This is a genomic window from Agrobacterium sp. fls2-241-TYG-188a, from assembly GCF_030209845.1.
The window spans coordinates 168,951-263,129 of record NZ_JARVRD010000008.1 but is presented as its reverse complement, the minus strand read 5'-3'; the positions used below and the strand labels follow the sequence as shown (position 1 = coordinate 263,129).

92 protein-coding genes and 4 pseudogenes (1 of these 96 cut by a window edge) are annotated in these 94,179 nt (G+C 56.1%); 69 read left to right on the top strand and 27 right to left on the bottom strand.

The genetic code is table 11. The annotated features are described in order from the left end of the window. A pseudogene (locus QRN85_RS21805) lies at positions 1 to 333 on the bottom strand (GGDEF domain-containing protein); the annotation flags it as partial. A gap of 540 nt (positions 334 to 873) precedes the next feature. Between QRN85_RS21805 and QRN85_RS21800 the strand changes: the two are divergent. The 4 genes and pseudogenes from QRN85_RS21800 to QRN85_RS21785 form a co-directional block, all read left to right on the top strand. Beyond that, on the top strand, positions 874 to 1,128 hold the full coding sequence (locus QRN85_RS21800) for a type II toxin-antitoxin system Phd/YefM family antitoxin (protein WP_113094176.1): 255 nt from the start codon (positions 874 to 876) through the stop codon (positions 1,126 to 1,128). Continuing rightward, positions 1,125 to 1,547, top strand: coding sequence for a type II toxin-antitoxin system VapC family toxin (locus QRN85_RS21795; RefSeq protein WP_062589097.1), 423 nt, complete (start codon positions 1,125 to 1,127; stop codon positions 1,545 to 1,547). Before QRN85_RS21800 ends, QRN85_RS21795 begins: the two co-directional genes overlap by 4 nt. A 294-nt stretch (positions 1,548 to 1,841) precedes the next feature. Then, a complete protein-coding gene (locus QRN85_RS21790) occupies positions 1,842 to 2,057 on the top strand; it encodes a sigma factor (protein ID WP_244475497.1) in 216 nt (71 codons plus the stop codon). A 92-nt stretch (positions 2,058 to 2,149) separates the two neighbouring features. Beyond that, positions 2,150 to 2,801, top strand: a pseudogene (locus tag QRN85_RS21785) (TerC family protein); the annotation flags it as partial. A 121-nt stretch (positions 2,802 to 2,922) separates the two neighbouring features. Here QRN85_RS21785 and QRN85_RS21780 read toward each other — a convergent pair. After that, a complete protein-coding gene (locus QRN85_RS21780; protein ID WP_284760084.1) occupies positions 2,923 to 4,023 on the bottom strand; it encodes an ROK family transcriptional regulator in 1,101 nt (366 codons plus the stop codon). Positions 4,024 to 4,252: 229 nt separating this feature from the next. Between QRN85_RS21780 and QRN85_RS21775 the strand changes: the two genes are divergently transcribed. The 7 genes from QRN85_RS21775 (at position 4,253) to QRN85_RS21745 (ending at position 11,123) form a co-directional block, all read left to right on the top strand. Next, positions 4,253 to 5,560: an extracellular solute-binding protein gene (locus tag QRN85_RS21775; RefSeq protein WP_284760058.1), complete on the top strand. Its 1,308-nt coding sequence runs from the start codon at positions 4,253 to 4,255 to the stop codon at positions 5,558 to 5,560. A gap of 71 nt (positions 5,561 to 5,631) precedes the next feature. Beyond that, positions 5,632 to 6,522, top strand: coding sequence for a carbohydrate ABC transporter permease (locus QRN85_RS21770; RefSeq protein WP_284760056.1), 891 nt, complete (start codon positions 5,632 to 5,634; stop codon positions 6,520 to 6,522). A gap of 3 nt (positions 6,523 to 6,525) precedes the next feature. Further along, entirely contained in the window at positions 6,526 to 7,443 is a 918-nt protein-coding gene (locus QRN85_RS21765; RefSeq protein WP_113218784.1) for an ABC transporter permease subunit, read from the top strand. A 4-nt stretch (positions 7,444 to 7,447) separates the two neighbouring features. Next, the gene (locus QRN85_RS21760) at positions 7,448 to 8,572 is read left to right on the top strand and encodes an ABC transporter ATP-binding protein (RefSeq protein ID WP_062589088.1); all 1,125 of its coding nucleotides are present in this window, start codon (positions 7,448 to 7,450) and stop codon (positions 8,570 to 8,572) included. After that, positions 8,569 to 9,399, top strand: a complete 831-nt coding sequence (locus tag QRN85_RS21755; protein ID WP_113221611.1) for a glycerophosphodiester phosphodiesterase family protein — start codon at positions 8,569 to 8,571, stop codon at positions 9,397 to 9,399. Before QRN85_RS21760 ends, QRN85_RS21755 begins: the two co-directional genes overlap by 4 nt. Positions 9,400 to 9,426: 27 nt before the next feature. Further along, the gene (locus tag QRN85_RS21750; RefSeq protein ID WP_113218782.1) at positions 9,427 to 10,257 is read left to right on the top strand and encodes a glycerophosphodiester phosphodiesterase family protein; all 831 of its coding nucleotides are present in this window, start codon (positions 9,427 to 9,429) and stop codon (positions 10,255 to 10,257) included. Next, on the top strand, positions 10,254 to 11,123 hold the full coding sequence (locus tag QRN85_RS21745) for an inositol monophosphatase family protein (RefSeq protein ID WP_062589082.1): 870 nt from the start codon (positions 10,254 to 10,256) through the stop codon (positions 11,121 to 11,123). The genes QRN85_RS21750 and QRN85_RS21745 overlap by 4 nt, the downstream gene beginning before the upstream one ends. A 113-nt stretch (positions 11,124 to 11,236) precedes the next feature. Here QRN85_RS21745 and QRN85_RS21740 read toward each other — a convergent pair whose 3' ends face one another. Beyond that, positions 11,237 to 12,250, bottom strand: a complete 1,014-nt coding sequence (locus QRN85_RS21740; protein ID WP_113094182.1) for a LacI family DNA-binding transcriptional regulator — start codon at positions 12,248 to 12,250, stop codon at positions 11,237 to 11,239. Positions 12,251 to 12,444: 194 nt separating this feature from the next. Between QRN85_RS21740 and QRN85_RS21735 the strand changes: the two genes are divergently transcribed. The 8 genes from QRN85_RS21735 to QRN85_RS21700 all read left to right on the top strand — a co-directional run bounded on the left by QRN85_RS21735 (position 12,445) and on the right by QRN85_RS21700 (position 23,467). Next, on the top strand, positions 12,445 to 14,373 hold the full coding sequence (locus QRN85_RS21735) for an ABC transporter substrate-binding protein (RefSeq protein WP_062589078.1): 1,929 nt from the start codon (positions 12,445 to 12,447) through the stop codon (positions 14,371 to 14,373). Positions 14,374 to 14,472: 99 nt separating this feature from the next. Further along, positions 14,473 to 16,587, top strand: a complete 2,115-nt coding sequence (locus QRN85_RS21730; RefSeq protein ID WP_284760055.1) for a family 10 glycosylhydrolase — start codon at positions 14,473 to 14,475, stop codon at positions 16,585 to 16,587. Positions 16,588 to 16,615: 28 nt separating this feature from the next. Beyond that, on the top strand, positions 16,616 to 17,602 hold the full coding sequence (locus QRN85_RS21725; protein ID WP_122069053.1) for an ABC transporter permease: 987 nt from the start codon (positions 16,616 to 16,618) through the stop codon (positions 17,600 to 17,602). 10 nt (positions 17,603 to 17,612) lie between these two features. Next, entirely contained in the window at positions 17,613 to 18,788 is a 1,176-nt protein-coding gene (locus QRN85_RS21720) for an ABC transporter permease (protein ID WP_284760054.1), read from the top strand. 11 nt (positions 18,789 to 18,799) lie between these two features. Further along, on the top strand, positions 18,800 to 20,512 hold the full coding sequence (locus tag QRN85_RS21715; RefSeq protein WP_284760053.1) for an ABC transporter ATP-binding protein: 1,713 nt from the start codon (positions 18,800 to 18,802) through the stop codon (positions 20,510 to 20,512). Between the two features lie 11 nt (positions 20,513 to 20,523). Next, positions 20,524 to 21,309: a 2-oxo-tetronate isomerase gene (gene otnI / locus QRN85_RS21710; RefSeq protein ID WP_062589066.1), complete on the top strand. Its 786-nt coding sequence runs from the start codon at positions 20,524 to 20,526 to the stop codon at positions 21,307 to 21,309. 3 nt (positions 21,310 to 21,312) lie between these two features. After that, positions 21,313 to 22,164 carry a 2-hydroxy-3-oxopropionate reductase gene (locus tag QRN85_RS21705; RefSeq protein WP_062589061.1) on the top strand — a complete coding sequence of 284 codons (852 nt, stop codon included), beginning with the start codon at positions 21,313 to 21,315 and terminating at the stop codon, positions 22,162 to 22,164. 37 nt (positions 22,165 to 22,201) lie between these two features. Continuing rightward, positions 22,202 to 23,467 carry a glycerate kinase type-2 family protein gene (locus QRN85_RS21700; protein ID WP_284760083.1) on the top strand — a complete coding sequence of 422 codons (1,266 nt, stop codon included), beginning with the start codon at positions 22,202 to 22,204 and terminating at the stop codon, positions 23,465 to 23,467. Positions 23,468 to 23,583: 116 nt separating this feature from the next. Here QRN85_RS21700 and QRN85_RS21695 read toward each other — a convergent pair whose 3' ends face one another. Continuing rightward, entirely contained in the window at positions 23,584 to 24,363 is a 780-nt protein-coding gene (locus QRN85_RS21695) for an ABC transporter substrate-binding protein (RefSeq protein WP_113094189.1), read from the bottom strand. Between the two features lie 150 nt (positions 24,364 to 24,513). Here QRN85_RS21695 and QRN85_RS21690 point away from each other — a divergent pair, with 150 nt between their 5' ends. Together QRN85_RS21690 and QRN85_RS21685 are read left to right on the top strand one after the other, a co-directional pair. Beyond that, complete coding sequence (locus QRN85_RS21690) at positions 24,514 to 26,826, top strand: bifunctional diguanylate cyclase/phosphodiesterase (protein WP_062589056.1); 2,313 nt, start codon at positions 24,514 to 24,516, stop codon at positions 26,824 to 26,826. Between the two features lie 512 nt (positions 26,827 to 27,338). Beyond that, positions 27,339 to 28,445, top strand: coding sequence for a Fic family protein (locus QRN85_RS21685; RefSeq protein WP_113094190.1), 1,107 nt, complete (start codon positions 27,339 to 27,341; stop codon positions 28,443 to 28,445). Between the two features lie 201 nt (positions 28,446 to 28,646). On the opposite strand, the gene QRN85_RS21680 is transcribed toward QRN85_RS21685, so the two are convergent. Beyond that, a complete protein-coding gene (locus QRN85_RS21680; protein ID WP_284760052.1) occupies positions 28,647 to 29,540 on the bottom strand; it encodes a LysR family transcriptional regulator in 894 nt (297 codons plus the stop codon). A 108-nt stretch (positions 29,541 to 29,648) separates the two neighbouring features. Here QRN85_RS21680 and QRN85_RS21675 point away from each other — a divergent pair, with 108 nt between their 5' ends. The 3 genes from QRN85_RS21675 to QRN85_RS21665 all read left to right on the top strand — a co-directional run bounded on the left by QRN85_RS21675 (position 29,649) and on the right by QRN85_RS21665 (position 31,317). Beyond that, complete coding sequence (locus QRN85_RS21675; RefSeq protein WP_062589050.1) at positions 29,649 to 30,371, top strand: SDR family oxidoreductase; 723 nt, start codon at positions 29,649 to 29,651, stop codon at positions 30,369 to 30,371. A gap of 38 nt (positions 30,372 to 30,409) precedes the next feature. Further along, the gene (locus QRN85_RS21670; RefSeq protein ID WP_113094193.1) at positions 30,410 to 30,928 is read left to right on the top strand and encodes a carboxymuconolactone decarboxylase family protein; all 519 of its coding nucleotides are present in this window, start codon (positions 30,410 to 30,412) and stop codon (positions 30,926 to 30,928) included. Positions 30,929 to 31,017: 89 nt separating this feature from the next. Then, positions 31,018 to 31,317 (top strand): Atu4866 domain-containing protein, encoded by a 300-nt coding sequence (locus tag QRN85_RS21665; RefSeq protein ID WP_112964255.1) that lies wholly within the window; start codon positions 31,018 to 31,020, stop codon positions 31,315 to 31,317. Between the two features lie 698 nt (positions 31,318 to 32,015). Here QRN85_RS21665 and QRN85_RS21660 read toward each other — a convergent pair. Beyond that, a complete protein-coding gene (locus QRN85_RS21660) occupies positions 32,016 to 32,750 on the bottom strand; it encodes an SDR family oxidoreductase (protein WP_284760051.1) in 735 nt (244 codons plus the stop codon). Between the two features lie 96 nt (positions 32,751 to 32,846). On the opposite strand from QRN85_RS21660, the gene QRN85_RS21655 reads away from it, so the two are divergent. Beyond that, positions 32,847 to 33,752: an AraC family transcriptional regulator gene (locus QRN85_RS21655; protein ID WP_284760081.1), complete on the top strand. Its 906-nt coding sequence runs from the start codon at positions 32,847 to 32,849 to the stop codon at positions 33,750 to 33,752. Here QRN85_RS21655 and QRN85_RS21650 read toward each other — a convergent pair. Further along, complete coding sequence (locus QRN85_RS21650) at positions 33,732 to 34,355, bottom strand: TetR family transcriptional regulator (protein ID WP_112964256.1); 624 nt, start codon at positions 34,353 to 34,355, stop codon at positions 33,732 to 33,734. The genes QRN85_RS21655 and QRN85_RS21650 overlap by 21 nt on opposite strands. Positions 34,356 to 34,431: 76 nt before the next feature. Between QRN85_RS21650 and QRN85_RS21645 the strand changes: the two genes are divergently transcribed. The 3 genes from QRN85_RS21645 to QRN85_RS21635 all read left to right on the top strand — a co-directional run bounded on the left by QRN85_RS21645 (position 34,432) and on the right by QRN85_RS21635 (position 37,231). Beyond that, a complete protein-coding gene (locus QRN85_RS21645; protein ID WP_284760050.1) occupies positions 34,432 to 35,361 on the top strand; it encodes an SDR family oxidoreductase in 930 nt (309 codons plus the stop codon). A 168-nt stretch (positions 35,362 to 35,529) separates the two neighbouring features. Continuing rightward, the gene (locus tag QRN85_RS21640) at positions 35,530 to 35,979 is read left to right on the top strand and encodes a MarR family winged helix-turn-helix transcriptional regulator (protein ID WP_062589036.1); all 450 of its coding nucleotides are present in this window, start codon (positions 35,530 to 35,532) and stop codon (positions 35,977 to 35,979) included. 55 nt (positions 35,980 to 36,034) lie between these two features. Next, on the top strand, positions 36,035 to 37,231 hold the full coding sequence (locus QRN85_RS21635) for an FAD-dependent monooxygenase (RefSeq protein WP_284760049.1): 1,197 nt from the start codon (positions 36,035 to 36,037) through the stop codon (positions 37,229 to 37,231). A 552-nt stretch (positions 37,232 to 37,783) separates the two neighbouring features. Here the strand turns inward: QRN85_RS21635 and QRN85_RS21630 are convergent. After that, on the bottom strand, positions 37,784 to 38,617 hold the full coding sequence (locus QRN85_RS21630; protein ID WP_062589108.1) for a helix-turn-helix domain-containing protein: 834 nt from the start codon (positions 38,615 to 38,617) through the stop codon (positions 37,784 to 37,786). A gap of 291 nt (positions 38,618 to 38,908) precedes the next feature. Between QRN85_RS21630 and QRN85_RS21625 the strand changes: the two genes are divergently transcribed. Next, complete coding sequence (locus QRN85_RS21625; protein ID WP_113170280.1) at positions 38,909 to 39,802, top strand: helix-turn-helix transcriptional regulator; 894 nt, start codon at positions 38,909 to 38,911, stop codon at positions 39,800 to 39,802. 48 nt (positions 39,803 to 39,850) lie between these two features. Here the strand turns inward: QRN85_RS21625 and QRN85_RS21620 are convergent, their stop codons facing one another. The 6 genes from QRN85_RS21620 to QRN85_RS21595 form a co-directional block, all read right to left on the bottom strand. Then, positions 39,851 to 40,687 (bottom strand): alpha/beta fold hydrolase, encoded by an 837-nt coding sequence (locus QRN85_RS21620; protein ID WP_284760048.1) that lies wholly within the window; start codon positions 40,685 to 40,687, stop codon positions 39,851 to 39,853. 276 nt (positions 40,688 to 40,963) lie between these two features. Beyond that, a complete protein-coding gene (locus QRN85_RS21615; protein ID WP_062589028.1) occupies positions 40,964 to 42,565 on the bottom strand; it encodes an MFS transporter in 1,602 nt (533 codons plus the stop codon). After that, positions 42,565 to 43,005, bottom strand: a complete 441-nt coding sequence (locus QRN85_RS21610; RefSeq protein WP_284760047.1) for a DoxX family protein — start codon at positions 43,003 to 43,005, stop codon at positions 42,565 to 42,567. Before QRN85_RS21610 ends, QRN85_RS21615 begins: the two co-directional genes overlap by 1 nt. A gap of 165 nt (positions 43,006 to 43,170) precedes the next feature. Next, positions 43,171 to 45,153 carry an amidohydrolase gene (locus QRN85_RS21605; protein WP_284760046.1) on the bottom strand — a complete coding sequence of 661 codons (1,983 nt, stop codon included), beginning with the start codon at positions 45,151 to 45,153 and terminating at the stop codon, positions 43,171 to 43,173. Next, positions 45,153 to 45,440 carry a XapX domain-containing protein gene (locus QRN85_RS21600; protein WP_042618875.1) on the bottom strand — a complete coding sequence of 96 codons (288 nt, stop codon included), beginning with the start codon at positions 45,438 to 45,440 and terminating at the stop codon, positions 45,153 to 45,155. The genes QRN85_RS21605 and QRN85_RS21600 overlap by 1 nt, the downstream gene beginning before the upstream one ends. Before the next feature lie 61 nt (positions 45,441 to 45,501). Further along, the gene (locus QRN85_RS21595; protein ID WP_113170284.1) at positions 45,502 to 46,194 is read right to left on the bottom strand and encodes a hydrolase; all 693 of its coding nucleotides are present in this window, start codon (positions 46,192 to 46,194) and stop codon (positions 45,502 to 45,504) included. Between the two features lie 214 nt (positions 46,195 to 46,408). On the opposite strand from QRN85_RS21595, the gene QRN85_RS21590 reads away from it, so the two are divergent. Further along, positions 46,409 to 47,311, top strand: a complete 903-nt coding sequence (locus QRN85_RS21590; protein ID WP_113170285.1) for a LysR family transcriptional regulator — start codon at positions 46,409 to 46,411, stop codon at positions 47,309 to 47,311. Positions 47,312 to 47,681: 370 nt separating this feature from the next. Here the strand turns inward: QRN85_RS21590 and QRN85_RS24580 are convergent, their stop codons facing one another. Next, positions 47,682 to 48,098, bottom strand: a complete 417-nt coding sequence (locus tag QRN85_RS24580; RefSeq protein WP_502870819.1) for a hypothetical protein — start codon at positions 48,096 to 48,098, stop codon at positions 47,682 to 47,684. Between the two features lie 105 nt (positions 48,099 to 48,203). Then, positions 48,204 to 50,030 (bottom strand): hypothetical protein, encoded by a 1,827-nt coding sequence (locus QRN85_RS21585; RefSeq protein WP_502870818.1) that lies wholly within the window; start codon positions 50,028 to 50,030, stop codon positions 48,204 to 48,206. Positions 50,031 to 50,189: 159 nt separating this feature from the next. On the opposite strand from QRN85_RS21585, the gene QRN85_RS21580 reads away from it, so the two are divergent. The 3 genes from QRN85_RS21580 to QRN85_RS21570 all read left to right on the top strand — a co-directional run bounded on the left by QRN85_RS21580 (position 50,190) and on the right by QRN85_RS21570 (position 52,737). Next, positions 50,190 to 51,101: an HNH endonuclease gene (locus QRN85_RS21580; protein WP_092990775.1), complete on the top strand. Its 912-nt coding sequence runs from the start codon at positions 50,190 to 50,192 to the stop codon at positions 51,099 to 51,101. Between the two features lie 149 nt (positions 51,102 to 51,250). Continuing rightward, positions 51,251 to 51,478 carry a helix-turn-helix domain-containing protein gene (locus tag QRN85_RS21575; protein WP_062590678.1) on the top strand — a complete coding sequence of 76 codons (228 nt, stop codon included), beginning with the start codon at positions 51,251 to 51,253 and terminating at the stop codon, positions 51,476 to 51,478. Then, the gene (locus tag QRN85_RS21570) at positions 51,475 to 52,737 is read left to right on the top strand and encodes a type II toxin-antitoxin system HipA family toxin (protein WP_284760043.1); all 1,263 of its coding nucleotides are present in this window, start codon (positions 51,475 to 51,477) and stop codon (positions 52,735 to 52,737) included. Before QRN85_RS21575 ends, QRN85_RS21570 begins: the two co-directional genes overlap by 4 nt. A 204-nt stretch (positions 52,738 to 52,941) precedes the next feature. Here QRN85_RS21570 and QRN85_RS21565 read toward each other — a convergent pair whose 3' ends face one another. After that, on the bottom strand, positions 52,942 to 55,257 hold the full coding sequence (locus QRN85_RS21565) for a hypothetical protein (RefSeq protein WP_284760042.1): 2,316 nt from the start codon (positions 55,255 to 55,257) through the stop codon (positions 52,942 to 52,944). A gap of 207 nt (positions 55,258 to 55,464) precedes the next feature. On the opposite strand from QRN85_RS21565, the gene QRN85_RS21560 reads away from it, so the two are divergent. From QRN85_RS21560 to QRN85_RS21550, 3 genes are all read left to right on the top strand, one after another. Beyond that, positions 55,465 to 55,854 (top strand): DUF2513 domain-containing protein, encoded by a 390-nt coding sequence (locus QRN85_RS21560; protein ID WP_162927987.1) that lies wholly within the window; start codon positions 55,465 to 55,467, stop codon positions 55,852 to 55,854. A 72-nt stretch (positions 55,855 to 55,926) separates the two neighbouring features. Beyond that, positions 55,927 to 56,235, top strand: coding sequence for a type II toxin-antitoxin system RelB/DinJ family antitoxin (locus QRN85_RS21555; protein WP_112960867.1), 309 nt, complete (start codon positions 55,927 to 55,929; stop codon positions 56,233 to 56,235). Beyond that, the gene (locus QRN85_RS21550) at positions 56,232 to 56,525 is read left to right on the top strand and encodes a type II toxin-antitoxin system RelE/ParE family toxin (protein ID WP_113171094.1); all 294 of its coding nucleotides are present in this window, start codon (positions 56,232 to 56,234) and stop codon (positions 56,523 to 56,525) included. Before QRN85_RS21555 ends, QRN85_RS21550 begins: the two co-directional genes overlap by 4 nt. A 134-nt stretch (positions 56,526 to 56,659) precedes the next feature. On the opposite strand, the gene QRN85_RS21545 is transcribed toward QRN85_RS21550, so the two are convergent. Continuing rightward, entirely contained in the window at positions 56,660 to 57,049 is a 390-nt protein-coding gene (locus tag QRN85_RS21545; protein WP_122069168.1) for a RidA family protein, read from the bottom strand. A 207-nt stretch (positions 57,050 to 57,256) separates the two neighbouring features. Between QRN85_RS21545 and QRN85_RS21540 the strand changes: the two genes are divergently transcribed. The 5 genes from QRN85_RS21540 (at position 57,257) to QRN85_RS21520 (ending at position 61,973) form a co-directional block, all read left to right on the top strand. Beyond that, positions 57,257 to 57,790 carry a TetR/AcrR family transcriptional regulator gene (locus tag QRN85_RS21540; RefSeq protein WP_122069223.1) on the top strand — a complete coding sequence of 178 codons (534 nt, stop codon included), beginning with the start codon at positions 57,257 to 57,259 and terminating at the stop codon, positions 57,788 to 57,790. Positions 57,791 to 57,872: 82 nt separating this feature from the next. Further along, a complete protein-coding gene (locus tag QRN85_RS21535; protein ID WP_502870817.1) occupies positions 57,873 to 59,291 on the top strand; it encodes an MFS transporter in 1,419 nt (472 codons plus the stop codon). A 120-nt stretch (positions 59,292 to 59,411) separates the two neighbouring features. After that, positions 59,412 to 60,167 carry an SDR family oxidoreductase gene (locus QRN85_RS21530; protein ID WP_122069166.1) on the top strand — a complete coding sequence of 252 codons (756 nt, stop codon included), beginning with the start codon at positions 59,412 to 59,414 and terminating at the stop codon, positions 60,165 to 60,167. A gap of 66 nt (positions 60,168 to 60,233) precedes the next feature. Beyond that, positions 60,234 to 61,217, top strand: coding sequence for an aldo/keto reductase (locus tag QRN85_RS21525; RefSeq protein ID WP_122069222.1), 984 nt, complete (start codon positions 60,234 to 60,236; stop codon positions 61,215 to 61,217). A gap of 66 nt (positions 61,218 to 61,283) precedes the next feature. Next, positions 61,284 to 61,973, top strand: a complete 690-nt coding sequence (locus tag QRN85_RS21520) for an aspartate/glutamate racemase family protein (protein ID WP_284760039.1) — start codon at positions 61,284 to 61,286, stop codon at positions 61,971 to 61,973. Positions 61,974 to 62,022: 49 nt separating this feature from the next. On the opposite strand, the gene QRN85_RS21515 is transcribed toward QRN85_RS21520, so the two are convergent. Then, on the bottom strand, positions 62,023 to 62,934 hold the full coding sequence (locus QRN85_RS21515) for an AraC family transcriptional regulator (protein WP_284760037.1): 912 nt from the start codon (positions 62,932 to 62,934) through the stop codon (positions 62,023 to 62,025). A 91-nt stretch (positions 62,935 to 63,025) separates the two neighbouring features. Here QRN85_RS21515 and QRN85_RS21510 point away from each other — a divergent pair, with 91 nt between their 5' ends. The 7 genes from QRN85_RS21510 (at position 63,026) to QRN85_RS21480 (ending at position 67,932) form a co-directional block, all read left to right on the top strand. After that, a complete protein-coding gene (locus tag QRN85_RS21510; RefSeq protein WP_284760036.1) occupies positions 63,026 to 63,853 on the top strand; it encodes an oxidoreductase in 828 nt (275 codons plus the stop codon). 57 nt (positions 63,854 to 63,910) lie between these two features. Continuing rightward, the gene (locus tag QRN85_RS21505) at positions 63,911 to 64,501 is read left to right on the top strand and encodes a TetR/AcrR family transcriptional regulator (protein ID WP_284760034.1); all 591 of its coding nucleotides are present in this window, start codon (positions 63,911 to 63,913) and stop codon (positions 64,499 to 64,501) included. A 67-nt stretch (positions 64,502 to 64,568) separates the two neighbouring features. Then, positions 64,569 to 65,195, top strand: coding sequence for a hypothetical protein (locus QRN85_RS21500; protein ID WP_284760032.1), 627 nt, complete (start codon positions 64,569 to 64,571; stop codon positions 65,193 to 65,195). A gap of 110 nt (positions 65,196 to 65,305) precedes the next feature. After that, the gene (locus QRN85_RS21495) at positions 65,306 to 66,160 is read left to right on the top strand and encodes a cytochrome b/b6 domain-containing protein (protein ID WP_122069220.1); all 855 of its coding nucleotides are present in this window, start codon (positions 65,306 to 65,308) and stop codon (positions 66,158 to 66,160) included. Continuing rightward, positions 66,157 to 66,933, top strand: a complete 777-nt coding sequence (locus tag QRN85_RS21490; protein WP_284760030.1) for a molybdopterin-binding protein — start codon at positions 66,157 to 66,159, stop codon at positions 66,931 to 66,933. The genes QRN85_RS21495 and QRN85_RS21490 overlap by 4 nt, the downstream gene beginning before the upstream one ends. A 34-nt stretch (positions 66,934 to 66,967) precedes the next feature. After that, positions 66,968 to 67,297, top strand: coding sequence for a hypothetical protein (locus QRN85_RS21485; protein WP_122069154.1), 330 nt, complete (start codon positions 66,968 to 66,970; stop codon positions 67,295 to 67,297). A 47-nt stretch (positions 67,298 to 67,344) separates the two neighbouring features. Further along, entirely contained in the window at positions 67,345 to 67,932 is a 588-nt protein-coding gene (locus QRN85_RS21480) for a DUF308 domain-containing protein (protein WP_284760029.1), read from the top strand. Positions 67,933 to 68,257: 325 nt separating this feature from the next. On the opposite strand, the gene QRN85_RS21475 is transcribed toward QRN85_RS21480, so the two are convergent. Next, positions 68,258 to 68,698, bottom strand: a complete 441-nt coding sequence (locus QRN85_RS21475; RefSeq protein ID WP_062585806.1) for an RbsD/FucU family protein — start codon at positions 68,696 to 68,698, stop codon at positions 68,258 to 68,260. Between the two features lie 358 nt (positions 68,699 to 69,056). On the opposite strand from QRN85_RS21475, the gene QRN85_RS21470 reads away from it, so the two are divergent. The 11 genes from QRN85_RS21470 to QRN85_RS21420 all read left to right on the top strand — a co-directional run bounded on the left by QRN85_RS21470 (position 69,057) and on the right by QRN85_RS21420 (position 81,597). After that, positions 69,057 to 70,118, top strand: coding sequence for an ABC transporter ATP-binding protein (locus tag QRN85_RS21470; RefSeq protein ID WP_062585803.1), 1,062 nt, complete (start codon positions 69,057 to 69,059; stop codon positions 70,116 to 70,118). Positions 70,119 to 70,179: 61 nt separating this feature from the next. Next, complete coding sequence (locus tag QRN85_RS21465) at positions 70,180 to 71,841, top strand: ABC transporter substrate-binding protein (protein ID WP_062585802.1); 1,662 nt, start codon at positions 70,180 to 70,182, stop codon at positions 71,839 to 71,841. Between the two features lie 100 nt (positions 71,842 to 71,941). Then, positions 71,942 to 73,051, top strand: a complete 1,110-nt coding sequence (locus QRN85_RS21460) for a carbohydrate ABC transporter permease (RefSeq protein ID WP_062585799.1) — start codon at positions 71,942 to 71,944, stop codon at positions 73,049 to 73,051. Positions 73,052 to 73,062: 11 nt separating this feature from the next. Next, a complete protein-coding gene (locus tag QRN85_RS21455) occupies positions 73,063 to 73,986 on the top strand; it encodes a carbohydrate ABC transporter permease (protein WP_062586247.1) in 924 nt (307 codons plus the stop codon). 8 nt (positions 73,987 to 73,994) lie between these two features. Next, complete coding sequence (gene rbsK / locus QRN85_RS21450; protein WP_062585797.1) at positions 73,995 to 74,915, top strand: ribokinase; 921 nt, start codon at positions 73,995 to 73,997, stop codon at positions 74,913 to 74,915. Between the two features lie 230 nt (positions 74,916 to 75,145). Continuing rightward, entirely contained in the window at positions 75,146 to 76,117 is a 972-nt protein-coding gene (locus QRN85_RS21445) for a sugar phosphate isomerase/epimerase family protein (protein ID WP_062585796.1), read from the top strand. A gap of 76 nt (positions 76,118 to 76,193) precedes the next feature. Further along, complete coding sequence (locus QRN85_RS21440; RefSeq protein WP_062585794.1) at positions 76,194 to 77,258, top strand: sugar ABC transporter substrate-binding protein; 1,065 nt, start codon at positions 76,194 to 76,196, stop codon at positions 77,256 to 77,258. A gap of 62 nt (positions 77,259 to 77,320) precedes the next feature. Further along, positions 77,321 to 78,847, top strand: a complete 1,527-nt coding sequence (locus QRN85_RS21435; RefSeq protein ID WP_062585792.1) for a sugar ABC transporter ATP-binding protein — start codon at positions 77,321 to 77,323, stop codon at positions 78,845 to 78,847. Between the two features lie 16 nt (positions 78,848 to 78,863). After that, entirely contained in the window at positions 78,864 to 79,841 is a 978-nt protein-coding gene (locus QRN85_RS21430; RefSeq protein ID WP_062585790.1) for an ABC transporter permease, read from the top strand. Continuing rightward, positions 79,838 to 80,713 carry a MurR/RpiR family transcriptional regulator gene (locus QRN85_RS21425; protein ID WP_062585787.1) on the top strand — a complete coding sequence of 292 codons (876 nt, stop codon included), beginning with the start codon at positions 79,838 to 79,840 and terminating at the stop codon, positions 80,711 to 80,713. Before QRN85_RS21430 ends, QRN85_RS21425 begins: the two co-directional genes overlap by 4 nt. Next, complete coding sequence (locus tag QRN85_RS21420; RefSeq protein WP_062585786.1) at positions 80,710 to 81,597, top strand: ribokinase; 888 nt, start codon at positions 80,710 to 80,712, stop codon at positions 81,595 to 81,597. Before QRN85_RS21425 ends, QRN85_RS21420 begins: the two co-directional genes overlap by 4 nt. A gap of 160 nt (positions 81,598 to 81,757) precedes the next feature. On the opposite strand, the gene QRN85_RS21415 is transcribed toward QRN85_RS21420, so the two are convergent. Next, positions 81,758 to 82,396 carry a response regulator transcription factor gene (locus QRN85_RS21415; RefSeq protein ID WP_284760028.1) on the bottom strand — a complete coding sequence of 213 codons (639 nt, stop codon included), beginning with the start codon at positions 82,394 to 82,396 and terminating at the stop codon, positions 81,758 to 81,760. Further along, positions 82,393 to 84,249: a PAS domain-containing sensor histidine kinase gene (locus QRN85_RS21410; RefSeq protein ID WP_502870821.1), complete on the bottom strand. Its 1,857-nt coding sequence runs from the start codon at positions 84,247 to 84,249 to the stop codon at positions 82,393 to 82,395. The genes QRN85_RS21415 and QRN85_RS21410 overlap by 4 nt, the downstream gene beginning before the upstream one ends. Before the next feature lie 359 nt (positions 84,250 to 84,608). On the opposite strand from QRN85_RS21410, the gene QRN85_RS21405 reads away from it, so the two are divergent. From QRN85_RS21405 to QRN85_RS21370, 8 genes and pseudogenes are all read left to right on the top strand, one after another. After that, positions 84,609 to 85,328 carry an alpha/beta fold hydrolase gene (locus QRN85_RS21405; protein ID WP_112961871.1) on the top strand — a complete coding sequence of 240 codons (720 nt, stop codon included), beginning with the start codon at positions 84,609 to 84,611 and terminating at the stop codon, positions 85,326 to 85,328. Positions 85,329 to 85,441: 113 nt separating this feature from the next. Then, entirely contained in the window at positions 85,442 to 86,428 is a 987-nt protein-coding gene (locus QRN85_RS21400; protein WP_112961870.1) for an MBL fold metallo-hydrolase, read from the top strand. A gap of 87 nt (positions 86,429 to 86,515) precedes the next feature. Beyond that, positions 86,516 to 87,139: a pyridoxamine 5'-phosphate oxidase family protein gene (locus QRN85_RS21395; RefSeq protein ID WP_284760025.1), complete on the top strand. Its 624-nt coding sequence runs from the start codon at positions 86,516 to 86,518 to the stop codon at positions 87,137 to 87,139. Then, positions 87,136 to 87,598, top strand: a pseudogene (locus QRN85_RS21390) (nuclear transport factor 2 family protein). Before QRN85_RS21395 ends, QRN85_RS21390 begins: the two are co-directional and overlap by 4 nt. Positions 87,599 to 87,637: 39 nt before the next feature. Continuing rightward, positions 87,638 to 88,453: a GNAT family N-acetyltransferase gene (locus tag QRN85_RS21385; protein ID WP_112961866.1), complete on the top strand. Its 816-nt coding sequence runs from the start codon at positions 87,638 to 87,640 to the stop codon at positions 88,451 to 88,453. A gap of 107 nt (positions 88,454 to 88,560) precedes the next feature. Then, a complete protein-coding gene (locus tag QRN85_RS21380) occupies positions 88,561 to 89,475 on the top strand; it encodes a fructose bisphosphate aldolase (protein ID WP_112961864.1) in 915 nt (304 codons plus the stop codon). 355 nt (positions 89,476 to 89,830) lie between these two features. Next, positions 89,831 to 90,085, top strand: a complete 255-nt coding sequence (locus QRN85_RS21375; protein WP_062590663.1) for a FitA-like ribbon-helix-helix domain-containing protein — start codon at positions 89,831 to 89,833, stop codon at positions 90,083 to 90,085. Continuing rightward, positions 90,082 to 90,501, top strand: coding sequence for a type II toxin-antitoxin system VapC family toxin (locus tag QRN85_RS21370; RefSeq protein ID WP_284760021.1), 420 nt, complete (start codon positions 90,082 to 90,084; stop codon positions 90,499 to 90,501). Before QRN85_RS21375 ends, QRN85_RS21370 begins: the two co-directional genes overlap by 4 nt. Positions 90,502 to 90,545: 44 nt before the next feature. Here QRN85_RS21370 and QRN85_RS21365 read toward each other — a convergent pair. From QRN85_RS21365 to QRN85_RS21345, 5 genes and pseudogenes are all read right to left on the bottom strand, one after another. Beyond that, positions 90,546 to 91,160 (bottom strand): annotated as a pseudogene (locus tag QRN85_RS21365) (LysR substrate-binding domain-containing protein); the annotation flags it as partial. Between the two features lie 18 nt (positions 91,161 to 91,178). Beyond that, a complete protein-coding gene (locus tag QRN85_RS21360; RefSeq protein ID WP_062590657.1) occupies positions 91,179 to 91,415 on the bottom strand; it encodes a TetR family transcriptional regulator C-terminal domain-containing protein in 237 nt (78 codons plus the stop codon). A 48-nt stretch (positions 91,416 to 91,463) separates the two neighbouring features. Next, positions 91,464 to 91,700, bottom strand: a complete 237-nt coding sequence (locus QRN85_RS21355; RefSeq protein WP_062590655.1) for an Imm74 family immunity protein — start codon at positions 91,698 to 91,700, stop codon at positions 91,464 to 91,466. Continuing rightward, the gene (locus QRN85_RS21350; RefSeq protein ID WP_062590653.1) at positions 91,697 to 92,161 is read right to left on the bottom strand and encodes a GlcG/HbpS family heme-binding protein; all 465 of its coding nucleotides are present in this window, start codon (positions 92,159 to 92,161) and stop codon (positions 91,697 to 91,699) included. The genes QRN85_RS21355 and QRN85_RS21350 overlap by 4 nt, the downstream gene beginning before the upstream one ends. 27 nt (positions 92,162 to 92,188) lie before the next feature. Next, positions 92,189 to 92,872, bottom strand: coding sequence for a GntR family transcriptional regulator (locus QRN85_RS21345; protein ID WP_062590651.1), 684 nt, complete (start codon positions 92,870 to 92,872; stop codon positions 92,189 to 92,191). A 121-nt stretch (positions 92,873 to 92,993) separates the two neighbouring features. On the opposite strand from QRN85_RS21345, the gene QRN85_RS21340 reads away from it, so the two are divergent. Both QRN85_RS21340 and QRN85_RS21335 read left to right on the top strand, forming a co-directional pair. Further along, positions 92,994 to 93,635, top strand: a complete 642-nt coding sequence (locus QRN85_RS21340) for a GntR family transcriptional regulator (protein WP_112965043.1) — start codon at positions 92,994 to 92,996, stop codon at positions 93,633 to 93,635. A gap of 161 nt (positions 93,636 to 93,796) precedes the next feature. Next, on the top strand, positions 93,797 to 94,179 hold the start of the coding sequence (locus QRN85_RS21335) for an ABC transporter substrate-binding protein (protein ID WP_284760019.1). Its footprint extends 442 nt past the window's final position; 383 of the gene's 825 nt are visible here — the first part of the coding sequence; it begins with the start codon at positions 93,797 to 93,799; its stop codon lies off the right edge, out of view.

Below are 94,179 nucleotides of genomic sequence, written 5' to 3'. Positions count from 1 at the left end.
GCCAGCGATCGCCCAGGCGATGGCTAAGAAGCTTAGCGCTACGACGGACGACCAGAAATACCGGTGACCGTCGAGACCGGCGACGGCGTTAAGGACCAGAATGTAGCCCAACATCATTAGGATGTTGATCGCCCCCATGCCGAGCGCGACCGGAAAGTGGCTGCGGTTCATTGCAAGTATGCAACCGAGAACGAACGCGAAGAGTGCCGCGGCCAGAACACCGAGCACGCGTGCGCGACTTGGATGAGCCTGCCTTTCCCAAAGGAGAAGCAACGCTGACACCAGTAGCGTTCCGACGGTTAAGTACCAAAGGGTTTGTAAATCGATCTGCATTGCTCTGCCTGCCTTACGTCAAAGCCTACAGCGTGGTCTTTATAAGATTCTTTACGCCGCCTCTCATATTGCCGATATGGTTGGCGTAGTGTTAAGCGTGCTGTTGAGAGCCGGCACTAAAGCTAGGGCTACGGCATGAGCTGCGAATATAGCGCGCCTGGGAGAGACTAATGTTTCCATGAGCCCAAAACGGGCGCCTTTTGATAGAACCAATAGGTTAAGCGTTGGTCTGAATATCAAACAGGTCAGAGGTTCTGAATCTCTTCAAGGCGAAGACGGCAAGGATTGGCCTGATGGGTGCGGACATGTTCCGTAACCATCTGTTTTCGGTTGAGCGATTCGATTTCAATCAGTTGAGATCGAAGTTTCAATCAGTCACGCTTTGACTTTCAATCCGTTAGTATCGTAATCGCAGATGGTTATCGAGAGGTGATGCTGTCGCGCTTGATCCGAGGCTGCTCGAGCCAGACACGCAAGCGGACATTGCGCAGGGCAATCAAAGGCGCTATATGTAGGCACGTTCCTACACGGGAGGCGCATATGGCCACTATCAGCTTGACTAGCCGCGAATTGAATCATGATGTTGGCAGAGCGAAAAAAGCTGCTGAAGCGGGGCCTGTCGTCATCACTGATCGAGGTAAACCTTCGCACGTGTTGATGACATATGGTGAGTTTGAGCGTCTCACAGGCAAGCGTCACAATCTTGTGGATGCGCTTTCAATGCCTGGATTGTCGGATATCGATTTTGATCCGTCTCGATCGGTCATAGCAACTCGAGAAGTTGATCTGTCTTGAGATATCTGCTCGATACGAACGTTGTCTCTGAGCTTCGCAAGGTTGGTGACGGTCGAGCTGATCTGAATGTGACGGCTTGGCTAAGCGGGCAGGATTCCCGTGATTTATACATTTCTGCTATAACGATTCTGGAGCTTGAGCGAGGGATACTCAGCATCCAACGGCGTGACGTTGAGCAGGGCGCTCGCTTACGAACCTGGATGGATAGCCGAGTTCGCCCGGAGTTTGCTCAGCGTATCATTGCTATCGATGAAGCAATCGCGACGCGGTGTGCCCACTTGCACATTCCGGATCGCCGAAATGAAGCTGATGCACTCATTGCGGCCACGGCAGCCGTGCACGGGCTGGTGGTCGTTACACGCAACATTAGAGACTTCGGGGGAACCGGCGTTATTCTCGTGGACCCGTGGCGCGCCTAAGGAAAAGCGCGCAGGGCAACTCAGTCGAGTTCGTTACAATACAGAGGTCGGCGGTTCAGCTCCTTCAAGAGCAGGGTTACATGACAGCGTGGGGGGGACCGAGTCCTTTCTAGATGGTCAGTTTTCAACGTTTTGAGCTGTCGACGTGCGACGACCGATGTACGTGGAGCAAAGTGACTGGCACTGTTGCTTGTAAATTCTAAACCGCAGTGATCAGTGCGTCGAGCTACAACTGTTAGGATTCATTTTGATTCCTGCTGGAATAAATCTTGCCAGGACTACGTATATTAAGACGTGGACCCTGCGAACCGACCGTTTGACGTAGTTGGACAGCTATCGAGCTTGAGACGATACGCCCGCTCGCTTGTACGAAACACCAGCGATGCTGACGACCTCGTACAGGACGCGCTTGTAAAAGCCTACGAGCGCCAACGCTCGCAACTGGCTCTTGTCGATCCTGCACAACACGCATATCGATCGCTACAGATCAGCCTCCGCTCGACAGCGTAGGGATGACATCGTTTCGGGAGACTCATCGCTCTCCTATCCAGCGCCCCAGGAGCAGAGCGCGTACCTTTCACAGGTCAAGAATATTCGAATGGATGTCCGACCCAGCCGCCTGGGCGGGCCTTGCCACCCTGATCGTCCTCGAAATCGTATTGGGGATCGACAACCTCGTCTTCATTGCCATCCTCGCAGACAAGCTACAGGAACATCAGCGCGAGAAAGCGCGTCTGATCGGTCTCGGGCTCGCATTTGGCATGCGGCTCATCCTGCTGGCCTCCATCGCCTGGATCGTCACGCTGACCTCGCCATTGTTTACTTTTCTAAGCGTCGTACTCTCAGGACGTGACCTCATTCTGATCTTCGGCGGTGTGTTCCTGCTGTTCAAGGGAACGATGGAACTGCACGAGCGTCTGGAAGGGCACACCGAGCGCACGGACGGTCCAGTCGAGCATGCCATCTTATGGCAGGTGCTCGTGCAGATCGTGGTTCTCGACGCGGTCTTCTCCCTCGACAGCAGTGATCACTGCCGTCGGCATGGTGCAGCATCTCTCGGTGATTATGATCGGCGTCATTGTCGCCATGGGTGTCATGATGGCAGCCTCCAAACCATTGATAGCATTCGTGTCGAAACATCCGACCGTTGTCATTCTATGCCTGGGCTTCCTGATCGGCTTCTCGCTGATCGTTGAAGGCCTTGGGTTCCATATTCCGAAGGGCTACCTCTACGCAGCCATCGGCTTTTCGGTCAAACGCGCATTGTGGTCTTGCTGCAAGTGTCACTTCAGAGCACGATCGACGGCAATCGAAATGACATCACGGTGGTTCGATTCCGCTTAAGAGCTTAGACAGTTTGTTGGTTTCCGTTTGCTCAGTAGAACATTCGTCGGAATGGGATAATCGCCGCTCCCATGGCGGCTGCGTCGGACGCGATCTCCGATATGACCAGTTCGGGCCCCCCTCTATGAACACCATAACGTGGCCGGTCGAAAATTTTTGTGCGTTCAATCAGCATCGATGCCAGCATGTGCGGGATCTGGCCGCCAAATACTATCGCTTGTGGATCAAGTGTGGATCGGATCGCGTTGACGAGGCGGTTATAAGCGGGCGTTACGGTCTCCACCCATTCCGATACGCCCGGCCACTCAGGATCGAAATGACGGCGCATGTAGTGTATTGAAGGCACATTCACGCCATCCCTGTTTATCTGATCGATTAGATATTGAAGTGCGGGACGCCGTTTCGTTTCAATTTCATCATAAAGACCGGAAAACTCGCCCGCGTTCCCTCTGCCACCCTGTAACAACTCGCCATCGATGATCACTCCGCCACCAAAACCGTAATTGAAACTGAGATACGCAAAATCGCTCGTAAAGCGGCCAATCCCGAACATTGATTCTGCGACGGCGCCCGATTTTCCGCCATTGATGACCCATACTGGCCGGCTAAAGAGGTCAGATACGATTGGCCCAAGTTCAATCATCGACCACTCACGGAGCGGCAGCGGTGCATTATGGCGTGTTCCCTCGACGTGATAGCCAGCAATCGCAAACCCTATTCCGAATAGATCGTCGTCCGCTAGGTTGTTTTGCTGCTGCAACTCGACCACCTGTTTTTTTACGGAGTGAAGCGCTTCTTGCATCGTCGTTTTAAGAAGCGGCACTTCGCGTTCGCCAACGATATTACCTGCCAGATCAATGATGCAGATTCCAATGATGTCGGTATTAACGGATATGCCACAGGCATAGGCGAACGAGCCGTTGAGGTGAAGCATTGGGCTTGGCTGTCCGCGGCCTAGACCTGCTTTGGCAGACCCCAAAACAATGATCTTTCGTTCGGCCAAGTGGTCGAGAATCCGGTGGACCGACTGCTGGGTAAGATCGGTATACTCGTTGATTTCAGAACGAGAAATCCCGGGTTGTCGCCAGATTAAACGTAGCAACCTGCGCTCATTAGCAGAAACAACTGTCATCTCATCTTGAACGCGAATAAATCGCCGAGCAATTAGAGCTTCCGGAAGATAACGACCCGCCAACAAACCACCCACTTTCCCACGCGCGACATAATATGGCTCCAAGCCGATCTACTGGCGAAGAGGCACGTAGACAAGTCCATTTTGCCGTCATCTGGTTGTTACACATAAAGCGTAACAATCTCCCTCGAGATCAATCATCTTTCAAAACACCCGCTGCGAGGGCGAAATGAACAAGTTTACACTGGCTGCTATGGTCGCAGCACTGACCAATACAGCCTCTGCTCAGGCTGCCACTATTGAGTTCTGGTACGGCAACACGGGCGCGGTTGAGACCGCGATAAAGGCTCAGTGCGACGCCTTCAACACCTCGCAAAGCGAGCACAAGGTCAACTGCATTGGTCAAGGCTCTTACGAAGTGTCGATGCAGAAGGCGATTGCCGCCTACCGCGCCAAGAACCACCCGGTTCTCATCCAGTTCTTCGACGCCGGCACGCTCGATCTGATGTTGTCGGACGCCGTCGAGCCGGTTCAGGACCTGATGCCGAACGTCAAAGGGGACCAGTATATTGCCGGTGCCCGCGCCTATTACGAAACCTCGAAGGGCAAGCTGTTCGCCCAGCCCTACAATTCCTCGACCCTGCTGTTCTACACGAACAAAACCGAGCTTGAGAAAGTCGGCATCACCGAGACGCCGACGACCTGGGAAGGCGTTATCGAGGCCGCCCGCAAGCTGAAAGCGGCCGGCCATGCCTGCCCGTTCGTGACTGATGGCGATACCTGGCGCGTGCTCGAGCAGTTCTCCGCCCGTCACGGTCTGCCGATCGCCACCAAGCACAACGGTTATGACGGCCTCGACGCCGAATATGTCATCAACACCACCTATGCCGCCAAGCATCTCGCCAACCTGGTCGAGTGGCGCAAGGAAGGTCTCGTTCGCCTCGCAGCAGATACCAAGGCAGGCAACTACACCGCCGCCTTCAATGCCGGCGAATGCGCAATGATGGAACAGTCTTCCGGTTCCTACGCTGCCGCTGCCAAGGCATTTGACGGCAAATACGAACTGACGGTCAGCATGGCGCCGATGTACAAGGGTTACAACCGTTACAACACCTTTGTCGGCGGGGCTTCCATCTACGTCATGAAGGGTCACGACAAGGCCGAGATCGAGGCTGCGAAAGCCTTCCTCGATTTCCTGCGCAAGCCGGAACAGCAGATGTTCTTCACTGCCGCAACGGGTTACGTACCCGTCACCACCGACGTTCTAGATACCATCGCCAAAAGCCCGGACGCCAATTCGCCGAAATACGCAACCGCCAAGGTCGGCGTCGAATCCATGAACCAGCCGGCCACGGCCGATACCCGCGGCATCCGTCTAGGCTTCTATGTGCAGTTCCGCGAAGTTTTCATGGAAGAAACCCAGAAGGCCTTTGCCGGTCAGCAGACCATGCAGGTGGCGCTCGACAATACCAAGAAGCGCGGCGACCAGCTGCTGCGCCGCTTCGAGCAGACCTACAAGGGTAAGACGCTTCCCTGATCTGGACTTTGTCTTCCAGCATGGGGCGGGTCGCCGCCCCATGTACTCTTTCGTGTCTGGAATTTTATCCCATGTCGTTGGAATCCTCCATGTTCGGCCATCGCTGGTTGCCGCTGCTTCTGGTAGCGCCGCTGATGTTGCTGATCCTGCTATTCTTTTACGTGCCGGTTTTTCAGGCCTTCTACTGGTCGTTTTTCCTGGAGCAGCCGTTTGGCGGCGACTCGGAATTTGTCGGTTTTCAGAATTTTGCGCGTGTTCTCTCCGATCCGGAATTCTGGGCAGCCGCCGGCCGCACCGTTATCTTCATGCTGACGGCATCGTCACTTGCGGTCGTCGTGCCGCTGATGCTGGCGATCGCCGCTGACCGCAAGCTCGGTCTCTCTTACGCGGCGCGCAACATCTTCGTCTGGCCCAAAGGCATCGCCGGCGCCTCGATCGGCGTCGTGTTCGCCTTCATCTTCAATCCGTTCGTCGGGCTGATGGCACCGCTTAATTCGCTGTTTCCCGGTCTGTGGAACCCTGGTATCGACGGTACGGACGCATTTGTGACGCTGGTGGCTGCACATGTCTGGAGCGGCATTCCTTTCAATTTCGTCATCCTGCTTGCCGGCCTACGCTCGATCCCGCCAACCATGTATCAGGCATCGGCCATGGACGGCGCCGGTCCCTGGCGGCGCATTTTCGATGTGCAGCTGCCGCTGATCCTGCCGCAACTGTTCCTGACCTTCGTTCTGGAATTCGCTGAAAGCATCACTTCGGTCTTCGCGCTGATCGATACTATCACCGGCGGTGGTCCGGGCGGCTCGACGACGCTGCTCGTATACAAAATCTATGTCGATGGTTTCCGCGGATTCGATCTTTCCGGCGCTTCCACCCAGACGGCCATCCTGATGGTTTTTGTCCTTCTTCTCGCAGCTTGCCAGTTCTTCTTTCTCGGCCGGCGCATCAATTACGAGCGCTGAGCCATGGTCGAAAACGCACGCTCCATCAACATTGTCGCCAGCATCCTGCTGGCCATCGGTATCCTCTACATCGTTGGGCCCTTGTACCTCACGCTGTCCACCGCCTCTCAATCCTATGAATATATGCTGCAGAACGGCCTTGCCTGGGTGCCGGGCACTGAGCTGTTCGCCAATATGAGCAAGGTCATATATGACACCCGCATTCCGGTGCAGATGCTCAACAGCCTGATCGTGGCGTTTTCCAACGCGCTTGGCACCTGCGTCCTGTCTTTCCTGTCGGCCTATGCGATCGTTTATTTCCGCATTCGCTGGGGGGGTGTGGTCTTCGCCCTGATTCTCGCCACCATCATTCTGCCACTAGATATCCGCGTCATCACCACATATCAGGTGGCATCCAACGTCTTTTCTCCACTCAATGCGGTGCTGGATTTCACCCGCCTAAACAGCCTGATCGAGATAATTTTCGGCGCGCCGATCCAGCTCGAACTGAGCGTGCTCGATACGCATTTCGGGTTGATCGCGCCGCTGGTGGCGCATGGCACCGGCACGTTTCTGTTCCGCCAGTTCTTCCTGACGCTGCCCAAGGACCTGTTCAAGGCGGCGCGTATGGATGGGGCAGGGCCGATCCGTTTTCTTATCGACATCCTTCTGCCGTTGGCCCGATCCAGCTTTGCCTCGCTGTTCGTGCTCACCTTTCTCAGCGGCTGGACGCAATATCTATGGCCGCTGGTCGGCGCCTCGACGCCCGATATGCAGACTGCCGTGGTCGGCCTTGCCCGCCTCGTGCCGGACGCCGACGGCCAGGTGCCCGATTTTCCGATGATCATGGCCGGCGCTGTGCTCGTCTCTCTCGTTCCGCTGACGATGATCGCGCTTCTGCAGCGGTTTCTCGTTCAGGGCCTCGTTCTCTCGGAGAAATGATCCCATGACCGACATTGACACAGCCATCCGCGCCGCCGCAGCCGAGATCGAGCTTATCGGAGTAACCAAGTCCTATGACTTCAAAAACACCATCATCCCGCCGATCGACGTCTCGCTGCGTCCGGGTGAATTTACTGTGGTTCTCGGCCCATCGGGTTGCGGCAAGTCCACGCTTTTGCAGATGATCGCCGGCCTTGAACGTGTATCCGGCGGCAAGATCATCATCGGCGGCCGCGAGGTGCAGGATCTGGAGCCAAAACATCGCGGCTGCGCCATGGTGTTCCAGAACTATGCGCTCTACCCACACATGACGGTCGCGGAAAACATGGCCTATAGCCTCAAGGTCGCCGGCGTCTCCAAGGCCGACCGTGCCGAGCGTGTCGGCACGGTCGCAAAAATGCTCGGCCTTGCCGATTTCCTGACCCGCAAGCCGAGCCAGCTTTCCGGCGGTCAGCGCCAACGTGTTGCCATCGGCCGCGCAATCATCCGTGAGCCCGGCGTACTGCTGTTCGATGAACCGTTGTCGAACCTCGATGCGCAGCTGCGCCACGACATGCGCGTCGAGCTTGCCGAACTGCATCGCCGCATCGGCGCCACCAGCGTGTTCGTCACCCACGACCAGGTTGAAGCGATGACGCTGGCAGACCGCATTCTCATTCTCAACAAGGGGCATATCGAGCAGTTCGATACGCCGAAGGCGATCTATCATCGTCCCGCTTCCGTCTTCGTCGCAAAATTCATCGGTTCGCCGCCGATGAACATTCTTCAGGTTGAAGGGGATGGTTCCGTGCTGCGGCTGGCTGACGGTCAGGTGGTCGCCAGCTATTCAGGTAAGAACAAATTCCAGCTCGGCATCCGCCCGGAAGATATCGCCGTCAACGCGGGCGGTTCGATCAAAACGGAAATCCGTTATCGAGAGGACCTCGGCTCGCACGAAGTTCTCGAAACGAAGATTGCCGACCAGAATCTCAGGATCGCCATGCCCTTCGGCGTCGAGATCGATACGACGCAGACTTTGTCGCTGTCCTTCCCGCAGGCGCGCCTGCATCTCTTTGACGGTGAAACCGGCCGCGCCATCGCCAACGCCTTCGGTGACGCGCAACCGGCCCCGGTGAAGGAATACCAGTGAATTACAGAGAATTTATCGCCGACAAGACCCGCGGTTGCGCCGTGGTTGCGCATCGCGGCATCTGGCGCAATGCGCCGGAAAACAGCCTGATCGCTATCCAGCGTGCCATTGATGCCGGTTGTGATGTAGTCGAAATCGATATTCGCCGCAGCGCAGATGGTGGTCTTTTTCTGCTACATGACGAGACGCTGGAGCGCATGACAGGTCTCGGTCAGCCGCCGGAAGCCTTGTCTTCGCAAGATCTCTCGGTCCTGCGCCTGCGCGACCGCGATGGCGGCGAGGGCAATGGTTCCACGCTGGAAAAGCTGCCGAGCCTTGTCGAGGTGTTCGACCTGACGCGGGGCCGCATCTTTGTACATCTAGACGTCAAGGAGCGCGAAGTCATTCCAGATGTGATTGCTCTCGCAAAGGACATGCGTGTCGCGCATCAGGTCGACGTCTGGGCCTCGCTGAAAACAGAAAAGGATCTTGGCTGGATCCGCGATACGATCATGCCGCATGAAATCCTGTTTTTGGCAAAGACCCGGCTCAACGTGCCTGGTGCAGCCACGCAACTCTCCTTGCTGGAAGACCTCTCCCCATCCGTCTGCGAAATCTATTTCGACAGGGTGGAAGAGCTGGCTGCCCTGAAGAACCTTACCCGTAACACCGGCATGGCGCTCTGGGTCAACACGCTCGACAGCGTCGCCTGCGCCGGCTTCACCGATGAGAGGGCCCTTGCTGATCCCGATGCCGTCTGGGGACGGCTGATCGATGCCGGCATTTCGGTCATCCAGAGCGATGAGGCTCCTGCTCTCAAATCCTATCTCGCAGCCCGCCGCACCTAATTAAAATCTCCCAAAGGAAAATATGAAATGACGCATTACGTAGATTATATCGCTGACCAGAAACGCGCGCCCGCCATCGTTGCCCACCGAGGCGCATGGCATGGAGCTCCCGAAAACAGTCTCGCAGCCATCGAGCGGGCGATCGCCGTAGGTGCAGACATTGTTGAGCTCGATATCCGAAAAAGCGCTGACGGTGAACTTTTTATCATGCACGATGACACGCTATTGCGCATGGCCGGTATCGACCGCGACGCTGAAACTTTTACCATGGCCGAACTGCGGGCCATCTCCTTGCGTGAGGACGATGGCGGCGAGCATCGCACCACGACCGACCAACGCATTCCGACGCTGAAACAGGCATTCGAAATCATCCGTGGCCGCATCTTTGCAGACCTCGATCTCAAGGACCGTGGCCTGTTTTCGCAAGTCGCAGCCTGCGCTCGTGATATGAATGCTGCATCATACGTGGACCTGAAAACGAACGTCATGACACGCGAGGAATTGGACTGGGTGCGCGCCCAGCATATCAATGGGGTGGCTTTCATGGCGATGTCAAAATTCACCGCCGAAACCATTTACCAAACCATGGCGTTGCTGTCGGAAATCAAACCCTTCATGTGCGAAATACGTTTCGACAGCCTCCAAACAATCAAGGCGAACCGGCAGATGTTCCGCGATGTGAACATGGCGCTGTGGACGAATACGCTCAGCATGGAAGCGAGCGGTGAATGGGTGGACAAGGCGGCGCTTGTCGATCCTGACCGCATCTGGGGCTCGTTAATCGATGCTGGTGTCAGCGTTTTCCAGACGGACGAGCCGGAAGCGCTTAAGACCTATCTTGAAGGCCGGCGCACATGAGCAACGTAAACGATGAGCTGCTGAATGAACTGATGGCCATCATGCGGGATACCGCGGACCGGGAAATCTTGCCGCGTTTCCGTTCTGTTTCGTCGGAAACCATTCGCGCAAAAACCGTGGCGGACGATATCGTCACCGATGCTGATATTGCCTCTGAGCGGGTGATCAGCGAGAAGCTGAAGGCACGCTTGCCGGGCATCACCATTATCGGCGAGGAAGCCGTGTCCGATGACCCGTCCATCCTCGGGGATCTTGCGACCGCGGATCTGGCGGCTGTCATCGATCCGATTGATGGCACTTGGCATTTTGCCCATGGCACGCCGATGTTTGGCAGCATTCTCGCCATTGTTTCTCGCGGTGAAACTATTGCCGGCATCATCTATTACCCAGTTTTAGGCGATTTCCTGGTAGCAAGGCCGGGGCAGGGCGCCTGGCATGTGGCGGGAGATGGTACGAAAACGCGTCTTTCAGTCGCCGCTTCGACCCCAATCGAAGAAATGCACGGCTTCATTCCGCTACACATGTTCGATCCGGACTTACGGGAGAAACTGGCGCCGCGTATCACAAGATTTCTCCGGGTTACCACATGGCGCTGTTCAGCCTGGGAATACCGGATGCTGGCGACAGGCGCGATGAGCTTCTGCCTCAACGAGAGCCTAAAGCCGTGGGATCATGCAGCCGGCGTGCTCATCCACGCAGAAGCAGGTGGCTATGCTGCTACCATGGACGGCGAATCGTACCGTTCAACTATGACGGAAGGACATCTCTTAGCCGCGCCGAGCAAGGAGTCATGGACGGACGTGCAAATTGCACTCCATCCTGATATCGTCCCGTCTCCATTAGAAGCTCGAGGAGAACGCGATTGAGAATATGTGTGCCCCTAAAGCTTGTACATCATTGAAACTGGTTATAAATTTCGGTGGCGTACGTTCGAGTAAAAGCAGGTCGCCAATTCATATTCGTTCGAGGCGGTCTGTTTTCATCGCTCGAAATGTGTCAACCATTTCGGATGATTAGGCGCAGGCCCCGATGAGCGACGCTCGATGAAGGTCGATGCGATAAGAATGCGTTTTGCAACGACCGGCTGCCCTCTTGTTTCGATACGTTCCAGCAGTAGGCGCATTGCTGTAGCGCCCATCTCCCCACCTTGTACCCTGATGGTCGTCAGGGGAGGAGATATCTGGGTCGCGGCGGAAAAATCACCGAATCCGACAACGGACATGTCTTCTGGTATGCGGTAGCCACGTGCTAGTAGCTCGGAAACAGCGGTGAGCGCCAGCCCATCGTGAGCGCAAAACAGGGCTGTGGGTGCGATTCCCTCAGTGTGAAGAGTTTGTAGCGCAGGGATAAAGCCTCCATCTTCATCAAAGCGCAGAATATGCAGTTTTGCATCTGTGTGTTGCTCTAAACTTTCGCGCAGACCGTGGTATCGTTCCATACGACCGCGATAGCCTTCCTGCCCCTGCACGAAAGCGATGTCGCGATGCCCAAGCCCAAACAAATACTCGCCGACCGCTATGCCTGCTTCGTGGTCCGTCCCGCCGACATGATCAGCCTTTTCAAGTGGAAACACCCACCCCAGTCGAACCGATGGCACGCCGGACGCTCTTACAATGTCCAGCGTCTTTTGTTCATGCGGCCCAACAAGGATGATGCCTGAGCTATCCTCCACCATCGCCTCGACCCTGTCGGCGTCGTGCGTCCACTGCAATCGTACGGCCTGACCCAGTCGATGCGCCTCCTTCTGCATGCCGTCCTGCAGCATCGTCCGTAACTCGTAGCTCACGCTATCGACCTGATCGTGAAAGATTAGTGTGATCTCGCGTTGCCCATCGGCAGCTTTCTGGCGTTGGTAGCCCAGCATTGCGGCAGCGTGCTCGACTCGTCTGCGCGTCGTCTCGCTGACCCCGGCTTTTCCTGAGAGTGAGCATGAGACGGCAAATTTCGACAGGCCGGTATAATCGGCAATGTCCTGCAATGTCACTTTGCGCATAACGCGTGCTCCCATTGTGATGCCGCGAACAAAATAAAATTTAACATAACGCTTTACCTAACAAATTACATTATGCAAGCTAAACAAACACGGTCGTGCAAGCTATCTGTTTAGCGACGCAGCCGTGTCATATTGCGGGGTCGATCCTGAGGAGGAGAGGTAAACTCGCGATACTTGATTGGAGGAGGAAACAAATGCAAGGATTCAATCGCCGCGCGTTTCTCGCTGCGAGCACTGCTGCCGTCGTACTGCCCGCCCTGCAAGCCTTTGCGCAAACGAGCACTGTTCAAGAACCCGCCATACTGGACGCCATCGTCAAGGGCGGCAAGCTGCCAGCCGTTGCAAACCGCCTGCCAATCAACCCGCTGGTCGTCACACCGCTTGACCGCGTGGGAACACACGGCGGTGACTGGAACAGCGCGATCGTCGGTGGCGGATCCCTGTCCATGCTGTTCCGCTATCAGGCTTACGAGCCGTTGTTGCGGTACGAGCCGGATTGGTCCGGCGTGGTGCCGAATGTCGCAGAGCATTATGAGAGCAACGCCGATGCCACCGAGTTTACCTTCAGGCTGCGCAAGGGCATGAAATGGTCGGACGGCGAACCGTTCACCACTGATGACATCATGTTCTGGTACGAGGATATCTTCGATTACGAGGGCCTCAACGATATCGGCCAGAACCATCTGCGCGCAGGTGGAAAGAAGGCCCGCTTCGAAGCCGTGGACGATGTCACGTTCAAGGTTATTTTCGCAGCACCCAACGGTCTGTTTCCGCTTCGGCTGGCATGGGCCAATGATGACCAGACGACCCGCGCGCCGAAACACTATCTCAAGCAGTTCCACATTAAATACAACCCCAACGCAGAACAGGAAGCCAAGACGAAGGGCGCTTCAGGCTGGATCCAGCTATTTCAGCGCGAAGCGGGTCTAGTGGTAGACAACGAGTTCTTCCAGAATTCGCAGCGCCCCGTTATCCATGCCTGGAAGATGGCGGTAGCACCGGGACAAAGCACTGATCGCGCCATCGCCGAGCGCAACCCGTTCTACTGGAAGGTCGATTCTGAGGGAAATCAACTGCCTTACATCGATCGCATTGTCTACCAGATGGTCGCCGATGCACAGGTATTGCTGTTGAAGGCGATGCAGGGCGAAATCGATCTGATGGATCAGTATATCGCCACGCCAGCCAATCGGGCCGTGCTTTACGATTCGCAGGAACAGGGCCAGTTTGGCCTGTATACGCTGACATCGACAGAAACCAACGAGATGGTGTTCCAGCTCAACCTCAACCATCCGGATGAAGCCAAGCGCAAGCTCTACGGTAACAAGGATTTCAGGGCAGCGCTTTCGATGGCGCTGGACCGGCAGGCGATCATCGACACGGTGTTCATCGGCCAGGGAACGATCTCACAACCCGCAGTGCGGGCTGAAGACCCCCTTTACAACGAACGTCTGGCCACGCAATTCACCCAGTACGATCCCGATACGGCCAACGCTCTGCTAGACAAGATACTTCCCAACAAGGATGGCGAAGGCTTTCGGCAGGATGAAAATGGCAAGCGAGTGACAGTCATATTCGAGATCGATCAGGCCCGCACTACCTTCCTTGACATCTTTCAGCTGGCGCTGCCGATGTTTCATGCGGTGGGGGTGGACGTGCAAATGCGAAGCATGGATCGTTCACTATGGGAGGTCCGTGTTCGCCAAGGCATCGACTATGACGCGACCGCACACCGCTTCGGCGGCAATGGCGGCATCGCGGCCATTCTCGACCCTCGCTATTTCATTCCCAACACGACCGAGGCGCTGTACGCCAAGGGATGGCAGCTGTGGTACCGCGATCCAGCGTCCAAAGGTGCGGTCGAGCCGCCGCAGCCGGTCAAGGATGCATTGGCGCGTTACGACCGTGTGCTGGGCTCGCCGGACCCGGAGGTGCAGCGAAAGCTGATGACGGAAATACTGGAGATCGCTGCCGACCAGTTTTACGTTTTCGGCGTGTGCCTGCCTAGCGACAGCTACGGTGTGGTCAAGAACAATATGCAGAACGTTCCCAAATCCATGCCGAATTCATGGGGATATCCGACGCCCGGGCCCGCCAACCCCGAAACATTTTTCAAGGCCTGATCCACCGTCCCATCCCGGCACCCGACACCGGGATGCGCACATCAACGTTACAAACGCGCTTGATGGGCGCGACGGCATTCTATTGTCATTGGAGACCACATGTTGCATCGACCAACCGCCATTTCCGAAACTGCCGTTCGCTCTCCCGAATGGTTCAAATCCGCCACTCGCTGGACACAGTTGACGTTTGCGGAAGACGACCCGGCGAAATATGACCCCGAATTCTGGATCGATGTTTTCAAGCGCACCAAGTCGAATGCGGTCTGCCTTTCGGCGGGCGGCTATATCGCCTACTACCCAAGCGAAATTCCCCTTCACTACGTGTCCAGCTTCATCGGCGACTCCGACCCATTCGGCACCATCGTGGAAGGCGCACGCAAAATGGGAATGCACGTCATGGCGCGCGTCGACCCGCACGCCATCCATGCAGATGCGGCAAAGGCCCATCCCGAATGGGTGGCGATCAATGCGGATGGAAGCCCGCGTGAGCATTGGGCATTTCCCGGCATCTACGTCACCGATGCGCTGGGGAGCTATAATCGCGACTTCACTACTGATGTCATTAGCGAAATCGTGACCAAATATGACATTGATGCCGTGTTCGCCAACCGCTGGCAGGGGCATGGCGTGTCCTACAGCGAAGACAATCGCAAACGCTTCAGGCAGGAAACAGGTTTTGATCTGCCGTTGAAACCGGATGCAACCGATCCGGCGTGGCAGGCCTGGGCTGCATGGCGCAGACGCATTCTCACAGAACTCGTGGTCTATTGGGACGAGACAGTCAAATCCATCCGTCCCCATGCCAGCTTCATCCCGAATATGAGTGGATCGTCGCTGATGGAATTCGACCTTTCGCTCATTCAGAAGCATTGCCCGATCCTGTTCGTCGATCACCAGGCGCGCCAGGGCGTGGAAGTCGGCTGGTCCGCCGGGCGTAACGGTAAACGTATTCGTGGAACGTTCCGCGACCGGCCCGTTGGCCTCATCACCTCCATAGGCCCAGAGGAAGAATATCGATGGAAGGATTCCGTCCAGAGCGGCGAGGAAATCAAGCTCTGGATTCAAGATGGCATGGCGCAGGGCCTTTTCCCTTGGTTCACTAAATTCAATGCCTGCGTTCCCGATGACCGCTGGGTGCGGCCTGTTGCGGAAGCCTTCAATCTCCATGCAGACATCGAGCCGCATCTGGAGGGCATGCAGCCAACCGCCGAAATCGCCATCATCGATCCGTCAACGACGCTGCGGCACTGGGCACCGGAGCAGCGCCACATTGCTGAACATAATGATCTTGGCTTTTATCATGCGCTGGTGGAAGCACGCATTCCGTTCGAATTCCTTTCCGATCAGGTCATGAACCCGGATGCATTGGATCGGTTTAAGCTCATCATCCTTGCCAATGCCACGTATCTGTCTGACGACCAGTGCGCGGCCATCGAGCAGTATGTGCGGCGCGGCGGGTCGGTCGTGGCCGCGCATGAAACCTCTCTATATAATGAAGTCGGCAAGCGGCGCGATGATTTCGGCCTGTCGAATGTCTTCGGTGCCTCGCTGACTTCCGCACCTCGTGGGCCTGTCAAGAACACCTATGTCGCGCTGTCGGATCCGCACCCGTTGAATGAGGGTTACGAGGGGGCTAAGCGCATCATTGGCGGCACTCACATGATTGCAGTGGATGCAAATTCGGATGCGGAAACGCCGTTCCTTTACGTTCCCGATTTTCCAGACCTGCCCATGGAGGAAGTCTACCCACGTAAAGCGCCGTGCGGCGCTGCCGTGGTCGCGCGTGAGACGGGCCATGGAGGTCGCGTGGTCTACATTCCATGGAACATCGGCGAAGTCTTCTGGAAGGTACTTGCACCCGATCACGGCAGGCTGATCGCAAACGCCGTGAATTGGGCTCTTGGTCAGGACCATCGTGTGACGGTTGACGGAAAAGGCATCATCGATATCGCCATCTATGAAAACGAGGATGCGATGGCAATCTTCCTCGTCAACCTCACCAACCCGATGATGATGAAAGGTCCCTTGCGGGAGGTCTATCCGATCGGCGAACAGACACTATCGATCAAACTGCCGAAGGGTCGCACGTCAGTCTCGGTGAAATCACTTGTGAAAAACGAGACGGCGTCATGCAAGATCGTTGGCAACCGCGCACAAATCACCGTGCCTTCCATCCATGACCTCGAAACGGTTCATCTGACCTGGCAATCATAAGCCGGATAGCATGTAGCGGGAGGAACCCATGCTGACATATGTGGCGAAGCGCGTTATTTACATGATACCGACCCTATTCGGCATGTCCTTGATCGCATTCATGATCATTCAGTTGCCACCCGGCGATTATCTGACCTCACTTCTTTCCACCATGGCCGATGGCGGACAGAATCTTGACGAGGCGACGATTGCGCGCCTGCGCGCGCAATATGGTCTCGATCAACCGGTCTATGTCCAGTATTTCGTATGGATCAGCGGAATACTGACCCGTGGCGATTTCGGATATTCTTTCGAGTGGAACCAGCCGGTATCGACCCTGATCTGGGACCGGATGGGTTCGACCCTTTTGATCTCGCTTGCAAGCCTACTACTGGTCTGGGCGATATCGCTCCCAATCGGGATCTATTCCGCGGTCAGGCGCCATTCCTTCGGCGACCATGCCTTTACGCTCCTCGGCTTCATTGGGCTGGCCGTTCCGAACTTCATCATGGCGCTGACGCTGATGTATGCGAGCTACCGGTTTTTTGGCCAAAGCGTTGGCGGGATATTTTCTCCCGCCTTCGTAGATGCGCGGTGGAGCATCGCAAAATTTCAGGACATGCTCAGCCACATGTGGATACCGGTCATCGTCATCGCCATGTCGGGCACTGCTGCCATGATCAGAATTCTGCGGGCAAACCTGTCGGACGAATTAAGCAAGCCCTATGTCATCACGGCCCGCGCCAAGGGTTTGCCCGAGCGCAAGGTTATCGTGAAATACCCCGTCCGCATCGCTCTCAACCCTTTCGTCAGCTCTATCGGCTGGGTACTGCCCGACCTTGTTTCCGGCGTTACCATCACCGCCATCGTGCTGAACCTTCCAACGGCCGGACCGCTTCTGTTGCGGGCGCTGGTCGGTCAGGACATGTATCTGGCCGGAAGTTTCATTCTCCTGATGGGCGTGCTGACACTGGTGGGCATGCTGATCTCAGACATATTGCTTGCGGTGCTCGACCCCCGCATCCGGTTCAATTGAGGGGGTGGCCATGACTATCAACCAGAACCCAACCGTCGCACTGGAAACCGGCCCGGCCATCAGCCCGTTGAAGTCCGGGCGCAAGGTAGCAAGCCTGGAGGCTGCGGGGCAGTGGACGCTCATCCGTCAGCGCTTCTTCCGTCACAAGGTCGCCGCCTTTGCCGCAGGCATCATTCTTTTGCTTTATCTCATCGGTGCCTTTGCCGAGTTTCTGGCACCGAGCCTGCCGAACACGTCGCGCCCGCAATACACCTTTGCGCCGCCGCAACGCATTGCGCTGTTTGCACCGACTGCCGATGGTGGCTCGCAATTTCTGCCACATGTGAAGGGCTACAAGATCGAGATCGAGCCGAGAGCCCTTCGCCGCAGCTTCGTCGTCGACGACACAAAAATCACTCCCATCGGATTTTTCGTCAAAGGTGCACCCTACAAGCTGTGGGGCATCATTCCGCTGGAAACGCATCTGGTCGGTCCGCTGAACGCCCGTGACCCGATGTATCTGCTGGGTTCGGACCGGCTCGGACGAGATCTCATGAGCCGACTGATCTATGGAACCCGTGTTTCCATGTCCATCGGCCTTATAGGCGTCGCCATTTCATTGACGCTCGGCGTCGTGATGGGCGCAATCTCAGGCTATTATGGCGGCTGGGTGGACACGCTTATTCAACGCGTCATCGAGATCGTCAGCGCGATGCCGACCATACCGCTCTGGCTGGGGCTGGCCGCCGCCATACCCCTCACCTGGTCGCCGCTATCGGTCTACTTCGTCGTCACGCTGATCGTTTCGCTGTTGAGCTGGACCGGTTTAGCGCGCGAGGTTCGAGGACGATTTTTCGCTCTACGCGGCGATGATTTCGTGACGGCTGCACGGCTGGACGGCGCCGGGGAACGGCGGATCATATTCCGCCACATCCTACCATCTCTGACCAGCCACATTCTGGCGGTGGTGACGCTTGCCATTCCCACCATGATCGTTGCTGAAACCTCACTATCGTTTCTCGGTGTCGGACTGAAACCACCGGTCGTCAGTTGGGGTGTGCTGTTGCAGGACGCACAGAACGTGCGCACGGTTGCTACCGCCCCGTGGCTGTTGATCTGGCCCAGCCTTGCGGTCGTGCTGGCTGTGCTGTCCTTCAATTTCTTCGGCGATGGCCTGCGCGATGCAGCCGACCCCTACGACAGCTGAGAGGACGTGAGATGACAAAGCCCGAAACTTTGCTGGCGGTCAAAGACCTGTCCGTCGATTTCCATCTCAGAACCCATGTACTTCATGCCGTTCGCAAAGTCAGTTTCGACCTTGAACCTGGAAAGACGCTCGCACTGGTGGGAGAGAGCGGTTCAGGCAAATCGGTGACCGCCCGTGCCCTGATGCGGATCATTGACAAGCCCGGACAGATGACCGGTGGCCAGATCGTCCTCAATGGGCCAAACGGTCCTGTCGATGTCGCGAAATTTGCAGCAAGCAGTCGCGAAGTTCTGGCCATTCGCGGTGGACGGATCGGCCTGATTTTTCAGGAACCTATGAGTTCGCTATCGCCGGTCCACACCATCGGCTCACAGATCATCGAAGCTGTGCGTTTGCATCGACGCGTGTCGAAGAAGCAGGCCAGGGAGCGCTGTATCGAACTGCTGCGGCAAGTGGAGATCCCGCAACCGGAACTGATGGCCGACCGGTACACGTTCGAGTTTTCCGGCGGAATGCGCCAGCGGGCGATGATTGCCATGGCGCTCGCCTGCGACCCAGAAGTCCTGATTGCCGATGAGCCGACGACGGCGCTGGATGTGACGACGCAGGCCGAAATCCTCGATCTCATCAAGCGGCTGCAGGTCGAGCGCGGCATGGCGATGCTGCTCATCACCCACGACATGGGCATCGTTGCCGAAGTCGCGGATGAGGTCGCTGTTATGCGCTTTGGAAAGATAGTCGAAAAAGGCCCGGTAGACGAGATTTTTCACGACAGCCAGCACCCCTACACTCGGCAGCTTCTGGAAGCGACGGTCAAGCTTGAAAGCGGAGCGGCGATCCGCAGGCTGCCGGCGTCGCTGACAGCCAACGTGTCTCCCATCCTTTCGGTGCGCAATCTTTCCAAAATTTACGGCGCACCATCTGGACTGTTTTCGCGGAGTGGCGGTCGCGGTCTGGTGGCCGTGGATGACGCAAATCTCGATTTGTTTGCCGGCGAAAATCTCGGCATTGTCGGCGAAAGCGGCTCGGGCAAAACCACACTTGGACGGATGATACTGCGCATTGTCGAGCCGACCTCCGGGACGATCGCCTATCGCGAAAAAGCCGATGCGGCACCGATCGACGTCACGTCACTGAGCAAAGTGGGTCTGCGCCGCTACCATCAGGATGTGCGTCTCATCTTTCAAGATCCGTTTGCATCGCTCAACCCACGCATGACGGTCAAGCAGATCATCGGCGATCCTCTGGTCATCGCCGGTGGCATGTCCGGCAAAGCGGTGGAGACGCGCGTTGCCGAACTTCTACAAAATGTCGGGCTCGATCCGCTGGTGATGGAGAGGTACCCACATGCCTTCTCCGGTGGCCAGCGTCAGCGGATCGGCATTGCAAGGGCGCTTGCCGTCAACCCGATGGTCATCGTCGCCGACGAGGCGACCTCGGCGCTCGACGTCTCGATCCGGAGCCAGATCCTTGACCTCCTGCTCGACATTCAAAAGCAGCTCAATCTCAGCTTTATCTTCATTTCACACGATATCTCGGTGGTCCGCTATTTCTGCGACCGCGTCGCGGTCATGCACAAAGGCAAGATCGTTGAGGTGGGTGATGCGGAAACCATCTGCACCGCCCCCTCGCAGCCTTACACGAAACGATTGATCTCTTCCGTTCCGAACCCCGACCCCCGCAACAAGCGCATGCTGCACCGCCTGCGCGCAGACCAAGTTTGAGGCCATTGCCGATGCCGAAATTCGCCGCCAACCTGTCCATGCTTTACACCGAACATCCGTTCATGGATCGGTTTGCCGCTGCTGCTACCGATGGATTTGCGGCAGTGGAATATGTAAGCCCCTACGAGGAGGCTCCAGAGAGAATTGCAGCGGAGCTCAAGAGGTGCAATCTGACGCAGGCCCTGTTCAACCTGCCGCCAGGCCACTGGGCCGCAGGCGAGCGCGGCATCGCCTGCCTGCCGGAGCGGGTCTCCGAATTTGAGATGTCCGTGGAAACGGCAATCCGCTATGCAAAAGTTCTGGGATGCCGAAAGATCAATTGTCTGGCCGGCATTCAACCGCCCGGCGTCGATCAACAGGTTCTGAAAGACACGCTCGTCGGCAATCTCAGGCACGCGGCGCAACGTCTGGCGGATGCCGGAATTGCCCTTGTCTTCGAGCCCATCAACACCCGCGACATACCCGGATATTTCGTCACCAACACCGATCAGGCCGAGCGGATCATGGACCGTGTCGGGCATTCCAACCTGCTGATCCAATATGATTTTTATCACATGCAAATCATGCAGGGCGATCTCGTCGCGACCTTTGAGCGCCTGCTCGACAAGGTCGGCCACGTTCAGATCGCCGATAATCCCGGAAGGCATGAGCCGGGGACGGGCGAGATCAACCACGACTTTATTTTCAAGCGGCTGGATGAACTTGGTTACGACGGGTGGGTCGGCTGCGAATACCGACCGGCGTCGACTACCAGTGCAGGCCTTGGCTGGTTGAAAGCATATCAACAGGAGGACTGAGCTATGAAGATAGGATTTATCGGCCTGGGAGTCATGGGCCGCCCGATGGCGCAGCATTTGATCGATGCGGGACATGAGCTTTATCTTCACAGGGTCAAACCCGTGTCGAACCACCTCGTCGAAAGCGGTGCGACGGCCTGCACTTCGGCTGCGGAGGTGGCGCGCAGCGCCGACATCGTGATTTTGATGCTGCCTGACACGCCCGATGTGGAAAGCGTTCTCTTCGATGACGATGGCGTCGCACACGGTCTTGATACGGGAAAGCTCGTCATCGACATGAGCTCTATTTCACCGATTGCGACAAAGGATTTTGCCGCCCGTATTGAAGCGCTGGGATGCGATTACCTCGACGCGCCGGTGTCAGGTGGTGAAGTTGGCGCCAAGGCCGCATCGCTGACCATTATGGTCGGCGGCAAACCGGATGTTTTCGAGCGCGCAAAGGAACTGTTCGAAAAGATGGGCAAGAACATCACCCTGATCGGTGCTGTCGGGAACGGTCAGGTTGCCAAGGTCGCCAACCAGATTGTGGTTGCTCTCAATATTCAGGCCGTTTCAGAGGCCCTTCGCTTCTCAAAGAAATCTGGTGCAGACCCCTCCATCGTGCGCAAGGCATTAATGGGCGGCTTTGCGTCGTCCCGCGTACTGGAGGTCCACGGCGAACGTATGATCAATGGAACGTTCGAGCCCGGCTTTCGGATGAGCCTGCACCATAAGGACATTTCGCTCGCGCTCGAATCTGCACGGCTGCTTGAGCTTATGCTGCCCAACACCGCGATGGTTCATCAGGTGATGAACGGCGCATTGGACAAAGGCTTGGGTGACAAAGATCACTCTGCCCTGATCAACGCAATATGAGATATTCCGGCCATTGGTCCAAGTACGGGAGCGATTGATCATGATCACAAGTCCCCGCCTGTTCCTTACATCTTTATACGAAGCAGCAATCGAGGCCGCCAGTCCTTTAAACAGGATTAAAGATCTTCTCCCGCGCCCGCCTTATGGCGGACGCGTCGTAGTCGTAGGCGCGGGCAAAGGGGCGGCGCAAATGGCGCAATCGCTGGAAAGTCTTTGGGACGTCCCGCTGACAGGTTTGGTCGTTACTCCTTATGGTTACGAGTGTGACACAGACAGAATCGAGGTCATCAGTGCCGCTCATCCTGTGCCAGACAGTGCCGGTCTTCAGGCGGCCGAACGTCTAAAGACCTCTGTATGCAACCTATCTAGCAATGATATTGTGATCTCCTTGATTTGCGGTGGGGGATCTGCGCTCTTACCAGCACCGCCGGTAGGGTTTGCTCTTGCCGACGAAATAGCTCTAAATGAGGAACTACTAGCATCGGGTGCTTCGATTTTGGCCATGAACGCCGTCCGCAAGCGTTTCTCAACAATTAAAGGTGGGCGGTTGGCGGCATTAACGAAGGCGAGGGTGATTAGCTTCGTAGTATCCGATATTCCTGGAGACGACCCGGCGCTGGTGTCGTCCGGTCCAACGATCCCCAACCTGAGCACCCGCGATGATGCCGGGGAAATTATTGCACGGTATCGGCTGAAACTACCGGCACCGATACTGAGTTTTATAGCATCGGATGCATCCGATGCACCGAGCCCAGCGGATCCAATCTTTGCCGGACACAGCCACCACATTGTTTCGTCTTCAAGAATTGCGCTTGAAGCAGCGGCAGCGCTTGCGCGAGTTTCAGGTGTCACGCCAGTTATACTATCTGATTGCATGGAGGGCGAAGCGCGAGATGTTGGCCTTGTACACGCGGCCATAGCACGTGAGATCGCGTTGCACGACAGCCCTTTCATCCGACCCTGCGTAGTGTTGTCTGGGGGCGAAACGACAGTGACGCTTCGGGAGAGAGGTGGTAAAGGTGGACGCAATGGAGAATTCGCGCTGTCTCTTGCGATGGCGATCAATGGACTTGATGTCCATGCACTCGCCGCCGACACCGATGGCATAGATGGCTCTGGAGACAATGCGGGCGCCTTCGCTGATGGCACGAGCGTCAAACGGCTCTTAGAGAAGCAAGTCAACGGCGATGCGCGGCTGTTGGCTAATGATAGCTACCCTGCCTTTTCTGCTATTGGGGATCTGTTTGTCTGCGGGCCAACCAACGTGAATGTAAATGATTTCAGAGCTATATTGGTCAGATGAGCGCGACTGGGACAAGAGAGCGTTGGTTCAGGTCCTTTCAAGGCGATGGCTAGGAATGCTCAGCTCAGGTCTAGCTGCCCATCCTCAATTTCTTTTCAATTGCAGTGAACTTGAGGTTACTGAATACTGAAGGGGAAGTATTTAGCGTTCATTGCATCATACGCGCCATTGGCTTGTATCTTATCGAGCGCAGCGTTCAGTTTTGTCAGCAACTCTTTATCGTCTGGTCTAACGGCGATGCCTGCGCCTTCACCGAAAAACTCAGCGTCTTTGATATCTGCGCCTTTGAATTCGCAGCAGGTACCCGCCTTAGTGTTCGCCAACCAATCGTAAACAGCCAGTTTGTCCTCCAAGATGAGGTCGACCTCCCCGTCGGCCAGTCCTTTATAGAGCTCTGGGGACGCAGCAAAAATCCTAATTGAAGCGTCCGAGAAGAACTTTTTGGTATAGGCCTCTTGTGAGGTCCCGGCGGTGACGCCTAAACGAACATTTTTCAGTTTCGTCCCATCAAGACCAACATCTTTTTTGGCTATGAACACCGAGGGGCTATCATAGTATTTGCGCGTGAATGCGACCTTCTGTTTTCGTTCCAAGCTCATAGACATCGACGAAACGATTGCATCATAACGCTTGGCCAGAAGGTTCGGGATCATTTCGGTCCACTCCTGTATCACGAACTCGCATTTGAGCTTAGCCGCCTCGCACAGGGCACCCGCCAGATCTACATCAAAACCTTGAAGCTGTTTGTTGGAGTCGAGATAGTTGAACGGCGGAAACGCACCTTCTACGGCGATTTTGACAACTGACCCCGTTTGCGTTGATGTCGCAGGTGTTGGTAGAGCAGCACCAACTGAGCACATGATTACGATACCAAACGCCTGTTGCAACTTGTTCATTGCGATCCCCAACAAAATGAACCGGTAGATGCCGCATTGAACACTTTAAAAATTACAGAGCCCCTAAAGTTTTTCGCTAATTTAGACTATCTTCAAAAAGAATTTTGTAATCTATTCCCAGTAAGCTCCTTACGTTGTGAGGAACACTACGTGACTGCTGATAACCGCATCTCTAGGATTTTCCGTAAAGCACCGGTATCTCCTGGGCTCATTCTCCTACTTCTCACAACAAGCGGGCTTGGAATTGTTGCGCTCGTAGTAATAGCAGCTATCTGGGCCGGCACCGAAAGTGATGCAGCTGCACTAGATCGTCAGCGCCAGCTCGTGAACACCCGCTTACTCGATCAGGTTGAACGTGTATCTAACGAAGTCCGCCTGATGAAGGCCGGTCTCGACACGTTGCTGCGTGTCAATGACATATCAAGCTTAGATATGCCGCCGGTCGAGTTCAGATACCAAGAATCTACCAAGCCAACAGCTGTTGCATCGTTTAGAGAATTAGCTACCAATCTATTTGGCTATGACGCGGCGTTCATCGTTGCATCTGACGGCTCCATGCCCTTCGACACAGACCCTTCAATCGTCAAGCGTTTCAAATGGATACGTCCGCTCATCCAGCCGATGATAGAGGGTCTACAGAAACAACTCGATGTTGGGGTATCGTCGAACTGGGGACTTCTGGGAGATGTGCCAAACCGAGCCTCATTGCTTCGGATTGAAGGACGCCCGGCCGTAGCCGGAGTTGTGCCGGTCAAGCCCTATACATCTTCCCAATCCAAAGCACCTACCAGACTCTATCTTATTGCGTTTCGCTTCCTGGATGGAAAGGCCCTTGATGCGCTCAGTCGTGAGCAAGGATTGATTGGTGCGCGATACGCCAGGGCAGCAGATCAGGAATTGAATGAAGTTGCATTTCAGATTGAGTCCACGTCAACGCGTGAGCCAATTGGTTTTATAATCTGGGAACCTGACCTACCTGGAACGCGGGTCATTGGCCGTTTAACGCCAATGCTTTCTTTGGCCGCGATAACATTTCTCGCACTTTTCTTCGCACTAATTATCGGCATTCGCCGCAGCATGAAGAAACTTACTGAAAGCGAGCTATATGCGCGTCATCTCGCAAATCATGACGTTCTCACGGGACTGGCTAACAGAGCAATGTTCAATGAGCGTCTGAAACATTGCCTCAGCAATGGAGAAAAGCTTACGAGCAACGAGACTTCACTTGCCCTCATTGACCTGGATAAATTCAAACAGGTGAATGATGAACATGGCCATCCTGTTGGAGACGAACTCCTTATTAAAGTCGTCCAGCGGATAGAAGGCATTATAAGTACCGACCACACGTTAGCCCGTTTAGGCGGAGACGAATTCGCGTTGCTGTTTCCATCCTGCGCGCTTGATGGCAGTGCGGGACCTGACATCTGCCAAGCGATTATTGAGGCGCTGAGTAAGCCGTTCGCCCTCAAGCAGGATAGCGTCAAAGCGACCATCGGATGTTCAATCGGCATAGTCCATGGGAAAGATGCCGGGTTCGATCAGATTGAAATGCTTCGATGCGCGGACCTGGCTCTCTATGAAGCAAAGTCTCAGGGACGGGGCCGGTTGATAGCTTATGACCTACGCATGGATCTTCAGGTTCAGGAAAGAGAGTCACTGCGCAGTGATCTCGAGCTTTTGCTGCAAGAACCTGGACTTCAACATCAGCCGGTCGCCTTAAAAGATGTGGGGCAGCTGGAGGTTTATCTGCAGGGAGTACATGCAGCTGATAGTTTTGGAGCTTTGACTTGTGCTGAAGCCTTGGTACGTTGGCGGCATCCGCAACACGGCCTTCTGACGCCTGATAGGTTCATTCAGATCGCTGAAGACAGTGGATTGATCAACACCCTCGGCGCTAGGGTTCTGCAGGAGGCGATCAGCGCCGCAGCGACGTGGTCCTCGCCAATCTCAATTGCAGTTAACATATCGCCCTCGCAACTGCGGAAGCCGGACTTCGCCTCTCAAGTGGAAAAAGTCCTGATTGAGGCTGGTTTGCCTCCTCATCGACTGGAACTAGAGGTCACCGAAGCCGCTCTCCTTAGTTCTGAGGAAATCACCAGGGCTAATCTGCGATCGCTCCGATCAATCGGTGTTAAGATAGCTCTTGACGATTTTGGTACTGGTTTCTCATCGCTAAGCCACCTGATCAACTTCGATGTGGACCGAATTAAAATAGATAAATCCTTCGTCGACTTAATTGGGACGAGAGCAGAGGGCACAGCGATCGTTTCAGCAATCATAGCTTTGAGCAGATCGCTCGGTAAAGCCGTCACCGCTGAAGGTGTCGAGACAGTGGGTCAAAGAGATTTCTTGATCGCACTTGGTTGCACAGATCTACAAGGCTACCTTCTTTCCCGGCCGGTGTCGCTACACATCTTCAGTCGAGAGAATCGCGCGCGTTTTGGGTCGCTAATGTCAATTTAGGATGACCGACCGTATTGTACCTGGTTTTGGAACACCGATCCGGTGAATTCTTGGGATGGATAGTGGGGGTAGACGGAAGTCAGTCGAGGAAGCAGCCTTAGCACGATCCCACAGGCCTGACCGACCATCGCCCAGTCGATATGACCATTCATACACGGAGGCGATTTCCGGTAGATGATCAAACTGGCGAGATAAGGCCGTATAGTCTTCAACACTCGCGTGGATGCGATCGGAGCAAAACGAAGCTCGCAGAACTCCGAAATTTTCCGCTGAAAATGTCTTGATGAAAAGTCGTGTTTCGTCATGCTCATTCCATTTCTTTCGGCACCAATGCCGAGGGCGAGCGGAAATAGGGGGCGCGCGTTAACAAAATATGTTTAGGGCACGTGGTCACGTGTCGATCGCTCTCTCTTGAATGGAGAGCTACAGATTGTGGTACTGAGCGATAGATGGGCTTGCAATAGCTCATTTGTGCGAATAATTGTGAGTTATAGAGAAGGCGGCTATAACTCATGAAATGGAACTGGCAGAACGGCGATTGGCCAAACTTCAGGTATGACACCGCAAGCTTGGCGCCGTTGGAGCAGAAATTCTTGCAATCCGCCGGCGAGGTTATCGGTGCTGTCCGGCATTTCAACGAGGAGGACAGCAACCAACTTCGCATTGAATTGCTGAGCGACGAAGCGGTCAAGACCTCAGAGATTGAGGGGGAATTTCTGGAGCGCGTGAGTGTTCAGTCATCGCTCCGTCGGCAGTTCGGGCTAAGCACTGATGATAGACAGATCCGCCCACAAGAGCGGGGGATCGCCGAGATGATGGCGGATGTCTATCGAAGCTGGCATATGCCGCTGCGTCATGGAGGACTGTTCCACTGGCACTCAATGCTGATGGCGGGAAACCGATACATTGAAACGGTTGGTGCTTACCGGACGCATGAAGACGCCATGCAGATCGTGTCAGGTCGATTGGACAAGCCCACAATCCACTTCGAGGCCCCCCCGTCTCGCGAGGTTGCCGCTGAGATGGAGACCTTCATCGGATGGTTCAATCAATCCGGGCCAGATGGTCAAACGCCGCTTCAAGCTTTGACGCGCGCTGCAGTAGGCCATCTTTATTTTGGAAGCTTACATCCATTTGAGGATGGCAATGGCCGGCTCGGGCGCGCTCTCGCTGAAAAATCCCTGGCGCAGAACATAGGGCAGCCAAGCCTCATTTTACTCGCCTTTACGATCGAGAAGAGCCGGAAGGCCTACTACTCCGAGCTTGAGCGGCACCAACGCACGCTCGATATCACCGATTGGATCATTTTCTTTTCAGAAACGATCCTGGATGCTCAACGGGCAACGCTTGAGCGCATAGAGTTCTTCATTCAAAAAGCAAAGTTCTATGATCGTTTTCGAGACCGGTTGAACGCGCGGCAGGAAAAGGTAGTCGCGCGTATATTCAAGGAAGGCACGGCAGGCTTCAAGGGGGGGATAAGTGCCGAAAACTACATTTCGATCACAGATACATCCCGCGCTACAGCAACACGCGACCTTCAGCAGCTTGTGGAGATCGGCGCACTTACGCGGACGGGCGAACGCCGGCATACCCGGTACACACTTTCATTGCAGAAATAAACTGCTGCTAGTCTGATGAATTCAACCAACGTCATTATCTGGCTGAACGACTGTTCGATTCCGCTCAAGTCGACGTTGCGAGCTAAAGGTGTTCAACGCTGAGATTATTCTCACTTCCGAGGTGCGACTACCGTTCGATCCTCATATACGCCGTCGTTTAAGCGCGCCTATCGGTTGAAAGGTGGAATGTCATAACCTCAGCTAACCGGCCACTCGGCGCAAATGCTCGACCAGCGCTCTGAGTTTCGGCGCCATGTTGCGGCGGCTGGGGTAGTAGAGGAAGAAGCCTGGAAAGCGGGGGCAGAAGTCCTGGAGGATCGGCACCAGTTCGCCGCGTGCGATCGACGTCCGGAAACTGTCCTCCATTCCGAAGCTGATGCCGGCGCCTGCGGAGGCGAGCTTGATCATCAACGCCATGTCCGTCGTCGTGACCGTGTCGGCCACGGCCACAGAGAAAGCGCGACCCTTTTCTTCGAACTCCCAGCGATAAGGCGCGACGTTCGCGGCTCGGCGCCAGCCGATGCAGCGGCGGCTTGCAAGTTCGCTCGGGTGATTGGGCGTCCCGAACCTCTCGAGATAGTCCGGCGACGCCACCGCCAGCTGGCGCTGCTCGCCAGAAACAGCCACGGCGATCATGTCCTGGGCAATCACTTCGCCGAGCCGCACCCCAGCATCAAAACCTTCCGCGACGATGTCGAACTCCTCGTCAGTGACGGTGACATGCAGCGTCACCTCCGGGTTTTCCTCAAGGAACGCGGCGAGCAGCGGCCCGGACAGGAAGCTCTCGGCAATCGATGAAACCGCAAGTGTCAGCTTTCCACGTGCTTGGCCATGAAGGTTGGCGACCGCCTCGAGCGCGCCCCGCATCTCCCGCAGCGCGGGCGCGGCATTAGCGTAGAGCCGTTTGCCGGCCTCCGTCAGCGCCACGCTGCGTGTCGTCCGGCTGACGAGCGCGATGCCGATCGTCTCTTCGAGCCTACGGATCGTCTGGCTGACGGCCGAACGGGTGACGCCCATCCGTTCGGCTGCAGCGCGAAAGCTTTTCTCCTCTGCAACGAGAGCAAAGACGGAGAGTGCATTGATGTCCGGCTGCATTGGTTAGTTCTCCTTACTTCCGCATGAGCACTTAGATGGCTTATCGCGACAATGCCGAATGCGTATTCTTCTGGCTACCGCATCAAGCGGATGCAAGAGGAGAAAGTTATGGACAAGGTTGTTCTTATCACCGGCGCCTCCAGCGGCATTGGCGTCGGCATCGCCCACGAACTGGCCAAGGCTGGTGCTACCGTCGTTCTCGGTGCACGTCGCACCGATCGTCTGGAAGCCGTCGCGCTGGATATCCGTGCGGCCGGCGGAAAGGTCATGACGCGGAAGGTCGATGTGACCGATCGTTCCGACGTCGCGGCATTCGCCGAGGCTGCCCGGCAGGAATTTGGGCGGATCGACGTCATCGTCAACAATGCGGGCGTCATGCCGCTTTCGCCGATGGCCTCGGTGAAGGTTGACGAGTGGAACACGATGATCGACGTCAATATCAAGGGCGTGCTCTACGGTATCGCCGCCGTGCTGCAGGAGATGACCGAGCGCGGCTCGGGCCAGATCATCAACATCGCCTCGATCGGCGCGCTTCAGGTGGTACCGACCGCGGCCGTCTATTGCGCCACGAAATATGCGGTCCGGGCGATCTCCGATGGTCTGCGCCAGGAAAACGACAAGCTGCGCGTCACCTGTATCCATCCCGGCGTCGTGGAAAGCGAGTTGGCCAGCACGATCACCGACCCAACAGCGATTGAAGGCATGAAGGCATACCGCGCGATTGCACTCACACCCGATGCGATCGGTCGCGCGGTTCGCTTTGCTATCGAGCAACCCGAGGATGTCGACATCAACGAAATCGTCGTTCGTCCGACCAGGGCGGCATTCTGACCGGCCACGACGCAACAAGGCAGCAAAAGGAAAATATCATGTTCAAGCAGATTGGATCCGATGTCGCAGCCGCCGCCGCCCTCTCGCTTCTCGGCCTCTTTCCTGAAGCCGCTTTCGCCGAGACGACGGACGAAAGGCGTGATCGCGGGTCTGCGGTCATCCGTAGTCTTAACAACGGGACAACTCAGCCGACGCTCGAGCGCATGCGGACGGAGTTCCCGTTCCTGGCCGATGCGACTGAAGCCTATGCCCTCGGCGACGTCTGGTCACGGCCGGGTCTCGACAATCGGACACGCCAGCTCGCCGCAGTGGCAGCCTTCGCCGCCATCGGCGAGACGGTTTTCATGAGGGTTCATGCCGGCTATGCGCTTAACATCGGCGTGCCGGAGGAAGAGCTCAAAGAGGTCATCTACATGGTAACCGTGCCGGCCGGCTTTCCGAAAGCGATCGCGGCCTCCCAGGCCTTGTCGGATCTCTTCCGCGAGCGGCGAGAAGCAAACGGGGGGCAGCCCGCCGGGGAACGCCCAGCGCCACAACCCGAGGAGAAGCGTCGATGAAAAATCCTCTTCTCTTCATCGCCGCCACCATCATCGTCACTGCCGTGTCTGTCGGCGCGGTGGTCCACACAGTAAAGGCAGAGGACACCATGCCCACCCGACTCAACACAGCAACAAACACTGACGTCAGCACCGAGGCCCAGCCGCAGAAGCATCCCTATCTCGGCATGTGGGTGACAAGTGACGGTCGCATCCGTCAAGAGCTGCTTGCCAGCGGCCGCTACGACGAAGCTCGCGGAGCCCGCCGCAGCGCTTATCAGGGCCGCTATCGTGTGACCGGCACGCAGATCGACTACTGGGACGACACCGGCTTCACCGCCGACGGCACCTTCGTCGACAGCGACACGCTGCACCACGGCGGAATGATCTTCTACAGGGAGAAGAGCTGAAGCGTCGATTGTCTTTGGTCTATTGCTTGCTCAATGCATAAGAGTCGAGGTAACCGCATGCAATGCAACGGAAAGTCACTACCTCATAAACTGCCTTGCCTTTGAGGCTCAAACCAGTAAACAAGCTTTTTTGGGCTTGCCTCCAACCCATGTCTCTGATGACAACATTGGGCCGTCTCCCTTTTCGAGCAAGAACCCTTATTTCATCTCTGAGTTGCATTGACTGCATTGATGGGACATATCCACGACCTTCTAAACATGAGTTGTGATCACGTTTGTCGTTGACCGTCTGTTGTCGCCTTGCACGGACATTGCAGACAGCTTTTCGATCAACCCTTTGGACTACCTCTTTCCAGTGCGGCTGAAGTGAGAAGCTTTTCTTCCTCTGGTCGCTGACCGTTGTCTCGCCACAAAATGGTCCGTTGCCACAATCTTTGCGTGTGAAAGATCTACCGTTGCGGACAAGGATCCACGGGCCCGCTTGGAGGTCCGATAGGACGTAAAGTCTTGCCAAATTTCGGGGCACTCAAGCAGAAGAGCTTGCCGGCATAGTCATGCAGCCTCTTCAAATCTCAGAGGGACCTCTGATGGCGGGGCAACGGGTACAGCGCAAGGCGCGGGTAGCAGGCTACATCGGCCCGCTGCGGCGCATCGTGCGGTTTGGTAGCAAAAGAATCTCGCATAAATAGCCTGCACCATCATCCCTGTGCTGTCGGACGGATGACGATGCTGCCGACGTCGACCTCGGGCGGCTGTTCGATAGCAAACAGAATACCGCGGGCGATAGCGTCCGCCGGCATCGCAATCGCACCTAGATCATCCTGGATATTTTTCCTCATGACCGAGTCCGTAATGCTCTCGCCAAAGTTGGTCGCGGTCATTCCAGGCGAGATTTCGGTGACGCGAAGGTTCGGTCCCGCCTCCTGGCGCAAGGCCTCCGTAGCGGTCCGGACGGCATTCTTTGTCGCCGCATAGACACCCATGGTCGGCACGATCTTCAGCCCGGCCGTCGATATCACGTTGATGACGTGCCCGAAGCCTTGCCGAGCGAAAACCGGTAGCGATGCGGCAATCCCATAAAGCGTTCCTCTCAGGTTCACGTCGATCATCAGATCCCAGTCTTCGACTCGCAGGTCATCGAAGCGTGAAATCGGGCCGACGCCCGCATTGTTGAGGATCGCGTCAAGCTTGCCGCCTTTCTGGACGGCGAGCGAAACCAAGGCTTCCAGGTCGGCTCGCTTGCAAACGTCCGTCGCCTTGAAAGCGACCCTGCCGTTTGAGGCTAAGATCTCATCGGCTACAACCTGCAGCGGCTCCAGTCTTCTCGCGCCAAGCACCACGAATGCGCCATTTTCGGCCAGCAGCTTTGCCGTTGCCCGGCCGATGCCGCTGCTCGCTCCGGTTATGACCACGACTTTATTTTCGATGCTCATGATCGTTCTCCTCTGGACTTTGGTTAGCGGAATCTAGATCAATGCTTCGAGAGCATCTATGCGAAGAGGTCCATTTTTTTGTTGCGATCGTCCACGATGGAGCGGGATCCGCTGTCTGACGTCCTTGATGTACTGGGCGCTCAGGTGGTGAGGCGCACCCGCATGGAGGCAGGTGGACCGTGGGCATTCGCATTCCCGGCCGCAAACCGCCTCAAGTTTGTCGCGGTCCTCGAGGGCGAACAGTGGATCCTCACGGAGAACGAGCCACGCTGCCTTATGAAGAAAGGTGATGTCTGCCTATTGGGTCGAACGTCATACGTTGTTGCGAGCGATCCTGAACTGGAACCGCAAAATGGAACGTTTCTTTTTCCGGAAAGGGGTTCAGACTTTGCTAGAGTGGGATCCGGAGACGGGGTCGTTGCGATTGGCGGTTCGATAGTTTTCCCTGACGAGAATGGCGATTTCCTTCTCGACATGCTCCCTGGGTTCTTGCTCGTAGGGCGGGAGGCCAGCGGGGCGGGGGCTATCGCAGCTGTTCTCGACATGATTAGCAAAGAAATCCTGCGAGGTGCCATGGGCGCCGGCATCGTCGCCGCCCGCCTCGCAGACGTCCTTGTGGTGGAAGCGTTGCGGACGCTGTCGCATGACGGTGATCGAGGTCTGACGGGGTGGCTCGGAGCCATCTCCGATCCACGTCTCGGACGCGCGTTACGCGCCGTCCACCGCGAAGTCGCATCACCGTGGACAGTTGCTGCGCTAGCAGAGGTAGCCGGAATGTCGCGAGCAGCGTTTTCTGCGCAGTTCAGCCGACAGGTCGGGAGACCGCCTCTCGCCTATCTTCGCTACTGGCGGCTCACTCTCGCGAGAGCCCTATTGCGCAAAGACTCGAACTCCGTCGACGAGATTGCCAGACGCGTCGGCTATACATCGCAGAGCGCCTTCTCGAACGCTTATCGGCAAGCCTTCAAAATGACGCCGCGATCACGCATGCGTGTCGCCTGATTGGACCTCCCGGACGACGCTGCCGAATGCTTCCTGAAGAAGCTCGGCCATTGGCCGCGCGCCTTTCTCCAGGTTGAAGATGTCTCCAGCAATGCGCATCGCTCCAACGGAGAGCATGGCGACGACACGTAATGCCGTTGATCGCTCGGGCTCGGGCCACCGCTCTTTGAGTGCTTCGTAGATCTCACCTTCCTGCTGGACGTATGACGCCTGTTTGCGTGCTTGAATGCTTGGACTTGTTCGCATCAACCGATCCATCTCGATCATGTCATTCGTCGGGATTGCATTACAGACGCTTACCACCGCGTCCCGTACCGCGCCGATCGGCGTCGAGGTTGCGGGAGCCTTTCGCACGGCATCGGCCAGCATTTCGCCAATTCCACTTTGCAGCGACAGCAAAATCTCGTCCTTCGACGTGAAATAGTAGAAGAAGGTTCTGCGTGAAATTCCCGCGGCCGCAGCGATTTCATCGAGCGTCGTGTGGTCGAATCCTTTCTGGAGGAAAAGAGCGATCCCTTGTTCGGTAATGCGTTTTTTTGTCTCGCGCTTCTTTCGTTCCCGCAGGCCGCCGCCTGCTTCAATGTCATGCTCGGATTTCTCCACCACAGCCTCTTGTATAATTACACTCAGTGCGATATTTATTTTACACCAAGTGCAAAAATGATGAAAGAGGCGTGAGATGACAAAGTGGAACGAGACCGACATATCCGATCAGCGCGGACGGTCCGCCGTGGTGACAGGAACGGGAGGACTAGGGCTCGAAACCGCGCTGTTGCTTGCCCGCGCAGGATGCAACGTGACCATAGCCGGTCGCAATCCTCAAAAAGGTGCCGACGCCGTATCGCGCGTTCAACGCGCCGTTCCCCATGCCGCTATGCGGTTTGAGAAACTTGATCTTGCGGATCTCTCTTCGGTCTTCTCGTTCGCACAGCGGATGAACAGCGACAGGGAGAGTCTAGATGTTCTGGTGAACAATGCCGGCATCATGGTGCCGCCGGAGCGGCAGGAAACGCAGGACGGCTTCGAGTTGCAGTTCGGTACAAACTACCTCTGCCATTTCGCATTGACCGCTCAATTGATGCCACTGCTGTCAAAGGGCACGAACGCCCGTGTCGTCACCGTGTCCAGCGTCGCAGCTCGCGCTGGGAAGATAAATTTCGACGATATTAACTCTAAGACGCACTATCGTCCAATGGAGGCCTACAGCCAGTCGAAGCTTGCATGCTTGATGTTTCCGCTCGAGCTTCAAGATCGAAGCCGAGCTGCAGGGTGGGGTGTCTCAAGCATAGCGGCGCACCCGGGAATCTCTCGAACCGATCTGCTGCACAACGCGCCCGGTCGAAATAGCGTGCACGGTTTGGCGCGAACCTTCCTCTGGTTTCTGTTTCAGCCCGTCGCACAAGGTGCCTTGCCGCAGCTATTCGCCGCCACATCGAAGGATGCGAAGTCTGGCGGTTATTATGGCCCCGATCGCCTTGGCGAGACACGCGGACATCCGCAACCGGCACGCATCCCGCCACAGGCTCTCGATCGTGTCGCCTGTAAGCGACTTTGGGAGGTCTCCGAACGTATGACCGAACTTCCGATAGGTCCGACTTGGGATCTCTAGTAAGCTGGTCGAACAGACTGCCAGAACGGCGCTTGAACGCCGGGATCAGGTCCGTCGGGGAAGCCGGCCAGGATGAGGCTTCGAATGAAGGAAATGCGGTGGCCTCGGTACCCCTCTATTCCGTGATTTTTGTCTAGCTGTATATGTGGGGGTGGCGTAAGAAGGATCATGCCGCACCAAGACGAAGAAATCCATCCAGAAGCAGCCGTAGCACCGGGATACTTAGCAAACCATGCTGCCAAAGTTTTCAACAGGCTGGTGGACAACGCTCTTCGCCCGCATGGTTTGTCAATGGCTCTGATCGGCCCCGTTCTCTTACTATCTTGGAAAGGGCCGATGCTCCAGCGCGACATCGTGCGCTCATCTGCGATCAAGCAGCCCGCAATGGTTGCTCTCCTCGATAAGCTTGATGCGATGGAGTTGATTTTCCGGACGCCTTCAGAAAGCGACCGTCGCGCCGCTATGGTTCACCTGACGGTGAAGGGCAGCGAAGCCGCTGCGATCGGGCGCAGCGCTTTGATTGAGACCAACCGGCAAGGTCTGGAAGGTTTCTCGGAGGATGAAGCGAATTTGATGATCACCTTGTTTCAGCGGCTCATCGCAAATTTCGAAAAATAAAAACGGAACAAATATATCAGAATTGATGTTCTTTTGCGAATAGGAGATCATTTTTATGTCCGTACGCGTTCTTATCACAGGTGCCAGTATCGCAGGCAATACGACCGCCTGGTGGCTTGCCCATCACGGCTTCGATGTCACTGTTGTCGAAAAGGCTCCGGAGTTTCGAGATGGAGGGCAGAATGTCGACATTCGCGGCGTGGGCCGTGAAGTCCTTCGGAGGATGAATCTCGAGCAGACAGCGCTCGAACACGGAACCGGGGAGGTCGGTACGGCCTGGGTCGATGAGGACGGTGAAACCGTCGCCGAGTTTATCACTGATGATCTGGGTCAGGATGGACCAACCGCTGAAATGGAAATCCTTCGGGGCGACCTAGCGCGACTGGTTTACGAAGCTGCTCGCGAAAAAGCGACGTTTCGTTTTGATGACTCAGTCGAGGGCGTAGATGAGATAGACAACGCGGTCCGAGTCACTTTTTCAACCGGACCAATGGAAGATTACGATGTTGTAATCGTCGCCGAGGGTGTTGGATCATCCACTCGTGAGTTGATTTTTCCAAACGAGAACGATCCGCGCTGGATGGATTTGACGATTGCATATTTCACTATTTCTAAAGATGCCGATGATGATCAGCGTTGGCGTTGGTATAATGCAACGGATGGACGAAGTATCTCTTTACGCCCCGATATGGTTGGTACTACCCGCGCCATGCTTTCCGTGCAGCAGCCACCTGGCGGCGAACATGAATGGAGCTTGGAAGAACAGAAGAGATATCTGAGGGAACGCTTCCACGATGCCGGATGGCAGGCTGATCGCGTGCTCGAAGGATTGCAACGGACAGAAGACTTCTATTTCGATGTGCTTCGTCAGGTCAGAATGCCGAGGTGGTCGAAGGGCCGCGTCGTTCTGACGGGAGACGCTGCGTGGTGTGCGACACCAATTGCAGGTATCGGTGCAACGCTAGCTGTCACCGGCGCTTATGTTCTGGCAAGTGAACTTCACAGGCATTCTGACATTCAAAGCGCTCTTGAAGCGTATGAAAATGCCATGCGGCCAATGGTCGAAAAAGGGCAGGGCGTGCCAAAAATTGCGCCTCGACTGATGAATCCGCACAGCAAGCTCGGCATCACCTTGCTTCATGGCGCTCTCAATCTGGTGAGCAAGCCCGGTATCAACAAGATTGCTTCAAAGCTTCTTGCGGGCGAACAGGAAGCTCCTGATCTTTCAATTTACGATAATGAGCACTGTTGAGGACCGGATTTACTGGCTGCGACTCAAAACAGAAGGCGTAGCGATTCGTATGTAGGATTGGAACAAGCGTCGTTTCCAAACTGCTAGGAAACGTTACGCCGGTTCGCTCCCCATTAAGAGCGTTTTGATCATCTTATTGAGCGCTAAGTTTAGCCTGCCGGAGCAAATGATGTCTTCAACAGTGGGATCCCGTAATGCGTTTCGATATTGGTCGCCAGGTCGATTCCTATCAAGAGCGACAGGTTTGTCGTCTTTTCGTTTTTCAACACAGGATTGCTTTTAGGACTGTTGGTCCAAGTTGACCGCCCACCATAACGGTATAATCTCGATGTCCGGGCAAGCAAGAGAGGGTATGATGTAGAAATGTCGGACGTTGTGACCGCCCATGTCCCAGCTATAGGGCTGATGTGTTCAACGGTATCTGGGTCGTCGAGGTTCAGCCAGTTGGTTCTCGCGGTCAGTGAGACCTCGCGGTGAGATGAAATATTAAGGCCGGAACTGGTTGGACGCCGAGAGTTCATCAAATAGCGGAACTCCGTCAGGGCAACAAAATCAAAAGCTGCGTCGCCAAGTCCCGGGAGTTGTTCCAACGAGAGCAGAAAACACGCGTGTGAAATGGCTCTGATCTGCGAACCCACAAGCCACAGCGATTTCGGCGAGAGGCGCGCTGGACGTTCTGATCAACTGTCGAGCGCGATCAATGCGTTGGTCAAGGAGCCATTGATAGGGCGTCATCCCGGTGGATTCACGGAAAGCACGGATGAAATAACCCCGTGACAGGTTGCAGGCTTCCGCCACATCAGCAATTGAGACATCACCTTCAAGATGCTCAAGCAAAATGGATTTCGCCATTTGTTCGTGTGCGCGTGAGAGCAGCGGTGTTCGTGTAACAGACGGTACTGGTCGCCCACCGTAACGCTGAACCAGATAGGTGCCGATAGCCGTCGTCATCTGATCGACGAACAAAACACTTGCCTCTTCCGGACGCTGAAGCGCGGGGAGCAGGGCGCGGGCGAGGTTGGCAAGGACGATGTCTCTGGACGCGGTCTCCGTCGTCAACAGGCTTACGCCGCTCACATCCGCATCTTCGGCTATCTTCGCGAGCGAGGATGGCGAAATCTGAAACAGCATGAAATCGAAAGGCGTGCTGAGATCGGCTTTGTAATTGTCGGAGAGGTCGCGGATGTAGATCGCGTTCTCGGAAAAATCATGGCTGGTCGCATGATTTCCGTGAAAGATCCTCCGCTCGTGACCGGCGAGTAACGACACCCCGACGACGAACCCCTGATCACTGGCCGATGTCTTCACCTGATCAAGCGCAGTGGACTTTGTCGCCTTTCGAAAAATTTCTATGTTCGAGGATGACAGGCTTTGGTTGATCGACAGTTGCGTCAATGTACAGCCGAACCTGTCGGAGGTTTTGCCGTGGATGGGGAGGCCTCTATCGTCTGAACTGGCACTCATGAAACCCACCTTCCTTTTTATTACAGCAACGGTGTTCGTTGACGGGTCAAATGGGTTCCCGCATTGCAATCCGTTCACGGACTGTAACCACTCTACAAGAATGCTTTTATACAAGATAGCGTGACAAATTATGTGTAGGAAACTGCCTTAGATGATCCGCAATCAGGCCTGCAACGTAGTTTATGCAAGAACGATACGAATGTGAGTGAATGGTTGGCAGTCAGTGAAAAAATTGCAGCGAGCTTTGGTGCAAAAGCAGCAAGAGCATTGGTCATCAGGCCATTACGGGATGCCCACCTCACCGTCGTTCATCTTCAGCAATGTTATGAGCATGGCAACAGCCGCGTCATTCTAGAGCCTGATAACGCATTCCTCGTCATGCTCTATCTGGAGGACGCCGAGCATTCCGATATTGGGTTGGACGAGCGGTTGGAGCCGATCAAGATCTATCCCAAGGCCTCCATCTGTCTGGTGAGCCTGAAACAGGGTGCGGCGATTTCCATCAATGGTCAGCTGGATGTCCTCGCATTCCACGTGCCCATTGCGCATCTTGCCGAACTCACCGAGGAGGCAGGTGAGCCACGGATCGATGATTTCCTGATCTGTCGCGGTTTGCATGACCAGGTGATCCGCAATATGGGCGCAGCCCTTATGCCCATGTTCGACATGCCGGATGAGGTGAGGGATACGCTCGTTCCCCACATCGGTCTCGCCTTCATTGCGCATCTTGCCCACAAATATGGCCGGTCTCCCGCCCAACATCTTTCGGCGTCCGGGCAGTTCACCTCCATGCAAGAAAAGCGGATCAAGACCTATATCAACACCAATCTTTCCCGCGATATCGGTCTTGAGGATATTTCCGTGGCCAGCGGGTTTTCGGTGGAAGAGCTGTCCTCCGGCTTTGAAGAGACCACAGGACAGTCCATTAGCGAGTGGCTGTTGGCAAGCCGGATTGCCAGGGCAAAGGCCTACCTCACCAAGACCGGCGAGAGTATCGATCAGGTTGCAGAGGCCTGTGGCTTTAGCGACCAAGCGACCTTCATTGAAAATTTCACGCATTCCGTAGGTGTCACACCGGACGAATGGCGCTCGCGCAATCGTCACTAGGCTGCTAATGCCGACGACACCTGGCCGTCGGCATCGTGTTGGGTTGGATCAAGCCTTGATGAAGGCGAGCAGATCGGCGTTCAGCACGTCGGCATTCACGGTCAGCATGCCGTGCGAGAAGCCGGGGTAAGTCTTGATGGTGCCGTTCTTCAGCAGTTTGATGGCTTTGTGAGCCGCATCCGCGATAGGTACGATCTGGTCGTCTTCGCCGTGGAGAACCAGCGTTGGCACGGTGATGGCTTTCAGGTCTTCCGTCTGATCGGTTTCCGAGAACGCCTTGATGCCATCATAATGCGCCTTCGCGCTGCCCATCATGCCCTGACGCCACCAATTCTGTATCACGCCTTCGTGGACAGTCGCGCCTTCCCGGTTGAAGCCGTAGAATGGGCCGGCAGGAACATCGCGGAAGAACTGAGCGCGGTTGGCAGCAGTGGCTGACCGAAAGCCGTCGAAGACTTCCATGGGCAGGCCTTCTGGGTTGGCTTCTGTTTTCAGCATCACTGGTGGAACGGCGGACACGAGGACGGCCTTTGCAACGCGACCGGCAGGCTGGCCGTGCTTTGCTACATAGCGTGCAACTTCGCCGCCGCCTGTCGAGTGGCCGATGTGAACAGCGTTCTTCAGGTCCAGTGCTTCAACGACGGCAAAAGCGTCGGACGCATAGTGATCCATGTCGTGACCCTCGGAAACTTGGGCAGAGCGACCATGACCGCGACGGTCGTGGGCAACCACGCGGTAGCCGTTTGCGAGGAAGAACAGCATCTGCGCGTCCCAGTCATCAGAAGACAAGGGCCAGCCGTGATGGAACACGATTGGCTGTGCGTCCTTCGGACCCCAGTCCTTGTAGAAGATGTCGGTGCCGTCTGTGGTTTTAACGAAGCTCATTGTCGTGTCTCCTGTGGTTGGATTTGGGTGAGTGCCAGCCGGTGCAGCATGGACCGGGCGCGTCGGAAGTAGCGCTCCCGCAGTCATGGCAGCGCCGACAAGAAGTGCATCACGGCGACTCAGAGAAAAATTGTGGTTTGCCATGATGGCTCCCTGTTGGTTCGAAGTGTTTTCGTGTGCAGTGCCATTGTCTATTTGGAGAGAATGCGCCGAAAACGAACGGCTAACAATTGCAACAAAAATCTCGAATATGTTTCGATAATTGCAATAATGCCGTCATGTTGCTTTGCCCGGCTTGTTGATTGTCAGAAGGTGCCGAACCACGGGCTGAGCCGGACCGGTATGGAATGCGATGACCTTGCTCTGAACATCCGCGTCCGCCTTGGACACGCGCTTGTGCTGGCGCAAATGCTCGGCCCAGGATTCCACCATGAACCATTCGGTGATTTTCTCGGGGTCGGCGGAGTCCTCGGTAACACCCCAACCATAGGCACCATCGCGGCGTCGTTCCGATGACATCTCATCAAGCGCATGCAGGAACTTGGTGCGGTTGTGTCTCTCGACGTGGTAGTCGATCAAGATCAGAACGGGACCGCGATCATGCGCGACAGGCTCGGCCACCAGTGGTTCCGGCCAATGATTGGACGATACGAGATCCGCTTCACCCATGGGAAGCCTGACGCGGTGCATGATAAAGCCTGCCACCAGCAATCCGGCAGCCCCGATCAGCAGTGTTGCTGGAACGCCAACCGCTTCACCCACGGCACCCCATCCAAGGCTGCCCGCCGTCATCGCACCATTGAAGACCGTCAGATAAACCGCAAGTCCACGACCTCTAACCCAGTTGGGCAGGACGGCCTGCGCTGCACCGTTCAAAGTCGTCAGCGCCGTTATCCAAGATGCGCCGAGAAACAGGAGGATGACGATGGCCAGCCATTGCGGCGGGGCTAGTGAGAGAATGCCCATGACGAGGGCTGTCACGATGGCAGAGCCGAGAAGCAGGCCATTTGGGTCAAAACGCTCGCGCAGTTTTGGCATCACCAGCGCGCCGCCAATGGCACCCGCACCGACGGAGCCCAACAGAAGGCCGTAAAAGCTGGCATCACCGCCGAGAAGCTGGCGGGCGACGAGGGGCAGCAGTGCCCAGACTGCACTGGCAAAGGCGAAGAAAATAGCGGCTCGCAACAGCACGACATGGAGCGGTTTGCTTGCGCGGGTATATCTCAAGCCTGCACGGAACGCGCCCAAGAAACCTTCGGACAAAGCGTCATCCGCATTTTTAGCACGTGGCCACCAGAGGAGCGCCGCGATGACGAGGATATAGCTGGCAACGTCGGCACCATAGGTGACGGCTGCACCGAAGGCCGCCAGCAGAAGGCCCCCAGCCGCAGGGCCTATCGACCGGGCAATGTTAATGCCGAGCGAGTTGAGCGCAACCGCGCCTTTCACATCTTCGCGCGGCACCAGTTCAGGGACGATGGCCTGCCATGTCGGCCCCATCAGTGCCGCTCCGATGCCGCCCAGAAACGTCAGGCCGATCAATGCGCTGACCGATAGCATGCCGAAATAGGACAGCGTCATCAGCGATATGCTGACGCTGGCAAGCAGAAGCTGGATGGCGATCAGGAATTTGCGGCGGTCGAGAATGTCCGAGAGCACGCCCGCCGGGATCGCCAGAAGGAAGATTGGCAATGTACCTGCGGCTTGCACAAGGGCAACGGCTGCCGGTGCGGCGGAAAGATCGGTCATCAGCCAGGAACTGGCGACATCGCGCATAAAGCTGCCGGTGTTGCCCAGAACCGTTGCGGCCCAAAGGACCGCAAAGACAGGCTGGCGAAGCGGGGCAAAGCTTCCGCCCGTGGATGTGCGGGCGGTCATCACTTCGCTCCCTTGGTGAGGTCGTACGCAGAAACGAAGACGAACGCACCGGCAAGGCCGAGATGTTCGAAGAAAGCGTTGGTTGCCATCATGCGGTCCATGCCGGGAGCCATTTCCCAGAACCGGAGCGCGATGAGCGTTGCGATAACAGTGAAGCCCGCCAGGGCCATCGCACCCGCCCAGCGAAGAAACCCTGAGACCACCATGGCAGAGGCCGACAACTCAAATATAATGACGATAACCGCAATGACGGCCGCTGGATGTAGACCGAAATGGTCCATCTCAGCCATGGCACCATTGAAATCGACAATCTTTGTCAAAGGTCCCTGGATATAAGCCGCGCAGAGCGCAAGCAGCGAGACTTTCCGGACCGCTGGAGTTGCGACGATGCCCGCCAGACCTGTTTTCAGTTTAGTGGTGGTCGATGAATGGTAGGTCATGGCTGCTCCTGCAGGTTTGCCCATGTTGATGAGCTGTTGCGATGGAGTGATTTTGGGCCGAAACATTGCCGCTAACAATTGCATCAATAGTTTCGATTTAATTGCAATTTTTACAACAGTGAAATGCGGACGAGCCACGAGGCCCGTCCGTCAGATGAGGTGCAATCACACTGCCCAGCACGAGCAGCCCAGCGCCCCAAAGAAGCCTTTAAGATCAGCAATCGGCAGTTTCGACGTCCATGCGCCTGCATGGTCGTGACCGTGAACACCACAATCGCTGGCGCAGCCGCAGTTGGAAATCGCGGTGCGCCGCAATGAACGTGCACCTGCACCCTCCGGCTCGCCCCAGGCGGCATAACCGCCGAAGGTACGAACGGGAGACCAATCCGGCATGGCGGGCGGTACGTCGTTTTCATCCAGCGCCTTGAAGTCACCCGAACCATAGACGATCTTGCCGCCAACCATGGTCAGCTCCGATACCAGGAACGAGATCTCGTCCTCGGCACAGGCGAAGAAGTCCTTGTCCGGCACGACGAGATCGGCAAACTGGCCCTTCTCGATGCGGCCCTTCTTTCCCTCCTCGTTCGAGAACCAGGTGACCTTTTCGGTCCACATCCGAAGCGCGGTCTCGCGGTCCAGGCAATTGGCACGCGGATAAAGCTGCATGCCGCCGACCGTCTTGCCGGTGACCATCCAGGACAGTGAAACCCAGGGGTTATAGGAGGCCACACGTGTCGCGTCCGTGCCTGCCGAGACGTTCACACCCTTGTCGAGCATCTTCCTGATCGGTGGAGTGGCTTCTGCCACGCCGTGGCCGTATCGCTCAACAAAATATTCGCCCTGATAGGCCATCCGGTGTTGGGTGGCGATGCCGCCGCCAAGGGCTGCGATGCGGTCGATCGAGCGGTCGGAGATCGTTTCGGCATGGTCGAAGAACCAGTTGAGACCTTCGAGCGGAATGTCCTTGTCGACCTTTTCGAACACGTCGAGCGCACGGGTGATCGTCTCGTCATAGGTCGCGTGCAGACGCCATGGCCAGCGGTTCTCGGCCAGAACCCGCACCACTTCCTCCAGTTCACCTTCCATTTCCGGCGCCATTTCGGGCCTTGGTTGGCGGAAGTCCTCGAAATCGGCTGCGGAGAAGACGAGCATCTCGCCAGCGCCATTGTGCCGGAAGTAGTCATTGCCCTGCTTGTATTTGACCGACTGCGTCCATTTGAGAAAGTCTTCTTTCTCTTCCTTCGGCTTTTGCGTGAACAGGTTGTAGGCGAGACGAACCGTCATCTGGTTTTCGTCGGAAAGTTTTTGAATGACTTCGTAATCGTCCGGGTAATTCTGAAAACCGCCACCGGCATCAATCACGCCGGTAATGCCCAACCGGTTCAGTTCGCGCATGAAATGACGGGTCGAATTGACCTGATAATCCAACGGCAGTTTCGGCCCCTTGGCAAGGGTGGAATAGAGAATGGCTGCGTTTGGCTTGGCCAGCAGCAACCCGGTCGGATTGCCATTGAGATCGCGCGTAATCTCACCACCATGCGGCTCAGGTGTATCCTTGGTGTAGCCAACGGCACGAAGGGCCGCGCCATTCAGAAGTGCCCTGTCATAGAGGTGGAGCAGGAAAACGGGTGTATCGGGCGCGACAGCGTTGATTTCTTCGATGGTCGGCAGGCGTTTTTCTGCAAACTGGTGCTCGGTGAAACCGCCGACGACACGCACCCATTGCGGAGCGGGGGTTATCGCCACCTGCCGTTTGAGCATACCCATGGCATCGGCCAGCGAGCGGACGCCGTCCCAGCGCAGTTCCATGTTGAAGTTCAACCCACCACGCACAACGTGGGTATGGTTGTCGATCAGGCCGGGCAGAACGCGCTTACCCCTGAGATTGATGATCTTCGTGTCTGGTCCGGCCAGCGCCATCACATCGGCCTCGCTGCCTACGTCAGTGAAAATGCCGTCCTTGATGGCGATGGCCCCTGCCTCAGGGTTGGCGCGGTCAAGCGTTGTGACGCGTCCGTTGTGCAGGATGATATCGGGATGCATCGTGTCTGCTCCGGTCTTGTTTGGATCTGCGGCTTTGGCCGTGGAGAAGAGATTGGACAGAGCGAGGCTTGACGCCCCGCCGAGGAACGTGCGGCGCGTCGCCATCAGGCTTGCCCATCCGTCGCGTCATCTCGGGATACGACCGCAACTGGGCCTTGCCCGCCCTTCGGCATATGGCCAAACATATGTGGCTTGATATGTGTCAGCCACGAAACGGCAGCGGGCTCCTTTGCCCATATCGTCTTTGCCAGCGGCACGATCTGTTCGCCGACGAGAATGCCAAGCAAGCCGACCAAAGCGATGACGGGGGGTGCCGGTGACCGCACATTGAGAAGCCCGTAAATCATCCCGACGAGAAGTCCGACGGCGAGCGAAAGGAGGTAGATTTTCATTGAAGCGATCCTTTTCCAAAATGATTGCCCCGCCCGGCAATTCAGGCGGGGCTGCTTCAGATCAGATGGCGGCCGGGTTAGGGCCGATGCGCTTGCCATGGCTGACACGCTCGGCACCGCCGTGGACGTGCGTAACGGCATAATCAATGCCCATGCCGTAGGCGCCGGAATGCTCTTTGACCAAGGTGGTAACGGCGTCGTAGGTTTCTTTGCGCGCCCAATCGCGCTGCCATTCCAGAAGAACCTGCTGCCAGGTGACGGGAACCACACCAGCCTGAATCATACGGTCCATGGCATATTTGTGCGCATCCACGGACGTGCCGCCGGAAGCGTCGGCAACCATGTAGATTTCATAGTCAGTGTCGTTCATGCAAGACAGCGCGAATGTCGTGTTGCAGACTTCGGTCCACAGCCCGGAAACAACGATCTTCTTGCGGCCCTCGGCTGCGTGTTTGCCAAGCGCATCGCGAACGTTCTGGTCGTCCCAGGAATTCATGGATGTACGCTCGAGGATGTCATTGTTGGGAACGACGGCCAGCAATTCTGGGAAGGTGTTGCCTGAGAAGCTGTCTGTCTCGACGGTAGTGATGGTGGTCGGAATGTTGAAAATCTGCGCAGCCTTGGCAAGACCGACGACATTATTCTTCAACACCTGACGATCGATGGACTGAACGCCGAAGGCCATCTGCGGTTGCTGGTCGATGAAGATGATCTGGCTGTTCTGGGGTGTGAGAACCTGAAGCTTGTTGGACATGTCGTATTTCCTTTGGTGGGTTGCGTAAGGGAATGGAGGAGGGGAGGCGCTAAGTCTTGAAGGTTATGCCGACCGATTGTCTAAAAGTGACATTGTGCTTTTGGCCTTCTTTTTCTGAGTTCGTTGTCTGGTGTGATTTGAAATCTAAGCCAGTTGATTCCGCGCCGGAATTGCAATAATAATTGTCAATGAATTGCGCTCGGTGAAACAATCAATGAACGACTACAAGGCGCTGCGAACCTTTTTGATGGCTGCGGAAAAGCGCAACTTCGCTCAGGTCGCGCGGGAACTGGATATGACGCCAGCGGCTGTGACGCGCGCGATTGCGGCACTTGAGGACGATCTCGGCGTGCAACTCTTCGTGCGCACGACCCGGCAGGTATCTCTGACGACCGACGGGGCAGTCTACGCGGCACAGATACAGCCCGCCTTTGAGGCGTTGGAGAACGCCCGAAAAGACGTGATGAACACTCACAAGGCCGACCATGGCCGCCTGCGGATCAGCGCGCCCACGTGGTTCGGCCAGCAGGTCCTGCCGCCTGTCCTGTCAGGTTTCCAGAAGCGCTATCCAAAGATCAGCTTCGAAGTGTCTCTCGGCGATGGTTTGGTTAACATCATCGATGACGATTTCGATCTGGCGATCCGTATTTCCGCAGCACCATCGGACAAGTTCACGATTTGGCGTAAAATCAGCGTGGTGAAGCGCATTCTGGTCGCTGCTCCGGGCAGTCGATTTGCGGATATGCAGCATCCCAGCGAACTGACGCCGGACGACTGCCTTGCCTATAGCGGCGAAAGCAGGCGGGAGAACTGGGTGCTCTTCGATGGCGGCGGAAGCACCAGCATCTCAGCGGGCAGGGCGTTCAGCGCTAATAGTGGCGAGGTGCTGGCGAGAATGGCCGCAGACGGCATCGGTGTGGCTTTGCTTCCGACGTTTCATGTTGCGGAACATCTACAGTCGGGAAAACTCGTCAATGTTTTGCCCGGATGGACACCGCCAGACCTATGGCTGACGCTCTACTATCCGCCTTATCAATCGCTCCCGCCCCGAATTGCGTCCTTCTCGAAGTTCTTCGAAAGAGAGGTTCCCGGCCTCATGGCTCACGATCGCGGTTGAGAAATGCGCAAGCATAAATATCGCTTTATCAAAAACTCAAATTTGCTGTGATGATGGGGATTGTTGTGGATCAGAACACGCCCCAGCGGGTGCATAAGAAGAAATTCGACCCGCAGATGAGGCTGCCCGTACTCTGCGTCGGCTTTCCCATCCCCGTTCCTGACATGGTACGGTCGCTTGCGGTCCTGTACCGGAAATAAGAAGAACAAGTATTTGGCTGGACTGAGAATTTATACAGATATCATCACTGAAACGAGGGGGTCGGGCGTTCGATACCCATCAAGGCGGAGACGACCGGCAGGGCCCATGCAGATGCGGGGCTTGGTTTGCATCTGCATGGGCGATGTGGATCAGCCATTCATCCGAGTGGCTATGCAGCTTCCCAAACCTGATTGAGGATTTTCGCCGCAAGTGCCGCTTTGTCCTGCGGCAGGAAGCGACCGTAGTGTTGCTGAACGACATCCGGTGTGTCCTGGATGGCATAACTCGCCTGCTCGTATGACCCGGTCTGCTTTAGGATATGGGTTGCCAGAATATCCCGAAGATTATGCGGTCCGTGCGGCAGCAAGCCCTTGATGGCTCCGCGGCCGGTATAGGGATTGTAGATGCCGTAGCGTTGGATCACTGTCCGCCATGCTTCATAGAATTTGGTGGAATCGTATGCCGCGTCCAGACTGGTCGTCTTCACCGTCTTGACGAAAAAGGTGCCGGGATCTTTCGCTGAACCGAGCAGCACACCGCGATGGCAATCGATATAGGCCTCAAGATATTTGTAGAGGTCGAGCAAATCCGGCAGGATCAGGCGAAACGGCTTTTGTCCGAAGAATGATGAGCCTGAGTTCTTGAAGGCGATTGATGGGATGAGGACCTCCCATCCGTTTTCCCGATCGCTTCAGCGCAATTCACCGCATTTCATATCCTCCAGCCGCCGCTCTGATGTCGGAAAATGCCCACGCGGGCACAAACGAAGCTGGAGAAGGTTCTTTTGTCGAAGCCCAAGATGAAGACCCAGGCGAAGCAAAAGGAAAGAGCGGACCGCTTCGGCTGCTGCTCGAGGATAGCGATCTTCATCCGGCATGCGCTTCAGGATTTCATCTGTAATCTTGCGGTACTCCGACAATGGGCTGTCTGCCTCAAGGATCACCATGATCGGCTCGAACGGATCGCGATGCACGCGCATGACACGCTGGATTTCCTTCGAGCGATTGGCAGCGTGCCGGTGGAACGCATCGCAGGCGCCGTGCCAGTCACGCCTCGCAAATTCTATCTCCTCCGGCGCGATCAGCCCTTCGATTGGCTGAACCTTCTTCAGGAGCTCCGGATGCTGGCGGATCCAGCCCACTTCCGCCCGCGTGAGAGCTTGCGCCACCATCAGCATGTCTTCTTCCCACTTGGTGTAGAAGCCGCGGCGCTGCTCCCGCCATTGGAGGTACCAGTCCCAGACGCCCGGGAAGATCAACAGGCCAAAGGTTAGTTGGCGGAGCGGCACACCGCGCCCTTTGACGACGCTGGCGGGTGAGGCAGCGAGGGCACCGAACATGAGGCCGAGATGCTCGACCTTCTGGGATGCGGTTTCCTCTCCCCAAACTCCATTTCGTTGGAAGCCGATTGCGGTCAGCGTCGATGTCTTGAAGCGGATCAGATCGGCCATCTCCATAGCCAACCGCGGCGGCGCATCGACGACGCCGGACAGGAGATCAGGATCTTCAAAGGCCTCGGGATTGTGACTCGTGCTGTCCGGGTTTATTTGTGGTCGTGGAGACAGGGTGCCTACGCCATAGGTGATGCCTGGAAACCGAATTGCATAACCCTGTTTGATTGCCGCCGCCTGGTAGCGACGATAGTTGGTTGAGCCCGAGATGATGAACCGGCGCACCCATTCGATGATTTCCTCCCGCTTGGAGAACGGCAAGCTGCTGAAATTATCCGGAAGATGCCATGCAAGTCGTCGCCGCTCCGCAGCGCTGATGTCGCCCATATCATGGCCGTATAGGGAGCGGGATTGGTGCGGCAGCTTCCCTTTGAAATACCCCTGTCCCAGTCGGTAGCGCCGCTCTATACGGGACAGGATCTCGAAGCTCGTCAAAGATCGCGGCACGCGCTCGCCCTGAACCCACGACAGCAAAGTCTTGTCATCGAACGTCTCGCCCAGGCGAACGACGGCGCGGTAGAGTTGCCAGTAGCTCTCGCCGAACCGGCGCATGTGATAAACGAGCGCATCGTTAAAGCTCGCCGGATCATCGGTCGCCTCAAACAATGGCTCAGGGAATGGACTAATTGGTTTCGGTTGTGGTCCCCTCTGCACTGACGAAGAGGTAGCCGGGGTCTTGTCGGAGAGGATCTGTCGCGGTCTGAAACGCGTCGCAGTTTCCACCTTGCGCCGAACGGTATTGCGCGATTTCGTGCGTGTTTTCGTCGACTGTATGTCATCGGCGGCAGGCGGTTCTCCGAGCCAGCGGATAATCGCGTCCAGTCCCGGACGGAGCGCCTTCTTCAAATCGGCTGTCAATTGGTTTTCGATCCCGCATGCCTCGCCAATGGCCGTCCAATCCATACGGCCACTAACGATCGGTGGTGGCCGGCGGTGGATGACAAGACCAACGAGATAGGGCCGAATGCTTTCCAGAACTCGCTGTGAGGCGATTGGCGCGATGCGCACCTCGCAGAAATCCGAGATTTTTCGTTGAAAGTGATGAATTGAAAGATCGTGTGTTGCCATGCTCTTATTCCATATCTCTCGAATACCGGTGTCGAGGGCGGGCGGGAATAGGAGTGGACGTTTAACAAATGGTATTGCCGCAGCGGCGAGCTTTTGGGGCTAGGCTCAGGTTCCCAGATTTCAAATGAAGCATCATGAGCCTCATGCTAAAGGTTGCAGATGGGATTCGGGGTTTTCATTCACCGGTCAGATTCGATTTACGACGATAGCCCGGCTGAACAATACCAGTTCCCGGGTCAGTATCTCGGTCGTGTCCAGGCCTGTGTAGGTGACTGGATCGTCTACTACGAGCCTCGGAAAGTCGCAGCGACCCGCGGCTATTTTGCTGTCGCCAAGGTTGAACGGGTTATTCCTGATCCGAAGGCCCCCGGCATGTATCTGGCGCTGATCGAACAAGGCAGCTATCTCGACTTCATCAATCCCGTTCCGTTCAGCGGACCAGACGGTGTCATAGAGCGAGGCGTGCTGAATGAAGAGGGCCGCATTTCGGGCAGAGCACAGGCCGCAGTCCGGCCGATATCCGCAGCAGATTTCAACCGCATCGTATCTATTGGCATAGACGAGCATGAGCCTGAACTGCCTCGGCTGGATGAGCCGGGGGTGACGCATGCGGTCGATGGATTTGCAGATGAAGCTCAAGCGCCGTTCATGTTCGAGCAGGAGCGCGACCGGGTTACGCAACTCTCGTCGCGGATCGTTCGAAATCGGCTGTTTCGCCGCCTCGTTCTTCACGCTTATGACAAACGATGCGCCATCACGGGATTGAAGCTCATCAACGGTGGTGGCCGGGCAGAGGTCGACGCCGCACATATCCGGCCGGTGGAAGCGAGCGGGCCTGACATTCTTTCCAACGGAATTGCTCTTTCGGGCACCGCACACTGGATGTTTGACCGCGGTCTGATTGGCCTTTCGGACGATCTTGATATCCTGATATCGCGTCAGGCGAATGATCCTGACAGCATTCAAGGACTCCTCAACAAGACCGGGAAGGCGATCGTGCCTAGCAGGGTTTTCGAGAGGCCACATCCCCAGTTCCTGAGATGGCACCGTGAGAACTGTTTCAAGCAGTAAACATTTGGGTAGTCCTGCGGTGATGTGGATTCATCCCGATCGGTTCTATTTCAGTCAGTTGGCGCCAGTAATCCTAAAATCATCCCGATCGGTTCTTTTGTCTTCCTTTTGCACCATCTGATGATATAATCATCCCGATAGGGGTGATTATGGAAAAGATCAAAGATACGAAAAGCCTCGGCATGCTAATCCGTCAGGAGCGCAAACAGCAAGGGTTAACCCAGGAGCAACTCGCCGGGGTGATTGGTGTGGGGGTACGTTTTCTGCGTGAACTCGAGGCCGGCAAAGAGAGCTGCCAGATTGGCCGTGCGATGCAAGTCTTGGCCGGTCTTGGCCTTCTTGTTTCGGTCGGGCGTCGCCAGGGCCCGCGATCATGACCCGGGTATTGGACGTCTATTTTCGCGACACCAAGGCGGGCGTACTCGGCCGGCTTGACGACGGCCTGCTGACTTTTGCCTACGATGGCGCGTATCTCCTGGACCAACGATCGCGTGCGATCTCGTTCTCGATGCCCCTGCAGGAAGAAGCCTTCGGTGATCAGGTGGTGCGCCCGTTTTTCTCCGGTCTCTTGCCTGACGAAGGCGCGCGGCAACGCCTCGCTGGGGCGCTCGGCCTTTCGGCAGGCAATGCCTTCGGACTACTGGAAGTTATCGGGGGCGAATGCGCAGGTGCCTTGTCACTCTATCCGACCGGCACGGTGCCCGAACCTCCCGGCCAGTCCCAAGCCGAAATTCTCACTTCGGAACGCCTGGATGAAATTCTCAGCAGGCTGCGGACCCGGCCTTTGCTTGGCGGAGACGAGGGCATTCGCCTATCGCTCGCCGGCGCGCAGGATAAACTGGCGGTCATTGTCGATGGAGATTCCATTGCCTTGGCAAAAGACGGCAGACCAACGACCCATATCTTGAAACCAGTCATCCAGGCTTTGGAAGGCACGGTGGAGAACGAGTATTTTTGTATGCGGCTGGCTGCTCGCCTCAAGCTGCCGGTACCCCATGTCGAGATACGCCTAGCCCGGGCGACTGCCTTTCTCCTGGTTGAGCGTTATGATCGGACGAAAGCTGCAGACGGTATCATTGAGCGCTTACACCAGGAAGACTTTTGCCAGGCCCTTAGCGTCCCGCCGGAGCTGAAGTATGAGGCCGAGGGCGGACCGGGGACAGGACATGCTCTCGGGCTGATCGACCAGGCCTGCGCTAGACCTGTCGCGGATCGGTTGCAATTCATCCGCATGCTGATCTTCCATTATCTCGTCGGCAACGCCGATGCCCACGGCAAGAACTACGCCCTGCTTTATGGCTCCGATGAACCGGATCTGGCACCGATCTACGATGTCGTTTGCACGGCCGTTTATCCTCGCTTGTCAAAGAGGCTCGCCATGAAGATTGGCGGCCGCGATGTGCCCGACACGATCCAGCTGAAGCATTGGGCGACACTTGTGCCCGAAACCAAATCTTCTCAGCGCATCCTTGTTCGCGACCTTGCCCAAATGGCGGAAAGGATTGTGAGCGAGGTTGATATCCTTCTTGCAGAGTTGGCAGACGAGGGGATCAATCATCCCATCCTGAGCGGAATTCGCAAGGTCATCTCAAGCCGGGCTGGTTCATTGCAGAGAGTCACGCAGCAGGTATCTTAAGTGTTTGAATGGTCGCGGATATCTAGCGCTTTGTCCTTCGACCAACGGGCCGGCGGTTCGTATCCCTTCAAGAGCTAGCCTTGTGCATGCCTGTTTCGAATCCATAGCTCGCAGTGCAATCAGCGGCAAAGCAGTTCTCGCTGGATCAGTGGATTTAATCACGGAAACGCTGGCGATGTTTGCGGCATCGCCAGCAACTTGTCTTCAAGCCGCCTCCCAAACCTGGTTTAGTATTTTTGCCGCCAGTGCTGCTTTGTCTTGCGGCAAGAAACGACCATAATGTTGTTGAACCATTTCCGGCGTATCCTGAATGGCGTAGCTCGCCTGTTCATATGAGCCGGTTAGTTTCAGAATGTGAGTTGCCAACACGTCCCGAACATTGTGGGGGCCGTGTGGCAGCAGCCCACTGATCGCTCCGCGACCAGTGTACGGGTTATAGATGCCGTAGCGTTGGATGATGAGACGCCAAGCTTCATAGAATGTCGTCTGATTATAGGCCGCGTCAGCGCTTGATAGCTTGACGGTCTTGACGAAGAACGTCCCCGGATCGGTAGCGTGACCGAGTAGAATCTTTCGGTGACGTTCGATGTAGGCGTTGATGTAGTGGTAGAGGTCAAGCAGATCAGGCAGGATCAGCCTGAATGGCTTAGATCCGAAGAAGGACGAGTTGGCATTCTTGAATGCGACCGATGGGATCAATACCTCCCAGCCATTCTCTCTGTCGTTCCACCGAATTTCTCCACGGCGCATTTCTTCAAGACGCCTTTCAGACGTCGGGAAATGGCCGCGTGGGCAAAACAGCAGTTGACGCAGATTTTTTTGCCGCAGGCCTAGATGAAGTCCTAGCCTTAGCATGAGAAACGAGCGTACAGATTCTGCTGCAGCTCTCGGGTAGCGGTCTTTGTCGGGCATACGGAGGAGGATTTCGTCAGTAATCTTGCGGTATTCGGCAAGAGGGCTCGGTGCCTCAAGCACGCACATGATTGGCTCGAACGGGTCTCGGTGGACCCGCATGACCCGCTGGATTTCCCTGATCCGGTTTCTTGCATGGGAATGGAACGCATCGCAGCAAGCGTGCCAATCACGTCGGGCGAAGGCAATCTCTTCCTTTGTAACCAAGCCACTTACCGGCATCACGCGCTCGATGAGTTCAGGATGCTGCCTGATCCAACCGGTTTCCTCCCGGGTGAGCGACAATGAGATGCTCAGCATGTCCGCTTCCCAAGCCGTGTAGAAGCCGCGTCGCCGCTCACGCCACTGTAGATACCAATCCCAGACACTTGGAAACACTAGCAGGCCGAAGCTCAATGCGCTTAGCGGCACGCCTCGACCGGCGACTTCGCCCTCAGGTGACGCAGCAAGAGCACCAAACATCAACCCAAGATGTTCGAGCTTCTGAGATGCCGTCTCCTCGCCCCATACTCCATTGCGTTTGAAGCCGACTGCAGTCAGGGTTGCGGTCTTGAACGACATCAGATTGGCCATTTCGAGCGCAAGTTGGGCAGGTGCGTCGATTACCCCGGAAAGCATATCTGGGTCTTCAAGCTCGTCCTTACATTTATCGACTACCTTACGGGATGACGACATCGGTCTATGAGAACCGCCGTACGTCACACCAGGGAAGCGGATGGCATAACGTTGCTTCGTAGCCAGTGCCTGATAACGACGGTAGTCCGTCGCACCGGTTAAGATCACGCGCCTGACCCATTCAAGAATTTCGGCACGCTTTTCCTCCGGCAATGAATTGAAATCATCCGGCAGATGCCACGCCAGACGTCGACGCTCTGCAGGAGAGACATCGTCACCGACATCATATCCGACCCCGGCACGAGACTGGTGAGGAAGCTTTTCCTTGAAATAACCGAGTGGCAATCGGTACCGTCGCTCTATGCGATTGAGAATTTCCAGGTTTGCCACACTGCGTGGCACTTTCGTCCCCTTCAGCCAGCTCAGCAATGTTGTTGCTTCAAGCGCATCGCCGTCTCGGAATATGGCACGATGCAAATGGTAATAGCTCTCACCGAAACGGTCGATATGGAATTGGAGAGCAGCCTGAAATGATACCGGTTCGTCGTAAGTCTCGAAGAGTGGTTCTGGGAACTCTTCGATGGGCTTGGGCTTCGGACCGGTTTTTGATCGATAACTGGTTTTGGCCGCGTCAGGCGTGCTTTTATTCGAAAGGCTTTTTGCGCGGCTGCGTGTCTTTGTTGCTTTGCCTGTGGCCGAGGGTCTTTTATGACTTCGCCCGGTTTCAGCGAACCACCGTGAGATGGCATCGAAACCGTACTGGCCGACCCTCCTGAGTTCTGCTGATATCTGCTCAAGACCGCATGCCAACGAGATTTCTTCCCAATTGACATGCCTGCCGAGCATGGGAGGAGGCATCCGGTCGTCAATCAGACCGATCATGTATTGTGAAAGCGCGCGAAATTGCTTTGCATCCGTAAGCGGCGCCACCTTCATCTCGCAGAAGCTGGAAATCTTGCGCCGAAAGACGATTGCCGATTGATCTATGCTCATTCAGGTTTCCCTTGCAGATTACAGCCCAGCCCAGCCCGGGGGCGGCTTGCTAAGGGAATTGGGTTGACGAGATATTAACGCTCAAAAAATGCGCGCATCAATATGTCTGGCGCGCGTAGTTCGTTCAGGGGACTTCCATTCAAGTGAATGTTCGGATGTGTTATCTTCCGAATTGTTGGCAGGAGATACGAACTTATAACGCGAGATATGGTTCTGATCAGAGAGCTTCTGCTCAGGTTGGACGCCATAGAAATTGATGGCACCGGCGGGCTATTGTTGACCGGCAGCAGTCCTGAGGTCGCAATTGAGGGGTACCGGGACGAGGTTATCCATTATCATCTGCACCTGCTGGATGATGGAGGTTTCCTTATGCCGTTGAGGATCAAAAAGCAGCCTTCGATTTCAGTGAGCTTTCGGGGACTGAGTTGGAGCGGCCATGAGTTCCTAGACAGTGTCCGACGCAAAGATGTTTGGGATCATACCAACGCTATTATGAGAAGGGCGGGAGGAGGCACCTTCGAGATCGCGAAGGCAGTTGCTGTCGCTTATATTTCCGAGCAACTATCGTCGCAGTTTGGTATCGCACTTAAAAAATAGATTGGCGAAAAGACGAATGCTAGATTTTGTAATTCAATTGCAGTACTATTCCATACCAATCTGGAGATAGTTATGGCTGCAAATGCGCTCGTTCAAACTCGTATCGATGCTGACGTTCGTGACCGGGCGTCCTTAGTTCTGGAAGGTATGGGACTTACGGTGTCAGACGCGGTTCGCATATTGCTTACGAGGACCGCCAATGAGGGCATGTTGCCGCTTGAACTTTTTTCAGGCAGTGAGGCTCACGATACCTGGTTTCGCGCCAAGGTGCTTGAGGCGCTCACTGATACAAGACCGGATATTTCAGATGATGAAGTCGAAGCTCATTTCGAAGAGCGTCGGCAGGCTGCGCGCAACAAGGCGGCGGGTATGACGTCTTGAGACTAACTTGGTCTGCGTTTGCCTTATCGGATCGCGATGCAATTTTTACGTTTATCGAGTCAGAGAACCCGGCCGCCGCCGTTTTGGTTGACGAACGCCTCGTCGTTGCAGTCCGTCGCCTGATCGATTTTCCAGCAAGTGGCCGGCTTGGCAGAATTGCCGGGACGCGCGAGCTTGTAATCAGCGGAACGCCTTACGTAGCGGCTTACGCAGTTAGCGGAACTACGATCCGCATCCTACGCGTATTACACGGGGCTCAGGAGTGGCCTGAAGCTTTCTCAATCAGTTAGCCTCGCCTGATAGCTTCCGAATCAAGGTGTTTGCGGTTCAAGTCCTTTCAAGGTGCTGGTACCCCGTTCCATGCTGGTATCGCTCTCCGATGGAGCGCGCATTGCCTGTTCGCCGATCAGTGTGAACCTAACCGCTATCGCTTCACCGCGACGCATTTCACCTCCGCGAGCAAGCCAGGATGTGCGAGTTCGGATATGCCGATGCGCGTCCATGCGTAAGTTCCTTTTGGAAAGACCTCGTTCTTTGCCGTCCGGAAAATATCCATGTGCTTCGACATCTCCACATGATAGCTAGTCATCTCCACGACGTCGTCGAAGGTGCAGTCCGCGGCCTCGAGGACGATGCGGAGGTTCTCCCACATGGCCCTGAATTGTTCTCGCGGGTCCTCAATCACTTGCAAGTCCCTCGTGCGGCCGACTTGCCCGACGACGTAGATCGTATCGCCAACCTTAACCGCCGGGGCATATCCTGCACGGGCGACGATTTCGCGCATTTCGTCGGGAATGATGACTTCTCGATCCATTGGCCTGAACTTTCCTTCTGACTATTTGCGGCTTAAGTAGCCAAGGGCGCCGCCACGAAATTATGAGCGACTACCTAATACCAAAAAATATGACTTGCAATAGAAACCGAATGGTTCCATATTGGATCCATGATTAAACGCGGTCAGACATCCCGGTCGGTTGGGCGCCCTCGTGAGTTCGAGCTTGACGACGCAGTTCGAAAGGCAATGGGCGTTTTCTGGGACCGTGGATTTCACGACGCGTCTTTGCCCGACCTGCTTGAAGGCATGGAGCTATCGAAGGGTAGTTTTTACAAGGCGTTCGTGGATAAGCGCGGCGTCTATCTCCGCGCGCTTGATGTCTACATCGAAGATGCCGTTCGTAAGCTTGGCGAAATCCTGCATGCAAACCCGTCGCCGAAAGCCGCAATTAGAGAAGCCTTTTCGCTGCAGGTTGAGGATTCTTCAGGTAAAGAGGGCCTTCGCGGTTGCTTTGTCGTATTGTCTGCCGTCGAAATGCTTCCCGCAGACGACGAGGTTTCCGCTCGAATTGCGCGACTGTTTCGGCGACTGCAGGATCTTTATGCCGCTGCCATCATAAGGGCTCAAGCCCTTGGTGAGATTGATCCTGGGCTGGACGAGCGAACTGTGGCGAGGTTCCTCGTGTGTCAAATCCAGGGAATGAGAGTTCTAGGGAAAACAGGGGCCGATCGCGGGGCCACCAGGGCGATGGTTGACTTCGCACTGAAGCCGCTCGACTGACTTTAATAAGGAACCAATCGGTTCCGAAATTGCGCATTTTGCAAACCGCTGAGCGGTTCCGCTTCTCGATATGGAGAGAAAGTTGATACAATCCCATGACGCCAAGGACAGTCTTGATCCGCGCAGGTGGACGGCGCTGGCCATCTTGTTGACCGGGGCTTTTCTGCCCCCGCTGGATTTCTTCATCGTCAACGTGGCGCTGCCCTCGATCCGGGAAGACTTTCAGGCTTCAGCCTCGACGATGCAGCTCATTATTTCAGGCTACGCCACCACCTACGCAGTCATGCTGATCACCGGTGGCAGGCTTGGCGACCTTTATGGTCGGCGAAACGTCTTTCTGGCTGGAATGGTCGCATTCGCCGCCGCCTCTGCCTTGTGCGGCTTCGCCTGGTCACCCTCGGTCTTGATCACCGGTCGTATCTTCCAGGGGTTTGCGGCAGCGATCATGGCACCTCAAGCCTTGGCGTCAATCAATGCCATTTTTCCCGATCACGAAAAGTCGAAGGCACTCAGCTTTTATGCCCTGACATTTGGGGTAGCATCAATGGCTGGCCTGTTTCTCGGTGGGGCGCTGATTGCACTGAATGTCTTTGGCCTCGGATGGAGAGCCATTTTCCTTATCAACCTCCCCGTGATCGGAATAGCCGCGCCGGCCGCGCTGGTCATGTTGCGCGAGACCCGATCGGAGCATGCAAGGAAGCTGGATATGGGTGGAGCGACGCTAATCGCAGTTGCGTTGTTTGCGTTGATCTCGCCGCTCATTGAGGGCCGTGAACAAGGGTGGCCGATCTGGTCGATCTTGATGCTATCGGCTTCCCTGCCACTTCTTCTGCTGTTTTGGCGTTACGAGCTAAGGGTAGGGGCCGCGGGAGGAGATCCGATTGTCGAACCTCGCATGCTCCAGGTCCCTGGGCTGACGCGCGGGCTGCTCTCAGCCTTGTTTTTCTACGCCTTTGCGGCTTTCTGGCTGACATTTTCGGTCTACCAACAGGGCGGCCTGGGCCGTACGCCTTTCGAGGCTGGAGTTGCAATCCTTCCCGCGGCCCTCGGGTTCGTTTTGGGACCATTCGCGAGCGGGAGCATCCTGCGCGTCTTCGGGAGATATTCTGCCGCCGCAGGCATGACGCTTGAAGCGGCTGGATTGTTCGGGACCGCTACCCTGATCTCATTCGGGGCACCAGAGTTTCTATTCGTCGCCCTGTTCCTTATTGGCGCCGGTCAGGGAATTGCGCTCCCAAATCTTGTGAAGACTGTCGTTCAGCGGGTTGACCCGGCGCGGTCGGGTTTGGCCTCCGGCCTGGTCAATTCGATGCTCCAGATAGGGGGCGCTTTGGCAACAGCGCTTATTGGCGGATTGTTTTTCTCAATCCTGGGTTCAGCATCCGACGAGAGATCCATCGGCCATGCCTACAGCATCGCAGCCGTCGCGATTGGTCTTTGTCTCCTCATTGCAGGTTGGCTTTCCGCGGGCCTGCCATCGGACAAAGAAGTCCACCGATGAGTGCGAACGTTGAGCCGTCGGCTCTTCCTTTAAAAGTTTGACCATTCCCACTCCCAGTCGGCCACCCTCGGACAATCCATTTCTCGGCCGATCGAATTGCAACATCTTGAGGTAAACCCCATGAACAACATTCCCACTCCTCCGCTTGCGGGAAGGCGAGCTCTCGTGACCGGTGCGGCACGCGGTATTGGTGCGGCCATCGCGTTAAAACTGGCCGAAGACGGTGCCGACGTCGCGATCACCTATGAGAGGTCGGCGGAAAAAGCCGAAGCTATCGCTGCGGAGATCCGAGTGATGGGCCGCAAAGCCATTGCCATTCAAGCTGATGCCGCGAGCCCAGACGCTGCTAAAGCCGCGGTTGAGCGAACTGTCGCTGACCTCGGCGGCCTCGACATCCTGGTCAACAATGCCGGCGTCCTGTTTGCCGGTGATTTCTCCACACAGCCACTAGAAGAGATCGATCTTCAGTTGAACGTTAATGTGCGCGGCGTCTTTCTGATCACTCAGGCAGCGCTGAAGCACATCCCGGACGGAGGCCGCATCATCAGTACTGGCAGCAATGCAGGCCTGGCTGTGCCTTTCGCGGGAATTGCTGTCTATGCAGCGACCAAATCCGCTCTGGAAAGTTTTACACGTGGTCTAGCGCGCGAACTGGGTCCGCGGGAAATTACCGTCAATCTGGTCCGGCCTGGCCCGATCGACACCGATATGAACCCTGCCGATGGCGCTCTGGCACCTGCGATCTTGCCGAGCCTGGCTATTGCCCGATACGGTCGGGCCCGAGAAGTCGCGGAGGCCGTTGCATTCCTTGCAGGCCCTGGCGCTGGCTACATTACCGGCTCGGGCATTCTCGTCGATGGCGGCATAAGCGCTTGAACATTAAGCAAGGCGGTATCTGCCGATCGACCAGGCAGGTTTTCGTTGCGAAAATTGGAGATGGACATGGAATATACACGCCTTGGAAATACGGGCCTTGAGCTTTCCCGGCTCTGCCTTGGGTGCATGAGCTATGGCGAGCCCGATCGTGGAGGCCACCCCTGGACGCTAACGGAAGAACAAAGCCGCCCCTTTATCCGCAAAGCGATCGAATTGGGGTTCAACTTCTTCGATACCGCCAACGTCTACTCGGATGGAACGAGCGAAGAAATCCTCGGCCGCGCTGTAAGAGAGTACTCGACGAGAGACGATGTGGTCATCGCCACAAAGGTCAATGGTCGGATGAAGCCCGGACCAAATGGGGCAGGTCTGTCGCGAAAAGCCATTCTTTCCGAGATAGATGCCAGCCTAAAACGTTTGGGGACTGACTATGTCGATCTCTATCAAATCCATCGGTTCGACCATCAGACACCTATCGAGGAGACTCTGGAAGCGCTGCATGACGTCGTCAAGGCGGGCAAAGCCCGCTACATCGGTGCGTCTTCGATGTACGCGTGGCAGTTCTCGAAAATGCTCGCTGTCTCGCAGGCGAACGGATGGTCTCGTTTCGTCTCCATGCAGAACCACCTGAACCTCTTGTATCGTGAAGAGGAGAGAGAGATGCTCCCGCTTTGCAAAGCCGAGGGTATTGGCGTTATCCCGTGGAGCCCGCTCGCACGTGGTCGCCTGACCCGCGATTGGAGCGCGCAGAGCGATCGCTCTGAAACCGACGAGATCGGAAAGGGCCTTTACACCCGAACCACCGAGGACGCCGACAGACGCGTGGCGGAGGCGGTTGCCAGGATTGCGCAGGAGAGGGAAGTGCCCAGAGCACAGATTGCGCTGGCATGGGTTCTGTCTAAATCCGAGATCACCGCACCCATCATCGGCGCAACCAAGTTGCAGCACTTGGACGACGCTGTCGCCGCGCTTTCCATCAGGCTTACCGACCCTGAAATACAAGCTCTTGAGATCAACTACATTCCACACTCTGTCGTTGGGTTTTCCTGATGACAGGATGTTGGTTCGACTAGTTTGGTGGCAAAACACTGAAGCCTATGAATATGGAGAAAGCATTTGAAAACAATTGGCATACTTGGCGGAATGTCCGCGGCCTCGACCCAGATTTATTATCGTGAACTCTGCAGGCTTACGCGGGAAAGGCTAGGCGGACTTCATTCGCCGGAGCTTCTCATACGATCCGTCGACTTCGACGAAATCGAAAAGCTACAGGCATCTTCCGATTGGGACGCGGCGGCAGATATCCTGAATGAAAGAGCCATTGCTCTGGAGCGCGGGGGTGCTGACCTCCTCATCCTGGCGACGAATACCATGCACAAGGTGGCGGACAAGATCCTGGGCGGGGTGTCGATCCCGTTCGTTCACATCGCAGATGCAACTGCGACAGCGATCCTGGACAGCGGTTTCCGTAGGCCGGGGCTAATGGCAACCGCTTTCACGATGGAACAGAATTTCTACACCGATCGCCTGACCGCCCAAGGACTGTCACCAATAATTCCTGACGCCGATGATCGAGCGGAAACCCATCGCATCATCTATGACGAGTTGTGTCGCGATGTGGTTCGTGAGGAAAGTCGACTGAAGTATGAACGGATTGCGCAGCGACTAATTGATCAAGGCAGTGATTGTCTGATCCTTGGTTGTACCGAGGTAGGCATGCTGTTGAATGAGGGTAATGTCGGCGTCCCCGTCTTCGATACGACCTTGGTTCACTGTGAAGCAGCCCTTCGAGCTGCATTGCAGTGACACGCTGCGGATCTGGCGATTAATTTGCGGGACTATGCCAGAGCATCGGTCAGCCCTGCTGGCCAAGATGCTGGTGGACCCACTTCGCCTCTTCCGACGCCGTGCGTCCAAAATGCCTTCTGAAATCGCGGCTGAATTGGGCAGGGCTGACGTAGCCGACCGACGCAGCTGCGTCTGCAATGGTCCCGCTCCGGCGGGCGATCATAAGTCGCGCCTCATGGAGCCGCATCGCCTTAACATATTGCATCGGACTTGAGCCGGTCAGGTTCTTGAAATGGACGTGATAGGACGGAACGCTCATGCCCACCTCTTTGGCCAGATACGCGACGGCAATTTCGGAAGCGTAATTCTCCCGCAGCCACGTCACGCTCTCGATCAGTCTTCCAGAGGTCCCTCTGCGTTGAAGGGCCGCGATCATCGCGTCACCCTGCGGCCCTGACATGACCCGATAATGCAGTTCACGCAGGATGGAGCGCCCGAGCACGGCGACATCGACGGGGTTGCTGAGCACAGTCAGCAGGCGAAGCAGGACGTCCTCGATATTGCAATCCATTTTGCTCGAGAGCAGCCCTCTCGGTTCGGCGCCTGAGGGACCTGCGTGTTCTTCCACTTGCAAAGCAATCTCGGCCGCCATCTGCATATCAAACTCCAGATAGACGGCAAGCAATGGCCGTTGTGGACTTGCCTTCGAAGTCATCCTGAATGGAACGGGTACTGAGACAGCGAGATAATGGTCCTCGTCGTAGAGGTAGATTTCGCCTTCCAGGATTCCATATTTGCTTCCCTGCAATACGAACACTGCCCCCGGCTTATAGAGAACCGGAACGTCATCAAGTACCGCTTCAGTGCGCAGGATGCGGACACAGCTGATCGCAGTCTGACTGTAGCCGAGGCGAGGAGCCAGTTGTCCGGCCAAGCCGACAAGCCGGTCATGGACGGCAGACTGTTCTTCAAAAATCATAGGATTAGGCAAAACCTTGAGACAATCCGCAATCGAGTTGAGATCACATTCAGATTATCTGTCATCCATGGTTAATCAAGGAGTTTCATAAATGTCGATCAAAACGTTTTTCATAACAGGGGCGAACTCGGGCTTCGGACTGGCGATTGCCACTGCCGCAATGGAAGCCGGTCACACCGTCATCGGGACCGTTCGCTCCGAAGCCTCGCGCGAAGGGCTGGCGAAGACCCTCCCGGAACTGCGCCCGGTCCTTTGCGACGTCACCGATTTCGACCGCATCCCTGACGTTGTCCAGCAAGCGGAGGACGAACACGGGCCAGTCGACGTGCTGATCAATAATGCCGGATACGGCCACGAGGGCGTGCTCGAGGAATCGCCGCTCGAAGAGATGCGACGTCAGTTCGACGTGAACGTGTTTGGCGCTGTCGCTGTGGCCAAGGCCTTTCTTCCGAGGTTCCGTGAGCGCCGCCGTGGCTTTATCGTCAACGTCACGTCGATGGGCGGTATGATCACCATGCCCGGTATCGCATATTACTGCGGCAGCAAGTTTGCGCTTCAGGGAATTTCCGAGGTCATGCGCTCGGAAATGGCGCCGTTTGGAGTTCAGGTTACAACGCTTTGCCCTGGCTCGTTCCGGACAGACTGGGCTGGGCGTTCCATGGTCCGAACAGAGAGGTCGATTGCGGACTACGATACCCTCTTCGATCCGATTCGCGAGGCGCGCCAGGCCGCGAGCGGCAAGCAGCTCGGTGATCCCCAGAAGCTGGCCGCCGCTGTGCTTACTCTCATCGGATCGGACAATCCCCCGCCGCAGCTCCTTCTTGGCAGTGATGCCCTCAGCCACGTGACGGCGCGGATCAAGCGTTTGCAGCAGGAACTCGCATCATGGAAAGCTCTTACGGTCTCCACAGACGGTTAGAAGCGAGAAGAGCTTTTTGCTATTGACACTCTGCCTACTAGAAGGTAGACAAATTCCATGAGCAATCTTTCGAACACTTCTGACGAAATCCTGGCCTCTGCGCGCAACCTCATCATGAGTGGGGGTTACAACGGGTTCAGCTATGCAGATATCTCGGAAGTGGTCGGCATACGCAAGGCCAGCATCCACCACCACTTCCCCAGCAAGGTCGATCTGGTGCGTGAGCTGGTCAAGCGTTACCGGGAAGACGGGCAGGCGAGCGTTGTCACTCTCGAACAGAATGTTCCAGACGCATTGGACGTCCTTAAAGTCTATGCGAACCACTGGGCCAAATGCATCGAGGATGCGAGCAGGCCCTATTGTGTGTGTGCTTTGCTTGCCAGTGAACTGCCATCCCTTCCGCCGGAAGTCGCAGCCGAGGTGACGAATTTCTTTCGCTTCATTTCATCGTGGCTGACGACGGTTATGGAACGTGGCTACAAAAGCGGGACGCTCAATCTCACGAGCGAACCGCATGTCGAAGCCGAAGCGTTTCTGGCGACGGTATATGGGGCGATGCTCTCGGCGAGAGCCTACGGGAAACCGGAGGTCTTTTCGACGATACTTTCACCTGCTCTCAACCGCCTTACGCCGACTGTCTCTCACTAATCCTGCGTAGCTAGCCTGCTCAGGCCAATCGCGTCCAATGAAACTACCAACTAGTAGGAAGATAAAAATGAAAAATGTATTCCCCGCTGTGGCCCTCGGGCTGACCAGCATCCTTTCGGTGACAGTCCTTTCGACACCCGCATCTGCCGAAGATAAGAAAGCCGCGCCGATCCATGTCCGCGGCAGCATCGTCGACTACCAGGGTTCAACGCTCAAAGTGAAGACGCGCGAAGGCGAGACAATCGATGTGGCGCTTGCCGACGACTGGAAGGTGGCTGGGGTCGCGGATGCCAAGATCACAGATATCAAGCCGGGCGATTTCGTGGGTATCGCATCCTTGCCAAGGGCCGACGGCGGCGATGGAGCGCTTGAGGTCCTCATTTTCCCGCCGGCAATGAAAGGCACAGGCGAGGGTAGCTACGGTTGGGATCTGAAGCCCGACAGCAGCATGACCAATGCGACGGTCGCGGATGCCGTTAAGGGCGTTGATGGCCGGACCGTCACGGTCACCTATCATGGGAAGGAAAAGAAGATCGCCATTCCGGATGGGACGCCTGTCGTGACCATCGCTGGAGCCACCAAGGATGATCTCGTTCCCGGCGCCGTTGTCTTCATCACCGCCGAAAAGGCTGCAACAGGCCCGATCGCCCACCAGGTGGTCGTCGGCAAGAACGGCGTGGTTCCCCCCATGTGAAGACCACGCCGTCACTGGCCGGAGCAGCCGCCATACTGCTTCGGCCGGTGACTTACAGATCGAGGTTGTTCGATCTGCAGCCGTAAATGCCACAGATGAAAGACGCTGAGATGAGCGCAAACGCTTCCAATGACAATGTTCAATATCCTCGGACGATCTTCATCCGTCGTCACTCCGTTGTAACTCGGCTTACGCACTGGCTGAACGTGCTTTGCCTGAGCTTCCTTCTTTTGAGCGGGCTGCAGATCTTCAATGCCCACCCGGAGCTTTATTGGGGTCATTATGGCGCGAACGGCGACCCGGCCGTCCTGACAATCGGCTCCGACGACCGTGCAGGCACGCCAAGCGGCTTCTTGCGTGTCGCAGGGCTACAGATTCCTGCAACTGGCGTTCTCGGTGTTTCCAATGTTGATGGGGAGCCGACTGCGCGCGCTTTCCCGTCTTGGGCAACAATCCCCTCGTTCCAGGATCTCGCGGCTGGACGTCGCTGGCATTTCTTCTTTGCCTGGCTGTTTGTGATCAATGGTATTCTCTATCTTGGCTTCAGCCTTCTAAGCGGACATTTCAGGCGAGACCTGGTGCCGAAGGTGCACGAACTCTCGCCTCGCCATCTCGGCCGCGAGGTTCTCGACCACGCTCGTCTCCGCTTCCCCGAAGGGGAGGAGGCCAGGCATTACAACGCGCTTCAAAAGCTCACCTATCTGGCGGTCATTGTCGTCCTCCTGCCTCTGATGGTTTTGACCGGCCTGACCATGTCGCCGGGCGTCGATGCCGCTCTGCCGTCCCTTGTCGATGTTTTCGGCGGACGCCAGTCCGCGCGCACGATCCATTTCATAACCGCATCGGCGCTTGTCATCTTCGTCATTGTGCATGTGGCAATGGTGATCCTTTCCGGGACCTGGAACAACATCCGCTCGATGATCACCGGACGCTATGCGATCCAGGAAAAAGGCCCGAAATCATGAGCAAGCTCTTTACTCGACGCCGCTTTTTGATTGGTGGCACTCTTGGCGCTAGCGCCTTGACCCTTTCCGGATGTGACCTGCTCGACCAAAACGCGAACGTCGCCAATGTTCTCCGTTCGGCCGAAGACCTAACGATGAAGGCACAGAGACTGCTTCAGGGACGTGATGCTCTGGCGCGTGAGTTTGACGAAAAGGATATTTCTCCCTCTTTCCGTGTCAATGGAACGAGCGCGCCCGACAGTGAGGAATATGCGGAACTGTTGGAAGGCAAGTTCGCAAACTGGCGACTGAAGATCGACGGTCTTGTTGATCGGCCTCAGATGTTTTCGCTTGCCGATCTGAAGGCGCTCCCGTCCCGCACCCAGATCACCCGCCATGACTGCGTGGAGGGGTGGAGCGCCATCGGCAAATGGACGGGCGTTCCGCTCGGCAGCCTGTTGCGAATGACCGGGTTGAAGCCCACGGCGCGCTATGTCGTGCTTCATTGTGCCGACGAACTCGAAAAGACTCTCGACGGGAGCGGCCGCTATTACGAGAGCATCGATCTTATCGACGCAGTACATCCTCAAACCATCCTCGCCTACCAGATGAACGGCCAAGACCTGAGCGTCGGCCACGGCGCGCCGTTGCGGCTGAGGGTCGAGCGGCAGCTGGGTTACAAGCAGGCAAAATACATCATGCGCATCGAGCTGGTCGACAGCTTTGCCGGCTTGTGGGGAGGCAACGGCGGCTATTGGGAAGACCGCGGGTACGAATGGTACGCCGGCATCTGAGGCAATCAAAAAGCAAACCACGGGATCACAGCACATGAGCAGACGCCTAGTTCAAAAAGTAATGCCCATCTCAGCTATCGCTTCTTCGCCACCTGTTGAGATCGGTCAAACCAACTCGATCCTCTCTGATCCCGACGGTCGATGGGTCGCAAAGCGCCAAGAGGAGATCACCGAGGCATTCGACAAGCGCATGCGCCAGGAAAGTCATCAAGGCATTGCTCTCGTGGATCCTTCGCACGACCGCTCACCGACCGTCGAGGTATCAGAGAAGCCAGCTGCGAAGCTCTCCGGCGAAAGCGACCGAATTGGCCGATTCAAGTGGGACGAGAATACTGCATTTGGCAAACATGTCGGTTTTTTCTGACCGAGCTCGCTTTAGTAAATCTCATCATCCAAGAAGTGGAAACAACAATGGCAAACAATCATACCTTCATTGCCGCAAGGGGCAACGAGCAATGGCTTAAGCAGTATTACTTTGCGCGCGCGGCGTTTTCTGTGTTGTGGGTCGCGGCGGCATTGACCATCGGACAGCAATCATTCGGGGTAGCTGCCGCACTGCTGATCGCCTATCCGGCTTGGGATGCGGCCGCCAACGTTCTTGACGCGGCCAGGAGTGGTGGCTTGGCAGTCAACCGCAGCCAGGCGATCAACGCCACTGCAAGCGCGATGATGACAATCGCCGTGATCATCGCTTTGATGATGAGTATGAACTGGGTTCTGGGCGCCTTTGGACTCTGGGCGATTTTTTCAGGGCTTCTTCAGCTTGGCACTGCTATAACGCGTTGGAGAACGAGCGGAGGTCAATGGGCTATGATTCAAAGTGGCGGTCAATCGGCATTAGCAGGCGCTGTCTTCATGTATCAAGCGCACATGCCGCTGGAACCTTCGATCTCCACGGTCGTCGGTTATGCGGGCTTCGGAGCATTCTATTTTCTTGTTTCGGCAGTCTGGTTGAGTGTGAGTCTGTCCCGTCGCGGTATGAGCCAGGCAGAAAATTAGACTTCTTTGTGGCTCTTGGTAAAGTATTAAACGTCAGCTTTCTTCTATCGGGCTTGTGAAGAGCGTCGTAGGATTCTAGTGCCAACACACATGCGCAAATCGAGTGATACTAGCGCTTTCGATTGATTATCAGAGGAGTAGGTCGCGGGTTCGATTCCATTCAAGGCGTCTGTATCTAAATTCCGTGTTCTAAATGCAACTTTACAACACTATGGTGGCGAAGCCCGGTGATGTTATGCAGCTCAACCCACGCGAATGCGGTGCACAGTCTCGGCTGAAGTCAAAATAAGACTGCTGAGCTGCATCTCGTACCGTAGGCTAGCAATCAAACGACTCCTTTACTGAAAATGAAGCAGCCATAGGGTCCGGGATCGGAAGTGCGTACGATGGCAAACGAGGCTTTTGCGGCTTCGTAGAACGCGAAGCGTTCCAGTGGTTCTACCAAAACGGGGTGGCCCTCGGAACGGTCGATAACCGCCTGCATGGCTGCGAATATTGGAACCTGGCCGTCAGGGTCGCCGACAACCTGCATTCGTTTGACTGGTGCATCGACGAATGTGTCCAGCGGGAAAAGCTTTAAAATGGCTTCTGCGGCGCGCTCCAGGCCGCAGCCGGAAACATCGATCAGGCGGCCATAGGTCGTTTGACGCGCGATGGTTTGTGCAGGATGATTGATATCGCATAAAACCAACTGATCGCCGTGTCCCATCAACATCAGGGCATGAATCAGTTCTGCGTTGATAATGGGGTCGATACCTTTGAGCACTGCTTTCTCCTCCCAGGAAGTGCAGACCTATTCTTCACGAGTTATATCATATTTGTAATGTCTGCAATTGCTTCGGGTCAAGAGATGTAAGCAAGAGTCGCAATTTCGCGCTGCGTGACAATATTTCCCGTTTATTTTCCGATAAAACCTCTGGTCTCAAGCTAGTTTGAAGAATTCTCAAAAAATTAGCGAAACTCTAATTTACAAAAATATAAATATGTGTGAAGTTCGTTTAACGGATGTGTCCTCCCAAGGATAACGTGATGATGACGAGTGCAGCTGGCGGGCTGTACTCGCCCATTTACAGAGAGGCGCAGTGTCGCGAGGAGTGCGCGATGCCGCGGGAGGAGAACAGCTTTTGGCATCGATGAATATCGTCAATGTCGGAAAAGCCTATGGAAGCCTGACGGTGATCCATGGCGTTTCCGTTGAAATACCCGACGGCGAATTCGTCGTTCTGGTGGGGCCGTCCGGCTGCGGAAAATCGACCTTGCTGCGCATGGTCGCTGGGCTCGAACCAATTACATTTGGAGATATCCAGATCGACGGAAAGGTCGTCAACGACCTGCCGCCGAAGGATCGCGATATCGCCATGGTGTTCCAGAGCTACGCGCTCTATCCACACAAGACCGTGGCCGAGAATATGGGCTTTGCGCTGAAAATGCGTGGAGAAACAAAGGCGGATATCGACGCCCGCGTCCATAAAGCGGCTGAGATCCTCGATCTTACGCCTTATCTGGCCCGCTACCCGCGCCAGCTTTCCGGTGGCCAACGCCAGCGTGTGGCGATGGGGCGTGCCATCGTTCGCGATCCTAAAGTCTTCCTCTTCGATGAGCCACTGTCCAACCTTGATGCCAAGCTGCGTGTGCAGATGCGGGCGGAAATCAAGGAATTGCAGCGACGCCTAGCGACAACGATGATCTATGTGACGCATGATCAGGTCGAGGCCATGACGATGGCCGACCGGATCGTCGTGCTGCGCGATGGGCGCGTGGAGCAGATCGGCTCGCCGCTGACGCTGTATGATAAACCCGCCAACACCTTCGTTGCCGGTTTCATCGGTTCTCCATCCATGAACCTCATCAAAGGCCATATTCGCAGTTCCGCGGAGCCCTGTTTCGAGACGGATGATGGCATTCGCCTGCCGCTGTCACGCGCGCCTGCCGGGTCTGATGGCAAGTCTGCCTTTTACGGTATTCGGCCGGAGCATTTCACGCTCGGCGGTGCTGTCAGCGCGCAGGTGACGGTGGTGGAATCGACCGGCTCTGAAACGCAGGTCTTTGTTAAGCTCGGCCAGCAGAAAATCATTGGCGTGTTTCGTGACCGCGTGGAAGAGCCTGCGGGCGGCACGATTGCGATGACGCCGAATGTTGCGCTGGTCCATCTTTTCGATGGGGAAAGCGGGCTGAGGCTGGAATGAAATCTTTTCGTCGCGGCGAGGAGAAACGCGACGATATCTAAATCAACGGGAGGAGAACCGCATGAAAGTCAGTGATTTCGAGAGAATGATGGCGATCGGCTTGAGCCGCCGTGCCATCTTGAAGACGGGCGCAAGCCTGGGGGCCGTGGCCGCCGCAGGCAGCATGCTGGGTCCGTTTGGAGCAGCGTACGCGCAGGATGCATCCTTGCGCACGCAGATCTTGCAGGTGCCGGGCGTTGGCAAGGGCTCTCCAACCGATGCCGATTGGCAAAAGGTTGGCGAAATGTGCCTGGAGGCGACGAAGAAGAACGTCAAGCAGGGCGAGTTTGCCGGCGTCGAGCTGTCCTTCATGGGCCTCAACAACCAGAACCTTCACAACGTTCTTTTCCGCGGTTTTCTGAAGCCATGGGAAGAATATACCGGCGCCAAGATTACCTGGATCGATCTGGCGCAGGCAGATTACAATCCACGTCTGCAACAGGCCATTGCCACGGGCACGGTCGATTTCGATATTCTGGAAATGGGCGCGCCGTTCGAGGGGGATGTCTGCGGCAAGGGACTAGCTTCTGAAATGCCGGATTGGGTCAAGGCCCAGATCGACATGGACGACTATGTCGATTACCTGAAAGCACCCGTCGGGACTTGGGATGGCAAGACCTACCGCGTGTCCGTCGATGGCGACTGCCACAACTTCAATTATCGTACCGACTACTTCACCGATGCCGACCTTGCTAAAGCCTGGAAGGACGAGGGCCATGAGGGCGAGTGGGGCGTGCCGAAGACCTGGCAGAAGGTTCAGGAAGTCACCAAATTCCTCAAGGGCAAGACGGTCGCCGGTGGGGATGCCATCGGTTATCTCGATGCGCCAAAGGCATGGGGTGGTTTCGGCTTCTACTTCCTTGGCAGCCGTGCAACGGCCTATGCCAAGCACCCGGATGACAAGGCATGGCTGTTCGACGCTGACACAATGAAGCCGCGCATCAACAACCCTGCCTGGGTCCGCGCCATTCAGGACGTTATCGATGCCCTGCCATCGGAAGCGGGTGACCAGTTGAACGCTGACCCCGGCACCACCGCATTCCAGCAGTTTCTGGCTGGAACCGGTTCCATGGTGTCGTGGTGGGGTGATGTGGGGGCTGCCGCACGCACCAGCGATAGTTCTGTTGTGGGCGATACCATCGGCTTCGACATCCTGCCGGGTTCTGACGATGTCTATAATTCGAAGACCGGCAAATGGGAAAAGCTTGCCAGCGGCCCGAACCATGCGCCGAACATGGCCTATCTCGGCTGGGGCGTCTACGTCATGTCGCGGGTCGATAGTGATGAGAAAAAGAAGAAGGCAGCCTGGAGTGCGGCGGCCCATCTGGGCGGCAAGGATATCTCGCTGTGGACAGCAGCTTATCCATCCGGCTTCCAGTGCTATCGCAAGAGCCAGTTCGACATCAAGGAATGGGTGACGGCGGGCTATGACGAGGCCTTCATCTCGAACTATCTTGCCTCGCAATCCAACTCCTACAACCACCCCAATGCTGCGATTGAGCCGCGTATTCCCGGCATCTTCCAATATTACAGCATTGCGGAGGATGAGCTTGCGAAGGTGTTTGCCGGCCAGGCCAGCGCGCAGGCGGGTGCGGATGCCATTGCTGCCGCTTGGGAAAAACTGACCGATCAACTCGGCCGCGAAAAGCAGATTGCACTCTACAAGGCATCGCTCGGCGCATGAGGCGCCGCTAGAGGCTTCGAGTTTGCTCTATCTCAGGCGGCGGGTTTTTGCCGCCTGAGTTCATAGTTTCTGTTCTACCTGATGGCCCCGAGGTCTACCCATGTCGCATACAAGCACGCATACCATCAGCCCAGTGGAGCGAACCGTCGTTCCACCAAGCTCTGCGCAGCGCGGCAAGCTTTTGCTTGTGGCCGCTACGGTGCTGCTTTTCGGCGTGCTTCTGCTTCAGATAACCGAAGCCGCGGGCCTGACAACTTTGGGGCTTGTCAGTTGGCAGCCGCTGCTGTTTGCCTACATCATATGGGCGGTGGCGCTTTGCGCAGCGCAAGTTATGATCCGCGGCGAGGCGGGCCAGCGTGCCGCTTTCGTGCTTCCCGCCGTGCTCTTCACCGTCGCCATGGTGGTGTTTCCCACCGTTTTCGGCCTTTACATTGCATTCACCGACTGGAACCTGAGTGCGGTGGCAGGCCGCCGTTTCAACGGGCTGGATAACCTGCGCACGCTGTTTGCGGATCGCTATTTCTGGAACGCGCTGCTGAACATGGTCTATTATGTTCTTTCGGTGCTGGTGCAATATGCCATTGCCTTTGGGCTGGCACTGCTGCTCAACGCGGAGATCAAGGCGCGCAAATTCTTCCGTGTCGCCTTTCTGCTGCCGCTGATGCTCAGCCCCGTTGCAGTCAGCTGGATGATTGGCAAATCGCTGATGGAATATCGCTTCGGACCGGCGGCGACGCTTGCGCGACACCTCGGCTGGGACAATCCCGCATTCTTCTCGACACCATGGCTGGCACGGACCTCGATCATGGCCATGGATGCCTGGGTCTCGATTCCCTTCATGATGATCCTGCTGCTGGCGGGTCTTCAGGCTTTGCCTTCCGAAATCAAGGAGGCGGCGAAGGTGGATGGTGCGTCCGGCTGGCAGAGCTTCAAGGAAATCACCTTTCCACTGATGTTGCCGGTCAGTATCACCGTCATCATTCTGCGCATCATCTTCCAGCTGAAGCTCGCCGATATCGTCATCAATGTGACAGCAGGCGGGCCGGGCGGGGCGACCGATACCGTGTCCAGCTTCATCTTCCGCGAATACCGCGACCGTTCCAATGTCGGCTACGGCACCATGCTCGCGGAATTCTATCTCGTCATCATCATCATTTTCGTCGCGCTCATCCTCAAAGGGGCGAGCCGATGGATGCAACGCGACAATTGAGGCTGAAGCCGATGGCAACACATGTTGAAACATCCACCCCACGACCAAGCCTCTGGTCCCGCCGCCCGCAGTTTCTGACCAGCAGTCTGCTGATCTATGCTGCCTTGGTGTTCTGGGCTTTCGTGTCGCTGTTTCCAATCTACTGGACCATCACCACATCCTTCAAGACGGCAGTGAATGTCACGCAGGGGCATCTCATTCCCTTCGTTGACTTTAAGCCGGATTGGAAAGGCTGGCGCTCGCTGGGTCTCTCGCCCGATACGATCTTTGCGCAATCGACGGTTCGCGATGAATTCATTCGCCGCTTTTTCAACAGCATCGTTGCCTCGGCTGGCGCATCGTTTCTGGCCGTGCTGATCGGCTCACTGGCGGCCTATGGACTCAGCCGGTTTTCCTACAAATTTCTCTGGATGAAGAACAAGGACATTTCCTTCTTCTTCCTGTCGCAGCTCATTCTTCCGCCCGTTGTGTTGGCGATGCCGTTTCTGGTTCTCTACAAGCATCTCATGCTGCTGGATACGCTGATCGGCCTCATCCTCGTCTACACGCTGATGGTGCTGCCCATCGTCATCTGGATCATGCGCGACCAGTTCGACACCATTCCTGTCGAGCTTGAGCAGGCAGCACTGGTGGATGGTTGCTCGATCTGGGGGGCGTTCATGCGCATCGTGCTGCCCATTGCCTTGCCCGGAATGGTCGCGGCTTTCATTCTTTCCGTCATTCTCTGCTGGAACGAATATTTCTTCGCAGCCTTGCTAACCAGCTCGAATGCCAAGACATTGCCGGTCATGGTAGCAAGCCAGACGGGGTCTCAGGGCATCAATTGGTGGTCTATGGCGGCCATCGCGACGGCTGCCATCATGCCGCTCGTTCTCGTTGGTGTCTTCATGGAACGTTACATCGTAAAGGGCCTCACCGCAGGCGCTGTCAAATGAGGTCTTGAATGAAATCTGGCGTTTCCATCCTCGGCATTTTCGTTGCCGACACCGCCTATCTTGCGCCGCGTATGCCTGTTCTGGGTGAAACCATCACCGGTAGCGGCTTTGCGGTCGGCCCCGGCGGCAAGGGCTCCAATCAGGCGGTTGCGGCGGCAAGGGCCGGGGGGGAGGTGTCGTTCATTTCCAAGATTGGTCGCGACACATTCGGGGATCTAGCGCTGAAGACCTATGAGGCGGCAGGCGTTACGGCAAAGCTGACAATCATGGACGACCAGCCCACCGGTGCTGCCTTCATTTACGTCAATGACAAGACCGGCGACAACGCCATCATCGTCTATGCGGGAGCGGCGGGCACTATTGGCATCAGCGATGTGGAAGCGGCGCGCGATACGATCGCGCAGTCGTCCGTTTTCGTCACGCAGCTGGAGCAGCCTGTCGAGGCCGCCCGCTATGCGCTGGACATTGCGCGCGCTGCCAATGTGACAACAATCTTCAATCCCGCTCCGGCGGAGACGTTTCCGGCGGAGATGTACGGCCTTTGCGATTTCGTCATACCCAACGAAACGGAAGCCGCCGCACTTGTTGGTTTCCCCATCGATACCATCGATGACGCAAAACGAGCCGGTGACGTGTTCCTGTCACGCGGCGTCGGCGTGGCCATCATCACGCTCGGCGCGCGCGGCGTGTTGTTTCATGCGCCGGATAGGTCAGTCCATGTGCCCGCCTTCTCCTGTGGTCCCGCCATCGATACGACCGGTGCCGGAGATGCCTTCGTCGGAGGTTTCGCTGCCGAAATCTCGCGCGGCGTAGAACCGCTTGAGGCTGCCCGGTTCGGATGCGCCACCGCGGGCATTGCTGTCACAAGGCGGGGAACAGCCCCGGCAATGCCGACGTGTGCCGAAATCGAAGCCGTTCTGGCGCGCTGAAGCGGCCAGCTCGGGCTGAACGACGAATAGACTTTTCATGCGCAAACATCGCGGGCTGCCGAAATCCGGGCAGCCGGCTTTGCCACGTCTTCGGGGTGGCAAATAAGGTCTGATAATGACGCCTCCCGCAGCGAATTGATGCGATGCACAACATATAGTGCTTTACAAAATAGTTTTAATTTGTGAAGTTGCGTCAACAGTTACCGAAGTGAGCAAGATCCGTGACCCAATTGAAATTCGCCACCCGACTGAATTCATTCGCCTCGAAGCCTGCTGCCGAGTGGCCTGATCTTTCAGGCAAACCGACCATGCTGCAGATGGCGAAGCGTGCTGCGAAGGTTGATGGTCTGACGGATCTCGATCTGAATTATCCCGACCATGTGGCCGATGACCCGGCACTTCTTGCGCGCCAGATCGGCGATCTGGGGCTTGCAATCAATGGCTTTGCCATGCGCTATTACACCAATCCGGCTTTCAAGATCGGTGCCTTCACCAATCCTGACGCAGCTGTGCGGCGTGAAGCGATCGATCTGACGAAGAAGGGTATCGATGCCGCGCGCGCTGCTGGCAGCAATCTGATGACGCTGTGGCTGGGGCAGGATGGTTTCGATTACGCCTTCCAGGCCGATTATCACACTCTATGGCAACACGAGATTGATGGAATTCGTGAAGTTTGCGCGCATGACGCGGATTGCCTCGTCAGCATCGAATACAAGCCGAACGAGCCGCGTTCCTACAGCCTGATGCCCGATTGCGCGACCACGCTTCTGGCCATCAAGGATGTGGATATGCCCAATCTCGGTGTGACGCTGGACTTCGCTCATGTGCTCTACGCCGACGAGCAGCCTGCATTCGCTGCAGCCCTGATCGCCCGCTACAGCCGCGTTCTCGGCGTCCACCTCAATGATGGTTATGCCAAGCGTGATGACGGCCTGATGGTTGGTGCTGTTCACACGCAGCAGACGATCGAGCTTCTGCGACAGATCCGCAAAGACGGCTATGACGGCGCAATCTATTTCGACACTTTCCCTGACATGACGGGCCTCGACCCGGTTCACGAATGTGAAGTCAACATTCAGACAGTCAAGCGGATGCTGAAAATCGTGGATCGGATCGAGCAGGACAATCGCCTGTCCGGTGCCATTGAACGTCAGGATGCCGTTTCCGCGCAGGCCGTCATTCAGGAACTGATGCTCGGCTGATCTGCGCAAAAAATCCAAAACCTCGTCACAATGCATGCCGAAGGTGTGCGGACACATTCCATCTGGGAGGAAACCGATGAAGACCTTTTTGAAGACGACACTCGCTGCCGGGCTTGCCGCCAGCTTCCTGTTCAGCGCAGCCTTTGCGCAGGAACTTGCGCCACTGAATTCCGACACGGAAAAGGACCGCATGGACTGGTCGCAGCTGGAAGCCAAGCTCGGGCCGTTCCCGAAACTGCCTGAGGGCACAAAGGCCGGTGCGGTTTCCAAGACGCTGACCAATGAATACTGGCGCTCCCTGGGTCTGGGATACGAGGCCTTCGGCAAGAAGGTCGGCGTTCCCGTCGCCTATCAGGCCGCGCAGAGCGAAGGCGACCAACTGGGTCAGCTGACGATTGCCGAGGGCATGATCACGCAGGGCTACAATGTTCTGCTCGTTTCGCCGCAGACGGATGCCAATCTTCAGCCGGTTATCGAGCAAGCCAAGGCCGCCAATATTCCTGTCGTCAACGTCAATGATGCCGTTATTCCGCAGGCTGAACATTATGTCGGCAACGTTCAGCGCGATAATGGTGTGCGCGTTGCCAAGTGGTTTATCGAAAACCGTCCGCAGGGCGGCAAGGTGGCCATTGTCGAAGGTCAGGCTGGCGTTTACGCCGCCGTGCAGCGCACCGATGGCTTCAAGTCCACCATTACCCAGAACGACAAGTTTCAGGTTGTTGCCAGCGTCCCTGGCAACTGGGATCGTCAGACCTCCTATGACGCCGCCACCAACATCCTCAACCAGCATCCTGACCTGATTGGTTTCTATGCCAACAATGACGGCATGGCGCTGGGTATTGTCGAGGCGGTCAAGGCAGCTGGCCTTGCAGGCAAGGTCGCGGTGTTCGGCACCGATGGCATCTCCGACGCTTATGCCTCCATCAAGGCGGGCGAACTCACCGGCACCGTGGATAGCTTCCCAGTTTTGACGGGCGAAGTTGCGCTTGAGACAGCGCTTCGTCTGGTGGCCGGACAGAAACTGTCCCGCGTTGTCGCCACGCCGCAGGCCCTTATCACGAAAGACAATCTCAGCCGCTATCAGGGCCAGGGCGTCGATGTGCGCGCCGTGCTGATGGAAGACGCCAAGACTGCCAAGTGATCAATGCTCAAGGAGATGCCGACCTATCCTCGGCATCTCCATCCAGCCTAAGAGGTGGAACGATGACGCCACGACTGAGATTCGAGACGATTTCCAAAAGCTTTCCCGGCGTCAACGCACTGACGGACGTTTCGTTTGACGTGGCTCCCGGCGAAATCCATGGGCTTCTCGGTGAAAACGGTGCTGGCAAATCCACGCTTTTGCGCATTCTTTCGGGCGTATTTCGCCCCACATCCGGCACCGTATTCGTAGATGGTGAGGCGGTTGCCTTCAAAAAGCCGATGGATGCGCGTGCCGCCGGTATCGCCATGATCCACCAGGAACTTCAGCAGGTGCCGCATTTGAGCGTCGCCCAGAACATGTTTCTCGGACATTCACTAACGCATATGGGCGGCATGTTCGTGTCCCGCCGCGAGCAGGAAGCCCGCGCCGCCGAAGCTCTTGCGATGATCGACAAGACCATCGACCCCTCTGCACCAATATCGTCGCTGAAGGTCGCGCAGCGCCAGATCGTTGAAATCGGTCGCGCGCTTCTCGACAAGGCGAAGGTTATCGCCATGGACGAGCCGACATCGAGCCTGACACCCAGCGAGTTTGATCGTCTGGCAGAGGTCATCGCCAGCCTGTCGCAAAGCGGCGTTTCCATTATTTATGTGTCGCACAAGATGGATGAGGTGTTCCGCATCTGCCAGCGCTCCAGCATCATGCGCGATGGCAAGCTGGTGGACATTGTCGATCTTGCCAAGGTTTCGGAAACCGACGTGATCGCCAAGATGGTCGGTCGTGAATTGATGCAAGAAGAGCATAATTCCTTCGTCACCGAGACCGTCAAGCTTGAAGCCAGAAACCTGTCTTCAGCCACCAGAATTCGCGATGTGTCCTTCACATTGCACAAGGGTGAAGTTCTCGGCATTGCCGGGCTTGTCGGCTCTGGCCGCACGGAACTCCTGCGGCTGCTGGCAGGTGTCGACCGCTTAAGCGCGGGATCGATCAGCATCGACGGCAAGGAGCAGAGCTTCGCCAATCCGCGCGATGCCATTGCCGCCGGTATCGGGCTGGTGCCGGAAGAACGCAAGCGTGAAGGCATCATTCCCTTGCGCCCCGTCGCCACCAATATGGCGCTTGCCTCCCTCGGCAGTTTCTCGTCTGGCGGTCTGATCAACAATTCGAAACTCCGCACGACTGCGCAGGATTTGTTGAAGCGCGTCAATCTACGGCCCTTCCAGCTGGATCGCCCGATCCGCCTGTTCAGCGGCGGCAACCAGCAGAAAGCGATCATCGCGCGCTGGCTGGCGGCGAAATCGCAAATCCTGCTGTTTGATGAGCCGACCCGCGGCATCGATGTCGGCGCCAAGTCGGAAATCTATCATCTGATCGAAGACCTCGCCCGCGAGGGCCATTCCATCATTGTCGTCTCTTCCGAACTGCCGGAAGTCATCCGTCTGTCTGACCGCGTGCTGGTCATGCGCGAAGGGCGGATTGCCGCGACCATTGAACGTGATCAACTGAGCGAAAGCGCGATTGTCGCGCATGCCATTCCAGGGGCGAATGCCGATACGGATGACGCGCGCATGGCGCGACCCGTGTGAACCGACAGGACATTCCATGACCAGCACTTCCAATGCACCCGCCACCTCCGCTCCGGCCTTCCGCCGCTTCTCGTTTTCGCTGCGCGATGCGGGAACGCTGATCGGCCTCATCGTCATCATGGCGGTGTTTGCCGCACTGGTTCCCGGTTTCATTTCCGAGAGAAACCTCGTCAACATTCTCCAGCAGTCTAGCATCAATGCGTGCCTGGCGCTTGGCATGACGCTGGTCATCATCTCCGGCGGCATCGATCTGTCGGTCGGCCCGACGGCTGCGATCTCCGCGGTCGTCACTGCCAGCCTGCTCGTCGCTGGCACACCGATACCGCTGGCTATCCTCGCGGGTTTGGGCGTTGGCGTCCTTTGCGGCCTCATTAATGGTGGCCTTGTTGCCTATGTCGGCCTGCAACCCTTTATCGTGACACTCGGCACGCTCAGTACGTACCGCGCCATCGCGCTGATCTACACCGGCGGCAATCCAGTTCTCGGTATTCCCGCAGGGTTCCGCTCTCTCTTCAACGGCAATTTCTTCGGCATTCCAACCCCTGTTTTGATCGTCGCTGTCGTTGCCATTGCCGCATGGATTCTGCTCAAGAAGACACCGATTGGTGAATATCTGATGGCGGTTGGTGGCAATGAAGAGGCGGCCTATGTCGCTGGTGTTCCCATCGCGCGCACCAAAATCACGGCCTATGTGATTTCCGGTGGTTTGGCCGCACTTGCCTCGCTTATCCTCATCGGTCGCCTTGGCGCTGCTGAGCCTATTCTTGGGAACCTGTGGGAACTGGATGCCATCGCGGCAGCGGCCATCGGCGGTGCATCACTTATGGGCGGCAAGGGCAGCATCCTCGGGACCATTCTGGGCGCGATCATTCTGGGTGCAATGCGCAATGGTTTGACGTTGATGAATGTTCAGGCCTTCTATCAACTGCTCGCCACTGGCCTTATAATCCTCGTTGCCATGATGATTGATCGTGCGACAAGGGGAAGAGAATGAATTCGGAAAGCTTCGACACAAAGGCCGTCGGCCCACGCATCCGCATGATGATGCCATTGCTGACGCCGCTCGAAGCGAAGGTTGTCGATACCGTGTTCGCCATGCGTGATTTCAGCGATGAGACATCGCTGAAACAGATCGCAGACGATGCCGGTGTGTCCGAAGCCATGGTGGTGAAGATCACCAAGAAGCTGGGCTTTGCCGGTTATCGTGATTTCCGTACCGCCGTCAGCCAGTATAACCGCCAGCCCACAGCGGAAATGCACCAGGAACTCTCGGTCGAAGACACGTCTCAGGAAATCGTGCAGAAGGTTTTCCGCACATCGATCCATGCCCTGGAAGAAACCCTTTCGATCCTCGATATGGTGGCGTTCGACAAGGCCGCAGACCTCATACATGGCGCGAAGCATCGGGATTTCTACGGTGTCGGCGGTTCGGCGCAAATCGCACGGGACGTCGCCCATAAGTTCCTGCGCATCGGCGTGCGCGCCAGCGTGTTTGACGATGTGCACATGATGCTGATGTCTGCAGCCCTGTTGTCCGAAGGCGATATCGCCATCGGCTTTTCCCATTCCGGCAACACGACAGCTATCATCGAAGGGCTTCAAGTCGCCAAGCGCAATGGCGCGCAGACAATCGCGGTAACCAATTACAACTCCTCTGCCCTGGCACAAGCCGCAGATGTTGTCCTCTGTTCCACTGCGCAGGGCTCGCCTCTCATGGGCGAAAACGCCGCGGCTCGCATCGCGCAGCTGAATATCCTCGACGCCGTCTTCATGGCAGTCGCGCAACGCGACTATCAAGCGGCCGAACGAAATCTTGACCGGACCATGTCTGCCGTCAAATCCAAACGGAAAGATAAACCTTCATGACATCCTCGCCTCTCGTCACCGTTTTCGGCAGTCTGCATTATGATATTGCCGTTATGGGGCCTTCACGGCCACGCAAGGGCGAGACGGTAACGGGCACGTCATGGCATCCCAAAAGCGGCGGCAAGGGCGGCAATCAGGCGGTCTCGGCAGCGCGCACGGGCGTGGCGACCTCGATGATCGGAGCCGTCGCGGATGATGATTTCGGGCGCTTCTTGCTTGCCAATCTGAAACACAAAGGCGTCGATCATACCTTCGTCAGGCGCGACTCATCCCTATCCACCGGCATGAGCGTTGCGATTTTTGATGACGAGGGCGATTACGGCGCCGTTATCGTCTCCGGCAGTAACCTGACCCTCGGTGAAGCCGACGTGAACGCTGCTCAAGAGCTGCTGTCCAAAACAACTTTGCTTGTCCTTCAGAACGAGATTCCCGATGCAGCCAACATCGTTGGTGCAAAAGCCGTCAAGCAGTCCGGCGGACGTGTGCTGATCAATGCCGCGCCCGCGCGTACCCTGTCCAACGATCTCCAGCAACTGATCGATATCCTCATCGTCAACGCCATCGAAGCGGAAATGCTTGCAGGCGTTCCGGTGGTTGAGACACTTGATGGCGCGCTTGAAGCCGCACGGAAGCTTGCGAAGGTCTATCCAGAAGTTGTTGTCACCGCTGGCGGTTCAGGCGTTGCCTATGTAAATCACGGTGGGGAAGAAATTGCGATGGAAGCCGTCAAGGTGAAGGTTGAAAGCACGCACGGTGCAGGAGATGAGTTCATTGGCGTGCTCGCCGCGCAAATTGCGTGTGGTAAAGCGATGAACGACGCGCTTCAAAAAGCAAATGCGGCCGCAGCAATCCTTGTAGGCACACCAGAAGCCAACCGGGCTTGAGGCCAGTCCACTAGCCGGTTCGGAAAATGCGTAGCCTATCAACGAGACGAGCGTCGAATCTGCTTAAAAGACAGGAGTTTATCGAATCTATCATACGTGCGGAGGTTCGTATTTCATCAAGAGCGTATAAGACAAACTGCAGCTTTCCTTATATTCACTGTTAGCTGAGACCTCGACAGCCCTTCAGACCTTCAGCCATTTTAACCAGATGAGCGACAGAGGTAGCCTTCATCTTTTGCATCATATGGCCTCGATGGAGCTTCACGGTGGGTTCGGCAAGCTGTAGCTCTGCCGCGATTTGCTTATTAAGCTTTCCAGCTATGACCAATGCCATTATTTGGCGCTCGCGTTCGGTTAGCGACGTGTAGCTGGTTTGAATGGTTGCCTTTGTCGTTCTTTCCAGCCTGCGGACTGCATCATTCGCGATCGCGCGGTTTACAGCTTCAAGCAAATCCTGTTCACGAACAGGTTTGGTCAGCACGTCGATAGCACCAGCTTTCATTGCACGCACAGCCATTGCCACATCAACGTGAGCGCTTATCAACACGACAGACCTGGGCAGGTCGCTTTGAGCCAACGCTTCCTGAAACTCCAGCCCGCTTTGGCCTGGAAGACGAATATCTAACACAATACAGCCAGCCTTTTCGGGATCGTCGGCGGCTACAAATTCCTTAACGGATCCATGTGTTTCAGCGATAAGTCCTACAGATTCGAAGAGACCTCTGAGTGCCTCGCGGACGCTTTCGTCATCGTCGATCACGATAACTGTTGGACTCCTGTTCTTTTTCTCTTCGATCAACGGTTGGTTCCTTGAAGTGGTAGAGTGAAGCTGAACGACGTGCCTCGCGGCTGATTGGTAGCGGCCCAGATACGTCCGCCGTGCGTTTCAACGATGGAGCAGCAAATCGTGAGTCCCATGCCGATCCCGTCTGATTTTGTCGTGTAGAATGCATCAAATACCCGATCGACCAATTCGGGAGGGATACCTTTTCCCGTGTCAGACACGGTGATCTCGATTTCACTATTCGCGTTTTGCGAACACCCAACGTAAATAGTTCCTTCTCCATCGCTAGAGGTAGCCTCGGCGCTATTCATTATAAGATTTAGAAGGACCTGTTGCACCTGGGTGGGGTCGCCAATGAAGTAGTACGGATCAGGTGGGAGATTTGTGACGGTTTGGAGGCCCCTGGACTGCAGCTCGCCCTGCAAAAGAAACAGCACATCACGAAGTGCTTGGTTGATGTCTGTTCTTTCCATACGTACCTGAGACCTCTGAGCCATGGCGCGGATGCTGGAAACGATGTCGCCTGCACGGTGCCCATCACGCACAACCCGCTCCGCGGCGAACCGGGCCTGTTCCAGATCTGTCTGACCAGGCTGAAGCCAGCGAACGCAAGTTCCAGCATTGGTGACGATGGCCATAAGCGGTTGATTGACTTCATGTGCGATCGAGACTGCCAACTCCCCAGTCGTCGTCAGACGCGTCACGTGAGCAAGGTCGCTTTGGCTTTGACGAAGGGACTCCTCTGCTCGTTTGCGGTCCTCGATATCGACCACGACGCCGTACCACCGAACGACCTCGCCCTGCGCATCAAGCAGTGGATTTTGCCGAAGATTAAACCACCGGTACTCGCCGTCGAACCTTCTGATGCGCGCGTCGACCGGTTTAGGCTGCTTTGTCGCAACGACCTCGTCCCAACTGAGACGCATGCGTTCGACATCTTCTGGATGAAACATGCGATAGAAGCCCAATCCGACGATTTCCTGAAAGGGAAGGCCGACAAAATCAATAAGGTTCTTGTTCCAGTACTCCAGCTGTCCGTCGGGCGTGCAAGACCAGGCCATGGCAGGGATGGTATTTATGATGAGGCTGAGCTTGTGCTCGCTTTCCCTGAGGGCGGCTTCGCTTTTGCGTAGGGCGGTCTCTGCACATTGCAAATTATCGATATCGATGTTGACACCAAACCAGCGGACTACACCGTTTGCGTCTGTGAGCTTGCGGCCGGAAAAGTAAAACCAACGGTACTTTCCATCTCCCCCCCGGATGCGTCCCTTCAACTGAGTATGGTCCGAATTCTCAAGGTCTCTCTTCCAGATCTCGACCATTTCGGGGATGTCATCGGGGTGGTACAGATCCAGGAAGCCCCAATCCAGGATGCGCTCAGGCGTTAGCCCGGCATAATCCAACCAGCTTTTGTTGACAAAGTCCGCGCTGCCATCAGGTCGCGCTGACCATACGAGGACAGGAAGTGAGTCGATTATAAGCCGGAGATTGTGCTCGCTTGCTGCGAGCGCGGCTTTGGTCTCTTTGAGCGCATCCTCGGCTTGTTTTCGGTCCTCGATATCGAGAACCACGCCATACCATCTGACGACCTTTCCTTCCGGATCATGCCGCGGCTTTTGCCGAAGACTACACCATCTAAATTCCCCGTCCGCGCGTCTGAGCCGTCCCTCGACTTCCTTGGCCGTTCTCGAGGTCATAATGTTCCGCCACTCAGTGCCCAGTCGTTCGAGGTCTTCGGGGTGGAAAAGGCGGTAAAAGTTTTCGCCGGCGATGTCCGAAAGCGACAAGCCGACATATTCCAAAAAGTGCTGATTGGCGAAGTCCAGCATTCCGTCAGCTGTCGTGGACCAAGCCATCGCCGGGATCATGTCAATGATCTCGTCAGTATTTATTTGGTGTTCCAATTTAATCCCCAGACGCTCGAAACGTTAGCACGGGTTTGAGAATACGCCGGTCCGCGCGTTTACGTTAGCTGAGATTTATAGACCAAGGTCTATTTCCGCAGTCCCTTGGTCTAGTCGGAGCGGACCAATGTCTCAATTGAGAGTTGGCCTCATCAGGCCTACACCTATCGAACAGTTAATCAATTAATCGAGTAGGGCAATCGCTGCCTTGGCAGTGCAACAGCACACTCACCGATGGCAATGCCATGTCCGTCACAGAGTTTGACGCTGTTGAGCTTTTCACGGGCAGTGCAGTCAAATGGTGCCACCTTGGAGCTCGCGTAATGACTCTGAAGCCTAACAACCTTTCATCCGAACCAGTCTCAGTTGTGCTCGTACACGGGGCGTTTGTTGACGCTTCCGGCTGGCGGAAGGTTTACGAGATCCTGTCGCGAGACGGTTATGAAGTCTTTGTCGTGCAGAATTCGGCAGTCACGTTCGAGCAAGATGTGGAACGCACGAAGGGTGTGATCGCAGAAGCTGCCCATCCGGTTGTGCTTGTCGGGCATTCGTACGGTGGTGCCGTGATCACGGAAGCCGGGGGCGACGAAAAGGTTCGGGGTCTCGTTTATCTGGCAGCCTTCGTTCCGGACGCTGGGGAGTCCGTCTTCGACCTTGCGTCGCAAGAGGTTCCTGGCGCGGAGAAAGCTCCACTCCTTCCGCCGAAGGATGGCTTCATCAAACTCGATCCGCAGAAGTTTGCGGCTGCATTCTCGGCCGACATAGATCCCGCAGAAGCGCAGTTCATGGGTGCCGCCCAGAGGCCTTGGGGCCTTGAAGCCGTCCAAGGCAAGATCACCTCTGCGGCGTGGAAATCCAAGCCATCTTTGTACCTGCTTGCAACGCAAGATCGAATGATACCCGCTCAAGCGCAGGCAGCGATGGCCGAGCGCGCAGGAGCCACGGTCGTGGAGGTCAGCAGCAGCCATGCAGTAATGCTGTCCCAGCCTGAAGAAGTCGCAGCGCTCATCAGAACCGCAGCTAAGCAAAACCAGCCTAACTGATGCTGAGCGTCAGCTGCTGTCCAACATCAATAACCGACTGGGGGAATACCATGCGCAACTTTCTTATGACGAAACGCTCACAGACATCACTGACTAAACTTGAGGAGAGTGGCATGCCTCAGCTGTCACGCCGCGCTTTCGCGAGCGCTCTGCCTCTTGGTCTCGTTGGAGGAACTCTTTTCGGCGGAAGCCTGCTCGGCGACTTGACCGCGCAGGCTGCTACATCCAAAGCTACTGGGACACCGGTCGTAACAACGCCGTTTGCACAGATACATATCGGCCGTTTCACGGTAACTGCCCTGACGGATGGATATGCTGATATGCCCTACAACTACTTCCCGGGACGCTCGGCTCCCGAAGTGGAAAAGGCCGCAAACGCCCAATTTACGGGCAGATCCGGCGGGGTTCGTTTTCTGTTTAATCAATACCTCGTTGAAGACGGTAAGCAACGCATCCTGATCGATGCCGGCGCTGCAGGTTCTATCGGGGAAACCGGACATCTCCCGCAGGCGCTGGCCACGCTCGGTCTGAAGCCAAGCGATATCGATGCGGTTATCGTGACGCATATGCACCAGGACCATATGGGCGGTCTGGTTCTCGGCGGTAAGAACAATTATCCGAGTGCAGAGGTCTATGTAGACCGTCGCGACGTCAAGCACTGGACTGACCGGGCCAAGAGCAATGGCGCGCCTGATTTCCTGCAGCCTAGCTTCAAGATGGCGGAAGAGGTGGTCCGCCTCTATCCGAAGCTACAAGCCATCGACGGAGAGCGTGAACTCGTTCCTGGCGTCTCGATTGTCGACCTAACCGGCCATACGCCTGGCCATATCGGGGTCCGAATCGAGGACGGGGGCAAGAGCCTGATCATGGTATCCGACATGATTTTCCCGGTCGTCCATCCTGCTGCAACGGACGTCTTCTTCCTGTTCGAACAGGATCAGGCTGCTGCGAAAGCGATGCGCGATCGCTTCCTCCCACAAGCTGCCTCGGAAGGCGCCCTAATTGCTGCGACACACATGCCGTTCCCAGGTCTTGGTCGTGTGGTCTCAGATCGTGGTCAGATGCGCTGGGAAGTCGCCGACTGGGCTTTGCAAGACTGATGCTGTAGCCGGGGATTTAGGTAGCTGAGATAGATCAAGGCCCGCATTGTTCGCTGATGCGGGCCTACTCAAGTATGGAGACGAGGTATGCCGTACCACTTTCTGGAAGTCGCCGTCACGCCAAGCGTCCGAGCCGCGCAGGCGGATATGGGGGTGGACCAGATATGGCTGGGCGAGAACGATCGGCCATCGGATACTTTGACGGAGAACGAGATCGCTTTCATCGCCACGCGCGACAGCTTCTATATCGCATCTGTGTCAGAGACGGGTTGGCCATATGTTCAACATCGCGGAGGGAAAACCGGTTTCCTCAAGGTCGTTGATCCCCAAACAATGGCATTTGCCGACTATCGCGGAAACCGCCAATACATCAGCGCAGGGAATTTCGCAGCCAACGACCGCGCCTGTCTGTTTCTCATGGACTATGTCCGACGGACCCGGCTCAAAGTCTATGCACACGTCGAGCGGCTGACGCTCGACGCCAATTCATCGCTAACGGACCTCGTATCCGATCCGACGTATAGGGGGCGTGCAGAGCGGATATTCAAGCTTCGGCTCGAAGCATACGACTGGAACTGCCCCCAGCACATCATCCCCCGCTACACTGAACAGCAAGTTGAGCAAGCAGTCGCACCACTACGTCAGAAGCTGCAACAGCTCGAAGCTGAAAATGCAGCGTTGCGGGCAAGATTAGAAGGTAAATCCGAATGACCAACGCTCAAAGACCGCCTCTACCGCCGTTTACATCGCAGACTACTGCCGACACGGTGCGGCTTGCCGAAGATGGCCGGAACAGCCGGGACCCGGGCAAGGTTGCGTTGGCGTACACTGCTGATAGTCAGTGGCGTAACCGCGCCGAGTTCGTTAGTTGCCGGGAGGCTATCATCGCTCTCCTTGCAGGAAAGTGGCGGCGGGAACTCGACTACCGTCTGATCAAGGAGCTGTGGACGTTCGGCGGCGACAGGATTGCCGTCAGGTTTGCGTATGAGTGGCATAACGACAGCGGCAATTGGTTCCGCTCTTTCGGCAACGAGAACTGGGAGTTCAACGATAGTGGCCTGATATGCCTGCATTAACGACCTGCCCATCCGCGTTGAAGACCGTCGCTTTCACTCGCCGCTCGGTCGTTGGCCCGACGATCACCCGGGGCTCAGCGAATTTGGTTTCTGATCGGCCTCGTTTCCATTTCCATCAGTCGAAGACAGCCACATGGTCATTTTGAATTCGCACTTTTCACAACGTTCATCTCCGACAGAAGAAGAGGCTATCGAGGTCAAAGCCTTCGTGGATCTTTACAATGTCTCACCGGCAACGCTCAAATCTGAAGAGCATTTTGAATGCCTGCCCATCAACGGTGGATGCGCAATATGGCTGCCAAGCGCGCCAGCCATGGGTCTGAACCGTGTACTCGGGCTAAACTCTGTGAACGATCTTGAGGAAGCCTATGGGTGGATGAACGGGAAGAGCGGAAACCGGTTTCTTCAGGTAAATATGGACCGCGCTCCAGCCGGAACTAAAGACTGGATCCTCGCCAAGGGTCTGCTTGAATATGGTGTCGGCTGGGCGAAGCTTGTCTACGACGGCCCATCAGCGAACCTTTCGGAGCCCAACTCGATCCGAACGCGACTCGTTCATGTCGAGGAAGCCGTGCTCTTTGGGACGATGGTGTGCAAAGGCTTTAACTTTCCATCGACCCTGACGAGGTTGTGGTCAGCGATCGTCGGAAAGGTAGGCTGGTCGTGTTTTTTCGCCTTGGATGGTGAAAATCCCGTCGGCACTGCCACCATGTACCAGTCTGGAACCTACGCATGGCTAGGCGGCGGCACCACACTTCCAGAATTTCGAAATCGCGGTATTCAAAAGGCGCTCATCAAAAGTCGTATCGAACATGGGCTCGGAAACAACGTGTCGACATTTGCCGTCGAGACATTGGCACCTGCAGTCGGAGAACCCAATATTTCTTTTGATAACCTTAGGAAAGTAGGCTTCCGGCACGCGTATCACCGAAAGAACTTTAAGTTGTGAGATAGCGATCTGCCCCCGCGGGTGAGCCCTGGTGGAAGGACGTACGATCCCTCCTCGCTTGAGTCACTCCTCGAAATCTCTGAATGATCTAAAGAAGGGAAGTACGAATGAATACGGAAACCCGCATAGAAATGGCCGCCCGGCTGACTTCAGCATCGGGAATCATTGCGGCACTAGATCAAAGCGGAGGGTCCACCCCAGACGCCTTACGCTCATACGGCATATCCGATACCGCCTATCAGGGTGACGCGGAGATGTTGAAGCTTATCCATGAAATGCGCATGAGGATAATGACTGCACCCGGATTTTCGAGCGAGAGAGTGATTGGCACCATCTTATTCGAGCAAACTATGGATCATTCCATCGGCACAAAATCAATACCGGCATACCTTTGGGAAGATCGCGGAATCTTCTCCTTTCTCAAGGTCGACAGCGGTCGAGAAGCCGACCACGACGGCGTTCAGTTGATGAAGCCCATACCAAATCTCAGCAATTTGCTCGAGCGCGCATTAGAGAAAGGCGTCCTTGGGACAAAAATGCGCTCGGTTATAAATTCAGCGTCTGAAAATGGGATTTCTGCCGCTGTCGCGCAGCAATTTGAGGTGGCATCGACTATCCTAAAGAACGGATTGATCCCGATTATCGAGCCTGAGGTTCTCGTCAGGAGCCCGGATAAGGCAATGGCCGAAACCACTTTGGTCAAGGAAATCCTGAGGAATCTTTCGGAGCTTGCGCATGGAACGCAGGTCATATTGAAGCTTACCCTGCCAAATCAGCCGGATCTCTACGCAGGACTTGTAGAGCATCCCAGAGTTGCTCGAGTTTTTGCCTTGTCCGGAGGCTACAGACTAAAGGTCGCCTGCGAGAAACTCAAAGAGAACCCCGGGGTGATTGGAAGCTTCTCGCGAGCTCTGGTTGAGAATTTACGTGTTTCCATGCCAGACGCCGAATTCAACCGCAAACTCTCGGAAAACATCGGAGAGATATATGTAGCTAGTACGCAGACAGGCGAGAGCGCGTGATGCGGTGCACCCGAGAGCGCGATTGAAAACAAAGGCAAACTGCGGAGTCCCTTCACTGTTGCATCCACGACATCTTGCCGTGATGCAACGCCCGTCACCAGAAGGGCGAGAAGTGAGTTCAAATATGGTAAACGTCGGCGGGTTTGCTTACCAGGCAGTACAATCAGTTCAGCTTATAGGGCCAAGGAGCTGAACGAATTCACGATTGTAAAGACAAAGAACGTGCCGAGCGTTCGAATCCGTCCAAGGCGAAAGAACGCGGCCATTGCCCATTTCCGGCTCATAGTACGACTTGAAAGTGCTATCATTTATGTGCTAATGATATCACAACCAAAATATATATAGGATGTAATAAATGGCGGCGGTGACCATACGAAACCTCTCTGATGAAACTCATCGGGCGTTACGCGCGAGAGCAGCTTGCCACGGTCGTAGTACCGAGGCCGAAATTCGTGACATTCTCGAAGCCGCTGTTCGTCCTTCTGGGCGCGTGAAGCTCGGCTCGCTTCTCGCGGCCATTGGTCGTGACGCCGAAATGTCAAACAATGATGTCGAAGCGCTGCAACAACAGCGCGACGGGACCCCGGCAGTACCGATGACTTTCGAATGATCTTGCTAGACACTAATGTAATATCTGAGCCTTGGAAGCCAGCTCCTGATAGTGCTGTGCTGACTTGGTTGGATGCACAGGCCATCGAGACGCTATTCATTTCTGCTATCTCAATTGCCGAACTACGTTTCGGGATTGCCTCAATGCCATCGGGGAAGCGTAAGACAATTCTCCACGGTCGCCTTGAAGGTGAAGTTCTACCAATTTTCGACGGGCGCATTCTGCCCTTTGATGTAGGTACCTCCCAATTCTATGCGGACCTGATGGCCAGCAGCCGAACATCTGGAAAGGCGATCGGGAAGGCTGATGGATACATTGCTGCTACAGCTGCAGAAAACCATCTCGTGGTCGCAACGCGAGATACAAGCCCATTCGAAGCAGCCGGATTGGTAGTCATCAATCCCTGGTCGGCCTAAGTCTTTAGAATTACAGGTCGCCGGTTCATATCTCTACAAGGGTTCTAATTCGACGGCTGCGATCTCAGAAAGTCGAGAAACGCGCGCATTCCCGCCCCTATGTGACGGTGTCTCGGATAGTAAAGGCAGAGGCCAGGATAGGGCGGCGTCCATTCGGCTAGCACCTGCCGGAGTCTCCCGTCGGCAAGTGCGTCAGCCGCCATCCACCGCGTCACGTACGCAAGGCCGCGACCGTCGAGCGCGGCCGCAAGAACAAGCCGGGACTGGTCGACGACGAGGTTGCCGGTTGTTGCCTCGACGACATCCTCGCCGCGACGCTGAAACTCCCAGCGGTAGATCGACCCGCCGGCCATGCGAAGCTGGATGCACCGGTGAAGTGAGAGTTCTGATGGGCTTGCGACGGGAGGCGCATCATCAAGATAGGCAGGCGATGCCACGACGATATGCTGCTGATCCGGTCCTATTGGGATCGCGACCATCTCGCTCGGGACGAGTTCCGCAGCACGCACACCGCAGTCGAACCCCCCTTCGGCAATATCGACCAGTCTTCCCTCGGACCGAATTTCGAAGCGCATTGCCGGCTGCAGCTTCATGAAGCGGGTCAGAAGCGGCATCAGCACTTGCTCGGCTGCATTGGCGTCGCAGTTGATCCGCACGAGTTCGGAGGGAGTGGCAGCCTATTCGTGCAACTCCTCGACTGCCAGCCCAATTTCGCTGAGAGCTGGCATGAGTCGCCCGGCGCAGCGATCGATTAGGCAGACGAGGTTCTGGTAGACGTAGCCGGCCGCCGCCTGCGCTGCACGGACATCGTTGATCCGTTCGCGGAACAGCGCGTGCCCAGGTCCCGAAGATATGTCTTCGACCAGTTGCTCGAACCAGATCTCGAGATCGCCGCGGAAGCTCCCGGTATTCAATGGTATGCTTTCAGGAATGCTCCATCCATTTCCTACAATGGATGTCTCTTATTCCTCAACCGTCAACTTGCGTCCCGTGTTGTTGAACTCACGGTACAGGCTTTGTCTGATGTGATCTATTTCTTCTTCTGTGAGCGCTTCATCCAAGATTTCATTTTTTATGGAACGCTTATAGAGAACAAACTCTACAGTTTCATCGTCTGGAAGGACCAGTTCACCTTCTGCGCTGTAGCTGTCGTTTTTATACGTAAAGCGTAGTTTGCCACGCGACATCTCTGTAATCATTGATTTATCCGATCTAGATTATTCGTTTCAGCAGAGCCGGAAAGGCTTGAGATGAAGTGTTCAATCCCTGCTTGGGCGCACTGAGTGTCCTGCGCTGGCGTCCCGGAGCTGAGGCCTATCGCGCCGACAACCTCGCCGTCGATGATCACAGGCAAACCGCCGCCGACGACCATTAAACGACCACCGATCGCTGAGTTGATCCCGTATGCCGGGCTGCCTGGCTGGCTGGCGACACCATAGCTTTCTGTGGTTCTTTTTGCCCCCGCTGCCGTATAGGCTTTGTCCTGCGCAATGATCGTACTCGTTATTTTGCCGCCATCCATCCGTTCAAAGGCCATCAGTTGTCCCGATTCATCGGTGATGGCGATGCACATGGGTACGCCGATCTCCTCAGCTTTCGCGCGGGCACCTTCGATAAGCACCCGTGCATCCTCGATGCTAAGGCGTTTGATTGTCAGCATTTTCTGTCATTCCTGGTTTCGTGTTGCTCATTCATTGATGATGAGGTGCATCCGCGCAAATCCAATCAGGCTCTCAATATGCGCTTTCGTTGCTTCAAAGGCGGCATCCGAATCATTGCGTTGCAAGGCGTCAATGATGGCAAGATGTTCCGTGGAGTCTGGTTTCAGGCGGTCTTTCAACTGACCAATCTCGAACAGTCGCGTTGCGGCACGCAGGTTGCGTAAAACGCCTGCCATGACTTCATTGCCACAATGGTCGATGATGAGGTTGTGCAGGTGGTCGTCTGAAAACCAGTGTGCATCCGTGTGATAGGCTGTGGCGTCCATCAGTTCGTCAATCTCGCGCCGCACTTCGATGAGCTTGCGGCCGGGAATGCCGGGCATAGCTTGAACAGCCGCCTGTGGCTCAATCAAAAGACGCAGTTTCAGGCTCTGGATATATTCGCCGATATCGACGTGTCGTACCACGTAGTTTCGACCGTCACCTTTTAGAACCAGACCTTCTCCCTCAAGACGCTGTAACGCTTCGCGCAAAGGCGTACGCGACACGCCGAGCATTTCAGCAAGTTGCGCTTCAACAATCACATGCCCGCCCTTGAGGCGGCGGTGGCGGATCATGTCCGAAACGGCTTTGTAAGAAAGGGCAGCCAGCTTGTGGCCAGCGTCCTTGGATGTTTTACCGATACCGGAGTTAGGGTCTGTTTGTGTCAAAGTTCATCGGTCTCCAGGTTGCCACTGTACTACTCACGCGCGATACCTTCAGAAAGGCTTTTCTTGTGTTCTGCCTTGGTCCATACCGGGCTATGTGATCAAACGCAGCGGAGTTGAGAGGATGGATGTTGACGTTCCGGCAGAAAGAAGCCTTGCCGATGAAACCTATCAGTCGCTGCTCACGGAAATTCTTTCGGCGCAACTTGCAGGTGGTGCGGTCGTGCAGGAAAGAAGGCTTGCAGCGCGCCTGGGCGTTTCGCGCTCGCCGATGCGTGATGCATTGGGTCGTCTTGAGGGGCAGGGACTTCTTGTGCGCAACGTCAAAGGCGTCCTCACCGTGCGGATCGTTACCCTTGCAGACTACCTCAACGGCGTTGCGATGCGGATGCTTGTCGAACCAAGCGCTGCGGCGTTGGCCTGCAAGGGTATAGCCGCGGAAACCGTTGCAGACCTTGCTGCCATGCTCGATGCGATAGAGGCGGACCCCGATCCCGATCCTGATTTTGTGTGGGCATTTGATGATGCGCTGCATCAGGGAATTGCCGATGCCAGCGGCAATCCTTTCATGGCTGACACCATTCTGCAGATGCGGCGTTACACGACGATCTTCGAACGCCAGCGCAAGCTCGCCCATCGCAAGCCTGGGCTGAGCGATCATCAAGGCATCGTGCGTGCGCTCCTTGATCGTGACGCGGAAGCGGCCCGCGCCGCGATGACGCTTCATCTGGATCGGATTCGTCGAAACGTGCTTTCCACCTACTGATCCAACCCCCTCACAAAACCAATTCAATTTTTTGCAGCCTTTGCGGAAAGATGTTGCATACGGCAAATGATTGTGTATGAAATTGGTATACCAAATGAATGCGAAAATAGCAAGCAGCGTTGGTCGGGTCCGCAAGAAGATCGAAAAACCAGAGGGTTTCCATGTCATTCCGCACAATCACACTCACGTCCGTACTTTTAGTATGCACCTCCGCGTCTGCGTTCGCGCAGAGCTGCGCGCCTAAGGTCGCTGATTCCGAACTGGTCAAGCCCGGCACGCTGACCATGTCGACCAATCCAACATTGCCGCCAATGCAGTTCGTCGATTCCAGCGGCGAGCTCAAAGGGATGCGTGTCGAGCTTGGCAAGGAAATCGCCAAGCGTCTTTGCCTTACGCCCGAATATGTCCGTATCGAATTTTCGGCGATGATCCCCGGTCTTCAGGCTGGTCGATGGGATATGATCAATACTGGAATATTCTTCACGAAAGAGCGCGCGGCCATCATGCAAATGATCCCTTACGAGGATCAGGCGATCAGCGTTTC

Excerpts from the sequence above, each read along its gene's own strand:
- QRN85_RS21800 (WP_113094176.1), top strand. The coding sequence starts at position 874 with ATGGCCACTATCAGCTTGACTAGCCGCGAATTGAATCATGATGTTGGC.
- QRN85_RS21780 (WP_284760084.1), bottom strand. The coding sequence starts at position 4,023 with ATGACAGTTGTTTCTGCTAATGAGCGCAGGTTGCTACGTTTAATCTGG.
- QRN85_RS21775 (WP_284760058.1), top strand. The coding sequence starts at position 4,253 with ATGAACAAGTTTACACTGGCTGCTATGGTCGCAGCACTGACCAATACA.
- QRN85_RS21770 (WP_284760056.1), top strand. The coding sequence starts at position 5,632 with ATGTCGTTGGAATCCTCCATGTTCGGCCATCGCTGGTTGCCGCTGCTT.
- QRN85_RS21765 (WP_113218784.1), top strand. The coding sequence starts at position 6,526 with ATGGTCGAAAACGCACGCTCCATCAACATTGTCGCCAGCATCCTGCTG.
- QRN85_RS21760 (WP_062589088.1), top strand. The coding sequence starts at position 7,448 with ATGACCGACATTGACACAGCCATCCGCGCCGCCGCAGCCGAGATCGAG.
- QRN85_RS21750 (WP_113218782.1), top strand. The coding sequence starts at position 9,427 with ATGACGCATTACGTAGATTATATCGCTGACCAGAAACGCGCGCCCGCC.
- QRN85_RS21745 (WP_062589082.1), top strand. The coding sequence starts at position 10,254 with ATGAGCAACGTAAACGATGAGCTGCTGAATGAACTGATGGCCATCATG.
- QRN85_RS21740 (WP_113094182.1), bottom strand. The coding sequence starts at position 12,250 with ATGCGCAAAGTGACATTGCAGGACATTGCCGATTATACCGGCCTGTCG.
- QRN85_RS21735 (WP_062589078.1), top strand. The coding sequence starts at position 12,445 with ATGCAAGGATTCAATCGCCGCGCGTTTCTCGCTGCGAGCACTGCTGCC.
- QRN85_RS21730 (WP_284760055.1), top strand. The coding sequence starts at position 14,473 with ATGTTGCATCGACCAACCGCCATTTCCGAAACTGCCGTTCGCTCTCCC.
- QRN85_RS21725 (WP_122069053.1), top strand. The coding sequence starts at position 16,616 with ATGCTGACATATGTGGCGAAGCGCGTTATTTACATGATACCGACCCTA.
- QRN85_RS21720 (WP_284760054.1), top strand. The coding sequence starts at position 17,613 with ATGACTATCAACCAGAACCCAACCGTCGCACTGGAAACCGGCCCGGCC.
- QRN85_RS21715 (WP_284760053.1), top strand. The coding sequence starts at position 18,800 with ATGACAAAGCCCGAAACTTTGCTGGCGGTCAAAGACCTGTCCGTCGAT.
- otnI (WP_062589066.1), top strand. The coding sequence starts at position 20,524 with ATGCCGAAATTCGCCGCCAACCTGTCCATGCTTTACACCGAACATCCG.
- QRN85_RS21705 (WP_062589061.1), top strand. The coding sequence starts at position 21,313 with ATGAAGATAGGATTTATCGGCCTGGGAGTCATGGGCCGCCCGATGGCG.
- QRN85_RS21695 (WP_113094189.1), bottom strand. The coding sequence starts at position 24,363 with ATGAACAAGTTGCAACAGGCGTTTGGTATCGTAATCATGTGCTCAGTT.
- QRN85_RS21685 (WP_113094190.1), top strand. The coding sequence starts at position 27,339 with ATGAAATGGAACTGGCAGAACGGCGATTGGCCAAACTTCAGGTATGAC.
- QRN85_RS21680 (WP_284760052.1), bottom strand. The coding sequence starts at position 29,540 with ATGCAGCCGGACATCAATGCACTCTCCGTCTTTGCTCTCGTTGCAGAG.
- QRN85_RS21675 (WP_062589050.1), top strand. The coding sequence starts at position 29,649 with ATGGACAAGGTTGTTCTTATCACCGGCGCCTCCAGCGGCATTGGCGTC.
- QRN85_RS21670 (WP_113094193.1), top strand. The coding sequence starts at position 30,410 with ATGTTCAAGCAGATTGGATCCGATGTCGCAGCCGCCGCCGCCCTCTCG.
- QRN85_RS21665 (WP_112964255.1), top strand. The coding sequence starts at position 31,018 with ATGCCCACCCGACTCAACACAGCAACAAACACTGACGTCAGCACCGAG.
- QRN85_RS21660 (WP_284760051.1), bottom strand. The coding sequence starts at position 32,750 with ATGAGCATCGAAAATAAAGTCGTGGTCATAACCGGAGCGAGCAGCGGC.
- QRN85_RS21655 (WP_284760081.1), top strand. The coding sequence starts at position 32,847 with ATGGAGCGGGATCCGCTGTCTGACGTCCTTGATGTACTGGGCGCTCAG.
- QRN85_RS21645 (WP_284760050.1), top strand. The coding sequence starts at position 34,432 with ATGACAAAGTGGAACGAGACCGACATATCCGATCAGCGCGGACGGTCC.
- QRN85_RS21640 (WP_062589036.1), top strand. The coding sequence starts at position 35,530 with ATGCCGCACCAAGACGAAGAAATCCATCCAGAAGCAGCCGTAGCACCG.
- QRN85_RS21635 (WP_284760049.1), top strand. The coding sequence starts at position 36,035 with ATGTCCGTACGCGTTCTTATCACAGGTGCCAGTATCGCAGGCAATACG.
- QRN85_RS21620 (WP_284760048.1), bottom strand. The coding sequence starts at position 40,687 with ATGAGCTTCGTTAAAACCACAGACGGCACCGACATCTTCTACAAGGAC.
- QRN85_RS21615 (WP_062589028.1), bottom strand. The coding sequence starts at position 42,565 with ATGACCGCCCGCACATCCACGGGCGGAAGCTTTGCCCCGCTTCGCCAG.
- QRN85_RS21610 (WP_284760047.1), bottom strand. The coding sequence starts at position 43,005 with ATGACCTACCATTCATCGACCACCACTAAACTGAAAACAGGTCTGGCG.
- QRN85_RS21605 (WP_284760046.1), bottom strand. The coding sequence starts at position 45,153 with ATGGCGACGCGCCGCACGTTCCTCGGCGGGGCGTCAAGCCTCGCTCTG.
- QRN85_RS21600 (WP_042618875.1), bottom strand. The coding sequence starts at position 45,440 with ATGAAAATCTACCTCCTTTCGCTCGCCGTCGGACTTCTCGTCGGGATG.
- QRN85_RS21595 (WP_113170284.1), bottom strand. The coding sequence starts at position 46,194 with ATGTCCAACAAGCTTCAGGTTCTCACACCCCAGAACAGCCAGATCATC.
- QRN85_RS21590 (WP_113170285.1), top strand. The coding sequence starts at position 46,409 with ATGAACGACTACAAGGCGCTGCGAACCTTTTTGATGGCTGCGGAAAAG.
- QRN85_RS21585 (WP_502870818.1), bottom strand. The coding sequence starts at position 50,030 with ATGGCAACACACGATCTTTCAATTCATCACTTTCAACGAAAAATCTCG.
- QRN85_RS21580 (WP_092990775.1), top strand. The coding sequence starts at position 50,190 with ATGGGATTCGGGGTTTTCATTCACCGGTCAGATTCGATTTACGACGAT.
- QRN85_RS21575 (WP_062590678.1), top strand. The coding sequence starts at position 51,251 with ATGGAAAAGATCAAAGATACGAAAAGCCTCGGCATGCTAATCCGTCAG.
- QRN85_RS21570 (WP_284760043.1), top strand. The coding sequence starts at position 51,475 with ATGACCCGGGTATTGGACGTCTATTTTCGCGACACCAAGGCGGGCGTA.
- QRN85_RS21565 (WP_284760042.1), bottom strand. The coding sequence starts at position 55,257 with ATGAGCATAGATCAATCGGCAATCGTCTTTCGGCGCAAGATTTCCAGC.
- QRN85_RS21560 (WP_162927987.1), top strand. The coding sequence starts at position 55,465 with ATGGTTCTGATCAGAGAGCTTCTGCTCAGGTTGGACGCCATAGAAATT.
- QRN85_RS21555 (WP_112960867.1), top strand. The coding sequence starts at position 55,927 with ATGGCTGCAAATGCGCTCGTTCAAACTCGTATCGATGCTGACGTTCGT.
- QRN85_RS21545 (WP_122069168.1), bottom strand. The coding sequence starts at position 57,049 with ATGGATCGAGAAGTCATCATTCCCGACGAAATGCGCGAAATCGTCGCC.
- QRN85_RS21540 (WP_122069223.1), top strand. The coding sequence starts at position 57,257 with ATGGGCGTTTTCTGGGACCGTGGATTTCACGACGCGTCTTTGCCCGAC.
- QRN85_RS21530 (WP_122069166.1), top strand. The coding sequence starts at position 59,412 with ATGAACAACATTCCCACTCCTCCGCTTGCGGGAAGGCGAGCTCTCGTG.
- QRN85_RS21525 (WP_122069222.1), top strand. The coding sequence starts at position 60,234 with ATGGAATATACACGCCTTGGAAATACGGGCCTTGAGCTTTCCCGGCTC.
- QRN85_RS21515 (WP_284760037.1), bottom strand. The coding sequence starts at position 62,934 with ATGATTTTTGAAGAACAGTCTGCCGTCCATGACCGGCTTGTCGGCTTG.
- QRN85_RS21510 (WP_284760036.1), top strand. The coding sequence starts at position 63,026 with ATGTCGATCAAAACGTTTTTCATAACAGGGGCGAACTCGGGCTTCGGA.
- QRN85_RS21505 (WP_284760034.1), top strand. The coding sequence starts at position 63,911 with ATGAGCAATCTTTCGAACACTTCTGACGAAATCCTGGCCTCTGCGCGC.
- QRN85_RS21500 (WP_284760032.1), top strand. The coding sequence starts at position 64,569 with ATGAAAAATGTATTCCCCGCTGTGGCCCTCGGGCTGACCAGCATCCTT.
- QRN85_RS21495 (WP_122069220.1), top strand. The coding sequence starts at position 65,306 with ATGAGCGCAAACGCTTCCAATGACAATGTTCAATATCCTCGGACGATC.
- QRN85_RS21490 (WP_284760030.1), top strand. The coding sequence starts at position 66,157 with ATGAGCAAGCTCTTTACTCGACGCCGCTTTTTGATTGGTGGCACTCTT.
- QRN85_RS21485 (WP_122069154.1), top strand. The coding sequence starts at position 66,968 with ATGAGCAGACGCCTAGTTCAAAAAGTAATGCCCATCTCAGCTATCGCT.
- QRN85_RS21480 (WP_284760029.1), top strand. The coding sequence starts at position 67,345 with ATGGCAAACAATCATACCTTCATTGCCGCAAGGGGCAACGAGCAATGG.
- QRN85_RS21465 (WP_062585802.1), top strand. The coding sequence starts at position 70,180 with ATGAAAGTCAGTGATTTCGAGAGAATGATGGCGATCGGCTTGAGCCGC.
- QRN85_RS21460 (WP_062585799.1), top strand. The coding sequence starts at position 71,942 with ATGTCGCATACAAGCACGCATACCATCAGCCCAGTGGAGCGAACCGTC.
- QRN85_RS21455 (WP_062586247.1), top strand. The coding sequence starts at position 73,063 with ATGGCAACACATGTTGAAACATCCACCCCACGACCAAGCCTCTGGTCC.
- rbsK (WP_062585797.1), top strand. The coding sequence starts at position 73,995 with ATGAAATCTGGCGTTTCCATCCTCGGCATTTTCGTTGCCGACACCGCC.
- QRN85_RS21440 (WP_062585794.1), top strand. The coding sequence starts at position 76,194 with ATGAAGACCTTTTTGAAGACGACACTCGCTGCCGGGCTTGCCGCCAGC.
- QRN85_RS21435 (WP_062585792.1), top strand. The coding sequence starts at position 77,321 with ATGACGCCACGACTGAGATTCGAGACGATTTCCAAAAGCTTTCCCGGC.
- QRN85_RS21430 (WP_062585790.1), top strand. The coding sequence starts at position 78,864 with ATGACCAGCACTTCCAATGCACCCGCCACCTCCGCTCCGGCCTTCCGC.
- QRN85_RS21425 (WP_062585787.1), top strand. The coding sequence starts at position 79,838 with ATGAATTCGGAAAGCTTCGACACAAAGGCCGTCGGCCCACGCATCCGC.
- QRN85_RS21420 (WP_062585786.1), top strand. The coding sequence starts at position 80,710 with ATGACATCCTCGCCTCTCGTCACCGTTTTCGGCAGTCTGCATTATGAT.
- QRN85_RS21410 (WP_502870821.1), bottom strand. The coding sequence starts at position 84,249 with ATGATCCCGGCGATGGCTTGGTCCACGACAGCTGACGGAATGCTGGAC.
- QRN85_RS21405 (WP_112961871.1), top strand. The coding sequence starts at position 84,609 with ATGACTCTGAAGCCTAACAACCTTTCATCCGAACCAGTCTCAGTTGTG.
- QRN85_RS21400 (WP_112961870.1), top strand. The coding sequence starts at position 85,442 with ATGCCTCAGCTGTCACGCCGCGCTTTCGCGAGCGCTCTGCCTCTTGGT.
- QRN85_RS21395 (WP_284760025.1), top strand. The coding sequence starts at position 86,516 with ATGCCGTACCACTTTCTGGAAGTCGCCGTCACGCCAAGCGTCCGAGCC.
- QRN85_RS21385 (WP_112961866.1), top strand. The coding sequence starts at position 87,638 with ATGGTCATTTTGAATTCGCACTTTTCACAACGTTCATCTCCGACAGAA.
- QRN85_RS21380 (WP_112961864.1), top strand. The coding sequence starts at position 88,561 with ATGAATACGGAAACCCGCATAGAAATGGCCGCCCGGCTGACTTCAGCA.
- QRN85_RS21375 (WP_062590663.1), top strand. The coding sequence starts at position 89,831 with ATGGCGGCGGTGACCATACGAAACCTCTCTGATGAAACTCATCGGGCG.
- QRN85_RS21370 (WP_284760021.1), top strand. The coding sequence starts at position 90,082 with ATGATCTTGCTAGACACTAATGTAATATCTGAGCCTTGGAAGCCAGCT.
- QRN85_RS21355 (WP_062590655.1), bottom strand. The coding sequence starts at position 91,700 with ATGATTACAGAGATGTCGCGTGGCAAACTACGCTTTACGTATAAAAAC.
- QRN85_RS21350 (WP_062590653.1), bottom strand. The coding sequence starts at position 92,161 with ATGCTGACAATCAAACGCCTTAGCATCGAGGATGCACGGGTGCTTATC.
- QRN85_RS21340 (WP_112965043.1), top strand. The coding sequence starts at position 92,994 with ATGGATGTTGACGTTCCGGCAGAAAGAAGCCTTGCCGATGAAACCTAT.